The 114,246-nt window shown below is 57.4% G+C and carries 110 protein-coding genes (1 of these 110 only partly in view); 37 read left to right on the plus strand and 73 right to left on the minus strand.

All coding sequences use genetic code 11. The features are described from left to right. Positions 1-66: 66 nt before the first annotated feature. From LB462_RS21545 to moaB, 4 genes are all read left to right on the plus strand, one after another. A complete protein-coding gene (locus tag LB462_RS21545) occupies positions 67-924 on the plus strand; it encodes a S49 family peptidase (protein WP_224512293.1) in 858 nt (285 codons plus the stop codon). Between the two features lie 79 nt (positions 925-1,003). Continuing rightward, positions 1,004-1,189: a hypothetical protein gene (locus LB462_RS21550; protein WP_112525800.1), complete on the plus strand. Its 186-nt coding sequence runs from the start codon at positions 1,004-1,006 to the stop codon at positions 1,187-1,189. Positions 1,190-1,195: 6 nt separating this feature from the next. Next, a complete protein-coding gene (locus LB462_RS21555; RefSeq protein WP_224512294.1) occupies positions 1,196-2,086 on the plus strand; it encodes a 4-(cytidine 5'-diphospho)-2-C-methyl-D-erythritol kinase in 891 nt (296 codons plus the stop codon). Next, on the plus strand, positions 2,070-2,621 hold the full coding sequence (gene moaB, locus LB462_RS21560; protein WP_224512296.1) for a molybdenum cofactor biosynthesis protein B: 552 nt from the start codon (positions 2,070-2,072) through the stop codon (positions 2,619-2,621). The genes LB462_RS21555 and moaB overlap by 17 nt, the downstream gene beginning before the upstream one ends. Here the strand turns inward: moaB and LB462_RS21565 are convergent. After that, complete coding sequence (locus LB462_RS21565; protein WP_224512297.1) at positions 2,618-3,166, minus strand: glycosyltransferase family protein; 549 nt, start codon at positions 3,164-3,166, stop codon at positions 2,618-2,620. The two genes, moaB and LB462_RS21565, sit on opposite strands and share 4 nt — an antisense overlap. 115 nt (positions 3,167-3,281) lie before the next feature. Between LB462_RS21565 and LB462_RS21570 the strand changes: the two genes are divergently transcribed. Together LB462_RS21570 and rnhB are read left to right on the plus strand one after the other, a co-directional pair. Continuing rightward, positions 3,282-4,433, plus strand: a complete 1,152-nt coding sequence (locus LB462_RS21570) for a PA0069 family radical SAM protein (RefSeq protein WP_112551892.1) — start codon at positions 3,282-3,284, stop codon at positions 4,431-4,433. A gap of 167 nt (positions 4,434-4,600) precedes the next feature. Beyond that, a complete protein-coding gene (rnhB, locus tag LB462_RS21575) occupies positions 4,601-5,260 on the plus strand; it encodes a ribonuclease HII (protein WP_224512306.1) in 660 nt (219 codons plus the stop codon). Between the two features lie 343 nt (positions 5,261-5,603). On the opposite strand, the gene LB462_RS21580 is transcribed toward rnhB, so the two are convergent. The 9 genes from LB462_RS21580 to LB462_RS21620 form a co-directional block, all read right to left on the minus strand. Further along, the gene (locus LB462_RS21580; RefSeq protein WP_224512308.1) at positions 5,604-6,089 is read right to left on the minus strand and encodes a F0F1 ATP synthase subunit B; all 486 of its coding nucleotides are present in this window, start codon (positions 6,087-6,089) and stop codon (positions 5,604-5,606) included. Between the two features lie 11 nt (positions 6,090-6,100). Continuing rightward, a complete protein-coding gene (locus LB462_RS21585; RefSeq protein WP_224512310.1) occupies positions 6,101-6,739 on the minus strand; it encodes a F0F1 ATP synthase subunit B in 639 nt (212 codons plus the stop codon). Positions 6,740-6,844: 105 nt separating this feature from the next. After that, positions 6,845-7,072 (minus strand): F0F1 ATP synthase subunit C, encoded by a 228-nt coding sequence (locus tag LB462_RS21590; RefSeq protein ID WP_008125314.1) that lies wholly within the window; start codon positions 7,070-7,072, stop codon positions 6,845-6,847. Positions 7,073-7,143: 71 nt separating this feature from the next. Next, positions 7,144-7,896: a F0F1 ATP synthase subunit A gene (locus tag LB462_RS21595; RefSeq protein ID WP_224512312.1), complete on the minus strand. Its 753-nt coding sequence runs from the start codon at positions 7,894-7,896 to the stop codon at positions 7,144-7,146. 49 nt (positions 7,897-7,945) lie between these two features. Further along, on the minus strand, positions 7,946-8,356 hold the full coding sequence (locus tag LB462_RS21600; protein WP_112526319.1) for an AtpZ/AtpI family protein: 411 nt from the start codon (positions 8,354-8,356) through the stop codon (positions 7,946-7,948). A 1,005-nt stretch (positions 8,357-9,361) separates the two neighbouring features. Continuing rightward, positions 9,362-10,420: a cell wall hydrolase gene (locus tag LB462_RS21605; RefSeq protein ID WP_370637264.1), complete on the minus strand. Its 1,059-nt coding sequence runs from the start codon at positions 10,418-10,420 to the stop codon at positions 9,362-9,364. Between the two features lie 456 nt (positions 10,421-10,876). Further along, complete coding sequence (gene der / locus LB462_RS21610; protein ID WP_224512314.1) at positions 10,877-12,346, minus strand: ribosome biogenesis GTPase Der; 1,470 nt, start codon at positions 12,344-12,346, stop codon at positions 10,877-10,879. Positions 12,347-12,360: 14 nt separating this feature from the next. Then, entirely contained in the window at positions 12,361-13,041 is a 681-nt protein-coding gene (locus LB462_RS21615; protein ID WP_224512316.1) for a tetratricopeptide repeat protein, read from the minus strand. Positions 13,042-13,184: 143 nt separating this feature from the next. After that, positions 13,185-13,766 carry an NnrU family protein gene (locus tag LB462_RS21620; protein ID WP_224512318.1) on the minus strand — a complete coding sequence of 194 codons (582 nt, stop codon included), beginning with the start codon at positions 13,764-13,766 and terminating at the stop codon, positions 13,185-13,187. A gap of 36 nt (positions 13,767-13,802) precedes the next feature. Between LB462_RS21620 and LB462_RS21625 the strand changes: the two genes are divergently transcribed. After that, positions 13,803-14,948, plus strand: a complete 1,146-nt coding sequence (locus LB462_RS21625) for a polysaccharide deacetylase family protein (RefSeq protein ID WP_224512320.1) — start codon at positions 13,803-13,805, stop codon at positions 14,946-14,948. Positions 14,949-14,990: 42 nt separating this feature from the next. Here LB462_RS21625 and sbmA read toward each other — a convergent pair whose 3' ends face one another. The 3 genes from sbmA to LB462_RS21640 all read right to left on the minus strand — a co-directional run bounded on the left by sbmA (position 14,991) and on the right by LB462_RS21640 (position 18,628). Next, positions 14,991-16,244: a peptide antibiotic transporter SbmA gene (sbmA, locus tag LB462_RS21630; protein ID WP_224512323.1), complete on the minus strand. Its 1,254-nt coding sequence runs from the start codon at positions 16,242-16,244 to the stop codon at positions 14,991-14,993. A 253-nt stretch (positions 16,245-16,497) separates the two neighbouring features. Then, positions 16,498-17,658 (minus strand): YbfB/YjiJ family MFS transporter, encoded by a 1,161-nt coding sequence (locus tag LB462_RS21635; RefSeq protein WP_224512324.1) that lies wholly within the window; start codon positions 17,656-17,658, stop codon positions 16,498-16,500. Positions 17,659-18,037: 379 nt separating this feature from the next. Beyond that, a complete protein-coding gene (locus tag LB462_RS21640; RefSeq protein ID WP_224512326.1) occupies positions 18,038-18,628 on the minus strand; it encodes a class I SAM-dependent methyltransferase in 591 nt (196 codons plus the stop codon). A 230-nt stretch (positions 18,629-18,858) separates the two neighbouring features. Between LB462_RS21640 and LB462_RS21645 the strand changes: the two genes are divergently transcribed. The 5 genes from LB462_RS21645 to LB462_RS21665 all read left to right on the plus strand — a co-directional run bounded on the left by LB462_RS21645 (position 18,859) and on the right by LB462_RS21665 (position 23,498). Continuing rightward, positions 18,859-19,815, plus strand: coding sequence for an N-acetylglucosamine kinase (locus LB462_RS21645; RefSeq protein ID WP_224512328.1), 957 nt, complete (start codon positions 18,859-18,861; stop codon positions 19,813-19,815). Then, positions 19,812-20,678 (plus strand): amino acid ABC transporter permease, encoded by an 867-nt coding sequence (locus LB462_RS21650; RefSeq protein WP_224512331.1) that lies wholly within the window; start codon positions 19,812-19,814, stop codon positions 20,676-20,678. Before LB462_RS21645 ends, LB462_RS21650 begins: the two co-directional genes overlap by 4 nt. Continuing rightward, positions 20,675-21,463 carry an amino acid ABC transporter ATP-binding protein gene (locus LB462_RS21655; protein ID WP_304610451.1) on the plus strand — a complete coding sequence of 263 codons (789 nt, stop codon included), beginning with the start codon at positions 20,675-20,677 and terminating at the stop codon, positions 21,461-21,463. The genes LB462_RS21650 and LB462_RS21655 overlap by 4 nt, the downstream gene beginning before the upstream one ends. Before the next feature lie 66 nt (positions 21,464-21,529). Then, positions 21,530-22,420 carry an ABC transporter substrate-binding protein gene (locus LB462_RS21660; protein ID WP_224512333.1) on the plus strand — a complete coding sequence of 297 codons (891 nt, stop codon included), beginning with the start codon at positions 21,530-21,532 and terminating at the stop codon, positions 22,418-22,420. Positions 22,421-22,487: 67 nt separating this feature from the next. Beyond that, positions 22,488-23,498, plus strand: coding sequence for an SIS domain-containing protein (locus LB462_RS21665; RefSeq protein WP_224512336.1), 1,011 nt, complete (start codon positions 22,488-22,490; stop codon positions 23,496-23,498). 5 nt (positions 23,499-23,503) lie between these two features. Here the strand turns inward: LB462_RS21665 and LB462_RS21670 are convergent, their stop codons facing one another. The 5 genes from LB462_RS21670 to LB462_RS31595 all read right to left on the minus strand — a co-directional run bounded on the left by LB462_RS21670 (position 23,504) and on the right by LB462_RS31595 (position 27,781). Beyond that, entirely contained in the window at positions 23,504-24,769 is a 1,266-nt protein-coding gene (locus LB462_RS21670; protein WP_224512338.1) for an ROK family transcriptional regulator, read from the minus strand. A gap of 78 nt (positions 24,770-24,847) precedes the next feature. Then, positions 24,848-25,864 carry a phosphoglycerate dehydrogenase gene (locus LB462_RS21675; protein ID WP_224512340.1) on the minus strand — a complete coding sequence of 339 codons (1,017 nt, stop codon included), beginning with the start codon at positions 25,862-25,864 and terminating at the stop codon, positions 24,848-24,850. A 605-nt stretch (positions 25,865-26,469) separates the two neighbouring features. Further along, positions 26,470-26,850 carry a nuclear transport factor 2 family protein gene (locus LB462_RS21680; protein ID WP_224512342.1) on the minus strand — a complete coding sequence of 127 codons (381 nt, stop codon included), beginning with the start codon at positions 26,848-26,850 and terminating at the stop codon, positions 26,470-26,472. Between the two features lie 68 nt (positions 26,851-26,918). Beyond that, positions 26,919-27,239 carry a hypothetical protein gene (locus tag LB462_RS21685; RefSeq protein WP_224512344.1) on the minus strand — a complete coding sequence of 107 codons (321 nt, stop codon included), beginning with the start codon at positions 27,237-27,239 and terminating at the stop codon, positions 26,919-26,921. 119 nt (positions 27,240-27,358) lie between these two features. Next, positions 27,359-27,781 (minus strand): GCG_CRPN prefix-to-repeats domain-containing protein, encoded by a 423-nt coding sequence (locus tag LB462_RS31595; RefSeq protein ID WP_370637259.1) that lies wholly within the window; start codon positions 27,779-27,781, stop codon positions 27,359-27,361. A gap of 323 nt (positions 27,782-28,104) precedes the next feature. Between LB462_RS31595 and LB462_RS21690 the strand changes: the two genes are divergently transcribed. Beyond that, a complete protein-coding gene (locus LB462_RS21690; protein ID WP_112525846.1) occupies positions 28,105-28,290 on the plus strand; it encodes a DUF3606 domain-containing protein in 186 nt (61 codons plus the stop codon). Positions 28,291-28,351: 61 nt separating this feature from the next. Further along, the gene (locus LB462_RS21695; protein WP_224512346.1) at positions 28,352-28,741 is read left to right on the plus strand and encodes a nuclear transport factor 2 family protein; all 390 of its coding nucleotides are present in this window, start codon (positions 28,352-28,354) and stop codon (positions 28,739-28,741) included. A 173-nt stretch (positions 28,742-28,914) separates the two neighbouring features. On the opposite strand, the gene LB462_RS21700 is transcribed toward LB462_RS21695, so the two are convergent. From LB462_RS21700 to LB462_RS21710, 3 genes are all read right to left on the minus strand, one after another. Further along, a complete protein-coding gene (locus tag LB462_RS21700; protein ID WP_224512349.1) occupies positions 28,915-29,385 on the minus strand; it encodes a methyltransferase family protein in 471 nt (156 codons plus the stop codon). A gap of 218 nt (positions 29,386-29,603) precedes the next feature. Beyond that, positions 29,604-30,464, minus strand: coding sequence for a DUF2182 domain-containing protein (locus LB462_RS21705; protein WP_224512351.1), 861 nt, complete (start codon positions 30,462-30,464; stop codon positions 29,604-29,606). 8 nt (positions 30,465-30,472) lie between these two features. Continuing rightward, on the minus strand, positions 30,473-31,105 hold the full coding sequence (locus LB462_RS21710; protein ID WP_224512353.1) for a DUF1326 domain-containing protein: 633 nt from the start codon (positions 31,103-31,105) through the stop codon (positions 30,473-30,475). Between the two features lie 244 nt (positions 31,106-31,349). Between LB462_RS21710 and LB462_RS21715 the strand changes: the two genes are divergently transcribed. Beyond that, a complete protein-coding gene (locus LB462_RS21715; protein WP_224512354.1) occupies positions 31,350-32,033 on the plus strand; it encodes a hypothetical protein in 684 nt (227 codons plus the stop codon). A 6-nt stretch (positions 32,034-32,039) separates the two neighbouring features. On the opposite strand, the gene LB462_RS21720 is transcribed toward LB462_RS21715, so the two are convergent. Then, positions 32,040-32,936 (minus strand): LysR family transcriptional regulator, encoded by an 897-nt coding sequence (locus tag LB462_RS21720; protein ID WP_224512356.1) that lies wholly within the window; start codon positions 32,934-32,936, stop codon positions 32,040-32,042. Between the two features lie 268 nt (positions 32,937-33,204). Here LB462_RS21720 and LB462_RS21725 point away from each other — a divergent pair, with 268 nt between their 5' ends. Together LB462_RS21725 and LB462_RS21730 are read left to right on the plus strand one after the other, a co-directional pair. Further along, complete coding sequence (locus tag LB462_RS21725; RefSeq protein WP_224512358.1) at positions 33,205-33,939, plus strand: SDR family NAD(P)-dependent oxidoreductase; 735 nt, start codon at positions 33,205-33,207, stop codon at positions 33,937-33,939. 148 nt (positions 33,940-34,087) lie between these two features. Next, entirely contained in the window at positions 34,088-34,687 is a 600-nt protein-coding gene (locus LB462_RS21730; RefSeq protein WP_224512360.1) for an NADPH-dependent F420 reductase, read from the plus strand. Positions 34,688-34,872: 185 nt separating this feature from the next. Here LB462_RS21730 and guaA read toward each other — a convergent pair whose 3' ends face one another. The 5 genes from guaA to katA form a co-directional block, all read right to left on the minus strand. After that, positions 34,873-36,435, minus strand: coding sequence for a glutamine-hydrolyzing GMP synthase (gene guaA, locus LB462_RS21735; RefSeq protein ID WP_224512362.1), 1,563 nt, complete (start codon positions 36,433-36,435; stop codon positions 34,873-34,875). Positions 36,436-36,562: 127 nt separating this feature from the next. Beyond that, a complete protein-coding gene (locus tag LB462_RS21740) occupies positions 36,563-37,213 on the minus strand; it encodes a 5'-methylthioadenosine/S-adenosylhomocysteine nucleosidase (protein WP_255627149.1) in 651 nt (216 codons plus the stop codon). Then, positions 37,203-37,658: a TspO/MBR family protein gene (locus LB462_RS21745; protein WP_224512364.1), complete on the minus strand. Its 456-nt coding sequence runs from the start codon at positions 37,656-37,658 to the stop codon at positions 37,203-37,205. Before LB462_RS21745 ends, LB462_RS21740 begins: the two co-directional genes overlap by 11 nt. A gap of 42 nt (positions 37,659-37,700) precedes the next feature. Next, on the minus strand, positions 37,701-38,990 hold the full coding sequence (locus LB462_RS21750; RefSeq protein WP_224512620.1) for an RsmB/NOP family class I SAM-dependent RNA methyltransferase: 1,290 nt from the start codon (positions 38,988-38,990) through the stop codon (positions 37,701-37,703). 249 nt (positions 38,991-39,239) lie between these two features. Then, positions 39,240-40,736 (minus strand): catalase KatA, encoded by a 1,497-nt coding sequence (gene katA / locus LB462_RS21755; RefSeq protein WP_224512366.1) that lies wholly within the window; start codon positions 40,734-40,736, stop codon positions 39,240-39,242. 141 nt (positions 40,737-40,877) lie between these two features. On the opposite strand from katA, the gene LB462_RS21760 reads away from it, so the two are divergent. Then, the gene (locus tag LB462_RS21760) at positions 40,878-41,807 is read left to right on the plus strand and encodes a hydrogen peroxide-inducible genes activator (protein ID WP_224512368.1); all 930 of its coding nucleotides are present in this window, start codon (positions 40,878-40,880) and stop codon (positions 41,805-41,807) included. 81 nt (positions 41,808-41,888) lie between these two features. On the opposite strand, the gene LB462_RS21765 is transcribed toward LB462_RS21760, so the two are convergent. Beyond that, a complete protein-coding gene (locus tag LB462_RS21765; protein WP_224512370.1) occupies positions 41,889-42,314 on the minus strand; it encodes an MAPEG family protein in 426 nt (141 codons plus the stop codon). Positions 42,315-42,333: 19 nt separating this feature from the next. After that, on the minus strand, positions 42,334-43,260 hold the full coding sequence (locus LB462_RS21770; protein ID WP_224512376.1) for a LysR family transcriptional regulator: 927 nt from the start codon (positions 43,258-43,260) through the stop codon (positions 42,334-42,336). A gap of 105 nt (positions 43,261-43,365) precedes the next feature. On the opposite strand from LB462_RS21770, the gene LB462_RS21775 reads away from it, so the two are divergent. Next, entirely contained in the window at positions 43,366-44,415 is a 1,050-nt protein-coding gene (locus LB462_RS21775; RefSeq protein ID WP_224512378.1) for an SDR family oxidoreductase, read from the plus strand. Between the two features lie 9 nt (positions 44,416-44,424). Here LB462_RS21775 and LB462_RS21780 read toward each other — a convergent pair whose 3' ends face one another. The 3 genes from LB462_RS21780 to LB462_RS21790 form a co-directional block, all read right to left on the minus strand. Next, positions 44,425-44,964 (minus strand): DinB family protein, encoded by a 540-nt coding sequence (locus tag LB462_RS21780; RefSeq protein WP_224512380.1) that lies wholly within the window; start codon positions 44,962-44,964, stop codon positions 44,425-44,427. Between the two features lie 76 nt (positions 44,965-45,040). Continuing rightward, a complete protein-coding gene (guaB, locus tag LB462_RS21785; RefSeq protein WP_114428360.1) occupies positions 45,041-46,546 on the minus strand; it encodes an IMP dehydrogenase in 1,506 nt (501 codons plus the stop codon). A 223-nt stretch (positions 46,547-46,769) separates the two neighbouring features. Then, on the minus strand, positions 46,770-47,753 hold the full coding sequence (locus tag LB462_RS21790) for an MBL fold metallo-hydrolase (RefSeq protein WP_224512382.1): 984 nt from the start codon (positions 47,751-47,753) through the stop codon (positions 46,770-46,772). A 221-nt stretch (positions 47,754-47,974) separates the two neighbouring features. Between LB462_RS21790 and LB462_RS21795 the strand changes: the two genes are divergently transcribed. Further along, on the plus strand, positions 47,975-49,378 hold the full coding sequence (locus LB462_RS21795; RefSeq protein WP_224512384.1) for an MFS transporter: 1,404 nt from the start codon (positions 47,975-47,977) through the stop codon (positions 49,376-49,378). Positions 49,379-49,383: 5 nt separating this feature from the next. Here LB462_RS21795 and LB462_RS21800 read toward each other — a convergent pair whose 3' ends face one another. The 5 genes from LB462_RS21800 to LB462_RS21820 form a co-directional block, all read right to left on the minus strand. After that, positions 49,384-49,653, minus strand: coding sequence for a type II toxin-antitoxin system RelE family toxin (locus LB462_RS21800; RefSeq protein WP_224512622.1), 270 nt, complete (start codon positions 49,651-49,653; stop codon positions 49,384-49,386). After that, positions 49,637-49,864, minus strand: coding sequence for a type II toxin-antitoxin system RelB family antitoxin (gene relB, locus LB462_RS21805; protein ID WP_224512386.1), 228 nt, complete (start codon positions 49,862-49,864; stop codon positions 49,637-49,639). Before relB ends, LB462_RS21800 begins: the two co-directional genes overlap by 17 nt. Positions 49,865-49,948: 84 nt before the next feature. After that, positions 49,949-50,677 (minus strand): RlmE family RNA methyltransferase, encoded by a 729-nt coding sequence (locus tag LB462_RS21810; protein WP_224512388.1) that lies wholly within the window; start codon positions 50,675-50,677, stop codon positions 49,949-49,951. Positions 50,678-50,696: 19 nt separating this feature from the next. Next, positions 50,697-52,079: a Ppx/GppA phosphatase family protein gene (locus tag LB462_RS21815; protein WP_444359065.1), complete on the minus strand. Its 1,383-nt coding sequence runs from the start codon at positions 52,077-52,079 to the stop codon at positions 50,697-50,699. A 259-nt stretch (positions 52,080-52,338) separates the two neighbouring features. Beyond that, on the minus strand, positions 52,339-53,253 hold the full coding sequence (locus tag LB462_RS21820) for an NAD-dependent epimerase/dehydratase family protein (RefSeq protein ID WP_224512392.1): 915 nt from the start codon (positions 53,251-53,253) through the stop codon (positions 52,339-52,341). Positions 53,254-53,424: 171 nt separating this feature from the next. Here LB462_RS21820 and LB462_RS21825 point away from each other — a divergent pair, with 171 nt between their 5' ends. Both LB462_RS21825 and LB462_RS21830 read left to right on the plus strand, forming a co-directional pair. Then, positions 53,425-53,592, plus strand: coding sequence for a hypothetical protein (locus LB462_RS21825; RefSeq protein WP_224512393.1), 168 nt, complete (start codon positions 53,425-53,427; stop codon positions 53,590-53,592). A gap of 153 nt (positions 53,593-53,745) precedes the next feature. Beyond that, positions 53,746-53,925 carry a hypothetical protein gene (locus LB462_RS21830; RefSeq protein ID WP_112525893.1) on the plus strand — a complete coding sequence of 60 codons (180 nt, stop codon included), beginning with the start codon at positions 53,746-53,748 and terminating at the stop codon, positions 53,923-53,925. A gap of 100 nt (positions 53,926-54,025) precedes the next feature. Here the strand turns inward: LB462_RS21830 and LB462_RS21835 are convergent, their stop codons facing one another. Beyond that, positions 54,026-54,625, minus strand: a complete 600-nt coding sequence (locus tag LB462_RS21835) for an NADPH-dependent F420 reductase (protein ID WP_224512395.1) — start codon at positions 54,623-54,625, stop codon at positions 54,026-54,028. A 119-nt stretch (positions 54,626-54,744) separates the two neighbouring features. Between LB462_RS21835 and LB462_RS21840 the strand changes: the two genes are divergently transcribed. Then, entirely contained in the window at positions 54,745-55,674 is a 930-nt protein-coding gene (locus tag LB462_RS21840) for a LysR family transcriptional regulator (RefSeq protein ID WP_224512397.1), read from the plus strand. A gap of 568 nt (positions 55,675-56,242) precedes the next feature. After that, positions 56,243-56,383 carry a hypothetical protein gene (locus LB462_RS21845; protein ID WP_224512398.1) on the plus strand — a complete coding sequence of 47 codons (141 nt, stop codon included), beginning with the start codon at positions 56,243-56,245 and terminating at the stop codon, positions 56,381-56,383. A 183-nt stretch (positions 56,384-56,566) separates the two neighbouring features. On the opposite strand, the gene LB462_RS21850 is transcribed toward LB462_RS21845, so the two are convergent. Further along, positions 56,567-57,133, minus strand: coding sequence for a dihydrofolate reductase family protein (locus LB462_RS21850; protein WP_224512401.1), 567 nt, complete (start codon positions 57,131-57,133; stop codon positions 56,567-56,569). A gap of 162 nt (positions 57,134-57,295) precedes the next feature. Here LB462_RS21850 and LB462_RS21855 point away from each other — a divergent pair, with 162 nt between their 5' ends. The 5 genes from LB462_RS21855 to LB462_RS21875 all read left to right on the plus strand — a co-directional run bounded on the left by LB462_RS21855 (position 57,296) and on the right by LB462_RS21875 (position 60,378). Beyond that, on the plus strand, positions 57,296-57,505 hold the full coding sequence (locus LB462_RS21855; RefSeq protein ID WP_224512403.1) for a hypothetical protein: 210 nt from the start codon (positions 57,296-57,298) through the stop codon (positions 57,503-57,505). Positions 57,506-57,556: 51 nt separating this feature from the next. Next, positions 57,557-57,820, plus strand: a complete 264-nt coding sequence (locus LB462_RS21860; RefSeq protein WP_224512404.1) for a hypothetical protein — start codon at positions 57,557-57,559, stop codon at positions 57,818-57,820. 347 nt (positions 57,821-58,167) lie between these two features. Further along, positions 58,168-58,377 (plus strand): cold-shock protein, encoded by a 210-nt coding sequence (locus LB462_RS21865; RefSeq protein ID WP_091881096.1) that lies wholly within the window; start codon positions 58,168-58,170, stop codon positions 58,375-58,377. Positions 58,378-58,624: 247 nt separating this feature from the next. Beyond that, complete coding sequence (locus LB462_RS21870) at positions 58,625-59,881, plus strand: D-amino acid dehydrogenase (RefSeq protein WP_224512406.1); 1,257 nt, start codon at positions 58,625-58,627, stop codon at positions 59,879-59,881. A gap of 161 nt (positions 59,882-60,042) precedes the next feature. Next, a complete protein-coding gene (locus tag LB462_RS21875; RefSeq protein ID WP_112525901.1) occupies positions 60,043-60,378 on the plus strand; it encodes an RcnB family protein in 336 nt (111 codons plus the stop codon). A gap of 46 nt (positions 60,379-60,424) precedes the next feature. Here LB462_RS21875 and pbpC read toward each other — a convergent pair whose 3' ends face one another. Genes pbpC through LB462_RS21890 form a run of 3 tightly spaced genes read right to left on the minus strand, consistent with a single transcriptional unit; the run spans position 60,425 to position 68,927 of the window. Further along, positions 60,425-62,485 carry a penicillin-binding protein 1C gene (pbpC, locus tag LB462_RS21880; protein WP_370637265.1) on the minus strand — a complete coding sequence of 687 codons (2,061 nt, stop codon included), beginning with the start codon at positions 62,483-62,485 and terminating at the stop codon, positions 60,425-60,427. A gap of 23 nt (positions 62,486-62,508) precedes the next feature. After that, complete coding sequence (locus LB462_RS21885) at positions 62,509-67,962, minus strand: alpha-2-macroglobulin family protein (RefSeq protein ID WP_370637260.1); 5,454 nt, start codon at positions 67,960-67,962, stop codon at positions 62,509-62,511. 41 nt (positions 67,963-68,003) lie between these two features. Further along, positions 68,004-68,927: a LysR substrate-binding domain-containing protein gene (locus LB462_RS21890; protein WP_224512410.1), complete on the minus strand. Its 924-nt coding sequence runs from the start codon at positions 68,925-68,927 to the stop codon at positions 68,004-68,006. Positions 68,928-69,022: 95 nt separating this feature from the next. Here LB462_RS21890 and LB462_RS21895 point away from each other — a divergent pair, with 95 nt between their 5' ends. Continuing rightward, entirely contained in the window at positions 69,023-69,205 is a 183-nt protein-coding gene (locus tag LB462_RS21895; protein WP_224512412.1) for a hypothetical protein, read from the plus strand. Positions 69,206-69,210: 5 nt separating this feature from the next. Here the strand turns inward: LB462_RS21895 and LB462_RS21900 are convergent, their stop codons facing one another. From LB462_RS21900 to urtA, 12 genes are all read right to left on the minus strand, one after another. Further along, a complete protein-coding gene (locus LB462_RS21900; protein WP_224512414.1) occupies positions 69,211-70,113 on the minus strand; it encodes a DMT family transporter in 903 nt (300 codons plus the stop codon). 538 nt (positions 70,114-70,651) lie between these two features. Continuing rightward, the gene (locus LB462_RS21905) at positions 70,652-70,900 is read right to left on the minus strand and encodes a formate dehydrogenase subunit delta (protein ID WP_112525917.1); all 249 of its coding nucleotides are present in this window, start codon (positions 70,898-70,900) and stop codon (positions 70,652-70,654) included. Next, positions 70,893-71,825: a formate dehydrogenase accessory sulfurtransferase FdhD gene (gene fdhD / locus LB462_RS21910; RefSeq protein WP_224512416.1), complete on the minus strand. Its 933-nt coding sequence runs from the start codon at positions 71,823-71,825 to the stop codon at positions 70,893-70,895. Before fdhD ends, LB462_RS21905 begins: the two co-directional genes overlap by 8 nt. Positions 71,826-71,827: 2 nt before the next feature. Continuing rightward, positions 71,828-74,707, minus strand: coding sequence for a formate dehydrogenase subunit alpha (fdhF, locus tag LB462_RS21915; protein WP_224512418.1), 2,880 nt, complete (start codon positions 74,705-74,707; stop codon positions 71,828-71,830). 10 nt (positions 74,708-74,717) lie between these two features. After that, a complete protein-coding gene (locus LB462_RS21920) occupies positions 74,718-76,274 on the minus strand; it encodes a formate dehydrogenase beta subunit (RefSeq protein WP_224512420.1) in 1,557 nt (518 codons plus the stop codon). After that, positions 76,271-76,744 carry a formate dehydrogenase subunit gamma gene (locus tag LB462_RS21925; protein ID WP_112525925.1) on the minus strand — a complete coding sequence of 158 codons (474 nt, stop codon included), beginning with the start codon at positions 76,742-76,744 and terminating at the stop codon, positions 76,271-76,273. Before LB462_RS21925 ends, LB462_RS21920 begins: the two co-directional genes overlap by 4 nt. A gap of 102 nt (positions 76,745-76,846) precedes the next feature. Further along, positions 76,847-77,743, minus strand: a complete 897-nt coding sequence (locus LB462_RS21930; RefSeq protein ID WP_224512423.1) for a LysR family transcriptional regulator — start codon at positions 77,741-77,743, stop codon at positions 76,847-76,849. A 63-nt stretch (positions 77,744-77,806) separates the two neighbouring features. Continuing rightward, positions 77,807-78,502 (minus strand): urea ABC transporter ATP-binding subunit UrtE, encoded by a 696-nt coding sequence (gene urtE / locus LB462_RS21935; RefSeq protein WP_224512425.1) that lies wholly within the window; start codon positions 78,500-78,502, stop codon positions 77,807-77,809. Between the two features lie 63 nt (positions 78,503-78,565). Next, entirely contained in the window at positions 78,566-79,312 is a 747-nt protein-coding gene (urtD, locus tag LB462_RS21940) for an urea ABC transporter ATP-binding protein UrtD (protein ID WP_224512428.1), read from the minus strand. A 3-nt stretch (positions 79,313-79,315) separates the two neighbouring features. Continuing rightward, positions 79,316-80,494: an urea ABC transporter permease subunit UrtC gene (urtC, locus tag LB462_RS21945; RefSeq protein ID WP_224512429.1), complete on the minus strand. Its 1,179-nt coding sequence runs from the start codon at positions 80,492-80,494 to the stop codon at positions 79,316-79,318. Beyond that, a complete protein-coding gene (gene urtB / locus LB462_RS21950) occupies positions 80,491-82,116 on the minus strand; it encodes an urea ABC transporter permease subunit UrtB (protein WP_224512431.1) in 1,626 nt (541 codons plus the stop codon). The genes urtC and urtB overlap by 4 nt, the downstream gene beginning before the upstream one ends. 109 nt (positions 82,117-82,225) lie before the next feature. Further along, positions 82,226-83,476, minus strand: coding sequence for an urea ABC transporter substrate-binding protein (gene urtA, locus LB462_RS21955; protein WP_370637266.1), 1,251 nt, complete (start codon positions 83,474-83,476; stop codon positions 82,226-82,228). 359 nt (positions 83,477-83,835) lie between these two features. On the opposite strand from urtA, the gene LB462_RS21960 reads away from it, so the two are divergent. Then, positions 83,836-84,174 carry a protein tyrosine phosphatase family protein gene (locus tag LB462_RS21960; protein WP_224512435.1) on the plus strand — a complete coding sequence of 113 codons (339 nt, stop codon included), beginning with the start codon at positions 83,836-83,838 and terminating at the stop codon, positions 84,172-84,174. Positions 84,175-84,177: 3 nt separating this feature from the next. On the opposite strand, the gene LB462_RS21965 is transcribed toward LB462_RS21960, so the two are convergent. Next, on the minus strand, positions 84,178-85,368 hold the full coding sequence (locus LB462_RS21965; protein ID WP_224512436.1) for an acyl-CoA dehydrogenase: 1,191 nt from the start codon (positions 85,366-85,368) through the stop codon (positions 84,178-84,180). 135 nt (positions 85,369-85,503) lie between these two features. Between LB462_RS21965 and mutL the strand changes: the two genes are divergently transcribed. The 3 genes from mutL to LB462_RS21980 all read left to right on the plus strand — a co-directional run bounded on the left by mutL (position 85,504) and on the right by LB462_RS21980 (position 88,116). Beyond that, the gene (mutL, locus tag LB462_RS21970) at positions 85,504-87,360 is read left to right on the plus strand and encodes a DNA mismatch repair endonuclease MutL (RefSeq protein ID WP_224512447.1); all 1,857 of its coding nucleotides are present in this window, start codon (positions 85,504-85,506) and stop codon (positions 87,358-87,360) included. A 62-nt stretch (positions 87,361-87,422) separates the two neighbouring features. Next, a complete protein-coding gene (locus LB462_RS21975; protein ID WP_112525945.1) occupies positions 87,423-87,659 on the plus strand; it encodes a DUF2093 domain-containing protein in 237 nt (78 codons plus the stop codon). A 1-nt stretch (position 87,660) separates the two neighbouring features. Then, positions 87,661-88,116 (plus strand): hypothetical protein, encoded by a 456-nt coding sequence (locus LB462_RS21980; RefSeq protein ID WP_224512449.1) that lies wholly within the window; start codon positions 87,661-87,663, stop codon positions 88,114-88,116. On the opposite strand, the gene lpxK is transcribed toward LB462_RS21980, so the two are convergent. From lpxK to LB462_RS22010, 6 genes are read right to left on the minus strand one after another with little or no spacing between them, the layout of a single operon-like run. Continuing rightward, positions 88,111-89,142 carry a tetraacyldisaccharide 4'-kinase gene (gene lpxK / locus LB462_RS21985; RefSeq protein WP_224512451.1) on the minus strand — a complete coding sequence of 344 codons (1,032 nt, stop codon included), beginning with the start codon at positions 89,140-89,142 and terminating at the stop codon, positions 88,111-88,113. The genes LB462_RS21980 and lpxK overlap by 6 nt on opposite strands. Continuing rightward, positions 89,139-90,461: a lipid IV(A) 3-deoxy-D-manno-octulosonic acid transferase gene (waaA, locus tag LB462_RS21990; RefSeq protein ID WP_224512453.1), complete on the minus strand. Its 1,323-nt coding sequence runs from the start codon at positions 90,459-90,461 to the stop codon at positions 89,139-89,141. The genes lpxK and waaA overlap by 4 nt, the downstream gene beginning before the upstream one ends. Next, positions 90,458-91,231: a lysophospholipid acyltransferase family protein gene (locus LB462_RS21995; RefSeq protein ID WP_224512454.1), complete on the minus strand. Its 774-nt coding sequence runs from the start codon at positions 91,229-91,231 to the stop codon at positions 90,458-90,460. The genes waaA and LB462_RS21995 overlap by 4 nt, the downstream gene beginning before the upstream one ends. 24 nt (positions 91,232-91,255) lie before the next feature. After that, complete coding sequence (locus LB462_RS22000; RefSeq protein ID WP_224512456.1) at positions 91,256-91,504, minus strand: DUF4170 domain-containing protein; 249 nt, start codon at positions 91,502-91,504, stop codon at positions 91,256-91,258. A gap of 40 nt (positions 91,505-91,544) precedes the next feature. Next, complete coding sequence (locus LB462_RS22005) at positions 91,545-92,354, minus strand: 3'(2'),5'-bisphosphate nucleotidase CysQ (RefSeq protein WP_224512458.1); 810 nt, start codon at positions 92,352-92,354, stop codon at positions 91,545-91,547. After that, positions 92,341-93,684, minus strand: coding sequence for a TldD/PmbA family protein (locus LB462_RS22010; protein ID WP_224512460.1), 1,344 nt, complete (start codon positions 93,682-93,684; stop codon positions 92,341-92,343). The genes LB462_RS22005 and LB462_RS22010 overlap by 14 nt, the downstream gene beginning before the upstream one ends. A 140-nt stretch (positions 93,685-93,824) precedes the next feature. Here LB462_RS22010 and LB462_RS22015 point away from each other — a divergent pair, with 140 nt between their 5' ends. Then, positions 93,825-95,651 carry a monovalent cation:proton antiporter-2 (CPA2) family protein gene (locus LB462_RS22015; RefSeq protein WP_224512471.1) on the plus strand — a complete coding sequence of 609 codons (1,827 nt, stop codon included), beginning with the start codon at positions 93,825-93,827 and terminating at the stop codon, positions 95,649-95,651. 6 nt (positions 95,652-95,657) lie between these two features. Here LB462_RS22015 and LB462_RS22020 read toward each other — a convergent pair whose 3' ends face one another. From LB462_RS22020 to LB462_RS22040, 5 genes are read right to left on the minus strand one after another with little or no spacing between them, the layout of a single operon-like run. Next, complete coding sequence (locus LB462_RS22020) at positions 95,658-96,560, minus strand: patatin-like phospholipase family protein (protein ID WP_224512482.1); 903 nt, start codon at positions 96,558-96,560, stop codon at positions 95,658-95,660. 16 nt (positions 96,561-96,576) lie between these two features. Beyond that, positions 96,577-97,887 (minus strand): M16 family metallopeptidase, encoded by a 1,311-nt coding sequence (locus LB462_RS22025; protein WP_370637261.1) that lies wholly within the window; start codon positions 97,885-97,887, stop codon positions 96,577-96,579. Next, positions 97,884-99,350: a M16 family metallopeptidase gene (locus LB462_RS22030; RefSeq protein WP_224512485.1), complete on the minus strand. Its 1,467-nt coding sequence runs from the start codon at positions 99,348-99,350 to the stop codon at positions 97,884-97,886. Before LB462_RS22030 ends, LB462_RS22025 begins: the two co-directional genes overlap by 4 nt. 45 nt (positions 99,351-99,395) lie before the next feature. Further along, positions 99,396-99,953: a 16S rRNA (guanine(966)-N(2))-methyltransferase RsmD gene (gene rsmD / locus LB462_RS22035; protein ID WP_224512498.1), complete on the minus strand. Its 558-nt coding sequence runs from the start codon at positions 99,951-99,953 to the stop codon at positions 99,396-99,398. 11 nt (positions 99,954-99,964) lie between these two features. Continuing rightward, entirely contained in the window at positions 99,965-101,806 is a 1,842-nt protein-coding gene (locus LB462_RS22040) for a pseudouridine synthase (RefSeq protein ID WP_224512500.1), read from the minus strand. A gap of 99 nt (positions 101,807-101,905) precedes the next feature. On the opposite strand from LB462_RS22040, the gene LB462_RS22045 reads away from it, so the two are divergent. Then, positions 101,906-102,337, plus strand: a complete 432-nt coding sequence (locus LB462_RS22045) for a nucleoside deaminase (RefSeq protein WP_255627241.1) — start codon at positions 101,906-101,908, stop codon at positions 102,335-102,337. Here the strand turns inward: LB462_RS22045 and LB462_RS22050 are convergent. The 7 genes from LB462_RS22050 to LB462_RS22080 form a co-directional block, all read right to left on the minus strand. Next, positions 102,334-103,320, minus strand: a complete 987-nt coding sequence (locus LB462_RS22050) for an Lnb N-terminal periplasmic domain-containing protein (RefSeq protein ID WP_224512504.1) — start codon at positions 103,318-103,320, stop codon at positions 102,334-102,336. The two genes, LB462_RS22045 and LB462_RS22050, sit on opposite strands and share 4 nt — an antisense overlap. A 96-nt stretch (positions 103,321-103,416) precedes the next feature. Beyond that, positions 103,417-106,062 carry an autotransporter outer membrane beta-barrel domain-containing protein gene (locus tag LB462_RS22055; protein ID WP_224512507.1) on the minus strand — a complete coding sequence of 882 codons (2,646 nt, stop codon included), beginning with the start codon at positions 106,060-106,062 and terminating at the stop codon, positions 103,417-103,419. A 329-nt stretch (positions 106,063-106,391) separates the two neighbouring features. Further along, positions 106,392-107,063 (minus strand): hypothetical protein, encoded by a 672-nt coding sequence (locus LB462_RS22060; protein WP_224512509.1) that lies wholly within the window; start codon positions 107,061-107,063, stop codon positions 106,392-106,394. Positions 107,064-107,254: 191 nt separating this feature from the next. After that, positions 107,255-110,173, minus strand: coding sequence for an isoleucine--tRNA ligase (ileS, locus tag LB462_RS22065; RefSeq protein ID WP_224512511.1), 2,919 nt, complete (start codon positions 110,171-110,173; stop codon positions 107,255-107,257). Between the two features lie 272 nt (positions 110,174-110,445). Beyond that, positions 110,446-111,288, minus strand: coding sequence for a MipA/OmpV family protein (locus tag LB462_RS22070; protein WP_224512513.1), 843 nt, complete (start codon positions 111,286-111,288; stop codon positions 110,446-110,448). A 103-nt stretch (positions 111,289-111,391) separates the two neighbouring features. Then, the gene (locus tag LB462_RS22075) at positions 111,392-112,372 is read right to left on the minus strand and encodes a bifunctional riboflavin kinase/FAD synthetase (RefSeq protein WP_224512515.1); all 981 of its coding nucleotides are present in this window, start codon (positions 112,370-112,372) and stop codon (positions 111,392-111,394) included. 11 nt (positions 112,373-112,383) lie between these two features. After that, positions 112,384-113,232, minus strand: coding sequence for a TIGR01459 family HAD-type hydrolase (locus LB462_RS22080; RefSeq protein WP_224512636.1), 849 nt, complete (start codon positions 113,230-113,232; stop codon positions 112,384-112,386). A 160-nt stretch (positions 113,233-113,392) separates the two neighbouring features. Here LB462_RS22080 and LB462_RS22085 point away from each other — a divergent pair, with 160 nt between their 5' ends. After that, positions 113,393-114,246 carry the 5' portion of a cation diffusion facilitator family transporter gene (locus LB462_RS22085; protein WP_224512517.1) on the plus strand. 154 nt of this gene lie beyond the right edge of the window, so 854 of the gene's 1,008 nt are visible here — the first part of the coding sequence; the start codon lies at positions 113,393-113,395; its stop codon lies beyond the right edge, outside the window.

A 114,246-nucleotide genomic window follows, 5' to 3' on the forward strand; every position in this document is an offset into this window, starting at 1 on the left:
GCACCATTGTGATTTCCTGCATGTGGCCTACATGGTTCTGACAACACATAGCCACAGGAGACACGCTTGGCTCGATTTATCCGGAAATTATTGCCCCGTCGCTGGCGCCCCGACTATCAGGAAATTCCGGTTGTTCGCCTACACGGCGTGATCATGTCTGGCGGCGGTCCCTTCCGGCAAAATCTCTCGCTTGCATCGACGGCAGCTGTCCTGGAGAAGGCTTTTGCAGAAAAAGACGCACCTGCAGTCGCAATCTCCATCAATTCTCCGGGTGGATCGCCAGTTCAATCGCGTCTGATCTACAGGCGCATTCGCGATCTGGCCACGGAGAAGAACAAGAAAGTCTACATGTTCGTCGAGGACGTCGCGGCTTCGGGAGGTTATATGATCGCTGTAGCCGGCGATGAAATCATAGCCGACCCCTCCTCCATCGTCGGTTCCATTGGCGTCGTCTCGGCAAGTTTTGGATTCACCGAACTCATCAAGAAAATAGGCGTTGAGCGCCGCGTCCATACGGCGGGAAAGAACAAGGCAATGCTTGATCCGTTCCGGCCCGAAAACAAGGAAGATATCGAGCATTTGAAGGCGCTTCAGCTCGAAATCCACGAGACTTTCATCAATCTCGTCAAGGAGCGGCGGGGAGAAAAACTGAGCGATAATCCCGATTTGTTCACAGGTCTCTTCTGGACAGGAACGCGGGGCGTTGAACTTGGACTTGTCGATGGGCTTGGCGATATAAGATCTTATCTGCAGTCACAATACGGCCCAAAGACCCGGCTAAAATTGATCACGCAGCCACGGGGCATGTTCGGACGCAAGATTCCGTCTACAGAAACCAGAATCGAGGCGCTTGGAGCCAATCTGGCCAATGGTGTGGTCAGCGCCGCCGAGGAACGGGCGCTTTGGTCGCGATTTGGGCTATGATCTGAGCGCCGCGAATTTTGGCAAGCTCGCAGTGGCGTGCTATTAATACTCAGAACATCTGGTTTTCGAGGTTGGGACGATGCCACAATTGATCTTTTTCGCTCTGGTCGGCTGTGCTGCCTTTTACGGCTATCGCTCGTTCAAGAAAGAGGCGCAGCGCGTTTCAGAGCGGGTTCGCGAAGCGGAAAAAGAAGTGCAGAATCGTGCGCAAGGAACATTGGTGCAGGATCCCGAGACGGGCGAATACCGTTTGCGCAAAGACTGATTTCAAATGCTGGACAGTGTAGAGCGTACGATCAGCTTGATCGCCCCGGCCAAGATCAATCTTGCCCTGCATGTGACCGGGCGCAGGGATGACGGCTATCATCTGCTCGACAGCCTCGTTGTGTTTGCGCATATCGGCGACAAGGTGAGCGTGAAGTGCGCGATGCTCGATTCCTTCGAAGTGTCAGGCCGCTTTGGATGCGCCTTGCCCGATGACGAAACCAACCTCGTACTCAAGGCAAGGAATGCTCTGCGCGCCCGATTTCCCGAAAAGGGCGCTCCTGTTGCCATTCATCTTGAAAAGCGCCTTCCGATCGCTTCGGGTATCGGCGGCGGTTCAAGTGATGCTGCAGCCACTTTGCGGGCGCTGACAGCGCTCTGGGGCATCGAAACGGACGAACTGGCTGCAATCGGCCTGACCTTGGGCGCAGATGTCCCGATGTGCCTGTATGGCCGGCCATTGGTTGCACGGGGCATCGGCGAGGAAATCGAAGGCATCGACGACTTCCCGCATTTGCCGATGGTCCTCGTTAACAGTGGTGTCGCAACCTCAACCCCACAGGTCTTTTCGGCGCTAATAAACCGCGACAACCAGTCTCTTCCCGGACTGCCCAAGCTGTCCAGAGTGGATGAAGTCTGCGCCTATCTCGGGCAGACGGACAACCACCTCTTTTCGGCAGCTGAAAAGCTCACTCCGGCAATCGGCGATGTTATGACGGCGTTGCGTAACACCGATCCTCGACTGGTGCGCATGTCCGGTTCCGGTGGTACCTGTTTTGCAATTTACGGCAGCGACCAGGAGGCCGAAACTGCGGCAGCTGCGCTCAAGCGGGCTCAGCCGGGTTGGTTCGTTGTTGCCACACACAATGGAGGAGTTGATCTTGGCCCGGATCGATGAGACACGACCTTTTGTGCCGGTCAAGATCGCCGTTCTGACGGTATCCGATACCCGCACGCTCGAAGATGACAAATCGGGAACCACATTGTCCGAGAGGCTTCTCGCCGCAGGTCATATATTGGCAGAGCGCACCATCGTTACCGATGACGCCGAGAAAATTCGGGATCGCGTGCTTTCATGGTCAAAAGACCCGCAAATCGACGTGATCATCACCACCGGCGGCACCGGCTTTACCGGCCGCGATGTTACCCCGGAAGCGCTCGAGCCGATCTTTGAAAAGCGCATGGACGGCTTTTCCGAAGTGTTCCACCGCATTTCCTATGACAAGATCGGCACTTCGACGATCCAATCCCGGGCAACCGGCGGCGTGGTCAATGCGACCTTCGTTTTCGTGCTGCCGGGTTCGCCCGGCGCCTGCAGGGACGCTTGGGATAATATTCTGCAATACCAGCTCGATTACCGGCATATGCCGTGCAATTTCGTCGAGATCATGCCGCGGCTGGATGAACATCTGACGCGTGGCGGCAAGAGCTAGGTCTTCTTTGACGGGGCCGGAATAATCTCCGCGCGAAGCCGCTTCATGGCAAGGCCGCGCGCAATATCGGCCGCCTTCTTTCCTGGACTGAACAATGCCATTGATTGGCGCTTCGAAATAAGCAACCCATCAGCCAACGGGTTTCCCGGAGAGAATACGCGGCTCAGAAACGGCCTGCGATGAGTGTGCGAGCGGGTAAAGCAAGCGGGACCCTGCATGCGCTCCGCATGAACCGCAACGGGTTCGATCCACCCATCCAGCAGTCGCGCGCCAGGCTCGAGAAACAGGAACCATTCGCTGCGCGCCCGCCTGAAACCATCGATTAAGGTCTGGTCCTGCAGAAAGATGCATCCGGCAGCATCGGCAACACGATGGGTCTGATCGACAGAGCCCTGATCGATGATGATCACATCGCTCAAAATGCCTTCCACGGCGCCGCCGACCAGACCGCCGAGCGTCCTCGCCAAAGCCTCATCCGAATTTTGGGTTTCAATCAGGACGGAAATCATCAGGAGCCAATATAGTATTATTATAAGAATTTCCATCACTCCTTTAGGCGAAGATTGTTCTTGCTTTGTTCTCAAAGTTTGCTAGGAATAGATTCATGTTGCGGCTATGACGAGCGACTCGTTTCGCTCCCTGCCAAAGGAGACAAGGCAAATGAACATTGTGGTGCAAGCAGACAAGGCTGCCTTTGGTCAGGGCCGTGCGCAACATGCGAACGCGCTGATCGAGGAAGCTGGCCTGCGGGTTGACCATCAACGGCGGCGCGGCCGCGGGGCCGGCATCAATCCAACCGGAAGGTTCGAAGCAGAGACCCGCCATGTCTACGATGATGGCTGGGAAACCATCGAGGATCTGCCACCTTTCAAGACGGAAGTGCAGGTGGAAAAGCCGCGCACGATCATTACCCGCAACGACTCGCCGGATATCAGTTTCGACCGTTCGATCAACCCCTATCGCGGCTGCGAGCACGGGTGCATCTATTGTTTCGCCCGCCCTACACACACCTATATGGGTCTTTCGGCCGGACTGGACTTCGAATCCAAGCTGTTTGCCAAGCCCGATGCAGCGAAGATGCTGGACAAGGAATTGTCCAAGCCCGGCTATACCGCAAAGACGATTGCGATCGGCACGAACACTGATCCCTATCAGCCTGTGGAAAAGAAATGGCGCATCATGCGGGACATCCTGCAGGTGCTGGAGGCACACCAACATCCCGTTGGAATCGTTACGAAATCCGCGTTGGTTGTGCGAGATCAGGACATTCTTGCACGCATGGCCGAGAAAGGCCTCGCCAAGGTTGCGCTTTCGGTGACGTCACTCGATGGCAAGCTTGCGCGTACGATGGAGCCTCGCGCCTCGACCCCGACGCGGCGTTTGCAGGCGCTTCGCAGTCTTTCGGATGCCGGTATTCCAGTAAGCGTGATGGTTGCCCCGATCATTCCCGGCCTCAATGATCATGAGATCGAACGTATTCTCGACAGTGCCCACGCCATGGGCGCCAGGGAGGCTGGTTATGTACTTTTGCGCCTGCCGCTGGAGGTCAGTCCGATCTTTAAGGACTGGCTGCTACGCAACTATCCGGATCGCTACCGCCACGTTCTTTCACTTGTCCGGTCAATGCGAGGTGGCAAGGATTACGATGCGGAATGGGGTAAACGCATGCGCGGTGAAGGACCCTATGCCTGGCAGATCGGCAGGCGATTTGAAATAGCAGCCAAGCGACTTGGCATCAATGTGGACAAGCGCCGGCTGCGGACGGATTTGTTCGAGGCCACACCCGGAAGCGAACAATTGTCACTACTATAAGCCGGTACGCGAAGTTCACAAAAAAATCCAACGAAAGATTGTTCATTGAATCAATAACTTGCTTCCGTCAGGCAGCCCCCCATCGAGCCTGACGTGACCCTGGCGTCCGCCCCATCTGCGCCAGGGGACTTGCAGAGAATCAGAGCGAATGCGAGGCTCGTCGCAACATGGCTCGATCGCGTTCTGATTCTCTGCTTCTTCCTATCGAACCTGGCAAACCGGATTTTGCCAGCGAGCGAAAGCTTATACGTAGCGGGATCGAGCTTATCGCCGGTATAGACGAGGCCGGGCGCGGTCCGCTGGCGGGACCAGTGGTGGCTGCCGCGGTCATCCTGAACCCGAAGAAGATCCCCAAAGGCCTTGACGATTCGAAGCGGCTGACAGCGCAGCGCCGCGAGGAACTTTTTGATATTATTACGGAAACAGCGCTCGCTTGCGCTGTTGCAAGCATTTCTGCGCCGGCCATCGATGCAACCGATATTCTGAAAGCGGCACTCCAGGCGATGCGCCGGGCTGTGTGCGGTCTGGCAATCCTGCCGGGTCATGCGCTCATAGACGGGCGCGACGTGGCCCCCGGGCTTCCCTGCCCGGCGACGGCGCTGATCAAGGGCGACCAGCGTTCCGTATCGATCGCGGCGGCCTCCATCCTCGCCAAGGTGACACGCGACCGGATGATGGCGCAGACCGGCAAATACTTTCCGCTTTATGGTCTGGAAATGCACGCCGGATATGGGACGGAGTACCATCGCAATGCCATGGAAGCGCATGGTCCGGTGGTCGGCCTGCACCGCTTCAGCTTTTCGCCGCTGAAAGAGCGCCAAGCCTAGGGCCTGTCGGTATTCACACTCTGACGGCCTGCAAATGGCGTTCTCCTGTGCTCCGGTGCTCACGTACCAAAATGTACGCTGCGCTCCGATGCTCGAAGAACGCCATTTTCGTCACGTCAGAGCGTGAATCTCAATAGCCCTGGCAACTCGGCACCACCAAATTTCCCTCATCGGTTGAAATTCTTGTGCCAGAATCGCACTTTCCTGCATCGGAATCGCGAACTCTTATGCGAGATTCAGGGATTCTTGCGTAAAACATCTACGGGATTCAGATCAAAGTGAGAATTAAAAAGAAAGCCGCCTTTCGGCGGCTTCGTGAACGTTCGAAGTTCCCATTCTCGCTTCAGTTGAGGCGGGATTTTACTTCAGTCAGCGATGACTTGAAGAAGTCAGCGGATGTCTTGGCGTCCACCTTGTTGGAAAGAATATGGCTGGCCGCAGCAACGGCGATATCGACGGCGGAGGCCCGAACTTCGTTGACGGCTTCGGTCTCGGCCTGAGCGATCTTCTGCTCGGCGAGCTTCTTGCGGCGCGCCACATATTCCTCGGTTTTCTGTTTGGCTTCCTCGAGAAGGCCATGCGCTTCACGCTCGGCAGCAGCAACGATCTCGCCCGCTTCCTTTTCGGCTTCCTTGCGCTTGCGCTGGAATTCCGCAAGCAGGGATTGCGCTTCCTCGCGCAGGCGGCGGGCTTCTTCAAGCTCGTCGCGAATTTTATCAGCGCGACCGTCGAGCGACTTGTTAACGACTGCCGGAACCTTGAGATAGATCATCAGCGCCAGGAAGATGACCAGTCCAACCAAGGCATAGAATGTTGCGTCGAATTCCATTGTGGTTCTCCTCAGCCCCGAACAGCTTTGACCGCGGCGGATATGCTTGCCTTGTCGATGCTGCCGCCGAGGATCTTCTTGACGATCTCGCTTGCAGTATCTTCCGCAATCGTACCGACTTCCTTCATCGCCTTGTCCTTGATGGCGGCAATGCTGGCTTCGGCGTCGCTCAATTTTTTCTCGAGAGCAGCCGAAATGTCGGCCTGTTCGGCGTCGGCTTTCGCCTTGGCTTCATCACGGGCGGTCTGGGCAATGCCACCGGCCTTCTTCTTGGCGTCGGCGAGCTCCTGCTCATAGGCAGCAAAGGCGTCATCCGAGTCCTGCTTCATGCGAGCAGCCTGATCGAGATCGGTCGCGATGCGATCACGACGGGTTTCGATGATACCGCCGATGCGTGGCAGAACCACCCGGGACAGGAACAGGTAAAATGCGGCAAATGTCACTGCCAGCCAGAGAATCTGCGATGCAAAATGGCTGGAGTCGAAGGGTGGGAAAACACCTTGCTGATGCGGCACACCGGTTTCAGTGTGCGTCTCTGCTGCGTGGGCGTCAGGCGTCGCGCCCGGTACAGCCGGTTCGGGTGTACCATGCGTGTCGGTCTGAGCGACTGTTTCCGTTGTGGATGCGGCGTTCGCCGAAGACACAAACATATAAAATCCCCTTGAAGTCGGGCGTTTCCCAAATCAGCAAACATGGTTTGCTACAGATAAGAAACTGGCCACGCAAAGCGCAGCCAGTATCAAGCGCCGTCCAGATTAAACAGCGAAGAGAAGCAGAAGAGCGATGAGCAGCGAGAAGATGCCCAAAGCTTCGGTAACGGCGAAGCCGAATACCAGACGGCCGAACTGGCCATCAGCTGCTGATGGATTGCGCAACGCACCGGAGAGATAGCTGCCGAAAATATTGCCGAGGCCGAGGGCCGTTCCGGCCATACCAAAACAAGCAAGACCTGCACCGATGTACTTTGCTGCTACCGGATCCATATTAAACTCCTTTTAGATCGATTCATCATTGATAGATTGCGTTTGGCGGAACTCCGCCGGTGAAGTCTTTTTTAGTGACCGCCGGGATGGACTGCGTCGTTCAGATACATGCAGGTGAGCACGGTGAAGACGTAGGCCTGAAGGAAAGCCACCAAAAATTCGAGACCGGTCAGCGCCACTGTCATCGCAAGCGGCAGCACGGCTCCGCCTATACCGAGCGCACCGAGAGCGCTCAAGGAAGCGACGAAACCAGCAAACACTTTCAGCGTAATGTGGCCAGCAAGCATGTTGGCGAAGAGACGAACCGAAAGGCTGATCGGACGGGAAAGGAACGAGATGATCTCGATCGGCACCACCAGCAAAAGCAGCGGCGCGGGTACGCCGGATGGAATGAACACGCCGAGAAACTTGAAGCCATGCTTGGCAAAACCATAGGCAAGCACGGTACCGATCACCAGAAGAGCAAGCGCGAAGGTGACAATGATCTGGCTGGTAACTGTGAAGAAATAAGGAAACATGCCGAGCATATTGGCAACGAGCACGAACATAAACAGCGAGAAAACGAACGGGAAGAACTTCATTCCGGCGCTGCCTGCCGATTCGCGCAAGGTCGAGGCGACGAACTCATAGGCCATTTCCGAAATGGATTGCAGGCGGGTTGGAATGAGACCGCGATTGGAGGAGGTCAGATAGAGAAATGCCGATGCAACGCCAACCGTCGCAACCATGAAGGCAGACGAATTGGTGAAGGATAGATCGATTCCACCCAGATCAATGGGAATCCACTTGGTGATATGGAATTGATGAATCGGATCGTTGGACACTGTAACCTCGTCTCTCTCGCATCATTCCCGCAAGCATCAGCCCGCAAGGCTATTCCGGTTTATCGCGCTCGGCGTCCTTGATGGACTGCAGACCACGGTTTTCCGCCACACGTCCCGCAGAGCGCAGGATATTCAGCGTTCCAGCACAAAAACCAAGGAGGAGCAGAATGATAAGCCCCCAAGGTGAAGTACCCAAAAATCGGTCAGCTAACCAGCCCAACCCCGCACCAACCAGAACGCCGGCGATAAACTCGCTCGACAGCTTCATGGCCTGCGCGACACCGGAGGCGGTTTCCGTCCCCTTGTCGTCTGAACCGGATTTTCGCGCTGCACCTCTAGAAGCAAGTTTTGCCCCCAGAGCACGGCGACGGCTCTCCAGTTCCTCCGAAGTCAGCATCTTCCCGGCACCCGGCGTGCTACCGACAGAACCTGACTTATCGGGATCCTTACCCGTGGCCAATGGCATGTCCTTTACACGCTGAATGCGAGGCTTCACCCCCGCTTCGAAGTCGCGCGCAACATATTGTTACGGTCCACGCTAGTCAAGGCGCATACCCGAGACTCTCAAGGGTAATTTTCGTGCTGAAATTCAATATGTTAGCCAAATATGACTATATGTCTCACCTCTTGATCGAAGTTTTGCGGTCGAATCCCCGGGGATCGTGCAGATGTGGGGCGCTTGAACGGAGCCCAATCAAGTGGTGAGCCACGACAATTTCAGATGTCGCGCAGTCTAGTTCAACCCTGCGTTTCTTGCGGGTCGCATCGTTCCAACCGTAAATGAAAGCGGACAGCATCATGCGATTTGAGGGCTAAAGCAGAAAGCACCGAGCCAGCCGGTGCATCGAAGGGACGGCCACTTCGACCTTTGGGCAAAGGCCCTGCCCTCAAATCTGGAGGTGAGCGATGTGGTTTAAACCGCTGAGCGTCACCCTGACAATGAAAAGAACCCGGACAGGCTGGCAAGTCGTGTTCCGGGTTCACTTCAGATGATCAGGAACGGGGGACGGGCGAAAGCTCGTTCCCCACTCCAGAACGAATATAGCAGCTTTCGCGTTGTTTCCAAGCGTCCGAAGATCAAAACCCAGCCCGCCGTCCATGATCCATGTTGACCGAACGAGTTTACTCAACCCTGCGTTTCTTGCGGGTCGCATCGTTCCAACCGTAAATGAAAGCGGACAGCATCATGCGATTTGAGGGCTAAAGCAGAAAGCACCGAGCCAGCCGGTGCATCGAAGGGATGGCCGCTTCGACCTTTGGGCAAAGGCCCTGCCCTCAAATCTGGAGGTGAACTATGCGGAGATTTCCGTTTAGCATCGCCCTTATGTTGAAAAGGACCCGGACTGGCTGGCAAGTCACGCTCCGGGTCCAATTCTTCACATAAGGAACGGGGGACGGGCGAAAGCTCGTTCCCCACTCCAGAACGAATATAGCAGCTTTCGCGTTGTTTCCAAGCGTCCGAAGATCAAATCCAGCCGCCGCCATAGGTGCGATAAAAGATGTGCTGGCCGATCCTGTCGATGCGCTTCATGGTATGCGCCCACATCGCCCGGACATAGACTGCGTGATAGTGCGTGGCTGAACCAATCTCCGGCAGGAAGATCCGGCCCGATGTGACGGCCATGGCGACTTCCTGCGCCACTTTCCATTGCTTGGGCTCGGTTACATTGAGTTTGCGTCCCTCGCAGGCAAAGGAAAACTGGCAGCGGTTGATCCAGTCATCGTTCTGGTAGACGACCTTGCAAATGGTTTTCGGATAGGCTGGATTGCGGACGCGGTTGAGAATGACCTGTGCGACGGCTGCCTGGCCTTTGACGCTTTCGCTTCTCGCTTCAAAATAAATGGCGGTTGCCAGACATTTCTGTTCTTCCTTGGTGAATACGACGGGGGGCAAGGGCGTCGCAAGCCAGTCATGGTCGCCGGCGCCGAGCTGCGGAATAAAGCGGCCCGGGAGCTTAGGTTCGTTCAAGATTGTGTCGAACGGAGATGTTTTGGAATAATCCGGAGCTGCAGGCGCATAACCGAGTGCCAGAACATCTGGCTGATTGTTGTTGACGAGGTTTGCCAGCATCGGCGGCAAATCCGGTTCAGACTTGTCAGGGACACGGTTGTGAAACGCGAGCGCGATTTCGAATTCCTTTCCGGCGATCTTCGGTTTGGCAAAGGCCATCTCGACCTCAACGCCATGCGTCGGGCGAATCAGCATGCTTTGACGCTGCAGGATCGAACCGGCGCTGAATGCCTTGGGCGGGGCTTTTTTAGAGATTGTGACGATGCGTCCCTGTTTTTCAGCGCGATTGATACGTTCTTCATCGGGCGTCGCGCCAGGGGCTTTCTGCGAGCCATTGATGACGATCGGGCCAATGCCGGGAGCATTGATACCACTCGCGGGGATGCTGGACGTGATCGCTTTTTCGTCAACGAAGGACATGTTGGCCTTCTGGATGGAGCCGGCCGGGGATTTTTCCAGATAGGAAGTCCAGCGGCCTTGGCCGGACTCAGAACCGGACAGCATGCTCGCCATGTCCTGGTAGGCAGTGACGGTCGGGGAGAGCAAGTAAATCGCCGCTCCGATGACCAGTGGGCCAATGATATTCCGATCTGTCCGGTTACTCAGCTGGGAACACGCCCGCAAAAATCCAGAGAAACGCACGCCGATACCCCACTCACAACCGAACAATTCTGGTCGTAAAAATGAAGCATTAACCTTGATGGAGGGTTAACGAAGTGGGGAGAATTCGATCGACGCCGCGGCAACAATTCGGCTTGAGGACTCACGGTCGATGCCGATTATCTCTCCCCTTGCGGGAGAGAAAGGATTTTCCTGGATTTAGCCTCTTTGCTAAATCCTTGGAAAATCCAAGTGAGGGGGTAGTTAGTGAGGTAAATCCCCTCTCTTGCGATTTCTAGCACTTGAGCGAAGGGCTCAAGATGCTGAAATCGCTTTCTCCCCCACAAGGGGGGAGATAGGGGCGTCGCCCTACCGCTTCTTCTTTGCCCGTCCGGCGAAGGGATTGTCCGAGGTGCGGAGCACAAGGCGGATAGGAACACCCTGAATATCGAACGTCTCGCGAATCCCGTTGGCGAGATAGCGTACATAGGATGTCGGGAACGCATCGGGACGCGAGCACGAAATGACGAAGCCCGGCGGACGCGTCTTGACCTGCGTGATATACTTGATCTTGAGGCGCCGTCCGGCGACGGCGGGCGGTGGATGATGCGCAAGGACGCCTTCCAGCCAGCGATTTAGACGGCCGGTCGAGATGCGGCGGTTCCAGATCTCGTCCGTCGAAGCAACGGCGGCCATCAACTTGTCGATGCCCTGATTGCGCTCGCCGGAAATCGGCACCGCGCGGATACCCCGGATCTGCGGCAACAGGCGTTCGGTCTTTTCGCGCAGGTCAGCCAGAACCATCTGGCGGTTTTCGACGAGGTCCCATTTGTTGAATGCGATAACCGGCGCACGGCCTTCGCGGATGATCAGATCGGCAATCTGCAGATCCTGCTTCTCAAAGGGGATCGTCGCGTCGAGCACGATGATGACAACTTCGGCAAAGCGGATGGCACGCAGTGCGTCACCGACGGAAAGCTTTTCGAGCTTGCCCTGCACGCGCGACTTGCGGCGCAGGCCAGCGGTGTCGAAAAGCTTGATCTTGCGGCCGTTCCACTCCCAATCGACGGAAATGGAATCCCGGGTGATACCGGCTTCCGGACCGGTCAGCAGCCGGTCTTCGCCAAGCATGGTATTGACGAGCGTGGACTTGCCGGCGTTGGGGCGGCCGACAATCGCGATGCGCAGCGGCTTCGACGCATCATAGGCCGGGATATCGTCGGCGTCGGGATCATCGATATCATCGCCGATCAGTTCATCGAGCGAACGCGGAATCGCAGGGATGGTGACGGCGATGCTATCGTCTGCATCATCCTTTTTGTGCTCATCGGGGAAGACACGCTCTTCGCCCATGATCTCGACAATGGCATCACGCAGATCGGGGAAACCCTGGCCGTGTTCCGCTGAAATCGGCGTCGGCTCGCCGAGACCGAGCGCATAGGAATCGTACATGCCGGATTCGGCGCCGCGCGCTTCGGCCTTGTTGGCGACCAGAATAACCTTCTTGCCGGACCGCCGCACGAGATCGGCGAAGGTCACATCAGTCGGTGTGATACCGGCCTTGGCATCGACAAGGAAGAAGACGAGGTCAGCTTCGCCGATAGCAAGCTCTGTCTGGGCACGCATACGGCCTTCGAGCGATTCGCTGTCGACCTCTTCGAGGCCTGCCGTATCGATGACATCGAACTTCAGATCGTAAAGCTTGGCGCCATGGACGCGGCGATCGCGGGTGACGCCGGGCAGGTCATCGACGAGCGCGATCTTGCGGCCGACGAGCCGGTTGAACAGCGTGGACTTACCGACATTCGGACGGCCGATTATTGCGACGGTAAAGCTCATTGAATTCCTGTTCTTCAGCCGGCGGCAGCGGCAGGTGTGGCGCCGGTGCTCTTCAAGAGATCAAGCATGGTATCGGCAAATTGGCGCACATTGGCGGGTGCAGCCTGATCATCGGAAATCTGCTGGAACAGCTTGGTCGCATCTGCACCGCGGCCGGCTTTCCAGGCGGCAAGACCAAGCGCTTCGCGGGCGGAGTGGCGCATGGGATTGCTGTCGGATGAAAGCGGCTCGGCGCGGGACGCCACGTCATCATAGGAACCGGTATCGACGAGGATGAAAGCGGCGCGGAGCTTGGCGAGATCGCGGATGGCCTGCGGAATGGACGTGTCGGCGGAGACCTTGTCGAAGGCGGCGACCGCACCGGCAAGATCGCCTTTCTGGGCGATGACACCGGCTGAACGCATGCGCGCCAGCACCGGATAGGCGCCGTAACCATCCTTTTCGAGCTGGTCGAGGGTCTTCAGCGCTTCGTCGTTCTTGCCGTCGCGGACAAGGTTGAGTGCGGCGAGAAACTGATCGCCGGACTGCGAAGCCTGCTTTTCCGTCCAGTACTCGTAGAAGGCAAAGACGCCAGTGCCGACCACAAGAGCCACAACCGCGCCAATCAGCAGCGAGCCATAGCGCTTCCAGAATGCCTTCACCTTGTCGGAGCGCAGTTCTTCATTTACCTCACGGAAAAAGCCGTCGTCAGTCATGGTGCCTCTGGGTAGCCTTGTGCCACCGGATCAATTGATAAAACGCGGTGCAGCTCTCGCCGTCCGCGCATGGAGTTCAGGGGCTTTTAGTCGGAAAAGTGACGCGATGTAAGGGCTAACTTCAAAATAGCCCTCGAATTGAGCTACATCGGCTGAACGCCAATCAAAAGCGCATGCAATTTCCATACGAAGAGCACGTAAAGCACGAGACCAATGACGATGCCGATCACATCGTTGGAGACCGGGCCGGGAACGATATAGGGCGCCGCAAGCCCTGCCCGCTCCTGCCGTTTGATGGCTATGCGATCGACGACAGCCCAGGCCAGGAACGACAGAAACAGGATGAGCGACGCAAGATCGCCATTGGCGAGCAGGTGTGCCAGCGCCCAGGTCTTGATGGCGATCAGCATCGGATGTTTCAGCGCGGGTTTCATGCGGCCGGCTTTTGCGATGAATATGCCGAGGAAAATGAAGGCGAACAGCATCAGCAGTGCTGTGATGTGTTTCATCCAGACTGGCGGTTCGTAGAGCACCGGTGCGTCGGGCCGTGCCATGCCGTAGCCCCACACGAGAAGCACGAAACCGATGAGCGAAATGACCGAGTAGAGGCCCTTCCAGGTGTTCTCGCCCCATTGCTCCATCCTGGCGAGACGCCATTCCGGCGCAACGATGCGTACCGAATGAATTCCAAGAAAAACGATGATCCCAAGAATCAGTACCAGCATGACCGCCTCCCTCAATGCTGGCGGGAAGATAGACCCATGCGGGACCGGTTAGAAGGTGCATCGCTTGCGGTGGATCGCCGCGTCCGATCATCGCCACATTTCACCTGTACCGACAAAAATATCCCTCCCCGGAGCCGCGTATCCCGCATCATGCGTTCGATCTGTACCGTTCTCGCCGCGTCCCTCGCGTTCTCATTATCCGCGCCTGCCCTGGCAACAAGTGGGGTGGAGTTGCGCGGTTCGATTGGCGCCAAGCCGCAATACGTACTGATCTCGTTCGATAATAGCAACGAACTTTGGGACCGCAGCCGGGTATTGGCACAACGTTCAAACGCCAAGTTCACCTATTTCCTCTCCTGCGTATTTTTGATCGACCGCGATGACCGCAAGTCCTACCAGGCGCCGAATGAACCGGCGGGACGTTCCAATATCGGCTTTGCCACCTCGAAGGCGGATATTGCCCAGCGCCTCGACAATATCTGGCGGGCCCGCAACGAGGGCAACGAGATCGCCAGCCATGCCTGCGGGCATTTCGACGGCAAGACCTGGTCGAAGACGGACTGGGAACATGAATTGACGACATATAAACAAGTGCTCAGCAATGCTTGGAGCAAATATGGCGCCGACCCGGAACCGCAAGGCTGGAAGCACTTCGTCGATGCGGAAATACGCGGGTTCCGCGCGCCTTATCTTTCGGAAGGTCCCGCACTGCTTTCAGCGTTGAGGGACAAGGGCTATGTCTTCGACGGCAGCGGTGTATCGCGCGGTCCGGCTCTGCCGCTGCATGCCGGCGGTCTCTATCAATTCGGGCTGCCGACGATCGACGAGGGGCCGAAAAACAAGCCGGTCATCGCCATGGACTATAATCTCTTCGTACGCCATTCGGGGGCAGTCGAGCGGCCCGATCATCTGGACGAATTCGAGAACCGCGCCTACGACGCCTTCAAGGGCGCCTTCGAGCGCCAGTATGAGGGAAAGCGCATTCCGTTCCAGATCGGCCTGCACTTCACGCTGATGAATGGCGATGCTTATTGGCGCGCGCTGGAGCGTTTCACCAGCGAGGTTTGCGTCAAGGCCGACGTGCGCTGCACGACTTACAGCGAATATCTGAAAGAGACCGGCGGAACAATGCCAGTCGCCGGCGCGGAACTGGTGAAACCGGCAGCGAGCGGCGGGATCTAAATAGACAAAATTTGCTCTAGCCGCCGCCCACTAATGCGATGGTTATGCTTCTTCGGCTTGCGTCCGCAGATAATGCTGATCGATCTCGGGCAAGGGCTCGTCGTAGATCACCGATTCGAAGGCGCGCAGACGTTTGTAGATCGACAGCAATTCGACGATCGTCGACCATGAATTGACGAGATACTGGAACGACTCGCGCACCTGGTCGAACACGTTGGATATCTGTGTCATCAGGCCGAGCGAAAGTTTGCCCGCAGCGATCGAAGGGATGAGCACGAGCAGCGAGAAGATGTTGTCGGCCTGGAGATAGAGGATGCGGGCGACGTTGAAATACAGATAGTTGAAGTACAAACGGAAATAGTTTTTCCGGACATTCGAAAACAGCTGGGCCATCGTCGGTGGCTGTGCCCTGCTCTCATCATCCTCGCCGTAGACCAATTCCTTACGATATGCCGCCTCGACACGCTGATTGCGGAACTCCAGCCCCGGCAATCTGTAGCCGACCACAGCGAGAAAGAACGTCCCGAACAGGGACCAGCCTACCGCGGCCCATACAAGCGCATAGGGTATTTCGCCGATGATCGGAAGTTCGGTTACTTCCTTGGAAAGCGTGAACAGTACCGGCAAGAAAGCGATCAATGTCATCACAGAGCGAACCAGACTGACACCGAGGCCTTCTACGGTCGTGGAAAATCGCATCGTATCTTCCTGAACACGCTGCGACGCACCTTCAATATGCCGAAGTTGTTCCCAATGCTGCATGTAGAAATTGTTCATCGCCGTGCGCCAGCGGAAGATATAGTGGCTGATGAAAAAGGCATTGATCGAGCCAATCGTAACCGCCACAAAGGCAATACCCGATATATCGACGAGGCCGAGATACAACTGCTCAGCGGTGACAGGAGAGGTCTTGGCGAGTGCTGCCTGGATCAGGTCGTAATACGGCCCATACCATGCATTGAAGGCGACGCTGACCTGAACGGAAAAATAGGTGGCAAAGATGATCAATGCGGAGCCGAGGACGGACCAGTTTTGCCATGGATGCGGACTGTAGAACGCCCAAAAAGCATAGAACAACAACGTTGCGGCGGCGTAGTAAATGTAGAACCAGAGAAATGGCTTCGACACAAAGAGTGCAACGCCGACAATCGCCGGCGTACCCGGGGCAGAGGGTGGCAGACCAAAATTGCCGCCAAACTGCTGGCCACCAAAATACCAGAGGAAGATGGCCGCTAAGGCCCAAAGTACCGCGGAAATGAAAAAGAGTTTTGGCCTGGGAAAGAATGAGACAAACACGTGGCGGGTTCCTCGAGTGAAAAGTCCTGTAGTTTGGTGGTGTTACGAGTTGCACGACTTTAACAGCATGAATAGGGCAAAGAAGAAACCGTCGTAATTAAATTGCTGTAATCTTGGCGACGCCCCTCTTACCCTCCCCCTTGTGGGGAGGGAGGCTGCGCAGCAGCAGGGAGGGGTTCTTGGTCTCATAAAGAAAGCCCCCTCCCCGTCGCTTCGCTCCGTCCCTCCCCACAAGGGGGAGGGTAAGAGGGTGTCAACGCTTTTGACGTCCCGCGGAAAATGCAAAGAGCGCCGCCACAACGAGACCCGCTGCCGCAGCAAGCGTGGCAATGGTGAAGTCGCCGGTGATGTTGGCGACATATCCGCCGATCAGCGGTCCGATGATCTGGCCGATACCGAATGCGGCGGTCATCACCGCCATGACGCGGCGCTGTGAATGCGGCAGGAGCACGCGCCCCGCCTGAAAGCCAAAGGCGGTGATGACGATGAAGGTCAGGCCGAGCAGGAGACCGCCCAGCAAGGGCCCGACCGGCGATGGCAGGACGACACTCGCTGCGACGCCTATCGCCTGAACAGCACACCCCAGAGCGAGCGCGACAAACGCTCCGGTACGCCGCAAGAGCGGTGTCCAGAGCCAGACGGATATGGCGCCCGCAGTTCCGGTCACGAACCAGACCAGCGCTTCCATCCACGGGCTGCCATGGCTTGAGCGAACGATGGCGATGATGAACGTTGCGGTAATGATGTAGCCGAAGCCGAAGAGGCCATAGGCAATGTTGATCTTGATGAATTCCGGCGTCCAGACGATGGGCGGCTCCGCTGCAGCTGAACCGCTGCGCACCGGGCCTTGCCGTATCAGCGCGAAGACGGCGATGAGGCCGAGAACGGAAAGAACGGCCGCGCCGATCCAGTCCTCCCGCCAGCCATGGCCGCTGGCGGAACTGAAAGCAACGAGCAGTGATGATATCGCTATGCCGGTGCCAACGCCGCCGAAATGCATCGCCTGCAAATCTTGCCGGTTTGCAGCGGCGAGGTGACTGAAGACGATCGTTGCGGTGAAAACCAGCATGAAGGCGCTGGCAACGCCTGCAAAGAAACGAATGACGGAAAAGAGCATCACCCCGTCGCTGACGCTCATGGCAAAACAAAGCGCGGCGCTGGCAGTGAGAGACGCATAGACCAAAGGCCGCTCGATGCCCGACGCCCAGCCGAAACCGGCAATGATGGCGCCGAGCAGATAACCGAAATAATTGGCCGAGGCGATGAGACCGGCGTCGCCCGGTGTCAGGCCAAGCTCGCTCATCATGCCGGGGAGGATCGGTGTGAAGATGAACCGGCCAATACCCATGCCGACCGCCATGGCCACCAGACCGCCAAGAGCGAAACGAACGGGAGATGCGGCAGGTTGGATCATCGGCGGGACATTATCGCCGCGTCATCCGGTGACAAGCCAATAAATTTGATCGTTACGTGATTTTGGGTGATCGGTTGGGGGGGTATTGCTCCTCCCCTTTCCGTCATCCTCGGGCTTGACCCGAGGACCCACGGTTAAGGAGTACTGTCATCTCTCCCAATTCAACGCTGTCCAGCCAAATACAGCAGCGAAGAAGCTGTCATTGGGTTCACACGATCTGGATTGCCCCGCACCAATTGCTATCGGAACGCTTCTCAGCCATGGGTCCTCGGGTCAAGCCCGAGGATGACGGCAAAGGGCGGTGCCCTTCACTGGTGACGGAAACGCTGGTACCCCTTTATTATTGGAAGATTGGTGTCCCGTAACCTTAGACCACCAGCTATCCAATCGTCTGCTTGATCTCTACACCGCGGCGCGTGATGCGGTACACAGCCGCTGGGGGCAGATTGCAGAAGGCGCGGCCAATGCACACGGCCTCAAGGTCCAGTTCGTCCAATACAGCTGCTGGGACAGGGCAGCGAAAGCCGTAGGTGAATTGGTAAAACGCGCCGTCGTTGCGCAGATTGCTGAAGGCCCCGTTGAGAATAGCCGCGACCTTGTCGGGCATGCTCAGGAATGGCAGGCCGCTGACAACGGCACCCGCTGGTTCGGCCTTGAACAAATCCTGTCCGCCCAGTTGAGACGCATCCATCTGCAGGATTCGCATACCCGGGAAGCGCGTCTGCAACAATCTCGCGAATTCAGCGCCGTATTCGATCAACGTCAGGTTACCGGGGCTCACACCGCGAGCCAGCAAGGCATCCGTAAAGACGCCTGTGCCCGGGCCGAGTTCGAGGACGGGACCGGAAGCGGCACCGATTTCGCTGGTGATGAGCCTTGCCAAAGCCGCACTGGAGGGAGCGATCGCGCTGACTCTCGATGGATTGGTGATCAGGGCGCGAATAAAAGTCCATACATCGCTTGTCGTCATGAAACTGTTCCACCGTGTTCACTGCCTGATTCGGCCAGCGGTGCGGGCATCAGCGACCCCAATTGCGCAAATATTACGGCTTTTTGCAACTGCGCTGCAATAAGTTTGCTGGTGCGGGCATTGCGCCCCGCAAGTCGGCCCCATTCATGAAGTTTCTTTGAGACGCTTCTTGCCAAAGTCAATTAATTAGGTAAGTTACCTAATAATATAAATTTGGCGAAGGCGCATCCATGCTCGTGGGAATCGATATCGGCGGAACGAAGACGCAAATGACGGCGGCCAATGGCCCGGCGGTCTCCGATATATCGATGCCGACTTCTGAGTGGCGAGCGCGGCAGAACGCCGAAGCCGACGCTGCCACGCTCGTTGCAGCCCTGACGAAAATGACCGGAGGCAAACTGCCCGAGGTTCTGGTTGCGGGTTCGCATGGCTGCGATACCGATGAGGAATGCGGGGCTTTTCAACAGCGGCTCGCACAGCTGCTGCCGGCAACGGTGGTATTGGTCCTCAACGATTCAGAACTGCTTCTTCCGGCGGCAGGCAAGGATGTCGGCATTTCTGTTATCTGCGGCACGGGCTCCATCGCCGTTGCCCGAAGCGATGACAGGCGGATGATCGCCGCCGGGGGCTGGGGATGGTATCTCGGCGACGAAGGCAGCGCTGCCGGCCTGGTACGGGAGGCGGCACGCGCAGTACGCAGGTCGCTCGATTCGGGCGAGCCTCTGGAGCAGCTGGGCCGCAGCCTGCTTCAGGCACTTGGCATCGACAATCCCGTTGAACTCGGACGCGCGCTGGGCGATCAGGGAAGTGCCGCCAGGATTGGCAGTTTCGTACCGCTGGTCTTCGCGGCAGCCGATGCCGGATCGGCGCTCGCGCTTGATGTCATAGCGCAAGGCGGCAAGGCGCTCGCGGCGTTGGTCTCGCGCCTGATCGATCGCGGCGCACCGGGGAAGGATATCGTGACGGGCGGCGGCGTCATCACGCGCCAACCCCGTCTTTTCGAAGCGTTTCACTCGGCACTCGCGACCGTCGCGCCAGACTGGAAATTGACGCTTCTGCGCGAACCGCCGGTTATCGGCGCCATGGCGCTCGCGCTGCAATTGCAGGCGGGAGAGCGCCCGGCCTATCTGCCGCTCCCTCATGTAGCCGGCACTATCTCGAACGAAGGCGACTGGAGGGCGGCATGAGCGAACAAAGGATCATTCCTGCGCGCAACTGGGGCCAATGGGTGATCGCCATCATCCTCATCGTGATCGTTGGTTTTCTGCTGGCCATGGTCATCATGAGCCGCCACATCACATGGTCGGCGATCCCGCAATATCTTTTCGACGAAACGATTCTCGAAGGCATCAAGCTCACCATCCTTTTCACGGTGCTTTCGATGCTGATCAGTATCGTTGCCGGCGGTGTGCTGGCGATGATGCGTCTCTCGCCAAACGCGATCGTCAGCGGCTTTGCCAGTCTTTACATCTGGTTCTTCCGCGGCACGCCGCTGCTCGTCCAGATCATCTTCTGGTTCAATATCCAGCTCTTCATCCCGAGCATCGATATCGGCTCGATCCATTTCGATACGAACTCGATCATCACCGCCTTTGTCGCCGCCTTGCTGGCCCTCAGCCTCAACGAGGCGGCTTACATGGCGGAAATCATGCGCGGCGGCTTGATGGCGGTCGACAGCGGCCAGCAGGAGGCCGCGAAAGCGCTGGGCTATACGCCGACCCAGGCGATGCTGCGCATCATCTTTCCGCAGGCGCTGCGGGTCATCATACCGCCGATCGGCAACCAGACGATTTCGATGTTGAAGACGACCTCTCTCGTTTCGGTGGTGGCGGCGCAGGATCTCCTGACCCGCGCCCAGAATATCTACGCCAAGAACTTCCTCATCATCGAACTGCTGATCGTTGCCAGCATCTGGTACCTCGTGATGACGACGGTCGCTTCGAGCCTGCAGTACATGATCGAACGCCGGCTTGGCCGGTCCACCAGCGACGCACCCATGGCCTGGCGTGCTGCCCTGCGCCTGCTTCGTGCCGAAGGGAGCAACGGATGACCCAGCAACCAGAATTCACGACCAGCGGTGCTATGGTGGAAGCTCTCGATGTTCGCAAATCATTTGGCGCACACGAAGTTCTCAAAGGGATCAACCTGACGATCCGCAAGGGCGAAGTCGTCTGCCTGCTTGGCCCGTCGGGGAGCGGCAAATCGACGTTCCTGCGGTGTATCAACCATCTCGAACGCATGAGCGGCGGGCGCATCCTCGTTGACGGCCATTTGATCGGCTACAACGAGCGCCATGGCCTGCTCTACGAGATGAGCGGCAAGGAACTCGCTCGGCAGCGCCAGGACATCGGCATGGTGTTCCAGCGATTCAATCTCTTCGCGCATCATGACGTGCTCACCAATATCTCGCAGGCGCCCATACTGATCCGCGGCCAATCACGCGAACAGGCCTTCGCCCGCGCCAGGGAATTATTGAAGCTCGTCGATCTCGAGGGGCGGGAGGATGCCTATCCTTATCAGCTTTCCGGCGGCCAGCAGCAGCGGGTCGCCATCGCCCGCGCTCTTGCCATGAACCCGAAGCTGATGCTGTTCGACGAGCCCACCTCGGCGCTCGATCCGGAACTCGTCGGCGAAGTGCTGGCGGTCATGCGAAAGCTCGCAGCCGACGGCATGACGATGCTCGTCGTCACGCACGAACTAGCCTTCGCACGGGAGGTCGCCGACCGCGTGATCTTCATGGATCAGGGCGTCGTCGTCGAGGAAGGCCCGGCGCGGCAGGTCATCGACGCGCCGCAGCATGAGCGAACCAAAACATTTCTCAGACGAATGCACTGACCGGATCGGCAACCATTTGTCTGAAGGCCGCACGTCTTTCACGTGCATCAAGAAAAGGGGAATGCCATGAATACCAGATTGTTGAAACTGTCTCTTGCTACCCTCGCCGTCCTCATGGCGGGCACGGCAGGCTTTGCCGCCGGCACCGACCAGAAGCTGCACGACATGCTTCCGGAGAAAATCAAGACCGCAGGTGAAATCAAGGTCGGAACCGAACCGCAAACGCCGCCCTATGACTTTTATGGCGAGGACAACAAGACCATCATCGGACTGGAGCGCGAGCTGCGCGACGAGATGGGCACGCGTCTTGGCGTGAAGTTCACGGACATGCCGGCGCAGTTCGCCAGCATCATTCCAGGCATACAGGCCGGCCGCTTCGACATCGGCATGTCGGCTTTCGGCGATTTCGCCGAGCGCGAAAAGATCGTCGATATCGTCAATTACATGCTTGAAGGCACCAGCATCATCGTGCTCGAGGGCAACCCGAAGAACATCCACAAACTGAAGGATGCCTGCGGCCTGAATGCCGGCGCGGTCCAGGGCTCGATTCCGCTGGAACTTCTCGACAAGCAAAAAGGCCTCTGCCCGGCGGACAAGCCGCTCAACGTCATGCAGTTCCCGTCCAACGACCAGATCAAGATCGCGCTGCAGAGCGGGCGCGTCGATCTTTCCATGGATACGACCGGCGTTGCCGCCTACAGCCTGCAGCATCAGCCGGAAGGCAACAAGAAGATCGAACTCGTTCCCGGTGCGCAATATGCCGTCGGGTACCAGGCCGTGCTCGTCGGCAAGGAAAGTAACCAGTTGCGCGACGCCCTCGCTGCTACGCTTCAATCAATGATCGATGACGGCTCCTACGGCAAGATCTTCGACAAATGGGGCCTTGGCGAAAACAAGCTCGACAAGATCACGATCAACGACGCGGCCCGCTTCGCCGACTATCTGAAGCTCGACTGACGCGTTCCCCAGGCCGGAGGGCATAGCGTCTTCCGGCCTATAATCTCATCAGCATACGGAATGAAAAATGAACGACAGAGTCCCCTACCGCGAGGCGATCGCCCTGCAGCCCGCCGCTCTCGAAGCCTGCCTGACCAGCGTTTCCAAGACGCTGGATACGATCGATCTTGAGCCGCTGAAATCGGGAACGATCGTACTCGCAGGCATCGGCGCCAGTCTCTACGCGGCGGTCGCTGCGGCGGCGCAGATGCGCAATCAGGGTATCCGTGCCTTTGCGCTTGCCGCGACGGATCTCTATGATCCCTCCATCGATGCGGGCGATGCCTTTATCGCATTTTCCGCTTCCGGCCGCAGTATCGAGCCAGCGAAGGCGATGGAAGTGCGCCCGGACAAGCCGACCTACGGTATCGCAACGGGGGCTGGAACGCCGCTCTCCAGGGTCGTTCGCCACATGATCCCGACAAACAGCGGCATCGATAGCGGTCCGAACACCACCAGCTATCTTGGCTCGCTGCTGACGGCGGCATTGCTTGCAGACAAGGCAGGGCGCCCTTCCGGTGCCGATTGGACGGCGCTGCCTTCGGCCGCGCAATCGGTTCTCGAAACGGTCAGACCGCAGGTCGAAAAGGCCGCGAAGATGCTTGGCAACCGCAAGGCCATCGATTGCGTCGGTGCAGGCTGCGCCTATGGTACGGCGGGATATATATCGCTGCTGATCCGCGAGGCGGCCCGTGTTTCGGCCCAGGATTGGGACACGCTGAATTTCCTGCATGGCCCGATGGAACCGAACGACAAGGATAGCGGCGTCATCCTTTTCGGCGATGGCCGCGAAGTGCAGCTTGCCAAAGATCTTGCCGCCTTCGCCATTCCGTCGGTGCTGATCACAAGTCGCAGTGATGTGGCCGATGCCGACAATCTCGTCGTCATCAACGTACCCGCGTTCAGTCCCGGTATTGGCGATGCCATCTTGCAGGCCATTCCGGCGCAGCTGATTATCGCCACGCTCTCCGAGGATGCGGGGCTGCCCGTCTGCAACTTCCGTTATCGCCAGACGGATACGAAGCTCGCGGTTGATTGAGTATCTTATTGGGGGACAGGTTCCGGCAAAGTCCCCGGGTAAAGGAAGGCGGCGCTGCTGTCTTCCCCGAGCAAACCGGCCATGGCGAAATCAACGCCAAGACGCATCGCGCCAAGCACCGTCGCCTGGTTGGAAAGTTCGCTGACCCTGATCTCCACCGGCCAGCAAAGCTCCCTCACGACCTTGTCGACACCTTCGAGCAGGATCGCATTCTGTCCGACGCCGCCGCCGAGCACGACCAGCTCGGGATCGAGTATACTGACGCAGGATGCAACCAGATTGCCGATATCGTTGGCATGGCCTTCGACGCACCGGCGTGCATAGTCAGACGTTTGCGCCAGAGAGAACAGTTCAGCGGTCGAAACGGGTGGTTTGCCCTCAGATGCAGGCCAACTCTCCTTGCAACGCTGCAGGAGCTGCACCGAACCGAGGTAGGTTTCAACGTGCTGGAAGCGGGGCTTCTCCGTTTCGGACCAGGGAAAAGGCAAATGCCCGACCTCGCCCGCACCGCCGCGAAACCCGCGAAACAGCTTGCCATCCAGGACAATCCCTACACCGACCTTGACGCCGATCTGCAGATAGATGGCAAAGGAATGATGCTTGGCCGCACCCTCGTGATATTCGGCCAGGGCTGCGCAATTGACATTGTTCTCGACCACAATCGGCACATTGTAGGCGTCCTGCAGCCTCTGCAGCGTCTGCGCAAAATCATCGCGCGCTGGAAGCCGCTCGAGTGTCTGCGAGATTATATTGGGAAGAGCAATTGCGATAACCCGCAGCGGCCCATGGCTTTTCCCGCATTGCGACAAGAGAGATTCGATCGCGGTTTCGATTGCCCGGAACCGCTGCATGGCATTTTCGCCATCAACGCCAACCGGCTGCTGTAACTCGACGAAATTCTGACCATCGAGCTTCGACGCCATCGCATGGATCTGGGTGGTGCCACAATCGACGCCAATCGCAAAACCGGCCTCCGCGCCTAACCCGTACGTCACCGCGGTGCGGCCAACGGCGCCCCTAGCGACACCATTCGAAGCCACAAGTCCGTGGGCTTCGAGTTCGCCAACAGCGGCGGACATTGTTGGCTTGGAAAAAGCCAGCGCGGCACTCAGTTGCGGCCTCGTGACCGGTCCGGAACGCGAGATCATTTTCAGGACTGATCGTGCGCTTTCTGTAAGTGGTGGATGAACGATCGGGGCAGCAATGGTTTTCAAGGGATATCGTTTCAAAATCTGTCCGGAAATGACTTCGCATGAACTGCCACGCGACATGGGTGTTCGGTAAGGCAGTTTACAATATATGTCTTCGATACAGAAGTCCCGCCCGTCGACCAGCGTCGCTTTCGCACGTCACCCTGCTGCTGCGGGTTTCCGCCCATCGGCAATGACACATGCTGCAGGCAGCTTTTCGCCATCGAAGACTGAAATGACAGTTTTTGCCGCAATCATGTTGGTTCGGGCGAGAGCCTCCACCGACGAGCCGGCAGAATGCGGCGTGGCGATCACATTGGGCAGTGCAACGAGTTCGTCCGAAACCGGCTTGAAGGCGGGATCGCCTTCGCTGACATAGACATCCAGCCCTGCGCCGGCGATCCGGCCACTCTTCAACGCAGCCAGAAGGTCCCGGTCATCGACAAGCCCGCCACGCGCGGTGTTGATCAAAATGGCGGTAGGCTTCATGAGCGCAAGCGCGGCACTATCGATGAGAAACCGCGTTTCCGGGGACAAGGGAGCGTGCACACTGACGACATCGCTCTGCCGGAGCAGCGTCTGCATATCGACATAGGTGATGCCATTGGCTTCGCCATATTCCCGGTCAGGACGCGGATGGCAGACAAGAATGCGCGCTTCAAAACCCTTCAGGCGTTGCACGAGGCTCTTGCCTATACGGCCAAGGCCGATGATGCCGACGGTTTTTCCGGAGAGGTCGGAGCTTGTCAGAATGGACCAGTTGCCCGTCAGCATGCGGTTTTGCGATTCGCGCAGGCGACGGGCGACGGCAAGCATCAATCCGATGGTGTGGTCGGCGACCGAAGCGTCGTTTCCGCCCGCGCCGATGGTGAGGACACGGCCGAGGTCTCTGACAGCATTGACATCGACCCGGTCATAACCCACCCCGCGCCGCGCCAGAACCTGCAGATCCGGCAGAGCGGTCAGCAGTTCGCGTGTGACATAAGCCTGACCGACGATCCAGCCGGATGCGCCTTCAAGCAGGCTGGCCAATTGCGGCGTTGCCAAGCTGCCATCGCCCTGACCTTTTTGCCATTGGACGATCTCGACCTCGCACCCATGCTGTTTAAGGTAGGCGTGCGCCTCTTCATCGAAGAAAGGCGAGGTAACAACGACGCGTCTATGCGAACTCTTCATGATCTCATATCGATTGAGGGGATTGAATCCCTGCTGGTCAGCAGAGTGTCAACATTATCGTCACTCCTGTTGCTTTCAAAGCAAAAATCGGCACGAAAGACGATTTCGTGGTTCCGCCATCTGTTGCCGTCGATCGGCCGATTCTGGTCCCGATTAACGGTCCGCTGCAAGACAGGCAGTTGACGCGAGCCCGAAATGAGTTTTTTAATGGCCGTGTCGCTGGATTAATCAACGGCATACCGGCGATTGAGAGCCCATGTGCTCCAGCCAGGTGGGAGCACAGACATGCCCCAGAGACCCAATTTCAAGCTTTCATGCCCTGATTGCGGAGAAATCTATCTCCACATACCCCATGGTATAACGAACTCGACGGTCATCCACTGCAGCATGTGCGGCAGCACCTTAGGAACCTGGCTGCAAACAGCAGCGTCTTTTATTGCCGATGGCGGCCAAAATGACGGGTTCGGAATGCGTGACGCACCAATCATGGGGGAAGCGGCAAGAGATGCGCCACAATGACTGGTCATATCATGTCTATGGCCCCGTGTTCCTTATCGGCGTTGCACTTGCGGTAGGTTTCGGCTGGTTGTTCCATTGACAGTAGCTCACGCCTGCGTGCTGTCAATGAATCCACCGGGCCTTGCCTCATGCGGAATTGACCAGCCGAAATAAACTTCCGCATCGGTGATTTGGCCATCGCGCACTACCAGGATCTCCGTGTTGCGAAACCGATGGCCATCGGTGTTGCGTCCTTCATAAGTAACAAAGACCTTGTCAGCGTAGGGCACGAGGTGAATGAACTCGAAACTCTCCACCGTCTCGCTATTCGGCCAGCAACGCGCGAAATAGGTGGCGCGATCAATCCGGTTGTCGAGTGGACTGGTGAAGTGAAAGTCCTCTGCAATCAGCGCCTCTATCGCCGCACGGTCCTTTGCGACGTAGGCTTCATAGCTGGCGCGGGCAATCTCAGTTATATCCTTCGTCATCGATCATTCCTTCATAAGCGAAGCGATCGTTTCGTCTCGCCGACAGTCGGTCAACAATCGTACCTGGACTAATTCGCCGGGGCCGGGTTTTTCGTTTGAGTATCTCCCCCCGAGCCCGTTTGAGGCGTGGAGTTGGGGGCGGCCGGAGTGTTCGTGACAGGCTGATCTGTCGAGGGCGCTGCCGGGGGTGCGCTCTGCTCTGCGCTGCCGCTATCTCCAACGCCTGCCGCGTTGTCGACGCGCTCGCCATAAAGCTCGGCGGCGCCCCATGCGACAAGCGCGAGGAGAAGCGCTACGATCAGTACGTTTAGCACTGGTCTCCCGAGTGGACCCTGGCGCGCTTCGTTCGTTGTTTCACGGACCGGAGATTTTGAAGGTTTGTTGTCCATTACGCCATCCTTTCATTGCAAAGGATGAACCGATCAACAACAATATGGTTCCCCGAAATTCGATGATCGCTGGCGAACGCCGGCGCCCTTCATCAGAACGCCGGCTGCAGAATATGCTGTTAGTTAGATACGCAGAATCCGCGTGGCGTTAAGTGAAATCCGCGTGGACATGCCCGGTATACCGGACGATTCCGCACACAATTTCCGTAGCGGTTGACATGCCAGCCGGGGCCGCACCGCGCAACTCTTCGGTTGGGAACACAGCGTCCCCACCGGTTCACGTGCCATCCGCGACCACAACGCCAACCCACCTGCTCGACCGGAGTTGATACTTCCGGTGATCCACTCGCAGGGGTGATCGGAGACGCCATGGCTGGCGTACCGAACGAGAACAATCCACCGATAAGAACAAGCGCAGAAAGTCCTGATTTAAGTGACATGCGGGATACCTCCTTTTCAACATGCCCCGTACCTTGAAAAATAAGTCGCCAACATGAATGGGAAATGAACAGAAGTCTGGGATCGCGCTTTGTTGAAGCCATGAACCCGACGGACAACCCCGAGGGCCGTTTCAATGATAAGCCAGAGTATTAAGATGCGCTGGAACACGAGAAGGTAGACTATACGGTTTTCAGCAATGGGCCGTGCAGTGAAAGTGCCGCTCGAGAAATGATAATGAGCAACAACAGATCCTGGCTTCTTGAAATAGTTGCGTTTGCAATCATCCTTATTGTGCTTCTCTCCGCGAGTTTTTTCTTTCTACCCTCGTAATCGACCAGGCGGGTTAACGCTTCTCCCCATCGACATGGAACGAAAATGGCCGAACACAGTTTTTGCACACATCAGCCAATGGAGGTGTACTCAAATGGCAGACGACAAATCAAAACAGGATAATCGGGATCGCTCGAAAGTCTCGTCCAGTGAGGAATATGAGGTCCAGTACCTTATGACGAAATATGATCTGAGCAGAAACCGCGCCCTCGAACTGATCATCAAACATAATCGCAGCCGCAAGGAAATCGAGAGAGAGTTGGAGGCCGTTGACATCTAGAGTAGGAACTTGAGGCAGATGTGGAGCGTTTTGCGGTGATACAACATTGTAGGAGGACGTGATGAACGCTCATGCCATACCAACAAAGGACGAAATCGTGGCCCTCGAGAAATCCTATTGGGACGCGATGAAGGCGAAAGACGGCCGCCGCACTTCAGAACTCTCGGGAAAGACTGCCCTCGTCACCGGCACACAAGGCGTTATGCGTATCGAGAAAGAGAAAATGGGGAAGATGACCGAGGAAGGAAAATGGAGCCTCGAATCCTATGTCTTCGAAGATGTCGAAGTATCCACGCCTTCCCCAGATATTGCGCTCATTGCATACACGGTTCGGCAGAGCGTCAAGATGGACGGCAAGCCACAAGATATGAGAGCAGCCGATAGTTCTGTCTGGATACGCGGGTCAAATGGATGGGAGTGTCACGCCCATAGCGAGACACTTTTAAACTGATGCAGCGCCACTCGAGCCTCGTGCGATAATATTGACGCACGAGGCTCCAGTGGCCGCGCTTCGAACACCATATTGAACGGCGTTTCCGTCGCGCGACGAAACCGGGAGAATCCGGCATCCAGGGCGACTTTGCGCAGCCGCCGCACCGCCCGGGATCGATCTGATGCCAGGCGCTACAGCCAGCGCCGCACACGCGCGCGGTAGTGACGATAACCGTCGTCGAACTTGCGCTCGAGATAGGCTTCTTCTCGAGCCACCACGCCGTAGCGAATTACGAGAGCGAAGAGCACGAGTGCCCCGAGCAGCCAAAGGCTGTCAAAGGCAATGGCGAGACCGACGAGCCCAAGAAACATGCCGAGATAGATGGGATTGCGCGTGAAGGCGTAGGGTCCGGTCTGGACGATCGTGGTGGTCGGCATGTTGGTGGGCACGTTCGAGCCGGCCCTGGTGATCGTATCGAGCGCCCAGACGACCAGCGCCAGCGCGAGAACGAACACCATACTGCCGACCCAACTCGCGGGCACCGAGGCTGGTATGAACGGCAGAGACACGACCCATTGCAGGACGAGCCCAGCGAGCACTGCGAGCGCCCAGGCGATCGGCGGCCGAATGATGACATTGGCGGTGTCTGTCGGGTCACTCATTGCGCGACTCCTTTTCGCTGGAGCCGAGTTGAAAACTGCTTGCTGGCATCCTCGAACACGTGAGGGATCGATGCTGCACACGGCCTTTTCAGCGAGCTCCAGATTGCGCTCCGCGCCCGTTATGTCAAGCAGGCGGTGACTTCACATCAGGCTCATCGTGCCGCGTTCGATCAACAAACATCGGACAGGAAAGGCGACATTCGGGGCGGCTCCGGTCATCAGATGAAAAGCGTTGCGCTGCCCCAGGCGATCAAGGCGATTCCGGCGGCGCGACCAACCCACTGGCCGGCAGGAAACACCTTTTCAACCAGCACCAGAACAGCAAGCGCGGCGATCCACACCAAATTCATCACGCCACCCACGAACAACAAGGCCATCAGCATCCAACAGCATCCGACACAAAAGGCCCCGTGCAGAGCGCCCAAACGCAGCGCGCCAAGCGTGTGGGGACGCCAGTGATTGGAAAGGAATGCTGTCGGCGCCCGGCAATGCGACAGGCAGGCGTTCTTGAGCGGCGAGAACTGATACAGGCCCGCGGCGATTAGGACGATGCCCGAAAGCCAGCGGCTCTGCGAACTCATCGTCGTTGAGACGAATGCCTCGCGTTCGAGCAGCCAATGCAGGCTAGCTGCCACAACCGAGAATCCCAGCCAGACCAGGAGGTAGCCTGCCACAAATACGCCAGTGGGCGCTAGCTTGTCCTGGATCTGACCCTGTGTGAGCGCATGGCGGTGCACGCGCGCATAGAGAAGGACAGTCGGCACGGCGCTCGGCGACATCATGGCGACCATCATGATCCACCACATGGCGATCATCAGCGTCCAGATCGGTGGCCCCCAGATCCGCGGCTCCGCCTCCATGGCCATCCCGCTCATATCCATGCCGGGCATGTCAGAGGTCATGTCGCCAGTTTGCAAGTGGGGGAACAAGGCGAGCCTCGACATCTCCCACGCATTCATGTCGAGCCCTGCACCCGCGACTATATAAAGCCAGGCCAGCAGGCACAGTACCACCAGACCGGCGATCGTGATGAGCCGATCGCGTCTGAGCAAGCGTTCGAGTGGCGACGCGCTGTCCATGCGGCGCGTCAGGCTCGCACGACCCCGTGATTGTTGAGATGCAGCCGCGCGAACTGGCCGTAGCTGTCCTTCATGTTCACCTGTACCGGCCCGGTGGTGCTGCTCGAAGCGCTGCCGATCTCGGCGACCGCATATTCGAAACCGTTCGGCAACACGATCTGAGCGCGCGAGTCCGCACCGGTCACCTTGTTGCGGATCGGTTCGCCTGCCGTTTCGATATAGTCCTTGACGAATATGCGGCCCCTGCGGCCGTCGATATCGAGTTCGAGATCGATCTTCGTGAAAACCGGCTCATTCATTTTTGTCACGGTTGAGGCGTAGACGGCGAACATCGTCGCGAACGGATCGGTATCCTGGCCGGTCATGATGCGCAGCAGCGCCTCCCGCTGCCGGTCGGTTGCGCTCTCGTCGACGAAAGCGATGGCTTCGCCGTTGCCTTCGTGGATGGCGCCGGGCCATTTGAAGATTGCAGCAAGCCGGAGGCCATCGAGAACGGTCTCGCCGTGATGACCCTCATCGATCTGGATGCCCGCAACGGCATGGCAATGGCCCTTGTCGGGCAGCGCATTGAATTGACAGTTGCAGCCATACTCGCAGGTGCAATTAACGAGTTCGCGTCCCTTGATCTCCCAAGAAGTCATGCTGTCCTCCCTGATCTCGAAGTATTAGACCGCCATCATACACCTGTGCCAGCAGCGCCGCCATCCCGCCGCGCCATGGAGGACGGCAGCCTACGCTTTCTCGCCGATCCAGGGTCGCCTGCCGCCCAACGCGCGTTTGGAGAGAAACAGGAGCTTGACCACCACCCCAGACCGGAACATACATAAAAGCGGGTCAATTCTCGGCGGAAATGCCGGGGCAGTTCTCGGTGGGTAATCAACAGTCATGGTATCCGAAGCGAGCGCGACTCGCCGCCCAAACACCACTGGTCTGCGCCGATTCCTGGATCTCCAGCAGCAGCGCGATTGGATGCACGACAAGACGATCCTGCCCGACACCGACGAGCGCTCGGAGTCCCTGGAACTGCGTCTCAGATACGTTGCGCGGTTTGAGAAGCTGCTAACCCGACCGCAGGCGCAAGAGGTCCTGGAGATTCTCGGGCGCTACGGCCGCGACTGCATCCCGATCCCGCGCCGGACCGAGCGGTATTACTGGTCGGTTTCCTGTCTGCCGTCGACTCCGGGCAAGGCGCTCGTTCGCGTCAATGCGAGCTGGATGGAGCTCTTCTCGCTCTATGCTGACGGCGAGGGCATCCGCGCGCTATTCCTGGTGCACCTTTCCGATTTCACCGCCGACCACTCACTCGATCAGGGCCGGGTGGACGAAGCGTTCCTTGAGAGCTGTGTCATGACGCCGGAAGACGTCGGCTATTTCTTCCCCCGCGGCGAGGATATTTTCGGCATCAGGGTCCGTGGCTACACCTCTATCGGCAAATTCCTCGCGGCGCCCCGTGCGTTGCGGGCCATCCGGGCGTTCAACCTGACGCACATGAACCGGGGCCGGAACGCCTATCAGGCGAGCCACTGCTACAGCCTGGCGGATCACATGCTGAGTGGTCCTATACGCTGAGCGGCGTCAGTCGCGCGATACGGACAGCCCCGCGAGAAGCGGAGCGTACGCGGCGAGCCTGCGGGATACGAACTCCGTGAAAAGCCGCACGCGCTTCGTCTTGCGTGTCTCCCCCTGTGTGAGAAGCCAGAGCGTTCCGTACATGTGCAGGTCGGTGCCCGGCACCCTCACCAGTAGGGGGTCGGCATCTCCGACGAAGCACGGCAGTGTCGTGATCCCGAGCCCTTGCCGTACAGCAACGATCTGCGCCTCGGCGTCCGTGGTCCTGAATGGAACCCCCGTGGTGCGAACCTCGCCCTCGCTGGCCCAATCCGGAATTCCATGAATGCTTATGACGATCCACCGGATGGGATCAGGCGCGCCCGCACGCCATGCGGCTAGTCGATCGCAGGACATGTAGACGGCGCCGAACAGCTCCGGTCCCTTCAGGCCGTGAAGGTTGAGCGGCAGGGTTTTGCGGTCGTAGACGACGCGGATCGCCACGTCGGCCTCTCGGTTGGTCAGATTTGCCAGATCGCCGGACGACAAGATTTCCATCTCGATGTCCGGATGCAGACGCGCGAAATCGGCGAAGTCCGGCATGAGCAGGTGTGTCGCTAGGGGCGGAGCCAACGTCACCCGCAGAAGCCCGCGCACGCTCTGGTCGCGCCCGAAGACGCGCGTCTCCAGCCGGTGCGACGACACTTCCATCTGGTTCGCGAGCTCGAGGACCTCCTCGCCCGCAGCCGTCAGACGGTAGCCCGAAGGCAGCTTTTCGAACATCTGCGCCCCGAGGTGTTCCTCGAGCTGTGCGATGCGTCGCAGCACGGTCGAGTGATACACCCCGAGGTCCTCGGCGGCAGCCCGCACTGAGCCTCCGCGCGCCACGGCAAGAAAATAGCGAATGTCATCCCAGTCGATCATGGTGCAATCCTGCACCGCCCGGTGCGCCTTCCAAAGCCCGTATCTAACGCATCGTACAGCAGTGCGGGCCGCCATCATAGCTTATGTCGACGAGCGCGGCCCAATTTCCGAACGGCGGACGCCGATCGTCGCGGCTGGCGTCAATCGTCCAGCCGGATCGATTTTGCACCACCGATGTGCGCGTTTCCGCACTCAACAACTGACGCCGGCGGACCCATTTCGAGGTTCTCGGAGGCAGACGCTGTCCGATACGACGAAAGGAGAAGTCATGGGAAAGCTTGAAGGTAAGGTTGCAGTCATCACGGGCGGATCGAGCGGCATGGCGCTGGCGAGCGCCAAGCGGTTCGTTGAAGAAGGCGCCTATGTTTTCATCACGGGCCGAAGGCAGGAGGCGCTGGACGAGGCCGTCAAGCTGATCGGCCGGAACGTGACCGGCGTGCGCGGCGACGCGGCCAATCTCGACGACCTCGACCGCCTGTTCGATACAGTCAAGCGGGAAAAGGGCAAGATCGACGTCCTGTACGCGAGCGCCGGCATGGGCGAAGCCCTCCCACTGGGCGAGATTACCGAGCAGCACTTCGATGCGGCCTTCAACCTGAATGCGCGCGGCACGCTGTTTACGGTTCAGAAGGCGTTGCCGCTGTTCAACGATGGCGGATCCATCTTCATGACCGGGTCAGTTGCTTCGATCAAAGGTTTTCCTGGTTACAGTGTTTATGCGGCGAGCAAGGCGACGTTGCACGCATTCGCACGCGGTTGGCTCAATGAGCTGAAGGGCAGGAATATCCGGGTGAACGTGCTGCACCCGGGGCCGATCGCCACACCGATGCAGGACCAAGTCCTCACCGAGGAGGCGAAGCAGATGTTCGAATCCCTGATCCCGCGGGGAACGATGGGTCGTCCTGAGGAAATTGCAGCGGCCGCGCTGTTTCTTGCTTCAGACGATTCGAGCTTCGTGAATGGGGTGGAATTGTCTGTCGACGGCGGCTTCTCGGCCATCTGAAATCGCGCCGGATCGCGGGAGGCGGCTGATCGGCGGGAACTAGCATGTCCATGGTTCACGACGGGACTCTACCCAAAGGTCGCCACACGGATAACCCAGCGCCGTTGAAGGCCGGGGAATCAATATCAACACGTATCGGAGAAATATCATGAGCTATGCGATTGTAGGATTCGGTAAGATTGGCCAGGCCCTCGCCCACGCCTTCGCCCGTAGAAACATCGACGTGACTGTTGCGAGCCGCCGGCCGCCCGAGGCGTTGGCGCCTCAGGCTCGGGCGATTGGACCCACGGTCGTCGCCAAGTCGCTGCGGGATGCGCTCGAGGCCGACACAATCATCTTGGCGGTCCCGTTCGGGGAACATCGCGAGGTTGCGAAGGCCCTGCCGAGCTGGGAAGGCAAGACAGTCATCGACGCGACGAACGCGTTTCCAGTCCCTGAAGAGCTGAACGGCCTCCCGGCCTCCGCCTTCGTCGCGAAGGCGTTCACCGGCGCCAAGCTCGTGAAAGGTTTCAATCACCTGGTTGCGGCCACCCTGGCTGCCGATCCGATCGTCGAGGGCGGGCATCGGGTCGTCTTTCTGTCGAGCGACGACGAGGACGCGATCGCTCCCGTGGCGGCCTTGGCCAAACAACTCGGGTTCGCACCCGTCAAGCTGGGAAAGCTCAACGAAGGTGGCGCGCTGGTGCACGCACGCGGCCGCACTTGGGGCCAGCTCATCTTCCAGGATTTGTTCAAGAAGGAGCAGTAATCGATCTACGAACGTTTGATCGACGCCGAGAACTGGTCGCGCGCGTTAACTTCTTCGAGCAGCGCGCGACGAATATTTGAAGGCCACAAAGTCGCGAAGGTTGGGGTGGGCCTGACGGCGTATGGATGGCTTAGGATTCGCTCGAGTGTCCTCTGCTATCCGATACTACTCCACGGTACCCCGCTTCACTCCCACTCGATGGTACCGGGCGGCTTGGAAGTGACGTCGTAGACAACGCGGTTGATGCCCTTGACTTCATTGATGATACGCGTTGCGGCCTGACCAAGGAAACTCATGTCATAATGGTAGAAATCCGCTGTCATGCCATCGACCGAGGTCACAGCGCGCAGGGCGCAGACAAACTCGTAGGTACGGCCATCGCCCATGACGCCTACGGTCTGCACCGGGAGGAGCACGGCGAAAGCCTGCCAGATGACATCGTAGAGACCGGCCTTGCGGATCTCGTCGAGATAAACCGCGTCGGCCTCGCGCAGGATTTCCAGCTTCTCACGCGTGATGCCGCCCGGGCAGCGTATCGCGAGACCCGGTCCCGGGAAGGGATGACGGCCGATGAAATGCTCCGGCAAGCCAAGCTCCTTGCCGAGCACCCGCACTTCATCCTTGAAGAGCTCGCGCAGGGGCTCGACCAGCTTCATGTTCATACGTTCGGGAAGCCCACCGACATTGTGATGGGACTTGATCGTCACCGACGGACCGCCGGTGAACGACACGCTTTCGATCACGTCGGGATAAAGCGTGCCCTGTGCGAGGAAATCAGCGCCACCGAGCTTTTTGGCTTCCTCTTCAAAGACTTCGATGAAAAGCCTACCAATCGTCTTGCGCTTCTTCTCGGGGTCGGCTTCGCCCTCGAGCGCGTTGATGAAACGATCCTGCGCGTTTACGAGAATCAATGGCAGATTGTAGTGCTCGCGGAACATCTGGACGACATCGGCGGCTTCGTTCTTACGCATCAGGCCATGATCGACGAGGATACAAGTCAGCTGGTCGCCAACTGCTTCATGGATCAGCAAGGCGGCAACGGACGAGTCTACACCGCCGGACAACGCACAGATAACCTTCTTGTCGCCGACCTGCTTGCGGATGAGATCAACCGCTTTTTCGCGGTAGGCCGACATCGACCAGTCGCCTTCAATTCCGGCAATGCGATGGACGAAGTTTTCCAGAAGCTTCGCCCCATCCGGCGTGTGCACCACTTCCGGGTGGAACTGCACGGCGTAGTATTTTTTGGCCTCGTTGGCGATCGCCGCGAAGGGCGCGCCCGTGGAAGTGCCGACGACCTTGAAGCCATCGGGTATCTCCATAACCTTGTCGCCATGGCTCATCCACACCTGATGGCGTGTGCCCTTGGCCCAGACGCCGTCGAACAGCGCGCATTCTTCCTGAATGTCGAGAAAGGCACGGCCGAATTCGCGGTGATGCCCAGCCTCGACCTTGCCGCCGAGCTGGGCGCACATGGTCTGCTCGCCATAGCAGATACCGAGAATCGGGATATTGGCGTCGAAGACTTCCTGCGGCGCGCGCGGACTGCCGATATCGACCGTGGAGTGCGGACTGCCCGAGAGGATGACTGCTTTCGGATTGATGCGGTGGAAGGCTTCGCCTGCGGACTGGAAGGGAACGATCTCGGAATAGACGCCGGCTTCACGCACGCGCCGAGCAATCAGCTGTGTCACCTGACTGCCGAAATCGACGATGAGGACTGTATCTGGATGAGTGGGTGTGTTCATGGCGGGCCTTTAAAGCAAATGTCGAGTCGGTGCAATGGGTTACTGGCACCCGCGACAAAAGTGATTCCGATCGTTCACAGGATGGGTGAAGCAGTTGCAATTCTGATTCAAGAAATGGTGGCAGAGATCAAATATTCAACGTTCCAGCCTCGATCGCTGCAGCCATCGCCTCGACTGCCACCGCCAGCTTCTCGTCGATGACGTGCAGATATTCCTTCCAGTCATCCACATGACGAAGGTCCGCCGAACCGTCGGAAATGCCGCGCAGTCCGATGAGCGGCAGCTCGAAGCGCTGGCATGCGCGCAGCACGGCGAAGGTTTCCATCTCTACCATGTCCGCATCGATCTGATCGTAGGCGTTGCCGGAGACGATGTTGGCGCCGGTCGATAGCGAAGCCTCCTTCACACCGGGTATGCGATAGCCAAGCGGGACCACAATCGGCAAATTCAGAAAGGGCGTTGCGCCTTTTTTGAACCCAAGCGCGGAAGCATCCATGTCGCGGTACGAAACGCTGGTGACCTGGTACACTTCCGTCTGTTCGAGCGTGCGCGAACCAGCCGATCCAAGCGACACGACAAGGTCTGGCAGCGCGCCATTTGCCGCAAGGCTCGCCAGCGTTGCCGACACGCTTACCGCTGCCTCCACCGGACCGACGCCGGTGATCAGCGGTGTGAAAAGCCGTTGCAGATGCGGCCCGTATTCCGCGTCGACGGCCATGACAAAGAGGACATTTTTCCCGCCGATCATTGTTACATCCTTGAACACATCAGCCTGCATTGAGCCTCCAAAGCGACAGATTGAGAAGCGCCGCGAACGCCACCCACAACAGGTATGGCACGAACAAAAGTGCCGATGCCGGTTCAGAACTCCATGTCACCTTGATGAAGCCGATGATGGTTATCAGTAGTAGTACGATGACGATGAGCGCAAGACCCATCTGCTGGAAGCCGAAAAATGCCGGCGACCAGAGAAAGTTCAGCGCCAGTTGCACCCACCAGAACTCCTGGGGCACGCTCAATCCACGATCCCACACCCGCCACCCGGCGATGGCTATCAGGATGTAGAGGGTTGTCCATACCGGAGCAAAAATCCAGTTCGGCGGATTGAAGGAAGGTTTGACGAGACCGGCGTACCATTCGCCGGGAAGAGTGATGTAGCCAATGGCGAGACCGCCGCCGATAACCAATACGAGAAACAGCAGAAGCGCTTGGGAACGGGACATGCATATCCTCTCTTCAACGAAAGTCGCAGCCCGTTTGTAGCTTTATTTTTCTCGCCTGAGAACTGAAATGAAGAAGCCATCGGTTGACGTGGATAATGGGGAAAGGATGGTTGTCCCGTCTCTAAACAGCGGCTTCAATCCCGACTCTTTGGAGACCGCCTCCTGCCATAAAGGCTGCGTATCGACGGCACTGTATTCGCTGTTGGCATCAAGAAACGCTGCGACCTGGTCGCCGTTTTCAGGCGCGAACAGCGAACAGGTTATGTAGACGAGCCGCCCGCCCGGTTTCACGTAAGCCTTCGCCGCGTCCAAAACCTCGCGTTGCTCCACTTCGCGGCGCTCGAGCTGCTGCTCGCTGAGGCGCCACTTCGCGTCGGGCCTGCGCCGCCATGTGCCTGAACCCGTGCAAGGCGCATCGACCAGAACCATATCCATCTGGCCCTCGAGCGGGGCAAGATCGCCAACGTTGGCATGGGCCTGCGCATTGCGCACCCCTGCCCGTTTCAGCCGGTCGAAAATGGGCGCAAGGCGGGCGCGCTCGGCATCATAGGCATGGATCTGCCCCTTGTTGCCCATCTCTGCCGCAAGCGCCAAGGTCTTGCCCCCCGCCCCGGCGCAGTAATCAAGCACCTGTTCGCCGGCTTTGGCGTTACTGAGTTTCGCCGCGAGCTGCGAGCCCAGATCCTGTACTTCGAACAGGCCGCGCTGGAAGGCGGGTTCCGCCTGAACGTTCGGGTGACGGCCCATGGCGCGCAAGGGCGGGACGCGTACGGCAGTTTCCAGCAATGGTGCCGGATTCGCACCAGCACGCGCGAGTTCCTTCAAGACCTTGTCGCGATCGGCTTTGAGCGTATTGACCCGCAGGTCGACCGGCGGGCGGTCGCTGAGAGCTGCCGCTTCATCGACCCATCTGTCGCCAAAGATCGCCTGGAAATGCGGAATGCACCATTCCGGGACATCGGCGCGAATATGATCCGGCGCAGAATTGAGATCGCGGTCTGCCCAGACCGCCAGGCGTTCGGCTTCCAGCGGTTCTGGCGCGAATTTATCGCCTTCGAGAGCGACATTGATATCCTCGATGTCGAGTTCCGCATCGGAAAGCAGAACACCAAAGGCTATATGACGCGCTGCATCGCTATCCATGCGCCAGGCAAGCGACAGTTTCCGCCTGAGAGCATCATAGACGATATTGCCGATGACCGCGCGATCACCCGCACCGGCAAAGCGATGCGATAATCCCCAATCCTTCAAGGCGTCGGAAGCCGGCCGCTTGCGATTTTCAATATCGTCCAGAACTTCGATTGCCGCCTGCAGGCGTCCACCAAGTCGCATATGCATTCCTTTTTCTTATCAAGAGTGTCGCATACATGGGCTCGGCAAGAAAAGAAAGCCGGAGCATGAAGCCCCGGCTTTCTGATCGTTGGGAATAGCGCTAACGGTGCCGCTTCTACCCTCCCCCTTGTGGGGAGGGAGGCTGCGTTTGCAGCAGGGAGGGGTTTATAGGTCAGAAAAAAGAAAGACCCCTCCCGTCGCTTTGCTCCGCCCCTCCCCACAAGGGGGAGGGTAAGGAACGTCGAGTATTTACTCGGCAGCGACGCCTTTTTCTTCCTGCGAGATAGTGCTCGCCTCGTAACCGTGTGCTTCCTTCAATGCCGCACGCACGCCAGCCTCATACTCAGGATGAACACGCTGGAAATGGACAAGCTGCCGTTCGATGATTGCCCCCGGCACGCCATCCATCGCCGCGGCGATGTTGGAGAACAGGCGCGAGCGCTGACCGGCGTCGAACAGGTTGAACAAGGCCGTCACCTGGCCGTAATCGTCATTGCCGATACGGTGGTTGTAGCGGTCCGCATCACCCGAAAGCTTCAACGGCGGCTCTTTTGCCGAAGGCTGTTCGACAGCGCCGGAGAAGCTGTTCGGCTCGTAATAGGCGTCGACATTGCCGGACTTCTGGCCGAAGAAATTCATCTGGCCATCCTTGTGGTAGTTATGGACCGGGCATTTCGGCTGGTTGACGGGGAGCGCTTCATAATGCGTGCCGAGGCGATAGCGATGCGCATCCGCATAGGAGAAGACGCGGGCTTGCAACATCTTGTCCGGCGAATGACCGATGCCGGGCACGACATTGGAAGGCGAAAACGCGGCCTGCTCGATCTCGGCGAAATAGTTGTCGGCGTTGCGGTTGAGTTCCATGACACCGATTTCGAGCGGCGGGAATTCACCGTGCGGCCAAACCTTCGTCAGGTCGAACGGATTGTATGAGGTTTGTTCCGCCTGGGTCTCGGTCATGATCTGGACCTGGACAGTCCATTTCGGGAATTCGCCGCGTTCGATGCCGCCGAACAGCTCTTCCTGATAGGTTTCGCGCGACTTGCCGATAAGAGTTTCGGCCTCGGCATTGGTGTAGAACTTGTGGCCCTGCTGCGTCTTGAAGTGGAACTTCACCCAGAAACGCTCGCCGGCATCGTTCCAGAACGAATAGGTGTGTGAACCGTAGCCGTTCATGTACATCGGGGCGACAGGCAGGCCGCGGTCCGACATGAGAATCGTGACCTGATGCAGGCTTTCCGGCGACAGTGACCAGAAATCCCACATTGCTGTGGTGGAACGCATATTGGTGCGCGGATGACGCTTCTGCGTGTGGATGAAATCGGGGAACTTCAGCGGATCGCGGACGAAAAAGACCGGCGTGTTGTTGCCGACGAGATCCCAATTGCCTTCGCTGGTATAGAACTTCAGCGCAAAGCCGCGAACGTCACGCTCGGCATCGGCTGCACCAAGTTCACCGGCAACCGTGGAAAAACGCAGAAGCAACGGCGTCTCGGTACCGGGCTGCAAAGCCTTGGCCTTGGTGTATTTGGAAATGTCGCCGGTGATTTTCAGTGTACCGAATGCGCCCCAGCCCTTGGCATGAACGACACGCTCAGGGATACGTTCGCGATTCTGATGCGCGAGCTTTTCCAGGAGCTGGTAATCGTCCAGCAGAACCGGACCGCGTTCGCCGGCGGTTCTGGAATTCTGGTTGTCGGATACCGGTGCACCGGCAGTTGTCGTCAATGTTGGACGGTCAGCCATTGGCTTCTCCTCGAATCTCTCGTTTTGACAATAGGAACCGCAGGCGCGCTAGCGCAGCCGCGTTCTCAGTCACACCATAGAACCTTTCTAATCATAGTTTCCAATTGATTTTAGAATGATTATTGATAGGATTTACTTATCATGTTTTCAGTTCGCCAAATGCGCTATTTCGACATTCTCGCCAACACGCTGCATTTCCGCAAAGCTGCGGAGATGGCACGCATATCCCAGCCTGCCCTCTCGGCGCAGATCGCGGAAATGGAACTGCTCCTCGGAGCCACGCTGTTCGAGCGGACACGGCGAACGGTCGTGCTTACGGAGATGGGCAGGCGTCTGCTGCCGCGCATACGCGGCATTCTCGATGAAATTCGCTCGCTTGAGGAACTTGCGGGACAGAGGCGTGGCACCTTGAGGGGGCGGCTGCGGCTTGGCATTATTCCGACGATTGCGCCTTATCTGCTGCCGCTGCTGATCCCGGATCTCCGCGAGGCCTATCCTGAACTTGCGATCGAGCTGCGAGAAGCCGTTACCTCGAAGCTGGTCGAGGATCTGCGCCTCGGCGATCTGGACGCCATCATCGCGGCCCTACCGATCGAAGGCGAAGGAACGGTCGCCAAACCGCTGTTTCGCGATCGCTTTCTGATCGCAACATCGAACAATGATATCGACGTTCTCACCTCGCCCATGACGCAGGAAGATGTGGCGCTTGAGCGGTTGCTTCTGCTGGAGGAGGGTCATTGCCTGCGCGATCAGGCGCTTGCCGTGTGCAGCAATGTCAAGCAACGCCAATTGGTCAATTATGGCGCGACCAGCATGGCGACGCTGCTGCAGATGGTCAGCCACGGCATGGGACTGACGCTGATCCCCGAGATTGCCGTGCGCACTGAGGCCGGCCGCAATAACGTACGCATCGTCGCTTTTGCCGATCCGGAACCGTCACGCCAAATCGGCTTGATCTGGCGCAAGCAAAGCGAGCGGCGCGAGGACTTTGAAGCGCTGGCAGCTACAATCGTCGATTGCGGCCGGCGGTTGATGATTTCGGCGGATGAACTGGACGATCTTGCGGCCTAGAGCAATTCCAGAATTGCTCTAGGCCTCTATCTTTACGCAATTCCGGACGGAAAACCGGTTCCCACTTTTCCTGGAATTGCTCTAGACGACGGGTGGGACGGCGAGGTGCAACGCCAGCATGACCCACAACGCCCCGTTTAGGATAAAGCCGAGGACGAAGATCGGCTGGCGAAAGGCAAGCCGGTTGGATGTTATGTGCACACAGGTGTGGACCGCACGCATTGCCACAAAACACCAGGCGATGATAACGGCAAGCAACGTGGCGCCGTTGACCGCATAGAGCGCCAGGCAGACGACATAGAACAGCATCGGCAATTCGTAGAGATTGATCAAGTTGCGAACCGTCGCAACGCTGGCCTCCGGCTCTTTCAACGGCAGCTTGAAATCCCTTGCGTTGGCCTGGCCGCTGAGAACGGCTTGCCGACGACGAAGCATAAGGACGGCATAGACACAATAGATAAGGAAAGTCAGCGCGATCATCGGCCAGAAAATTGCGGTTTGTGACATGGTCCCTCCTGTTATTCGTTTATACGTTCTTTTCAGGGATGCGATTTGTGCGCAAGCCCGGTATTGCCTGTAGACCGGTTGCCAGATGATCAATGAAGGCGCGAACCTTGCGCGGCATGAAGCGAGCAGTCGCATAGACCACGTGCACATCCATCGGCGCATAGGCATAATCGCGAAGAATCCGAACGAGCCTGCCCGAATCAAGCAGTGGCTGGATCAGCGGGACTTGCGCCCCGCCAATGCCGAGACCAGCGCAAAGTGCTTCATTCAGGACAAAGGCGTTGTTGGCGAGGAACGTGGAGCGGATTGGCGCTACGAGAGCGCCATAAGGGCCGATCAGGGGAATCGATTCGCCCTGTGGTGACCATGCGAACCGGATATAGCGATGCTGGATAAGCTCGTCCGGCGTCCGGGCGGTGCCGTGGGTAGCGATATAATCCGGCGAAGCCACGAGTATGCGTTCGAATGTGGCAAGCTTTCGGGCAATGAGATCGGAGGATTTCAGATCGCCGAAGCGGATCGCAACGTCAACGCCTTCGGCAATCAGATTGGCAAAGCGGTCATCGAGGACAAGTTCAATCGTAAGGTCCGGATGCAGGCGCTGAAACTCGATGATTATGGGTGAAAGATGCATCTGGCCAAAACCGACAGGACCATGAATACGAAGGTTTCCGCGCAGCGTCGTGGATAGTTCGCCAGCGCTCTCTTCCGCCTCGTCCACCGCCTGCAGGATTTGCCGTGCATGCTGATAATAGGTTTCGCCAGCTTCGGTAAGCGCGAGCTGGCGCGTAGATCGGTGAAACAGACGCACGTCCAGATGCCGCTCCAAAGCTGCCACCTGCTGGCTGACCGCCGGCTGGGTCAGACCAAGTTCGCGCGCCGCTGCGGATAAAGTGCCAAGCTCCGCAACACGGACAAACGTCTTCATCGCAGCGAATCTATCCATGACTACCTCAAAGAATTGCTTATGAATGTTATCATTTTTCTGCCACTACGCAAAGTTTTGCGAATGGATCATATCTGTTTCAGAATCTGAAATGGAGATTTTGAAATGACCAAAAAAGCAGTTGTTGTTGGTGCCAATGGCATCATCGGTGGCAATCTGATTTCGCATCTTGTCGAACTGGGCGACTGGGAAATTATCGGCCTGTCGCGCCGCGGCGGTGTCCCAACCGGGAAAGTCAGCCACATTGCGGTCGACCTGCTCGACACGGCGGAGGCCAAAGAGCAACTCGCACATCTCACCGACGTGACCCATATCTTTTACGCGGCCTATCAAGACCGGACGGGTTGGGCCGAGCTTGTGCCGCCAAACCTCGCCATGCTGATGAATGCAGTGAACGCAATCGAGCCGATCGCGCCCGATCTCGAACACATCAGCCTGATGCAGGGCTATAAGGTCTATGGCGCACATCTTGGTCCGTTCAAGACACCGGCACGCGAGACCGATGCCAATCACATGCCACCGGAATTCAACATCGATCAGCAGGATTTTTTGGAGGCATTGCAGAAGGGCAAGAGCTGGACATGGTCGGCACTACGGCCGTCGGTCGTCGTGGGCTTTGCGCTCGGCAATCCCATGAACCTTGCTTCGGTGATCGCCGTCTATGCCTCGATGTCGAAAGAACTCGGCCTTCCGCTGCGCTTTCCCGGTAAACCCGGCGCCTATGACAGTCTGCTGGAAATGACGGATGCCGGGCTATTGGCGCGGGCTACCGTTTTCATCGCGACGAACCCGCAGTGCGGCAATCAGGCATTCAACATCAACAATGGCGATCTTTTCCGCTGGAGCGAGATGTGGCCAAAGATTGCGCGGTTTTTCGATCTGGAGGTCGCGCCGCCGCTACCGATGTCGCTGAACGTCGTCATGGCGGACAAGGAAGACTTATGGAACGGCATGATCGAGAAGCATGGTCTTGCCAGGACACCCTACAAAGATGTGTTGTCCTGGGGCTTCGGCGATGCGGTCTTTGGCTGGGATTATGATTTCTTTGCCGATGGCTCGCGGCTGCGGCGAGCCGGCTTCCATGAGATTGTTGACACGGAGGAGATGTTCATGCGTGTCTTCCGCGACCTTCGGGAACGCAGAATAATTCCCTGATTTGGTGCTCTACTCGGTAAAGGGCTCACCCTGGCGTCGTGGTCTGTCGTAGTTCAGAAAGAATTCGTCGAGTTGCGGCGGCGGAACATTGGTGCCCGCCAGCATGGCATGCGCCTGCCCGCGGTGATGGATCTGGTGCACAAAAAGGTGAGACAGCAAGAGGTAGATCGGCTCTTGCGAAGTATCGCCAGTGCGCCAACTGATTGATACGATCCTGTCGAGGTCTTCGGGCTCCATATCGTCACAGAAGCCGATGAGGCTACTATCGAACTCCGTCTGTGCCTGCTTCAGGTCTGAAGCCTTGGGATAGGGTATGTCCCCGACGAGGTCGATATTCCTCCGGCCTTTGCCGATCATGTCGGCCATGTAGATATGATCTACGATAAGGTTGTGGTTCAACGTCAACTGGATGGATGGGAAGAAGCTGGTACGCTCTTGAGCAAACTCGGCGTCGGTGAGTTGCTCACATGCGCTGAGCAGCCGAAAATTCGACCAGGCGCTGTTGCGCGCCATGGCCGAGAAGTGATCGCGAAGGGCGGTATCAGACATAGCCCTTCACTTTGGATCAGAGCATTTTAACGCAATTCCGGACGGAAAACCGGTTCCCACTTTTCCTGGAATTGCTTTAGTTGCCGCCCGGATAGTTCGGGCTTTCACGGGTGATCGTGACGTCATGGGTGTGGCTCTCCCGCAGCCCTGCATTGGTGATGCGGACGAATGTAGCCTTTTCGCGGAATTCTTCCAGATTTTTTGCACCGACATAGCCCATGGATGCTCTGAGACCGCCGGCAAGCTGATGCAAAACGCCTGAAACCGGACCCTTATAGGCGACCTGGCCTTCGATGCCCTCCGGCACGAGCTTCAGTTCATCGCGTACTTCAGCCTGGAAATAGCGATCAGCCGATCCCCGCGCCATGGCGCCCACAGAGCCCATGCCGCGATAGGCCTTGAACGAGCGGCCCTGATAAAGATAGACCTCGCCGGGGCTTTCCTCCGTGCCGGCAAGTGCCGAACCTGCCATGGCAGCGGACGCACCTGCGGCAAGCGCCTTGGCGAAATCACCGGAATATTTGATGCCGCCGTCGGCGATGACCGGCACATTCGATTTATGTGCCGCCTCGACCGCCGACATGATTGCAGAAAGCTGCGGTACGCCGACACCCGCGACGATCCGCGTGGTGCAGATCGAGCCCGGTCCAATACCGACCTTGACTGCATCGGCGCCCGCATCGATCAAGGCTTGCGTTCCGGCAGCAGTTGCGACATTTCCGGCAATGATACGCACGGCATTCGACATCTTCTTGGCGCGGGTAACAGCATCGAGAACGCGCTGCGAATGGCCGTGGGCGGTATCGATGACGAGAACGTCAACGCCGGCAGCAATAAGCCGCTCGGCCCGCTCGAACCCATCTTCGCCGACGCTGGATGCGGCGGCGACACGAAGCCGGCCTTGCGCATCTTTGGCGGCGTTCGGATTAAGCCGCGACTTCTCCATGTCCTTGACCGTGATCAGGCCAACGCAATAACCCTTGTCGTCTACAACCAGCAGTTTTTCGATGCGATGTTGATGCAAGAGGCGCTTGGCTTCTTCGTGCTGGACGTTGTTCTCACGCACGGTGATCAGGTTCTCGCGCGTCATCAGCTCGTAGATTTTCTGGGCAGGGTCGGAGGCAAAGCGCACATCGCGGTTGGTGAGGATGCCGACAAGGCGGCCCGGCTTGCGGCTGCCCTCACCGGAGTTTTCGACCACGGGAATGCCGGAGATGCCATGGGCGCGCATCAGCGCCTGCGCATCGGCAAGTGTCGCGTCGGGGCCAATGGTGACCGGATTGACGACCATGCCGGATTCGAACTTCTTGACCTGGCGGACTTCCTCGGCCTGCAATTCAGGTGTGAGATTGCGGTGGATGACGCCCATGCCGCCAGCCTGCGCCATGGCGATGGCGAGGCGCGATTCGGTAACTGTATCCATCGCCGCTGATAGCAACGGCAGGTTGAGTTCGATATCGGGAGCGATGCGGGTGCGAATATCGGTCTGGCCGGGCATAACCTCGGAATGACCTGGCTGGAGCAGGACATCATCAAATGTCAGTGCGAGTGCGCCTGTCGCGGATTCAACGATTTTTGCCATGACCAATTTCCTTGCAATACGGGTAATACGACTAAAGGGCGCACCACGGTGGTGGGCGCCGATCAAGTTCTGTTCAAGTGAATTGGCACGGGCTGGTAACATGGATATGTCGGTTTGAAAAGATCAAAACGCAATTACTGGCATTCCAACGTCATCCAGGCGCATAATATTGTAGCAATATCCGGCGCAAGCGCGCCGGAACTGCACTTACGGGCCAATTCGATCAAACGTCGAATTGATAGGTTGCCGGCACGAATCGATAGCCCGTTTCCTGCTTTTCGACAAAACCCACGCCAGGGAAAGGCATGTGGTAGCCAATGAACGGTACCTTGTCGGCCGCTATCATGTCGAACACCTTCTTGCGTGTTGCCGCGCCCATGGCCTTGTCGGTGTCGAAGGCAACTTCCCAATCGGGCCGCTGCAACGAGGCGACATAATGATTGGCCGTGTCAGCGGTCAAGACAAGATGCTTGCCGGCCGATTCGACGTGGAAAATCATGTGGCCAGGCGTATGGCCGTAGGCCGCTTCGCTGGTGATGCCAGGGACCACCGCATCGCCCGCCTTGATGAAGGTGAACTTTTCGGCAAGCGGCTTGACCTTGGCGTTGACACCCTTGGCGTTGGTTTCGGCCGGAGTACCCGCACGTGCGGCGTCGGTCCAGAAGTCATATTCGATCTGCCCGCCGACATAGCGCGCATTGGCAAAGCCGGGTGTTTCGCCATTCATCAGGCCACCGATGTGGTCGCCGTGCATGTGGGTGATGACAACAAGCGTCACCTGATCAGGCGTATAGCCCGCGTCTTTCATATTCGCTTCAAGCTGACCAAGGCCATTCTCGCGGCCGCCAGCACCAAAGCCTGTGTCGACGAGCACCAGCTCAGATCCGGTATTGATCAGGACCGGGGTGAAGCCGTTAACGAATTTCGTTTCCGGCAGGAAATTGGCGCGCATCAGCTCGGCGACTGCCTCCTGGCTCTGATTGGCACCGAAGGTTGGAAACGGACCATCGCCGGGGCGAAGCCCGTCAAGCAAAGTGGTGATTTCGAAATCGCCCAGCTTGAAGCGTTTGAAGCCGGGAGACTTGATCTCCGATTGTGGAACAGCCGCCTCCGCAATGTCAGAAATCATCTGTGACATTGCCAATCCCCCGGCCATGGCACTTGACGCGAGAAAAAGGTTGCGGCGGGAAATCTCGAATGCAGACATAGGATTATCTCCTTCAGGCAACAATATGCAACGCGGCAACGTCAGCGCTGCCGCTCCGTTCCTGCTGAATAGACCAAAAATCGCGGCGTCTGGATCACTTCTGATTGATCGCCGCTTGAGCCCCGGCATCGCGAGTGCTATCGGAACTCGCAAGGCCCCCCGAGTCTCATAAAACGAGATTCACCGCCTGCTTTCTCACCACCTGAGAACTGGAATTCAACTTGAACCGTATCGTTCCGCTCGTCCTGGCCGTCGCCCTTTTTATGGAGAACATGGACTCCACCGTCATCGCGACGTCGCTGCCGGCAATCGCCGCTGATATCGGCACCAGTCCGATCGCATTAAAACTTGCCCTGACGGCCTACCTCGTCTCGCTCGCGGTCTTCATTCCAGTCAGTGGCTGGATGGCCGACAGGTTTGGCGCAAAGAATGTTTTCCGTGCTGCGATCATCGTATTCGTCGTCGGATCCATCGCCTGCGCCGCCTCGGGCTCGCTCCTCGAATTCGTTCTATCGCGCTTCCTGCAAGGTGTAGGCGGCGCGATGATGACACCTGTCGGCCGTCTCGTGCTGGTGCGTTCGACGCCGCGCAATGAACTTGTCAGCGCCATGGCATGGCTGACAATGCCGGCGCTCATCGGCCCGCTGATCGGGCCACCCGTTGGGGGTTTCCTGACGACCTATTTCAGCTGGCACTGGATTTTCCTGATCAATGTTCCGATCGGCGTCCTTGGAATCATCATCGCCACGCGCTATTTGCCTTCCATCGAAACCCTGGTGCAACGGCCGCTCGACGTTCCCGGTTTCTTTTTAAGCGGTATCGCCGCATCGGGCATCGTCTTCGGCCTGTCCGTCGTCAGTCTTCCAGCGCTTCCGACATGGGTGGGCATAGCGACGCTTCTGACGGGCATCGTTTCCGCTGTTCTTTATCTTGTCCATGCGCGCCGAACTGCTGAGCCGTTGCTTTCTCTCAATCTTCTGGACAATCCGATATTCAGAGCGGCAATCGTCGGCGGCAGCCTGTTCCGCATTGGTGTCGGGGCAATCCCGTTCCTGCTGCCGTTGATGCTTCAGATCGGCTTTGGCCTGACGCCATTTCAATCCGGAATGATCACTTTCGTATCGGCACTCGGCGCCATGAGCATGAAGCTTGTTACAAAATGGTTCTACCGGAAAACAGGCTTCCGCAATTCTCTCATGTACGGATCGTTCGTCGCCGCGATATTCGTCGCGGTCAACGGGTTCTTCACGCCGGAAACGCCCTATTGGCTGATGATCCTGCTACTTCTCGTGGGTGGATTTTTCCGTTCGCTGTTCTTTACGGGGACGAACGCTCTCGCCTATGCGGATATCCCCAACGAGCAGACGAGCCAGGCGACGCCGATCAGTTCCGTTGCCCAGCAGATCTCGATCGCGCTTGGTGTGGCCGTTGCCGGCGGCATTCTCGAGATTACCACCAAGATACACGGCGGCCCGCTGCAGCTCTCCGATTTCCATATCGCCTTCTTTGTCGTGGCGGCAATTTCGGGTTTGGCCTGCCTGTCGTTCAGGGGTCTGCAGCCTGACGCGGGTTCAGAGGTTTCAGGTCACCGGCCGCTGATCAAGGTGGCAGCACCAGCGGAATAGCCTTGTCAATCGTAGATCTCGCTGCGATGGCCAATCCCTACCACCAGAACAATCAACTTATGGTCCTGCAGCTCACAAATTATTCTATAATTTCCAACTCGATACCGCCAAAAATCTCCAAGCGTTGAGCCCTGCAGGGCCTTGCCGCTCTGTCTCGGATTGTCGAGGATGGCAATTCGGTCTCGCAAATAGTTGCGAATTCGCTTGGCTTCCGGTCGCCCAAGTTTTCGCAGTTGCTTTAAAGCCACTTCATCGAATTCAATCGTCCAGACCAAGTTCACGCCCCACCTCTTCGAGCGTGTAAGTGCGGCTTTCGCCATTTCTCAAACGACGCACCGCCTGCTCTGCCTGGTAAAGGTCTTCCAGATCATCCAGATGTTCTTCGATTGCCTCGCGAATATAGTATGCTTTGGTCCGTCCCGTTCGAGCAGCAAGCGCATCCAGCCGATCCTCGATTTCAGCGGGTAGACGTATTGAGGTTGGCATCGCGAGCTCCGTTGAGATACATGTATCTCAATATGACAGAGAGCCAGAACGATTTCAAGTGCAGGCAGTCGTTGTTAGAACGAGCTAATCGAGTTGCTCCCGGTCGTCAGGCAGTCCCTTGAAGTCCCTCGCCAGCAAATAAAGCTCGACGGATTCCGCACGTGATGCGGGCGGCTTTACGTGGTGGACGGACTTGAAATGCTTTTTCAGCAGGGTGAGCACTTCATTTTCAGTCCCGCCCTGAAATGTCTTGGTGAGAAAATGCCCCCCCGGACGCAGAACGGAAACTGCAAAGTCCGCGGCGACTTCGCAAAGGTGGGTGGTGCGTATGTGGTCGGTACGGCGGTGACCGGTGGTCGGCGCAGCCATGTCCGACAGGACGATATCCGGTTGGCCGCCCAGTGCTTCCATGAGCCTGTCCGGCGCGGCGTCATCGAGAAAATCCATCTCGAGCAAGGTGACGCCCGGCAATGGATCGATATGCAGATAGTCAATGCCAACGACAGTTGGAACGTCCTCCAGGGAGCCCACGATCGAAGCCGCAATCTGGCTCCAGCCACCGGGAGCAGCGCCAAGATCGATAATGCGCTGACCTTTTTTCAGGATTTTGTAGCGGTCATTGATCTCGATCAGTTTATAGGCGGCGCGCGAACGATAGCCGTCTGCCTTGGAGCGCTGCACATACGGATCGTTGATATGACGCTCGAGCCAACGGCGCGACGATTCCTTGATCGTGCCGGCCTTCTTCTTGATCTTGGTATGCAGACCGCGCGTGCCTGTGCCGCCGCGTCCCCCTGTCGTCGTCTTAGCCATAAGGGCCCCTATTCCTGGGTCATGCGGTTGCGCGCAACCAGCGATTGCGCCACGCGCCATCACGCGACATGAGTTCAGTCAAAATACCTTCGCGCAGCCCGCGATCGGCCACGCGCAATTTCTGGCTGGGCCAGACGTTGCGGATAGCATCAAGGATGGCACAACCGGCAAGAACGAGATCGGCGCGATCAGCACCAATGCACGGATTGGCGACCCGTTCATCGAAGCTCCACGACAGGAGCTTGCTGGTCATTTCCGTGACGTCATCGTTCTGCATCCAGATACCATCGATACGGCGGCGATCATAACGCTCGAGACCGAGATGAATACCGGCGAGTGTCGTGACCGTGCCGGACGTGCCGAGCAGATGGAAGTTCTGGCTCTTGACGAGATCGCCGAGCTTGTGACGCTCGGAGAAATCGTTGATCAATTCGGCAACATGATCGACCATGACCGCGAAATTGTCGGTGGTCACATCACGCCCGCCAAAGCGTTCGGCCAAGGTGACCACGCCGACGGGAAGCGACGTCCAGGCAATGATATGTTCTGCAAGCCGCGGCGAGCGGCGTTCAGAAACATCGATCAGTGCGATCTCCGAGGAACCGCCGCCGATATCGAACAGCACGACTGCGTCGGTTTCCCGCTCGACCAGCGTGCCACAGCCGGATACAGCAAGACGAGCTTCGGTCTGGCGATTGATGATCTCGAGATCGAGGCCGGTTTCGCGTTTGACCCTGGCCAAGAACTCCTCGCCGTTCGACGCCTGACGGCAGGCTTCGGTGGCGATAAGCCGGGCGCGGCGCACATCGTGGCTCTCAAGTTTGTCGCGACAGATCTTCAGCGCCTCGATGGCGCGATCCATAGCGTTGTCGTTCAGGCGCCCCGTCGCGCCGAGCCCTTCACCGAGGCGGACGATACGGGAGAAGGCATCGACGACGCGAAACTGTCCGGGGCGGGTGGGCGACGCCACTAGAAGCCGGCAATTGTTGGTGCCAAGATCGAGTGCGGCATAGAGCGGACCTCCGAAATGCCTGGATGGGAGCCGCTGCGCGGCTTGAACCGGGGGCGCCGGAGACGGCTTTACTGTCACTACTGGCGGTATCGTATCGGCAGGTTTGATCCCGGCGCGGCCCCGACGGCGAAAGCGATTGGGCCGCCGCTTCTTGGCGGCTTTGGCCGGAGTATTGGCAGGGGGAGCCGAAACGCTCGAGACAACGACTGGCTCGGTCGAAGCAGGCGCCTGTTTCGACTTGCCGCGCTTTCTGCGACGCGCACGTTTCTTGTGGTTCTTGTCGAAGCGTCCTTCCAGGGAATCGGATTGGCTTTCCTGCCTGTGATGTGCAGGATCCCCATGCGGTCCGGGCCCATTCTTGGTGGGACCTTTAGTGCCGTTCAGCACCATGTCACCACCAGACGCCCCTCCATTCGGCGCGATTGGCGCGCCTCTCTCGGGGTCTTTCAAAGTCTTATCCTTCGAGCGCCGCGCGAACCCATAAGGACGCAAGCAGGACGCTTTTCAATTAACGTTGGATACAATGTAACATCATTTGCCGAATATCCAAGAGACCATTTGATATCCCCATCGCGACGGCCATAGGACGGGACTTGCTGGGCTTGACGCGCTCTTGGGCTGCTAGAGCCTCGTGCACGAGGCTCCAGGGTCAGGATAGTTCCGCAATGTGCCCCGCAGGATTGTCGACAGCCTTCCAGCCAGTCGATTGGAGCTTGGCCGAACTTGCAATCAAGTCACCGTTCAGCGTTTTCCAGCGATCTCCCTGGCCTGTTATTTGTGCGGCAATGTTTAATATCCACGGCGGGCATGAAAACAACCCAGGATTGCGGCCACGCCGGCGTCGTATGGCGGTCAGTATCTGCGGTACCGTTACTGGATTTCTGTCCGATACAATGAATGTGCCACGATCGGTTTTCGGTTGGTTCAAACTATGGATGATGGCACGGCAGAGAGCAGCGCGATCGAGCAAGGATCGTTGACCGGCCAAGGACCTTAGCGGTAACGGGAAAGGCAATGCCGCTAGTTTCACGAGCATCGCCATATTACCCTTCACACCCGCGCCATAAACGAGCACGGGACGCAGGATCGTATAATTTCCACGGTCCATAGCCGAAGCGATTTCGGCCTCGGCTGCAAGCTTGGCCCGACCATAATCGTCGGTTGGTTGTGGCAGATCGCTTTCCAACGCGACGCCTTCGTGAACGTTCGCACATTGCGCACGTATCGACGAGACGAAAACAAACTTGCCCGAAATGGTTTTATGCGCAGCCTGAGCAAGCTTTGCCGCCAGCACGCAGTTGACTGCATGATAGGTATGGGTGGCGTCGACTAGTTGCGTGTGAGCGATAGCGGCCAGATGCACGACATGATCGACATTCTCGAGGATGCGCTCGAATGCTTCGACCGGCTCGTCCGGTGCAGGCAACCGCCTACTTTCCGTGTTGGAGCGGCTAGCGTTTCGTGCAGCACTGATCACTCGATAGCCGGACGCTTCCAGTTGCTTGACCAATTCCACACCGATGAAACCCGAGGCTCCTGTCACGAGAACAACGCCCGTTACCATATGATTGAATCCTTCCAACAGTTGTCACTCATATCAACAGAGACGTTTCCACATCAATGCGGCGTCAGGGACTAAATCGAAAGGACTAATCGGGAGCAATAGGGCTCGTAGCATACCTATGATAAGCGATGGAACAGGGACCGCGATCACTATCGTTATGGAGTAACGCCTATGCGTCAGCCCGATTTTCAGCCGCTTGAGACAAAAGACTTCCTGATACTGGCCGCGATCATGGTGGCCATTCTCTGGGGATGTTGGGAAGCTGGGACGATACTTGCCAAATCAAGCAATCCAAATGGCCATCAGTCAAGCATCATCCCGGATCAGCTGAACGGCTGATCGGGGCCTTGCCGCACCCTGATCGTTGGACGCAGACCAAGTCTGACACGTACGTTTCCGATCTTTTGATCTCTCACATTCACACATGTTCCCGTTGAAAATTCTCGCATAAGTTGTATTAGTGCGCGAGCACAATTTTGAGATGTCCCCTCCATGTCTGAGAACGATCATCAACCGGTGAAGTTAACCGGCGTCTTGCTACTCGCTGCTGTTGCGCTGGTATTTCTCGCTGTCATCTGGCTGATAGGAACCGCATTCGCGCGGACAACAATTGTCTACGATGGGAGCACAGCAACGGAACGAATGACCTATGTCAGCGTTGTATTACGCTGACCCTATTTCCGTCAGCGGAGGCTTGGCGCCGACTTAGCCTATTATTGCCCTCCCCGGGGCGGTGCCAAGCCTCACCTGCCCCCGGTAAGCGTTTTGCCAATCAATCGAACTTTACGAGATTGTGGACCGGCAAAGGACCGCCGGGAAACTGGACGAGCCGTGACCCAACGGCGAGCGGCCCAAGATCGAGGCCGAAGAAACCCAGGCGCTCGATAAGTGAGCCAACCTGAGCTTTGGCTGTGCTGTCCTCCCCTGAATAGAAGAGAACGCGGCGGCCGCCTTCTGCCCGAGGATCGCCAGACACGAGATGCGCCAAGAGGTGATTGAACGCCTTCACCAGCCTCGCGCCCGGCACCAGATCCGCCACGACTTCACTGGATGACCGCCCCTTGAGGTCGATCGGCCGGAAAAGCGGTGCCTCGATCGGATTGTTGGCGTCGATGACAATGCGGCCGTTCCACGCCGGCAGATCCGCGAGCGCTCCAGGCAGCTTTGTCCAGTTGACCGCAACGAGCACGAGATCAGCGCTCGCAGCCTCTTCACGCGTTCCCGCCTTGATGGACGGGCCGAGTTCATCGACAAGTTCCCTCAACGATTCCGGTCCCCGGCTGTTGGCGATGACGGCCTCGATCCCGGCGCGAGCAAGTGCCCGTGCGAAAGCCGAGCCGATTGCTCCGGATCCGACTATGCCAATGCTCATGATTGTGCTCCTTCAGGTGTGGGAATGGATTTTGTTGGAGCGGAAATAGGCCAATCATTCATTGACGATAAGCAAGTAATGGCTTTTATTACTTTCAATGAATCGTTGAAAGATATTCCGTGGAAACACTGGCCAATCTCGAATCCTTTGTACGGAGCGCCAAGAGCGGTGGCTTCTCACCGGCGGCAAGGCTTATGGGCGTGACCCCCGCGGCGGTCAGCCGGAATGTTGCAATGCTGGAGCGCAATCTGGGCGTCCGGCTCTTTCACCGCAGCACACGAAAACTGACATTGACCGAGGAAGGAGAACACTTTCTGCAAGCAGTGCAGGGAAATCTCGATGCATTGCAGTCGGCTATCGCGGGCATTGCCACCGATCGCGGCCAACCCTCCGGGGTGCTCAAGATCAGCATGAGTCCGACTTTCGGCACGAGCTATATCCTGCCGCTTCTCCCCGCCTTTCTGAAGAAATACCCTTTGATCCGTCCCGACTGGCAACTGGACAATCGTCAGGTCGACCTGATCGCCGAAGGGTTCGATGCGGCAATCGGCGGAGGCTTCGAACTAGCGCAGGGTGTTGTGGCACGGACGCTGGCGCCGGCGCACATCATCGCCGTCGCATCGCCCAGCTATATGAGCGGGCGGACCCCGCCAACCAATCCGGAAGGCATCGCTGCGCTGGACGGAATCGTCATGCGCACCCCACGTACCGGCCGCATACGGCAGTGGATAATGCGAAACGTTCATGGCGAGGAAATGCTGGCAACGCCGACGGAGAGGATCGTGCTCAACGATCCCGCAGCAATGTGCCAAGCGGCGCTGCTCGGTCTTGGGGTGACGCTGATCGCCGTGCCCGATGCCCTGCCTTATCTTGAAAACGGCCGTTTGATTCGTCTCGTTCCGCAATGGTATCTGGATGCGGGACCAATCTCGATCTACTACGCCAGTCGCACGCTACTGCCGGCCAAGACGCGCGTCTTCGTCGATTTCATCGCGGAAGCCGTCAAGCGCGATCGGTTGCCGGAGCGTTTTGCAGGAAGTCTTGGATAGGGACATGAAAAAACCGGTGCTGAAGAGAACTGCACCGGCTTGACAGGGGGCAATCAGATAAGCCGATTGTGCTCGACGAGCTGCCGCAGGCGGCGCAGCTTTCCATCGCTGTCGGGGTTTACACGGCGGGGCTTCTTAGCGGCCGGTTTTGCGGGCTGCACTACGGTATCAGGCGATACGGTAACAGGGGTTTTCAGCCTTTTTAGGAAGGTAATCGCGTGGTTCAACATGGTGAGTATCCTCCAGATGCCCATAAAGCCGCAGTGGACCAGGAATCCAGCGGGAAAACTTCGACTTTTTAGGCAATTGGATGGATTTTAGCACCTTTCGAACGGGCGCGCCAGAACTATCAGGAGCCGCAATTAAGCCGCAAATGACAACCTACAATCGCGAATCGTCTTTTGGCCAAAGCTTGGCTCTTCGCGGCGTCAGAGGTTCTCGACCCGCCAATCTCATTCCAAATGACCGATTCTGTACGCACTCGATTTTGGTTCTTGTCATGCAAGCGGCCCGCAATCGAAAAAGCCTCGTCCAGCAGTCTAGTTTGTAACTTTGTAGGAGAGCCGCCATGGCCAAAGGTCAACAGAAAAGCAATCGCGAAGTGCGAAAACCCAAGAAAGAGAAGGTCGCTCCCAAGGCCGACGTTCCTTTCAGCTCCATGATTAAAAAGGCGGAAAGCTCAGCGCCCAAGGCCAAGTCAAAGGGCTGATTTAGCCAAGCAAGCCCCGGCTATAATCGGGGCTTCATCTTAGAGCCCGTCTTGAAGATCTACTGCGGCGGCCATCTGGCGCGATTTTCTGTGCTTCCGGTGCTCACGTACTTAAGTACGCTCTGCTCCGGTTCTCGAAAAATCACGCCATACGTCTGCCGCAGCGACTTTCCAAACGGACTCTTACAGGATCTGATAGCGCAAGTGGGTGACCAGCGGCGACTGGATAGTTCTTGTGTTTTTCAGCTCGATCGTTTCATCAATCTCGTCGAACAGGCGTGTCCCCTGCCCGAGCAAAACCGGCGCGATTTGGAGAACGATTTCATCCACCAGCTTCGCTCGCAACAACTGCTGGGCAGCATTTGCTCCCATAACAACGATGTCCTTTTCACTTGCAGCTGCTTTCGCCTGTTGCACAGCGCTTTCGACGCCGTTGTTGACGAAAGTGAATGCCGCGCTTTTCATCTTCAGCGGCTCACGTTTTTCATGGGTGAGCACGAAGCTCGGGGCGGGAAATGGCGTGTCTTTCCAATGCGGCAGCCCGAGATCGAAAGTTCGCTTCCCGAGGATCACCGCACCGACGTTGGCAGGCATCTCCCGTGCCATGTCGCGGTCGACTTCAGAGCTTCCGTCAAACAACCAATCATGCAACCGTTCGCCGCCCTCGCCCATGGCATCTTCGGGGCTGATATTCGGTCCGGCGATGAAGCCATCAAGTGACATCGTAAACGAGACAATTACTTTTCCCATGCCGCGTATCCCTTTTTGATGGTCCGAATTCTAATTTCGCCAAATGTCTTTCACAACCGTTTTCAGGTTGATTGTGCGTCATTCAAAATGTGAACAAAACAGGAACAAATTCCTTTTCATATATGCAAGGTTGTGGCAATCTTCCTGGAAAAGGAGATTCTGATGAACGCCATATCCAAGCAACCAGACGACGAAATCGAGGAGGCCCTTGCGTATCACCAGGGCGATGCACGGGCGACAATCGCTGCCCTTCTGGCGGAGCGGGAATTCCTTTTGCGGGAAATCGAGTATGCTTCTCTCGCCATGTCCTATGGCTTTGCCCGGGGCTGGAAACCCGGGACAGGTCCGATGCGTCAAACGACAGCACGATAGACTTGGAAGGTTTCGCGTGCGATGGTTGTATATCCAATAATGCGAGATGCAATGAAACATAGTCCAAAACAGATGCCTGAAGTTGGCGTCCACCCGAAACGGGTCTTGAGCCCGTCGGAACAGAAAAGTCTGGCAACAACCGCTGCTGCTTCTGCAATCATCAATGATGAAACACATAAGTGGGAAAGCAAGACGGCACGTCTCAAAGCTTTGCGGCTTGCGAAGGAAGCTGAAGAGCAGGCAGAAATCGCTGCCCGTCCACCTGCTGCTCCAAAAGCAAAGAAGACCAGCCGGACAGCTGCCAAAGCCAAGTAGTAGTTACCATCCAAGCTCTTGGCGTCGCTCGATTGCGCGTGCAATAACGAATCGGTTGCCGTCTTATATTCGCATACCAATGCCGGCGGGCGAAAATATTTCGAAATAGAAAAGCCCCGAAAAGACTGGGGAATAGACTTTAGTTTAGTCTTTCGAGATTATTTCTCAGGCGTTGGCATTGACGAAACAAGCGCTTAGCCCTATGTATCCACCATCGGTATTTGGTAGTTTGTAATTAGTTTTATTGCGCCACAGGCGCTCTGAAAGATCCTTCTTCAAAAATCGAGCTAAAAACTGCATGGCGCGTCGTGCCCTGTATTAAAATATTTCCATTGAAAGGGTTCATCATGAGCACTGGAACAGTAAAGTGGTTCAATTCCACAAAAGGCTTCGGCTTCATTCAACCAGATGATGGTTCAGCAGATGTATTCGTACACATCTCTGCCGTTGAGCGCGCTGGTATGCGCAGCCTCAATGACGGTCAGAAGATCAGCTTCGAATTGGTCCGTGACAACAAGTCCGGCAAGATGACTGCTGATCAGCTTCAGGCTGGCTGATAAATAATTCGTCTTCGCGGTCTTTGACCACGGATGTACTGGCACTGATAGCAGAGACGAATTTGAGAAGGTCGGGTTTTCCCGGCCTTTTATTTTGTCCAGATTTTGCCTATGGCGCCAGAAAACCAAGACATTTCCGCGCGTGACGAAAGAAATGTCTGGAAAGAACCAATTCGCCAACACACAGTGCGACTCATCATGCCCTTTCTTCCAAGGGTATCGCATTGTTTGAAGGAGTCTCCCGGTTATGAAAGTACTCGTCCTTGGCAGTGGCGTCGTCGGCGTCACATCGGCCTGGTATCTGGCGCAAGCGGGACATGAAGTCACTGTCATCGACCGGCAGCCCGGCCCGGCGCGCGAGACGAGCTTTGCCAATGCCGGAGAAATATCGCCGGGATATTCCTCGCCATGGGCCGGACCCGGTGTCCCGGTCAAGGCAATCAAATGGATGCTGATGCATTTCGGTCCGCTCGTCGTTAGACCAAAATTCGATCCCTATATGGCGCTGTGGCTGGTCAAGATGCTGCGCAACTGCACGTCTGCGCGTTATGCCCGCAACAAGTCACGCATGGTCCCAATCGCTGAATACAGCCGCGATTGCCTTAAGGCGCTGCGTTCGGAAGTCTCCATTCCCTATGATGAACGCACGCAGGGAACTTTGCAGCTCTTCCGTACACAAAAGCAATATGACGGAAGTGCCAGCGACATCGAAGTGTTGAAAGGATTTGGCGTACCTTACGAGCTTCTGGATCCTGCGGGATGTGTTGCGGCCGAACCGGCACTGGCCAATGTCAACGGCAAGTTTGTTGGCGGTCTCAGGCTCCCCGGCGATGAAACCGGCGACTGCCAGATGTTCACAGAGAAGCTCGCGGCTCTCTGTGCCGACGCCGGAGTGACGTTCCGGTTCAACACCACGATCACCTCGATCAACACCAGCACGAACCGTATCGCCAGCGTCTCGACCGAGACGGAGGAGCTGACGGCAGACGCCTATGTCGTTGCATTCGGCAGCTACTCGCCATTCCTGTTGCGGCGCATCGGCGTGCATATTCCGGTCTATCCGGTCAAGGGATATTCCATCACAGTTCCGATCACCGACGCTGACGCGGCTCCCGTTTCAACCATCATGGATGAAACTTACAAGGTTGCCATCACGCGGCTCGGCGACCGGATTCGCGCTGGCGGTACCGCAGAGATTTCGGGCTATGATCTCGCTTTGCGCGATGCGCGACAGGCGACGCTGAAACATTCGGTTGGTGATCTGTTTCCGAAAGGTGGCGATTTGGGCAAGGCAAGCTTTTGGGCGGGCTTGCGACCGATGACGCCGGATGGTCCGCCCATCATAGGAGGCGGTACGAGATATTCGAATCTCTATCTCAACACCGGCCACGGCACGCTCGGCTGGACAATGTCCTGCGGCTCTGGCCGCGTGCTCGCCGATATAATTTCCGGTAAATCGCCGGATGTGGACCCGCTGCCCCTGAATATCAGCCGTTACGGCTGATATTCATTCGCCGGCTTCAAAAATCGCCTATAAACCATTTAAAACATTACAAATTGTTTAGATTGATATTCAGTTTTCGTTCATCTCGTCAGGCCTAAAACCGGGGTGTCCCAAGACAACCCGTGGTTTAAATCAAGCCGCGCTACTGACGAGGAAACGAAATGAAAAAGATCGCTCTGGCAGCACTTGCCATCTCCCTGATCGCGACCCCTGCCGCGTTCGCCCAACAGCAGAATTACAAGGGTGGCCATTACGGTCATCAGCAGGACCGCGTGGTAAAGAAGCGGGTCGTTACGAAAACCGTGGTGGTGAAGAAGACCCGCTGGTCGCGTGGCCACGCACTCCCCTCGAACTACCGCCGCAATGTCGTGCGCGATTATCACCGCTATCATTTGAAGACGCCACCGCGCGGTTACCAGTGGGTCAAGGCCGACAATGATTATGCCTTGATCAGCATCACTTCGGGTATCATTTCGGCACTCGTCCAGGCACGCTGATCGGAAACTATTTTGAAAAGGCGGCGCTTGCGCCGCCTTTTCATATTCAATCGACAAACACCCGAACACTCGCCGCTCGGCCGACGGAATCGATAACTGTGAGCGTCGAATATCCGCCGCCGTCCGGGACCCATTGGTTGACGCGACGGCGCGATGTTTCCGGCAAGGGTTTACCATTGGCGAGCCAGCGAAATGGCGCGCGGCCGCCCTGCAGTTTCAGTGCCAATGGCATGATTTCACCGCCTGCTGTTGCTCCAAGCTCGATGCGTGCGCCTTCAGGCGGATAGACGATCTGCGGTGCCGGCTCGCGTGTCGAGGAAGCGAGCAAGCCGCTCGAATTTATCGAAAAACGCCGCTGGCTGATCGGCAACTGGGCCTGGGCTATGCGGGTAGCTCCAGCTGGAGCGGGCGGCAGAGGCGTAATGGCGACGCCGGATTTTGCGAAACCTTCGAACAGGATCGGCGCGGCCGCGCCAAAGCCCGTCAAACCCGGCACTGCGCCATTGTCTGGCCGCCCGACCCAGACGCCAAGGACATAATTGCCATCGAAACCGACCGACCACGCATCGCGGTAACCGTAGCTTGTGCCGGTCTTGTAAGCGATGCCGCGCTGCCCGGAACCGAGGGGCGGCATGACACCGGAGAGAATATCCGCAACGTTCCACGCCGCCACCGGTTCAAGCAGCGGCTCGCCCTCGATCGAGCCGGGTTTGTCCTGAATTCCATCGCCGAGTTGCATTGGCCGGCCGCGATTGGCAAGGCCCGCATAGAGCTGCACGAGGTCCTTCAGGGTAATGCCAACACCGCCGAGACCGATGGCAAGGCCTGGCGTTTCATTCGGCGGCAACACCGGCCGAACATCGGAGCGGCGGAACCGCATCATCAGCCGTGCCGGACCGACTGCGTCGAGCAAACGGACCGCCGGAACGTTGAGCGACAATTGCAACGCCTGCCTGATGCTGACATCGCCCTGATAGCTCATATCGAAATTGCGCGGCCGGTAGCCGAAGAAGTCGGCGGGCCGATCCTCGATGATGGTTTCCTGGCTGACCAGGCCATCCTCGAAGGCGAGGCCATAGATAAAGGGCTTGAGCGTTGAGCCTGGTGAGCGATTAATCCGGGTCATGTCAATCCAGCCCGAGCGGCTTGCATCGAAGTAGTCCGCGGATCCAACCTCGCCGACGATCTCCCCGGTGCGCACGTCCGCCATGATCATGGCGACCGACACCTTGGGACCGAGCTTGCCTGATGCATCCCTCGCGACTGCTTCCAATCCTTGCTGGACCCGCCGGTGCAGCGTTGTCAGATGCCGTCTGACGGACGGCTCCCTGCGCTGGGCGGCCTCCGCCAAATGTGCTGCATAGGTTGGCAATTGCAAACGCCGCGATGGAATTGGTGCAAGACCGGCCCGCTCCGCTTCGCCCTCACCCACAACTTTCTCGACTGCCATTCGGTGTAGAACGCGGCCACGCGCCGCTTCGGCCAGAGCGAGGTTGCGGTCGGGCCTGCGTCTTTCCGGCAATTGCGGCAAAGCGACGAGCAGAGCGGACTGCGCGACAGTCAAGCGACGCGGCTCCTTGCCAAAATAGGCAAGACTTGCGGCGCGCACCCCTTCGAGATTGCCGCCATAGGGCGCGAGTGACAGATAGAGGTCGAGGATTTCGGCCTTGCTCAAACGACGCTCGATTTGCAGGGCGCGGGCCAGCTGCTGAAGCTTCGCCGTGAATGATCTGCCTTCGCGCGGCTCAATCAGCCGGGCAACCTGCATGGACAGCGTCGAGGCGCCGGAAACAATACGGCCATTGCTGACAAGCTGCACGGCGGCGCGTGCAAGCGCTACGGGGTCGATGCCCCGGTGCTGCCAGAAGCGCTGATCCTCATAGGCGATGAGCATGCGAACGAATTGCGGATCGACATCCTTTGCTGTCGTGCCGAGCCGCCAGCGGCCTTCGGAGGTCGCGAAGGCGCGCAGCAACTGCCCATCCGCATCAAGGACTTCAGTCGACACCTCCCTCGCCGTTTCCAAGGGCGGTGGAAAGGCACGGTCGGCCAGGTCGAGGCCAAACGCAAGCACCGTAGCCAGCACAAGATTGGCCGAGACACCCATGCAGAGTTTGCGTGTGGACCACATTATTGTGCTGCGACGACCTCCATGCGACCGGTTGCCGTACGCGCGGAGAACTGCGGACGATACATGTCCTCGACGCTGGCCGCCGGGTGGTCATAGGTGCCGGGTGTTACCGCGCGGACTACATAGGCCAGCGTGATTCCGCCATTGTCCCCCGTCGCCCGGTCAAAGGCGGCGACGAAACGATCGCTGCGGAACTCCGTGTGCGCTGCCTCCACTTCGCCGATCCAGTCGAAATTCGACAGGCTGGCGCTGTTAACGAGACCGGGATTGTCGATTTCGAACCCGGCAGGCAAAAGATCGGTGATCAGCACACGCGACGGCCAGTTGTTGTTCTCGGTCACTTTCAGAACAACCACATAGCGCTCGTTCTGCTTGGCCTGGCTGACATTGGCCTCCTTGCCATCGAGCGTGTAATAGGTGCGCTCGATGTTGAAACCATCGCCGCCGGCAGGCAGCGGCTGCGACGGAGATGCCACCGTCGTCACCACCGCCGACACGGGTTCGGCGGTCGCATTGGTGATAGTCACCGGTTGGGCAAGAAGTTCATCGCCGGTCAATCGCGCCGCATAGCCTCCGCTATGGGCAGCGCCATTGATATCGAGCTGCAGATCCCTGTCGCCATCTTGAACAGCACGCGCCGCAAGCAGCATCCATGTTTGCTCCTGCGTGCTCGTATAGGTCTTGTGTTCCCATTCACTGGCAACGATCTTCGACAGTTGCGGGATGATGGGCGGGACCGGCCGGCTCTCGGCAGCAAGCGCCAGAACAGCAGCGTCATCACGAAGCGACGAGCCATAGTCCGAACGAACCAGGCTGACATTGGTGACGGTCGTCGCCTGTTGCAGGGCATTGGTGAAAATGCTTTGCGAACGCTGGGCATCACCATAGAGCGACAAGGCGGCGGCAAGATGCGCGCGTGACAACGGTGTCGGGAAGTCGCCAAGTTTCGTGTCTGCGTAATAACGCAGATCACTGATGGCCGCCTTGCGGTTACGTGCCAGAACGTAGAGCGCATAGGCAATTTCATTGCCCTGATCCTTGACGTTCACGTCGTAGCTCAGCGAGTTCTGCAAGTTTTCAAGTGCCTGTACGAGAGCTTGTTCCGGCACATTGTATTTCTGTTCGCGGGCGCGGGTAAGGAAATCCGTGACATAGGCATCGAGCCAGAGGTCGCCAGAACCCGGAGCCCACAGACCGAAGCTACCTGCAGAGGATTGATACGACAGGACACGGTAGATCGCTTCCTGCACGCGTTTCTGCACTTCGCCGTCGTCGGCAATTCCAGACTGCCTGGCGAGATCGCTCATATAGAGCAACGGCAGGGCGCGGCTGGTCGTCTGTTCGGCGCAGCCGTAGGGGTAGCGATCGAGCGTCATCAGCAAGGCCGGAATATCAAAGGCGGCCGAGCGGGTTACATTGAGACTGACGGAAGCCCCCTGCAGGACACTGCCAGCCAGCAACTCGCTGTCCACCTTGAGGCTGCTGTTGGGCCCAAGCTTGATGGGTCTGCGCACGGTCATCGGCAAGGTCGCCGGCCGGACCGGAACATTCAAAGTCTGCTCGAGCGAGAGGCCAGCGGCATTGGATAGCTTGACCGACACGACCCCGTCGCCCGGCTGATTGCCGGTCAGTGGCAGCGTAAGGTTTGCCTTACCACCCGCAGCCAGATTGACGGTTTGTGACGCGGCCGGTTGATCGACCTTCACCGCAGGATTGCTCGTGACCTGCACCTGGTAGTCGCCTGCCGGCGCGTCGGTATTGGCGATATCGAGCCGCAACGCGGCCTTGTCGCCGGGGGCCAGGAATTTCGGCAAGCTCGCAGTGACGACCACAGGATCACGAATGACCACGTCGGAGGTGGCATGGCCGACACCGGATTTCGACCACGCGACAGCCATGACACGCGCCGTGCCATTGAACTGCGGAATATCGAAGCTGACATTGGCCTTACCCTGTGCGTCCAGCTTGACCGGACCGGAGAAGAAGGCGATCAGCTTTTCGGTGGGTGGGCTGCCTTGCATCGGCATTTGCGCGCCGTCACCGCCAGTGCGCAGCTTGCCTGTTGCACCCTGCGAGCCATCGATCAGGCGGCCATAAAGGTCGCGAATCTCGAGACCGAGCTGGCGCTGGCCGAAGTACCAGCCATCCGGATTCGGTGCTTCATAACGGGTAAGATTGAGAATACCGACGTCGACCGCTGCCACGGTGACGAAAGCGCCCTCGTTTGCACCGGCACCCGTGACCTGAAGGGCGATGTTGATCGGCTTGCGAGGCTCGGTCTTCGGCGGCGTATCCAGCTTTACGGCGAGCTTGCGATCGCCCGGATTGACGTTGAGCCATTTGACGCCGATGGCACGCATCGGCATGTGGGTTTCCTGTGCGTCACCCGGACGGAACAACGTGGCGGTGACGTATGCCCCCGCACCCCAGTCAGCGGTGACAGGAATATCGACCTCGCCACCCTCGGCCGGAATGCTGGCGCGCTTGGTCACCAGCAAACTCTCGGCACCGACGGTCACCAGCAATTCGCCGGCGAAACGCGGCGAAACCTTCAATTTCGCCGTCTCACCGGGGGCATAGTTTTCCTTATCGAGAGCGATCTGAAGACCGTCTGGCGTTTCGGTAGAAGTAGTTGCCACATAATAGCCGGCGTCGAATTCAACGCTGGATGCCGGGCCGTCCGCAGCAGCAGTTTCCACCTCCAGACGGAACTGACCCCAGGTAACAGGGACGGAAATATCGGTGCCATCCGCCGTTGTGTCGATCACCCCATTCGCAACTTGCTTGGTCGAAAGTATTGGCTCGTATTTCCAGGAGTCGCCGTCGCGATACCACTGATAGTTGCGCTCAACGCTGATAAGTTTCCACTGAAGCCCCTGCATGGCCTGTTTCTGGCCATTCTCATCGACAGCAATGACATGAAATTTGCCAACGGAGTTTTCGGCGAGAGCACCGGAGAACTCCGGCTTGATGCCGATCATCGAGCCTAGCTGCTTGACCGGCAGCGTCAATGTACGCTCTACGGCGCGACCGCCTGCTTCCTGCATGCGAACGACCACATTTGCGTTGAGGAGCTGTGTCGTCGATGGAGCATCCGCTACTGAAACATCAAACGTCGCCTTGCCGTTCTCGTCCAGCGGCTGCAAATCTTCGAGCGGCACGCTGGTGTTTTCACTCGCCTCTTCATCAGCGAGCCCAAAGAGATAGCCCTTGAAATCAGCGCTTTCATGTGTTGGCTTCAGCGCGACTTCGCCTTCAAGTTCGAGCGCCGCAGCAGGAGCGCCATAAAGAAAGCGGCCGTCTACCTTCACCGGCGTTGGCTTGCCGATCTCAATGAATTTGGCGTCGCTGGTCAGATCGAACTCAACCCGGTCTGGCACGAAATCCTCAACCAGGAATTGCTTTTCTGCTATCGGCGAACCTTTTGGATCGGTGAATATCTGCATCGTCCAGGTGCCGCGCATGGAGTTGGCCTGCAACTCCAGATCGAGCGTATGCCCGCCGAGGTTTGCGCCGTCACTGACCATACGGCGATCCTCCACGCCGTCCGGCCGTTTGAACACAAATGTCAGCGGCAGTTTTTCGACGGCATTGGCGGCGTTATCCCGGGCGAGCGCGGACGCATGTACCGTTTCGCCGGCGCGATAGATACCGCGTTCGGTCCATGCCAGAATATCGATTGCACCCGGCGCGGGACGGCCGGTGACACCGCGATCCGAAAGATCGAAGCCCGCCCGGGTCATGTCGAGGAAAACATAGTCCGCATCGCCATTCTTGGCGGTGATGACTGCAGGAGCGGTGGCTGCAGTGCCACGCATCAGCCCGGCGGTAAAAGTAGCGCGGCCTTCGGTATCTGTGACGGCAGTGCCAAGTATCTCGTTGTTTTTGGCTAGAAGTTGAAGCTCGACACCGATGAGCGGCTGGGCCGAGGCAAGCGAGCGAGCAAAAACATTGAGGCCGTCATTGCCGGCATAGGTGGTGAGGCCGATATCGGAGACGACGAACCATTGGGTCGCCTGGGCATCCCACTCGTTGTTCTTTGCGTCAGGCGAGACGGCAGTCAGGACATAGACACCGGGCTTGCGTTGCGGCAGGGCCTCATCGACTGGGAAACTGGTGACGACATCCTTGTTGAGATCGGACTGAAGATCGATCGTGCCTTGCCAGACAAGCTCACCCGATTCATCCTGCAGACGCTGAGCGCTATAGCCATCCATCTGCGTCAGGAATTGCGAACTGGTCAAAAGCGGGGCCAACCCTCGATCACCGATGCGATAGAGCTTGAGATTGGCGCTGGTCGTATTGACCGAAACGATGGGAATGCCGCGACGCGCGGTGCTCGGCAGCACAAAGCTATCGCCGGTAAAGCGCACCGTGGCGGAGCGGTCCTTGATGTAGATATCAAGATCGACGGGCGCTTCAAGGGATTCGCCCACCGCCGATGGCAGCCCGGGACGCAGGGCGAGCTTGTAGCGCTGGCCATGTTCAAGGCCCTCGACACAGATCTCGCTGCCCTTGGCCTCCAGCGCTTTCGGGGCAGTCCCGTTCAATGTCACGAAGGGCGTATAGTCCGTTCCCATTTTCACCAAAGGATCAGAGAACTGGACACAAGCACGGGGATTAACGCTATCCGCGTCAATCGTATGATTGGTGACGCGGAAGCCTTGCCGTGATCTGAGGTCGAGATAGGCGGCCTCAACCGGCTTGGCGTTGACGAGCGCAAGACTGGCTTTGTAGGCCTCAAGCGACGCGCGATAGTTCTCGGAGTTCTGCAACGCATCGCCGAGTACTGCCAGCGCATCAGCGCGGCTTTGTGTCGTTCGCGTCAATTGGTAGCCGTTGAGCGCGGCTAGCGCCGCCTGTGCGGCGATATAGGTATTTTTCTCGGCGCGGTTCGCCGCGCGTGCCGTCTCGATCCAAAGCGGGCCATTGTCCGGCGTAACCGCCAATGCACCTCTAAATGCTTTGAGAGCGTTCTCGATGTTGCCCTTTGCAACTTCAGCTCGTCCGGCCGCGACGAGACCATCGACACCCTGTGCTTTCTGATCGTCGGTGGGGCTCAGGCTCGCCTTGACCTGCCGTGCATCCTGCGCGAGTTGATCGGACACAAATTGCAACTTTGGCGGTGCGCCGATATCGGGCTCATCGGCAGTCTCGACAACCTTGCCGGCAACAGAACCCGGTGCCGTTTTCAGCTGATTGAAATCGGATTTGAGAAAGCACCACTTCACCTTGGGGTTGTAGGTGAATGCCTTGCAGGACTGGTCAGCGAGACAGACCAGCTCGCACTGATCCTGGGTGACATCCCGTTCCGTACGCAGGTCAAAACCGAAATAATCGCCGTCCTTCGTCGTAACGACATCGCGATTCATTTCCGCCGCGCCAACCGGTGCGGAAAGAGTGAAAAGAGTGAGAAGGAAGGCCGAAAAGCCGATGACCGAACGCAGAGACATAAAGTCCTCCCACTGCCACTATTTTGGTGTGGGGGCACTGTTCAAACTTCGGTATAACTTGTCAACAGATCATGCGATCCGGTTGCATTCTCTCGCTCGATTTCGCTGCGAATCCAGCGCTGGAAGTGCAGCGTTTGAAGGCTTGGTTTGCGGTTGTTCGGCATGACCAACCAATAACCCACGGACGACGGTACGCGCGTGGGGAAAGGTGCAACCAGCCTGCCATCCGCCAAGGCATCTTCAACAAACAGGTCCCAGGCGAGCATGATTCCCTGCCCGCTGATCGCAGCTTCAAGCCCAAGCCACGGATCGGAAAAAGTTGTCCCGTCGAAAGGCAACGGACCATCAAGACCAGCGGCGGCCTGCCAATCATCCCAGCTGAACATCGGATTGTCATAACAGATGATCGGTTGATTGAAGATATCGGCAGGTCCTTGCAACCTGAGAGCCACATTCCGCGTGCAAACCGGAAACATCCTTTGCGGCAGAAGCCGTTCCGGAGCGCCGTCCCGCCAATCGCCTTTTCCAAGCCGGATAGCGAGATCGATGTCCGAACTTTTCAGATCGACGATGCCGGGTGAAGGATCAATGCGGATTTTGAGGTCCGGATGGGCACTACGCAAACGGCCAAGACGTGGAACGAGCCATTTCGAGGCGAAGGTAGGAGCAACGGAAAGCATGAGCGTCTGATCCGTCCCATCAGCCATTGAGACGGCCTTTGACAGTGACTGAAAGCCTTCTTCCAGCTTGGCAAGAAAGCCTTTGCCGAACGCCGTCGCCACCAGCCCGCCGCGCGTTCGCTCGAAGATGGCATGTCCAATCTGGCCCTCGGTGCGTATCAATTGCTGGCTGACCGCGCTGACCGATACGCCGAGTTCCTCCGCGGCCTTCGGCAGTGAACCCAAACGTCCGATCGCTTCCACTGCCTTCAAACCGTTGAGGTGGACTTTGTTTAAGTTTTTCATAAAGAATTTCTTTACGACGGTTTCGGCAATCTGGATTGCCCTTACGAGATATCCTGCACAGAATAACGCATGTTTGAACACAAGGGAGTCAGACGATGAAGATTTTCTTTCTGCTCCGAGCCCTGATAGCACGGTTCTGCGGCGGGCAAATCGAGTCCGGAGATGATGCTGAGTCCAACTGGCAAAGGGATCCACTTGCGCACCCGACACTACAGGCCATGGACCTCGATCAGCTGGCCGATCTGCCATTCGATCCACGCGCGGTGTGCAGGCAATAGCGCAACTACACGGTCAGGCGTCGTGCTGCCATTGCCATGCGCCGTTCCCACCAGACGAGAGAGAGGCTGGAGGCCACAATGAGAATTGCGCCAAGGAAGACGTTTAATTGCGGCACCTCGTGCCAGATGAGATAGCCGTAAAGAAACGCCCAGATGAGACCGCTATACTCGATGGGCGCAAGAGCCGACGCCGGGGCGTAGCGGAACCCTTCATAGAGGAAATATTGTCCGGCCGAGCCGACCAGGCCAAGGCTGATCATCAACATCCAGCCGTTGAAATTCGGTGTTTTCCATAACCATGGAAGCATCGCCCCACAGACAACGGCGAAAAGGAAACTCGTTGCCATCATCTGGTTGAAGGTGCTTTCGCTACGGCTGACGAGGCGCACGAGAATGACGCTCCACGCCCAGCAAAAACCGGCAAACAGTACCATTCCCGCAGGCGCGAGATCGGGTGTTTCCGCCGGATTCGCTGCGAGAATCACCCCCACGAATCCCGCGATGGACGCTATCCAGCGAACCAGTCCCACCTTCTCCTTCAGAACAAAGATCGAGAGGATGACAACCATCACCGGCGCGGAGAAATACATGGTGGTGATTTCGGCAAGCCCGAGGTGGCGCGCCGCGGAATAATAGGAGAGCCATGCGCCAAGCATCAGCGCGGCACGAATAGCGAGCGATCGCTTGTGCGGGCTCTTCAGGATCGACGGATGCCGTTCATGCCGCACCATGATTGCGGCAAAGATGACGATGATCACACTGCGCATGAACAATATCTGCGGCACCGAATAGTCTGCCACCAGCCACTTCACCAGCGCATCCTGAATAGCAAAGAGTGAATAGCCGAGCGCGGCCAGGGCAATGCCGGTGAGCGGACTGGGTTCTTGCCCGATAAATCGACGAAGCATGGGGACCTTGCGGAGGGTAGGCGGTGCTGCTGTTTCGCCTATCAAGAAGACAAACTGATTACAACTGCATTCGGAGAACATTAACTTTATTGGTAAAACTCTAATGATTTCGAGCAGCGCGGCCCTAAAGCATATTGGACGTAACACCTTGCTTCATAATGAATTTTGACGACCGCGGAGCTATTGTTGCCCAACACCGCTTGCTGCATAGTTGCTTGGCCGGATTAACATTTTGGCCTGAAGACACGAACGTTGCAGGGGGGCAAATGCTGAGGGACGACAAAAATACGAAGGCCGACTACGAGCCTTATATTACTCGCTCTGCACCCTATGTCGTATTCCTGCTTTTGTGGCTTCCGTTTGTTCTTGTCGTAGGCAGGCTATTCGGCAATCAATGACCAAGAATGAGAGGCCCCCTTAGGGGCACCGATTTCAGATATTGCCGCTATGTGAATAAGACTATCGCCTGCTGCAACGTCATCCAGACACCGAAAGTGTCCGAATTCCCAAGACCGCCCAAGTATCAGGCAATTGGTGATCAGGCCGGAACCGGCCCAGGCTTGCGGATGTGTTTTGCAGCTTCTACCACCAGCGGATCAAAGCCGTTATCCTCTTGTTCAAGGATCGCGAAAAACTGCTCGCGCATGCGTGGCTCCCAGAAATGGTTGATGTGGTCAGCAACACCTGCCACCGCCTCATCCTTCGGCTGTGTATGGAAGAACGCCGCTATCTGGTTGGCCATGTAGACGAGCTTGGTCGCCGTCGATTTGTGGCTTTCACTATCCATATTGCACCAATCTTACAGTGGGACTTTGAACGAGAGTCGATGCAGCCGGATCGGGATTCGGCTTGGGAAGCACATCCGTCGCTTTTGCATCCAGCTGGGCCAAAGCGGCCGGGACGCGCTCAGGGCGGGTAAATACATCGAATTCATCACCGCGCACAAGCGCAACAAGCGTCATGCCCGCGGCATGCGCTGTGCGGATCGCCAAGGCTGTCGGCGCCGACACGGCGATCAGGATCGGAGCGCCGACGATCGCCGCTTTTTGCACCATTTCAATGGATACGCGGCTGGTGATGACGACCGCGCCAGTCTTGCCCTCGACACCAGAGCGGCAGAGAGCTCCGGCCAGCTTGTCCAGCGCATTATGGCGGCCAACATCTTCGCGCGCTGCAACGATGCCCTTGCCCGGAACATAGAACCCGGCGGCGTGGACCGCGCCGGTTTCACTGTGCAACGGCTGGACCTGCGAGAGCAGCTTGACCGCGTCCGCGATTTCATCCGGCGTCAGCTTGAGTTTGGCTCTATCGACCGAAGCGACGGGTTTCAGAGCCTGCTCGATCGACTCGATGCCGCAGAGGCCGCAGCCGACAGGTCCGGCCATGCGGCGGCGGCGATCCGTGAGTTCCTGGCCCGCTTCACCTGCGAGCACGATCTGGACATCGACACCCTCGTCATGCTCCTCGACGGTAATTTCGCTGATTTCGTCGAGCTGCGAAACGATGCCCTCCGACAGGCTGAAGCCGACAGCGAAATCCTCCATGTCGGCTGGCGTCGCCATCATGACCGCATGGGTGGTGCCGTTGTAGCTGAAGGCAATTGGGGTTTCTTCAGGCACCATCCTGTTGTCTGTCGCGTAAACATCACCCGCACCCTTGCGGCGGCGGGTGATGCGCGGAACGACAAGCAGTGTTGGACGCTCCTCGGGCATGGTTACTCCGCGGCGTCCAACACAGGAGCAATACGCCTGCTCTGGCGCGCCTGCTCGTCATACTCGATCTGCCAGTCGCTCGGACCGTTCGAGGCGCCGACCTGCACCGCCGTAACCTTGTATTCCGGACAATTGGTCGCCCAATCGGAGAAATCCGTGGTGATGACATTGGCCTGCGTCGTCGGATGGTGGAAGGTCGTATAGACAACACCCGGCGATACGCGATCGGTGATCAGCGCCCGCAGTGTGGTTTCGCCTGCACGGCTGGTGATCTTCACCCAATCGCCATCACGAATGCCGCGCTGCTCGGCGTCATGGGCGTGGATCTCGAGCCGGTCCTCTTCGTGCCAGACGACGTTATGCGTGCGGCGTGTCTGCGCCCCGACATTGTATTGCGAGAGGATGCGTCCCGTCGTGAGAAGCAGCGGGAAGCGTGGTCCGGTTCGCTCGTCCGTCGCGACATATTCGGTTCGGATGAACTTGCCCTTGCCACGCGCAAAGCTGTCGATATGCATGATGGGCGTTCCCAACGGCGCCTTTTCGTTGCACGGCCATTGAACCGATCCTTCCTTGTCCAGAAGGTCGTAGGTTACACCGGCGAAACTCGGAGTCGTCAACGCGACTTCGTCCATGATTTCGGAAGGATGGGTGTAGCTCCAGCCAAGTCCCATGGCATTTGCGAGGTTCTGCGTGACCTCCCAATCGGCATAACCGTTGAGCGGGCTCATAACCTTGCGCACGCGATTGATCCGGCGCTCGGCATTGGTGAACGTACCATCCTTTTCAAGGAAGGTAGAGCCGGGCAGGAAAACATGGGCGTAGTTGGCGGTCTCATTCAGGAAGAGGTCGTGCACGACGACGCATTCCATGGCGGCAAGACCGGCAGCAACGTGCTTGGTATCGGGGTCCGACTGAAGGATGTCCTCGCCCTGGATGTAGATGCCCTTGAAGGTGCCATCAACGGCAGCGTCGAGCATATTCGGAATGCGAAGGCCGGGCTCGTCCTGCAGCTTCACGCCCCAGAGCTTGTCGAAAATGTCACGCGTCGATTCATCGGAGATATGGCGGTAACCCGGAAGTTCGTGCGGGAACGAACCCATATCACAGGAACCCTGCACATTGTTCTGACCGCGGAGCGGGTTCACGCCGACGCCCTTGCGGCCGATATTGCCGGTCGCCATGGCGAGGTTTGCGATAGCCATGACGGTTGTCGAGCCCTGGCTATGCTCGGTAACACCAAGACCATAGTAGATCGCGCCATTGCCGCCGGTTGCGAAAAGCCGTGCGGCCTCGCGCAAAGCCTGGGGATCAACGCCTGACAGCTGTTCGATGGCTTCCGGGCTATGCTCAGGAGAAGAAACGAAGGCTGCCCAATCCTGGAACTCATCCCAATCGCAACGTTCGCGGATGAACTTCTCGTTGAAGAGCCCTTCGGTAACGATCACATGCGCCATCGAGGTGACAACGGCAACGTTGGTACCGGGACGCAACGGAAGGTGCTGTGCAGCTTCAACATGGGGTGAACGCACCAGATCGATGCGGCGCGGATCGACGACGATCAGTTTTGCACCCTTGCGCAGCCGCTTCTTCAACCGGGAAGCAAAGACAGGATGACCATCGGTCGGATTGGCGCCGATAATCATTACGACGTCGGTGTGCTCGACACTGTCGAAATCCTGCGTGCCTGCAGAAGTACCAAATGTCGTTCTGAGGCCATAGCCCGTTGGCGAATGGCAAACGCGGGCACAAGTATCGACATTGTTGTTACCAAAACCGGCGCGCACCAGTTTCTGGACAAGATATGTCTCTTCATTGGTGCAGCGAGACGATGTGATACCGCCGATGGAATTGCGTCCATACTGATACTGGATGCGGCGGAATTCGTTGGCGACGTGCTTGTAAGCTTCTTCCCACGTGACTTCGCGCCATGGATCCGAGATCTTCTCGCGGATCATCGGGTTGAGAATGCGGTCCTTGTGGGTTGAATAGCCGTAGGCAAAGCGACCCTTGACGCAGGAATGGCCGCGATTGGCCTTGCCGTCCTTCCAGGGCACCATGCGAACGAGTTCTTCGCCTCGCATCTCGGCCTTGAATGAGCAGCCGACGCCGCAATAGGCGCAGGTCGTCACTTTCGAATGTTCCGGCTGACCAATCTCGATGACTGATTTTTCGGTCAATGTTGCTGTCGGACAAGCCTGGACACAGGCGCCACAGGAAACACATTCGCTATCGACGAAATTCTCATGCATGCCCGGCGAAACGCGGCTGGAGAAACCACGGCCTTCGATGGTCAGAGCGAATGTACCCTGGACTTCCTCGCAGGCTCGTACGCAGCGCGAGCAGACGATGCATTTGGCAGGATCATAGGTGAAATAGGGATTGGACTCGTCCTTAGGCATCCAGCGATCATTGGCAACGTCATGCGCCTTGGCGAAAACGTGGTTATCGCCCTCATAGCCATAACGCACATCGCGAAGACCCACTGCGCCTGCCATGTCCTGCAGTTCGCAATCGCCGTTGGCCGCGCAGGTTAGGCAATCAAGCGGATGATCGGAGATATAAAGCTCCATGACGCCTTTGCGGATATTCTTCAGACGCTGCGTTTGGGTATGGACGACCAGTCCTTCCATTGCCGGCGTCGTGCAGGAGGCGGGCGTGCCATTACGGCCTTCGATCTCTATCAGGCAGAGGCGGCAAGAGCCGAACGCATCCACCATGTCAGTGGCGCAGAGCTTGGGAACCTTGATACCGGCTTCCATGGAGGCGCGCATGATCGAAGTGCCTTCGGGCACAGTGACCTCGTTGCCATCAATGGTCAGCGTGATCATCTTTTCGGAAAGAGATTTCGGCGTACCGTAGTCGATTTCTTCAATGAGAGACATAAAACAGCTCCTATTCCGCCGCTACGGCGATTGGCGCGGGGCGGAAATCTTCAGGAAAATGGGTGAGAGCGCTCATGACCGGATAGGGCGTGAAGCCACCCAAGGCACAGAGCGAGCCAAACTTCATCGTGTTGCACAAGTCGGTCAAAACCTCGATCTGCTTTTCAGGCTCGATGTTGGCCGAGATGCGATCGACGACTTCGACACCGCGTGTTGAACCGATGCGGCAGGGAGTGCATTTGCCGCAGGATTCGATCGCGCAGAATTCCATGGCGAAACGCGCCTGCTTCAGCATGTCCACGCTGTCATCGAAAACCACCAAACCAGCATGACCGATAAGGCCATCCTTTGCGGCGAACGCTTCGTAGTCAAAGGGCGTATCGAAGAGTTCGCGCGGGAAATAGGCGCCGAGCGGGCCACCGACCTGCACAGCTTTGACCGGACGTCCTGTGGCCGTGCCACCGCCAATGTCATCGACGATTTCGCCAAGCGTGAGACCAAAGGCAGCTTCGAAGAGACCGCCATGTTTCACATTGCCGGCGATCTGCAGCGGGATGGTGCCTCGGGAACGGCCCATGCCGAAATCCTTATAGAAAGGAGCGCCTTTATCGAGGATGACAGGAACGGAAGCCAGAGAGATGACATTGTTGATGACGGTTGGCTTACCGAAAAGGCCTTTATGCGCTGGCAGCGGCGGCTTGGCGCGAACAATGCCGCGGCGCCCTTCGAGGCTTTCCAGCAACGCGGTTTCCTCGCCGCAAACATAGGCCCCTGCCCCGACGCGGACTTCAATGTCAAACACATGAGACGAGCCAAGCACGGACGGCCCAAGGACGCCGCCCTCACGAGCGATCTCCAGCGCTTCGTTCATGACAGCAATGGCATGCGGATATTCAGAGCGCGTGTAGATGTAACCCTTCGTTGCGCCGACGGCGATGCCAGCGATGGCCATGCCCTCGATCAACACGAAGGGATCGCCTTCCATGATCATGCGATCAGCAAAAGTACCGCTATCCCCTTCGTCAGCGTTGCAGACGATATATTTCTGCGAACCAGTGGTTTCGAGAACCGTCTTCCATTTGATACCGGTCGGGAAGCCCGCACCGCCGCGACCGCGCAAGCCGGACTCCGTCACCTGGGCCACGATTTCGGCAGGCGTTAGCTTGAGAGCGTTTTCCAGACCCTTCAGACCATCATGGGCACGATAATCTTCGAGGGAGACAGGATCCGTGATGCCGCAACGGGCAAAGGTCAGGCGTGTCTGTTTGGCGAGGAAGGGGTGATGATCGATGAGGCCGAGCCAGAGAGGATGCACCCCGCCCTCGGCCATGCCATTGTCAAGCAGTGCCGCCACATCGGAGCCCTTGACCGGGCCATAGGCGATACGGCCGCTAGGCGTTTCGACCTCGACCATCGGCTCCAGCCAATACATGCCGCGCGAGCCATTGCGGACGATTCGCGCATCGAGGTTGCGTGTGTCGATTTCAGCCTGCAGGGATCTGGCGACCTTTTCGGCGCCAAGCGCCAAGGCACCGGAATCGCGCGGAACGTAAAAAGTGATTGTCATAGCCGCACCTCCGCTGCGATTTCCTCGAGTTGCTCGGCGTCGAGACGTCCAATCACCTCGTCGTCAAGCATCGCGGCAGGTGCACAGGCACAAAGGCCGAGGCAATAAACTGGCTCAAGCGTCACCGCACCATCGGCTGTCGTACCATGCCAATCGATCCCGAGAAGCTGGCGCGCCCGATCGGCGAGCGCATCGCCGCCCATGGACTGACACGCTTCAGCCCGGCAAAGCTTCAGGACATGCCGGCCAGCAGGATGATCGCGGTAATCATGATAAAAGGTAAAAACGCCATGGACTTCGGCGCGGGAAATGTTGAGGGCCTGTGCAATCAACGGAAGCGTTTCCGGTGGAACATAGCCGAATTCGTCCTGCAATTCGTGCAGAATTGGAAGAAGCGGGCCTTCTTTGCCCTTTAGTTGATCGATAATGCCTATCGCTCTGCTGGCGATATCGGTACTTGCGCTTTGCATATCGTGCAACGCCCTCCCTTGTTTCTCCCCACAACCCAAGATAGATCAAAGTTGCGTGGCATTATCAATACCGCAGTCTCGTTGAGCGATAGAAAATTTCTATCAAACCATATTCATACTTACAGCCAATGCGCGTGCCTCGTGCAACAGCGCCGAAACCAATGGTGTATGTGGTTCACGATCCGCAGCAACCAGTCCAACGAGGTGGCGCGCGTCAGGCTCGACGATGGGTATCGAACGGATCGGTTCGGCAAATCCCAGCGTCTCGGCAAGGTTGAGCGGCATAATGCTAGCCCATTTTCCGGTTCTTATGTGCGAGAATAGCACGATCATGGAATTAGACTCGAGTGTCGGGTGAACCTCGACCCCCGCCTCCTGCAAATGCTTGTTGATGAGACGGCGATTCTGCATGTCCATAGTGAGAAGGCAAAGCGGCAACTGCCCCACCTCCGCCCATGTGACCGACTTCCGATCGGAATAGGTATTGCCGGACGAAGTAATGAGCTGGTAGCGCTCGGTGTAAAGCGGCACGGACGTCACGCGTCCGAGCGGCTCATTGTCCAGGTAGCTGATACCGATATCGATCTCGAAATTGCTGAGCAGCGTCAATACTTCAAGCGATGTTCGCGACGTCACGGAGAATGTAACATCCGGGTGCTTTTCACGGAAAGGCGTTGTCAGCCGCGAGACCATGGCAAGTGCGGTCGGAATGGCGGCGATCTTCACGTGCCCGGCAAGGCCGAAGCGGGCGGCGCGGATCTCCTCGCGCATCGTGCGGGTATCACCAACAATGCGGCGGGCCCACTCAAGTACACGCTGACCTTCCGACGTCAGGCCCTTGAAACGCGACGCACGCTGTACGAGTACGACACCGAGCGTATCCTCAAGCTGGCGGATCGCTGCGGAAAGCGTCGGCTGGGTGACACCGCATTCTTCTGCCGCCCGGCCGAAATGCTTGTGGTGCGCCAAAGCGATGAAAAATTCCAGCTTGTCGATCATGCAGGGTTGCTCCTCTTAAAGCGACCCTAGCGATGATCCTGCATAATCAGCAAGCCAAGTTTTTCAAACGGTCAGGAACTTGCGCACTTCCGGTTTATCGAGGCTCGCGGCATCGCCGGAATGAACGATCTCACCGCGATCCATAATGTAGACGTGATCAGCAAGTTCGCGGCAGAAATCGAGATACTGTTCCACGAGAAGGATTGCGAGGCCGGCCTGATCACGCAGGAACTGGATCGCCCGGCCGATATCCTTGATGATCGAAGGCTGGATACCTTCGGTCGGCTCATCGAGAACCAACAGTTTCGGCCGTGTCACCAGCGCCCGGCCGATGGCAAGCTGTTGCTGCTGACCACCGGAGAGATCGCCGCCGCGCCGCCCGAGCATAGTCTTTAATACCGGGAACAGTTCGAAGACTTCCGGGGGGACATTGCGATTGCCGCGCGTCGCCGCAGCAAAGCCGGTTGCGAGGTTTTCGCGGACAGTTAGCAACGGGAAAATCTCGCGCCCCTGCGGAACGAAAGCAATGCCCGCGCGGGCACGATCATAGGGTGGTTTCCTTCCCAGAGCCGATCCTTCAAAACTGATCGAACCGGAAGAAAGCGGGTGCTGACCGACGATGGCTCTGAGCATGCTGGTCTTGCCGACGCCATTGCGCCCGAGGATACAGGTGATCGATTTCGGTTTCACTTGCAACGAAACACCGCGCAGCGCTTGCGCGGCACCATAGTGCAGAGACGCATTTTCAATTGTCAGCATGGGAGAATTCCTTGCTCTTTTTGACGCAAATTCCGGACGGAGCCACTTCTTTGGAATAGGTCTTTATCGGCCAAGATAGACCTCGATCACACGCTGATCATTACTGACGAAATCGAGCGAGCCTTCAGCCAGCACCGAACCTTCGTGCAGGCACGTCACCTTCACGTCGAGTTCGCGGACGAAATGCATGTCGTGTTCGACGACGAGCACCGACCTCGTCTTGGCGATTTCGCGCAACAGCTTGGCCGTTTCCGCCGTCTCGGCATCGGTCATTCCCGCCACCGGCTCATCGACCAGCAACAGCTTCGGGTCCTGCGCCAGCAGCATCCCGATCTCGAGCCATTGTTTCTGACCGTGCGAAAGATTCGCCGCGAGCCAGTCGCGTTTTCCATTTAGGCGGATCGTATAAAGTATATCCTCGATCCGTTCGGCTTCGTTCGCGCTCTGTTTATGGAAAAGTGCTGAAAATGCCGAACGCGGACCGGAGAGAGCCAGCACCAGATTGTCTTCAACCGTGTGGCTTTCGAAAACCGTCGGCTTCTGGAATTTGCGGCCGATGCCGAGCAAAGCGATTTCCGCCTCGTCGTGCCTGGTCAGATCCACTTCGCCATTGAAATAAACGTCGCCAGCATCCGGCTTTGTCTTGCCGGTGATGATATCCATCATCGTCGTCTTGCCGGCACCATTCGGACCGATAATGGCGCGCATTTCCCCGGCCTGCAGCACAAGCGACAGATTATTGATGGCGCGGAAACCATCGAACGAGACCGAAACGCCATCGAGATAGAGAAGGGTATCCTGAGCTTTCATGATCTATTCCGCTGCCTGAGGTTCGGGAAGGTGCACATTCTCGGCGGCAACTGGCGGGGGCGCGCTGTCCTTCTTTCGCGCGGCGCGGTCAGCCAGTTTTGTTCTCCACGAGCCATAGAGACCGAGGATGCCCTTTGGCAGGAACAGGGTGACGATGATGAACAGCGCGCCCAGCGCGAACAGCCAGATTTCCGGGAATGCGGCCGTGAAATAGGTCTTGCCAAAATTGACCAATACAGCGCCGATGATAGGTCCGATAATTGTTCCACGGCCGCCCACCGCAACCCAGATGACGGCCTCGATGGAATTGGCCGGCTCGAACTCCGAGGGGTTGATAATACCGACCTGGGGCACGTAGAGCGCGCCGGCTATGCCCGCCATCATTGCAGAAATGGTCCAGACGAACAGCTTGTAGCGATCGACACGATAGCCAAGAAAGCGCATGCGGCTTTCCGCATCGCGGACACCGACCAGGACCTTGCCGAGCTTGGATCGAATGATGAAACTCGACACGAAGACGGCCAGTGCCAGAAACAGCGCGGTCGCCGCGAACAGCATTGAGCGGGTGGTTCCAGCCTGGATGTTGAAGCCGAGAATGTCCTTGAAATCCGTCAGGCCATTATTGCCGCCAAATCCCATGTCGTTGCGAAAAAAAGCGAGTAGCAGCGCATAGGTCAGCGCCTGGGTGATGATCGACAGGTAAACGCCGGTGACGCGGGAGCGAAAGGCAAGCCAGCCAAAGCCAAATGCAAGCGCGCCGGGAACAAGAACGACCATCAGCGCTGCGAACCAGAAATTATCGAAGCCGTGCCAGAACCAGGGCAATTCCTTCCAGTTCAGGAAGACCATGAAATCCGGAAGCACTGGATCGGCATAAACACCGCGCGGGCCGATCTGGCGCATCAGATACATGCCCATTGCGTAGCCACCCAACGCAAAAAACGCGCCGTGACCGAGCGAAAGGATCCCGCAGAACCCCCAAACCAGATCAAGCGCGACTGCTAGCAGCGCATAAGTCAGGTACTTGCCGATCAGAGAAACCAGATAGGTCGGGATATGAAGTGGCGAAGTTTCCGGCAACAGGAGGTTTGAGAGTGGTACGAGGAAGGCGATTGCTACAAGCAGCGCAATGGCAATCCCACCGCGCCGATCAACATGGGTGAAAAACCATTGGGTGATCATGCCTCTATCGCCCTTCCCTTGAGTGCGAAGAGACCTCGCGGGCGCTTCTGAATGAACAGGATGATAAGCACAAGCACGACGATCTTGCCGAGGACAGCGCCGGCGAAAGGCTCGAGGAACTTGTTGGCGATACCCAGCGACATGGCGCCGACCAACGTGCCCCAGAGATTGCCGACACCGCCAAAGACGACGACCATAAAGCTGTCGATGATATAGCCCTGGCCGAGATTGGGACTGACATTGTCGATCTGGCTAAGCGCCACGCCTGCGATACCAGCGATGCCGGAACCGAGACCAAAGGTGAGCGCATCGACCCAAGGTGTCCTGATACCCATCGACGAGGCCATGCGGCGATTTTGGGTGACTGCGCGCATGCGCAAACCAAGCATGGTCTTCTTCAGGACCAATTGCAGGATGGCAAAGACGGATAAAGCAAAAACGATGATCCACAGGCGCGACCATGTCAGCGTGATCAAGCCCAGATCGAAAGACCCAGCCATCCAGGATGGATTGCCGACCTGCACATTGGACGCCCCAAACCAGGAGCGAATTGCCTGTTGTAGCACAAGCGAAATGCCCCAGGTTGCCAGCAACGTTTCAAGAGGACGTCCGTAGAGAAAGCGGATAATGCCGCGCTCAATGACCACGCCTATCCCGCCAGAAACGAGAAATGCGGCGGGGAGAGCTATGAGCAGCGAGTAGTCGAACAGTCCGGGCGCCGACGTCCGGATTATCTGCTGCACGACGAATGTCGTATAGGCGCCGATCATGACCATCTCGCCATGTGCCATGTTGATGACACCCATGACACCGAAGGTAATGGCAAGTCCGATGGCGGCGAGCAACAACACCGAACCCAATGACAGGCCGTAAACGACATTCTGGATGGCGTTCCAGAATGCGAGCTTGGTATTGATGCTGTCGATAGCCGCCTTCGCCGCTTCGCCAACCGGACCCTGCACGTTCTCAAGTGGCGTAAGCAAACCCAGAGCATCGCGGCTGTTGCCGGCACTCACTTCCGTGATGGCGGCAATTTTCACATCGTCTGCCGCGTCGGAATTCAGAACAGCAGCAGCTTTGGCCTGTTGCATGAGCACTTTGACGCCCGCGTCCTTTTCCGCTGCGATGGCTTGATCCAATAGCGGGATCGACTCCGGATCGCGGGTCTTCAGGATAGCTTCTGCGGCTGAACGGCGCTCGGCGATATTATCGCTCATCAGGGTCAGTCCGCCGATGGCAGCAGCGATATCACGGCGCAAGCGATTGTTGACCTTGATCTTTTCGGCGGATGACCGCGGCACGGGATCGAGTTTTGTCCCGGTCAGCGGATCGGTTGCGGCGTAGTCAGAACCGTCACGTTTGCCAAGAAAGACAGTCTTGTCGGCTTTTGCCACGTAGAGATCACCGGCGCTGAGCGCATCGAGGATTTTGGAGACGCGTGGATCGCCGGTCTTGACCAAGTCCGAGATGGCCTTGGTCGTGTTCTCGAAATTGTCACCGGCAAGCGCCTGAACAAGCGGCCGCAGCGTCGCGTCATCAACAGTCTGCGCATTGGACTGGGCAATGTGACAACAAAAGCCAAGCATCAGAATGAATACGGACAGCAGGCGGTTCAATCGCATCAATCAATCCTGTGTTGAAATTTTCGGCGGAAACTCCATCCCCACACGTAAGGTGGGGATGGAGTCAGCTTCGGATGTGCCCCGGACCCGAAGCCTGGGAGTTCAAACCCTAGTTGGTAACACCGCCGCACTTGCCGCTGACAATGTTGAAATTGCCGCACGACATGGGCTTGCGCCAGTCAGAGATCAGGTCTTTGGAGCCCGGAAGGTAATCGGACCATTCATCACCGACGACGAGGCCGGGGGTCTGGTAGACGATGTCGAACTGGCCATCGTCCTGCACTTCACCGATCAGCACAGGCTTGGTGATGTGATGGTTCGGCATCATGGTCGCGTAGCCGCCGGAAAGATTTGGAACGGAGGTGCCGACGATTGAATCGATAACCGCATTGGAGTCAGTGGTGCCTGCAGCCTCAACAGCCTTAACCCACATGTTGAAGCCAATATAGGTTGCTTCCATCGGGTCGTTGGTCACGCGCTTGTCGTTCTTCGTATAGGCATGCCACTCCTTGATGAACTCAGCATTGGCGTCCGCATCGACCGACTGGAAATAGTTCCAGGCTGCGAGGTGGCCGACGAGCGGCTTGGTATCGAGACCAGCCAATTCTTCTTCGCCGACCGAGAAGGCAACGACTGGAATGTCTTCAGCCTTGATGCCCTGGTTGGCGAGTTCCTTGTAGAAAGGCACGTTCGCATCGCCGTTGATCGTTGAAACCACGGCCGTCTTCTTGCCGGTGGAACCAAACTTCTTGATATCGGAGACGATCGTCTGCCAATCGGACTGGCCGAATGGCGTGTAGTTGATCATGATGTCCTCATCCTTGACGCCTTTGGCGTTGAGGTAGGCTTTCAGGATCTTGTTGGTGGTCTGCGGGTAAACGTAGTCAGTGCCGGCCAGAACCCAGCGCTCCACGCCCTCTTCCTTGGCGAGGTAATCGACGGCCGGAATAGCCTGCTGGTTTGGAGCGGCGCCTGTGTAGAACACATTGCGCGAGCTTTCTTCACCCTCGTACTGGACAGGGTAGAACAGCATCGAGTTCAGCTCTTCGAAAACCGGCAGAACCGATTTACGCGAAGAGGATGTCCAGCAGCCGAATACGGCGGCGACTTTATCCTGCTCGATCAGCTGGCGTGCCTTTTCGGCGAAGAGCGGCCAGTCCGACGCAGGATCAACCACCACAGCCTCAAGTTTCTTGCCAAGTACGCCGCCCTTTTTGTTCTGCTCGTCGATCAAGAACAGCATTGTATCCTTGAGGGTCGTTTCGGAAATCGCCATCGTCCCGGATAGCGAATGCAGAATGCCGACCTTGATCGTGTCGTCCGCGGCGCTCGCGGGTGACATGGCCAGGGACGCACCCATGGCGGCGGCCGCCAAAGTCCCGATAAATTTGGCTGGAAAATTGAACATTCAGGTGAACCCCTCTTTTGGTTGTTGGTACCAAAGGAGTTCTAAGCAACGAGCGTGCCAAGTCGTGTTCGTCGGTTAAAGACATCTGAATTATTCAAAATTATCAGCATATTATGGGTTTTCATAGTCAATGCATTTTTTGCAAGATGTTTGGTTCGGACGCTTTCGCACCCCCCTTAAGCTCATACTTTAGTCACATAGTTATATATGATGATTTAATAGGCATGGGCAGAGAGTAAAGATGCTTTGATATGGCATTGGCCTCCGTTTGATGTATGGTACTTCGACACCAACTCTTCCAAGGACAAAAAATGGACATCCGTCAAATTGACGAAGATTTTGCTGTGACCGGCCAGATTTCACCGGATGACGTGCGCGATATCGTTGCCGCAGGCTATCAGGCGCTGATTTGCAACCGTCCGGACGGCGAATCGCCGGACCAGCCAGATTTCGCTGAAATTTCTCAGGTTGCCGAAAAAGCAGGCATTCCGATTTATTATGTTCCGGTTATCTCCGGTCAACTGACCCAGGACGACGTCGATGCCATGGCCAAAGCGTTGGCGGAATCGGAAGGACCTGTCCTCGCCTATTGCCGCTCTGGCGCACGCTCAACCAATATTTATGGCATCGTCCAACAGCAGAAAAGCTGAGGCTTAGAAGAACGCCTGGATACCCGTCTGGGCGCGGCCTAGAATGAGGGCGTGCACGTCGTGCGTGCCCTCATAGGTATTGACGGTCTCAAGGTTCTGCGCGTGCCGCATGACATGATAGCCGATCTGGATGCCATTGCCGCCATGCATGTCGCGGGCGACACGGGCGATATCCAGCGCCTTGCCACAATTGTTGCGCTTGATAAGACTGATCATCTCTGGTGCGACTTTGTCTTCGTCCATCAGACGGCCAACGCGCAACGAGGCTTGTAGCCCGAGAGCGATTTCCGTCTGCATGTCAGCGAATTTCTTCTGAAAGAGCTGCGTCGCGGCGAGCGGCCGTCCGAACTGCTTGCGATCAAGCCCATACTGCACTGTGCGCTGCCAGCAATCCTCCGCAGCGCCCATAACGCCCCATGAGATGCCGTAGCGAGCGCGATTGAGGCAACCGAACGGCCCCTTCAGGCCGGAAACATTCGGCAGCAGGTGCTCTTCACCGACAACCACGCCATCCATGACGATTTCGCCCGTTATCGATGCACGCAGCGAGAGCTTCCCGCCGATCTTCGGCGCGGAAAGACCCTTCATGCCCTTTTCCAGGACAAATCCCCTGATCTGGCCATCATGCGCGTCAGATTTAGCCCAGACGACAAAAACGTCGGCTATGGGTGAATTGGAAATCCACATCTTCGAGCCGGACAACTGGTATCCGTCCGCGACTTTTGTCGCGCGGGTTTTCATTCCGGCGGGATCCGACCCAGCGTCGGGCTCGGTCAGTCCGAAGCAGCCAATCCACTCACCCGAAGCAAGCTTTGGCAGGTATTTCTTGCGCTGCTCCTCGGAGCCGTAGGCATAGATCGGATACATGACCAGCGACGACTGGACGCTCATCATGGAGCGATAACCGCTGTCGACACGCTCGACTTCTCGGGCCACAAGGCCGTATGCCACATAAGATGCTCCGGCGGTGCCGTATTCCTCAGGCAAGGTGACACCGAGAAGGCCGGAATCGCCCATCAGCCTGAAAAGGTCGGGATCGGTCTTCTCCTCGAGATAGGCCTCTTCGATACGCGGCAGCAGCTCGTTTTGCGCGAAGGCACGGGCGCTGTCGCGGATCATCCGCTCGTCTTCGGTCAATTGATCTTCCAAGAGAAAGGGATCAGTCCAGACAAAGGACGGCTTCGAATTGGCCATTTGAGTTTCCTCCTTGATTATGGAAAAGCCCTATCATCAAACTTGTGTCCAAAGCCAGATGGATGTCCAAATGTTTCCTGAGGACAGCCAACCCGCCGGATTTCCGTCGAAGGACGAATCCAGTATAGGTTTTCGATGGCTATCAAGCAGCTGACCGAAACAATCATAAACCAGATCGCCGCGGGCGAAGTCATCGAACGCCCGGCGAGCGTAGTGAAAGAACTCGTCGAGAATGCTATCGATGCCGGCGCAACCCGCATCGATATCGTTACTGCAGGCGGCGGCAAGAATTTGATCCGCGTCAGCGACAATGGATCGGGGATTCCGTCTGACGAGCTAACTCTCGCCGTTGCGCGTCACTGTACTTCAAAGCTAACCGACAATGTCCATGACATACGCGCACTCGGCTTTCGCGGTGAAGCATTGCCATCGATCGGCTCGGTATCGCGGCTTTCAATGAAATCGCGGATAGCCGAGGCGGATTCCGGATTTGAAGTCAACGTTCACGGCGGACGCCTGGAGGGGCCTCGCCCGACGCCAATGAATGGGGGAACGATTGCAGAAGTACGTGATCTGTTTTTTGCGACGCCGGCACGACTGAAGTTCATGAAAACGGATCGCGCCGAAGCTACCGCTATAAGCGATGTGGTCAAACGCGTCGCAATCGCTTTTCCACATATCCGCTTTTCAATTGCCGGAAGCGACCGCACACCTTTGGATCTTGCCGCAACCGGCACGGGATCGACGGGGATGCTGGAGCGCATTTCGCAGGTGCTCGGCAAGGAATTTCCCGAAAACGCCATTGCTATCGATGCAATGCGCGATGGTGTGCGCCTGTCCGGCTTTGCTGGCATTCCTGCATTCAATCGCGCCAACAGCCTGCAGCAATTTGCCTATGTGAACGGACGCCCCGTCCGCGACAAGCAAATCTGGGGCGCGATACGCGGCGCCTATGCCGATGTGATTTCGCGCGACCGGCATCCAGTCGTCGTGCTTTTCCTCAATCTTGATCCGGCTCTTGTTGACGTCAATGTGCATCCGGCCAAAGCCGACGTGCGCTTCCGTGATCCCGGGCTGGTGCGGGGGTTGATCGTTGGGGCCATTCGCGAAGCACTTGGCCAATCCGGCATCCGTGCCGCGACCAGCGGTGCCGACGCGATGCTGAATTCATTCCGACTTGGCGGCGTAGAACCAATCCGACCAGCAGCACAGCGCTGGCAGGGGGCTGCCGCGGTCAATCAGAACTACAATGTCCAGCAATCACCTTATCGTCCGTTCGAAGCAGAACCCGTAGCCTCGCATGGTGGAGAGGGTTTTGCGGAAACGGTTCAGGCCTTCCTTTACGATGGTGCAACGGCACTTGCCACAGACACACGGGCTGGGATGGCTGAGGCTCCACAGGAGCTGCTATCAGCGCCGCTTGGGGCTGCAAGAGCGCAGATTCATTCCAACTATATCGTCTCACAGACAGAAGACAGTCTGGTCATTGTCGACCAGCATGCGGCCCACGAGCGGCTCGTCTATGAGGCACTGAAAAATGCGCTTCATTCGAAGCCCCTGCCCGCGCAGCTGCTGCTCATCCCCGAAATCGTCGATTTGCCGGAAGAAGACGTCGGGCGGCTTGTGGCCCACGCGGAGACACTAGCGCGCTTCGGCCTTGGTATTGAGTCTTTCGGGCCAGGTGCGATCGCCGTGCGTGAAACGCCCTCCATGCTGGGTGAAATCGATACGCAGAAACTGATCCGCGATCTCGCTGATGAAATTGCCGAACACGATACGTCGGACGGTCTCAAAGCCATTCTCGATCACGTTGCCGCGACCATGGCATGCCATGGCTCTGTTCGCGCCGGACGACGCTTGAAACCCGACGAAATGAATGCCCTGCTGCGCCAGATGGAGGAAACTCCAGGCTCCGGTACCTGTAATCACGGCCGCCCCACCTATATTGAATTGAAGTTGACAGACATTGAGCGCTTGTTTGGCCGCAGGTGAGTCTTGACCGGCATGACCACGGGCGCCTAAATGAAATGAATTGATAAAACCGGAACGCATTTATGAACAGATTTGAAGGCCCTGGCTCGCGCGAAGCCAAAATCCGCTATCTCGACGGTGATTTCCAGGTCCTGTCGCCGGGCTCCTACGTCTTGTGTTCCGTTACCTCCGAAAAGATCCCGCTTGACGAACTGAAGTACTGGAGCGTCGCGCGGCAGGAAGCCTACGCCGACGCACGGATTTCATTGGAGCGCGAGATAGAGATGAACCCCGCTCTGCGTCAACGCAGCAAGGCCTGACATGGTCTCGCGACGCGTAGCAATATTTTCGCTTCTTGCAGCCGCTATACTAGCGAGCGGCTGCACCACAGATAGCTCGAGCCGCGAGCCGGCCTATAGCGGACCAACGAAAACCATACGCGGCTATCTGCGAGGTTCTCCCTATACGTGGCTTACGGCAAGTTCCGTCGTATACATCAACGCCTATGACGCCACAGGCGGAAATTCCTCCCATATGCCCAAGATTGGCGGGACCAGCTTCACGCTCAACCGCAATGGCTATTTCCCCGTGGCATATGAAATCGAGATTCCAGCGAGTGGATCGGTGCCGCGCGTTGCGCTTTCCGTCGAAATTCGGCGTGGAGGCACTATTCTTTTCTCGAATGACCGCAACTTCAGCCAGACGACTGGACGCAATCTCGATATACCCATGCGCGAAGCACCGCCGAGGATCCGGAATTTCCGCGGGCGGTTATGAGCGTTTGAGACAACGCATCCGGGCGCGATCTCGCGTTTCCCGAATGATGCGCGACGCAGTCTGAGGATGACTGAAGACGAGTTCCACCTCCAGAACGAGGACCCGCGACGCGAACTCTTTCACGGCCGGGCTACCGTCCAGCAACCGCACCTGGTCCTTTGCCGTTGTAATCAAAGTAAGACCGTCCTTGCCGGCGTCCCTTACAAGATCGGCAACGTCCTCGTCCTTATAGGGGTGATGGTCGGGGAACGATCTTGTTTGCTCGACCTTGGCACCCGCCCCTTCAAGCGTCCTGAAGAATTTGGATGGATCGCCAATCCCCGCAAAAGCGAGTAACGGTTTATCTGCTATCCCTTCCAATGCTTTGGGTTTGAGGACGGCCTCGTAGACGGGCTTCGCCGCACGCGCAGCGTTTCGGACCAGTTTGTCAGCGCCGTTCGCCGTGCCGATCTTCAGCAACGCGTCGGTACGAACCAGCTGGTCGGTCAAGGGCGCGCGCAAGGGACCACCCGGGAAGACATGGCCGTTGCCGATGCCACGTCGGGCATCGACGACGAGCAGGGCATAATCGAAGTGAAGACGGGCGCTCTGGAAGCCATCGTCCATGATTATGAAGTCGCATCCCGCGTCCTGCAGGGACTTCGCACCGGCAAGGCGGTCTGTGCATACGACGACAGGTGCATGCCGCGCGAGCAGCATCGGCTCGTCGCCGACATGGCGGGCACTGTCGTGGTCCAGATCAACGCGGTGCAGACCGGAGAACGCGCCGCCATAACCACGCGAAACAATGCCTGGCTTGAGACCTGCTGCAGTCGCCGCCTGCGCAAACGCTATTGATGTCGGCGTTTTGCCTGCTCCGCCCAGGGTAAAGTTACCTATGCACAGTACAGGCACAGGTATGGCTGGCGGTTTGGCCCGGCGAATACGTCGGCCGGCAACAATTCCATATATTTTTGACAGGGGACTCAGAGCCCGAGCGCGCCAATCCGGTTTCTCCCACCAGAACGGAGGCGCCTCACTCGTCATTTCCAGCCGCCTTCGCGATTGCTCAGACGTGCTTGAAGAACCAGCGGCTGAATAAAAGGCTCAAGCGCCGTCATGGTGCGGGTCAGGGAACCGCGCATGTCTTCGACGGTCTTCAACCCGGCATCGATCATGATTTGGCGTTCTGCGGGGTTGTTGAACAGATAATTCACCGCGCCAGCCAGCATGTCCTTGTCGCGTACAAGCTTGGCGCCGCCATTTTTGATCAGTCGCTGATAGGAATCACGGAAATTCTGGACATTTCGCCCGGAAAGAATAGCGGACTTCAGCATGGCAGGTTCAAGGGGGTTTTGCCCGCCCTGGGCCGTCAACGAACGACCAACAAAGGCGATTTCCGTCAGCCGCAGATAAAGTCCCATGTCGCCTATCGTATCGCCAAGATAAATGTCGGTATCGGGTTCAATCTGATCGCCGCGGCTACGCAGCGCGACCTTCATGCCCAACTTCTCAATCTCGGCTGCAATCTGCGCTGCACGATCCGGATGGCGGGGAACGATGATGGTCAGCAAATCGCGATGCCTGGCCTTCAGCATATGGTGGACCTGCGCAACGACCGCCTCTTCGCCCTGGTGAGTTGAAATGGCTGCCCAAATCTTGCGCGTTCCGATCATACGCTGGAGCGAAGCGAGCTCTGCCGTGTTTACTGGCGGCACGGCCGTGTCGACCTTTAGATTGCCCGAAACCGTCACCGGTCTTGCACCAAGCGCGCGGAACCGTTCGCCATCGACTTCGGATTGGGCGACGACATGCGCAAGGTTTTCGAACAAGGCTTCGGCGATTGATGCGCGCCTGTGCCACGATGCGAAAGATCGATCCGACAAACGGCCGTTGACGAGAACTTGCGGGACCCGGCGCGTCCCGAGTTCGAGGATCGTCATCGGCCAGATTTCGGATTCGCAGATGACTGCGAGATCGGGCTGCCAGTGGGTTAGAAAACGATCGACTGCAGGCTTGAGGTCGAGCGGGACATACTGATGAATGACCCGGTCCCCGAGGCGTTCCTGCACCATCTTCGCAGACGTGACGGTGCCCGTCGTCAGGACCACATGGATACCCGTATCGATGATTGCTTCCACAAGCGGCGTGACAGCCGATGTCTCGCCGACACTGGCAGCATGAACCCAAATGAGTGGACCCGAAGGGCGGGCAACGCTCGCATTGCCGTAGCGCTCGCCATGACGACCGCGCTCTTCCTTGCCTTTGCTCGCGCGGAAAGCCACATAGGCACCAACGATCGGAAAGGCTGCTGCACCGACCCATCGATAGGTGCTCAGGACAAATCGCGCCCAACGTTCACTCATACTCTACCATCCACCAACTCATGCACCCGAACGGTGTTCGCATTCAAACTGTTGGTCAATTCGACACGTTTGGCTTCAAGCATTGCATCGTCGGCATCCTCCGGCACGAAAATAGGGTCGCCAATAATCAGCCCCGACCTGCCAAAGGGCAAGGGAATGGTGGTCTTGTCCCAGCTCTTCTCCAAGACTTTTCGTTTAGACGTCAGGTAGCAAATCGGGAGAATTGGACGGCCAGACAGCTTGGCAAGAAGGACGACGCCAATTCCGGATTCACGCGGCGTCCCGTGCGGGATATCAGCAATCATGGCAGCGGTCTTACCTTCCTTGAGTGCTTTTTTCAAGGCGAGCAAAGCGCGCGCACCACCTTTTACCGCTCCCCTGGCCCGGTCTCTCCCGCCGGAACCGCGCACGATCTCGACGCCAAAGCGTTCAGCGACACGTGCATTGAGTTCAGCATCCTTGCTTTTCGAGAACATGGCAACAAAGCGAACACCGCGCGGCATGAGGAACGGCGCCATCAGGTGCTGGCCGTGCCAAGCAACCGCGATGAAAGGTTCGCCACCGCGTTTCATTTCCTCAAGATCGGAGGAACCGGGAAGCCTCTGGTTGGTAGCATTGACCAGCCGGAAAAACTGCGTGATCAGAAAAGCGATCATCGAGCGGACCATCGGCGAGTTTGCCAAGGGGCCACGTACCCTCCGCCAAAAACGTTTCAGCATCCCGCTTTTTCGCCGGGGAGACTTGGTTGCCACTGGGATGTGTTCACTCATGCCGATAATAGACCGCACGAGCGATCAGTCTGCCTTGCCTGTGACTGGATCCAGCAACTTATGCATGTGCACGATGAAATAGCGCATGTGCGCATTATCCACCGTCTGCTGTGCTTTGGATTTCCACGCACGCTGTGCGGTTTCGAAATTTGGGTAGATGCCGACAATATCGAGCTTGTCGAGATCGCGAAATTCCACACCGCCCAGTTTCTTCAGCTCGCCGCCAAAGACGAGATGAAGCAGTTGCTTTTGATCTGATGCGTTTTCGCTCATGGTTGCCCATCCAAATGATCGAATTGAAGTTACTGCCTGTTTATCCGAAGGCGGTTTCGGCGACAACGGCCAACATGTTATCCATTAGTAGACCGCTGGCGGCGACGAGCGCCTCATGCCGGTAATCGCCGGTGCTGGTATTGCGTAAGCCGTAGGTGAGTGGCTTGCCATCCGCTGTCAAGACATTGCCACCCGCCTCCGAAAGGATGAGGTCCGCAGCAGCCAAATCCCAGTCGTGCGAGTTGGGGCGCACAAAAGTTCCGGCAATATCGCCGCGCGCCACCATGGCGATCCGATAGGCCAGCGAGGCCACATAAGGCGTATGTTCGATAGAGGCCAGAAAACGCTCCGGCAGTCTTTTCAAGAATGCCCCAGGTCCCGCTACCTTGAATGGCTGGTTCTCGGCCTGAACGCGAATAGCACTGCCATTTTGCACCGCGCCGAAACCCGGCAATGCCGTGAATATTTCCTCGCGCGCAGGACAGTCGAGTACACCCGCGACAGGCCGCCCATTTTCAATGACGGCAACGCTGACACACCAGACATCCTGCCCTTCGATAAAGGCTCGAGTTCCATCGATCGGATCGACCACAAAGAACCGTTGTCTGGGTGAAGCTACCCGCTCATCGAGGGTTTCCTCCGATATCCAGCCATAGTCGGGCCGTGCCGTCAGCAACATGTCCTTTAGATACTTGTCTGCAGCAAGGTCTGCCTCTGTGACCGGCGAATTGCCTGTCTTCATCCAGATCTGCGGCGCTTGCTTAAAATACGAGAGCGCTATTCGACCTGCTCCCTCTGCAGCCTCACGTATCAGTTCGAGATCTTCGCGATTTTGTTTATTTGCCGGCAAGAGTCATGCCTTCGATCAGGAGAGTCGGGCTGGCAACACCGAAATTGCGATCAATATCGTTGGCGGCAACGAGATTGAGAAACATCTCCTTAAGATTGGAGGCGATGGTGACTTCGCTCACCGGGTAAGCAAGTTCGCCGTTCTCGATCCAGAATCCCGAAGCACCTCGACTGTACTCACCGGTGACCATGTCAACACCATGGCCGAAAAGCTCGGTAACGTAGAAGCCCGTCCCGACAGAACGGATGATTTCTTCAGGTGTCTTGTCTCCGGGTTCTATAGCGAAGTTGGTCGAAGATGGGACAACCGTCGAACCAGAACGCACACCCCGGCCATTTGTGGTCAAGCTCAATTCCTTGGCTGTCGAGGTCGACAGGAACCAATGCCTGAGTACACCATTCTCAATCATGTTGAGGGGCACACCCTCCATCCCTTCGCCATCGAAGGGACGTGAGGAAGGGCCGCGAACCCGCAATGGATCGTCGGTAACATTGATCGCGTCCGAGAGAATTTTCATCCCCATACGATCCTTGAGAAAACTGGTCTTGCGCGCGACTGATGCGCCATTGATCGCACTGGCGATATGGCTGGCAATGCCACGGGCTACGCGCGGATCGAAGACGACGTTGACGCGGCCGGTCTTGGCCTGACGTGCACCAAGGCGCTTGACAGCCCGCTCGCCGGCGGAGCGACCAATGGCTTCAGCGTCTTCCAAAGCCTCGAAATAGATGCGCGACGAAAAATCATAATCGCGTTCCATGGCAGTGCCGCTTCCGGCAATGGCGCTGACCGAACGCGAAAAGCGCGACCCCATGTACTGCCCGGCAAAGCCGCCAGACGTAACGAGCACAAGTCCACCCATTCCCGCCGACGCCGATCCGCCACCGGAATTGGTAACGCCTTCGACAGCAAGAGCGGCTTCTTCTGCGGTCAGGGCTGCCTCGGTCAATTGCTCTGCGTCGACTACTGTCGAATCATAAAGATCGAGGTCACGGATGTTGCGCACGAGATTTTCGGGGGCGGCAAGCCCTTCAAATGCGTCGTCCGGTGAAACTTTGGCCATGGCGACGGCGCGCTCCGCCAAAACTTTCGGATCAACGCCGGCATTGGCCGAAACGCTCGCAACCTTGCGTCCGACGAATACGCGCAACGAAAACTCGTCGCTTTCCGACGATTCCGTTGATTCGACTTTTCCGAGCCGAACAGTCACGCCCGTCGAGCGCGAACGCACGACAACCGCATCGGCTGCATCGGCCCCCGCACGCTTTGCAGCTTCCACAAGTGCCGCCGCATTGTCTACGAATTCGCGGGAATTTACCGGCTCGGTCATTTTCGTCTCTAACGTTGATTGCATGATAGGATGCAAGGACTTATCTGACGAAAGTCAGATGCATTCCTTCCTATATGGTGCAAATTGGGGTCTATCAAGGCAAGCTAGCGCAACAATCTCACAGCCGAGGTCACAAATATATGCTCTCGCAAAGCGGCAACCTCTATTTTCAGGCACTGGCACTTCTCGCGGGGGCAATAATTGCGGCGCCGCTGTTTAAGCGTCTTGGGCTCGGCACGGTTCTCGGATATCTCGCTGCTGGCCTACTGATCGGACCTCTGGCCAATCTCATTACCGATGGTGAACAGGTCCTGCATTTCTCCGAACTCGGCGTCGTGTTCCTGCTTTTCGTCATTGGCCTCGAATTGAAGCCCTCGCGTCTCTGGACATTGCGCCATGCGATTTTCGGCCTTGGTGCCGCGCAGGTCGTCGTAACGGGTGCTGTGCTTACCGGGCTGATCCTCGCTTTGAACTTGATGATGTGGCAGGCGGCAGTTGTGACCGGGTTTGGTCTGGCGCTGTCTTCGACAGCATTTGCCATGCAGATATTGGAGGAGCGCGGCGAAACAGCCACGCAGCACGGTCAGACTTCGTTCGCCATCCTGTTATTTCAGGACCTGGCCATCGTTCCCTTGCTGGCAATGATCCCTGTCCTTGCGCCTGGCTCTGCCCAGCACGCGGCGGATCCGCTGGGCCAGTCTCTCATCGCGGTCATCTGCATTGGTGCAATCGTCGCAGTCGGACGCTATCTCCTCAACCCCCTGTTTCGCTTCATTGCCAATACGGGCGCGCGCGAAGTCATGATTGCCGCGGCGCTATTCGTCGTGCTCGGTGCAGCTGTCCTGATGCAGTTCGCCGGGTTATCGATGGCCATGGGCGCCTTCATCGCCGGCGTTCTTTTGGCGGAGTCTTCCTACCGGCATGAGCTCGAAGCCGATATCGAACCATTTCGCGGTGTGTTTCTCGGCCTGTTCTTCATGGCTGTCGGGCTCTCGCTGGATCTCGATGTCATTCTCTCCGACTGGCTGGCAATCCTGCTTGCAGTACCGGTCTTCATGGCGATCAAGGCGCTCGTCGTCTATCTGCTGGCACGGCTGTTTCGCTCCGATCACAACGATGCAATCCGGATTGCTTTCTTTCTACCGCAAGGCGGCGAGTTCGGCTTCGTATTGTTTTCCGCGGCCGCTGCATCTGGCCTGATGAGTGTGTCCACAGCTTCAGAACTGGTGGCAGTCGTAACGCTTTCGATGGCCGTCATGCCGTTATCCGTCGCGCTTGGAAACAAGTTTCTAGCCAATACGAATGCGCAAGATGAGATCGACGAGGACTTCGATGGAGCGGGTGCAGATGTGATGATGATCGGTTTTTCGCGTTACGGTCAGATCGCGGCGCAAATTCTGCTCGCTGGTGGAAGCGACGTGACTGTGATCGACGCATCCGCAGATCGGATACGCGCGGCAGGACGATTCGGATTCCGCATTTATTTCGGTGATGGCACGCGCAAGGAAGTTCTGGAAGCTGCGGGAATACGGCAAGCCAAGATCGTTGCCGTCTGCACACATATAAAAGAAACGACGGATCAAATCGTTGAAATGATCCAGGCGAACTATCCGGATATCAAGCTGTTCGTCCGTTCGTATGACCGCGTTCACACGTTGAAGCTACGAGCGCGCGGGGTTCACTACGAGTTACGCGAGACATTGGAATCCGGCCTGGTGTTCGGCCGCCGCACCCTCGAAGAACTCGGTGTCAGCGAAGAGCTCGCCCATGAAATCATGGAGGATATCAGGCGGCGCGATGAGGACCGGCTGCATATCCAGGCGTCGGAAGGCCTGACAGCCGGCAACGATCTGTTGTTGACGCGACCGGTGACACCAGAACCGCTGATCAAGCCGACACGCGAAGCCAAGCGTATCGATACGGTTCCCGATGAAGAAATGGAACCCGACGCTACTCCGGCTGAGTAGGCGTATTCACTCCAGTTCGCGATGCTCCACATAGGTAATGGCGGCATCGACCGCTCGTTTCAAGTCTTCCTTGATGCCGGCCGAGTCGCGCAATACCTGCTCGACGCGGAGAAAATCGAGAACACCGAACCGTGCGACGTTTGGGCGGAGGAAAATTGCCGGCGGATCGGTACGCAGGCGTGTCGCGATGATCGACTGCATCATCAACTGACTGGCGCCGAACATCGCATCGATGGACGATGGAAATTTGCCGATATCGCCTTCCGGTCCTCCAACGACATCGATAGCGATCACGAACTGTGCCTTGTCCTTCACGTGATCGAACGGAACGGGGTTATAGATGCCGCCATCGATGAGAATGCAATCGTCCCGAAGTACGGGGCGGAACAATGCCGGAATCGCGGCTGACGCAGCGATGGCGCTATAGAGATCACCCTCGGCTATCGGCACCTCTCTTTGACCGTAAAAGTCGGTGGCGGTTACGCTCAGTGGGATAGTCAATTCTTCGAACGTGTCCGGAATACGATCGGGAAGAAAACTCTTGAGCACCTTTTCAATATTGAACTGGCTGAACCGGATACCCCCGCCCAGCATTTCGCCAAAACTGGCAGGGCGCATACGCCATAGCCGTGCCGCAATTTCGGCGCGCCGCGACAAGGTGGCGATCGCATACTCGCGGATGTCACGGCCGGACATGCCCGCCGCCATGCCTGCGCCCATGATTGCACCTATGGAGGAACCGGATATTGCCGTCGGCCGTATGCCAAGCTCGTCCAGGGCCTCAATGACATTGATATGAGCGAGCCCCCTCGCCCCACCTCCGCCGAATGCAATGGCGAAAGTCGGCGTGTCGGCGGGACTACCCGCGCCGCTCCGCTCATCCATCTCTTGCAGATCGCGAGCGATCATGGCGCTCCCATCCTTCTCAGGATTGTGGCGATCCGACGATGAGAATAGCCGGATCCGTTTCAAGCAATTTTTTGGCCGCTTCCTTCACTTGATCGAGCGTTACCGCATTGATCAGCTCGGCGCGCTTGTCGATATAATCCCGGCCGAGATTTTCGTCCTGCAAGCCGATAAGCGTACTGGCGACAGCCGACGACGAGTCGAGATTGTTCACGGCATAGGACCCGACGAGGTATTTCTTGGCCTCAACGAGTTCGTCTTCAGTCGGGCCGTCCTTGGCCATTTTGGCGATCTCGGTTTTCAAGATCTGCAGGGTTTCGTTGGCGCGATCAGCCCGGGTGGCCGTGTTCACCATCAGCGCCGCCATATGATCGCGGGTAACGAGATTCGAGCCCGCCGAATAAGCAAGACCGCGCTTTTCGCGCACCTCGTTGTAAATGCGCGAAGAGAATGTGCCGCCGCCAAGAATATGGTTCATGATGTAGGCGGCGAAGAAATCCGGATCCTGACGACGAACACCGGGATAAACCATTGAAATCGATGTCTGCGGCAGGGCATAGTCGACACGCGTGATCTGGCCAAATGCAAGCTTGGCCTCGCTGATAGTCTCGAGTTCAGCTTTCTCAGGAAGGTCGCCGAATACCTTGTCAAGCAGCGGGCTCAACTCTTCCGGGCTGATTGAACCGACAACTGCGACGATCAGATTATCGCGGGCGAAATTGCGTTTGTGAAAGGTTGCCAGATCATCATGGGTGATCGAGTTCAGGCTCGCTTCAGTGCCTTCTGAACGACGCCCATAGGGATGATCGCCATAAAGCACTTCTGCGAATTTACGTCCGGCTATCGTGTTGGGATCGCGTTCAGACGACTTGATCCCTGCAACAATCTGCTGACGAATCCGGTCGATCGGGGCTTGATCGAAACGAGGCTTGTTAACCGCCAATGTCAAAAGATCAACGGCTTGATCCCGCTTCTCTGCGAGCATACGAATGGATCCCGTCACGTCGTCATCGTCGGCGTTGAAGCCCATCTCGGCGCCGACGTCGTCAAGCTTCTCCTGAAAAGTTTCCGAATCGAGATCCCCGGCGCCTTCATCGAAGAGGCCGGTCATTAAATTGGCAAGACCTTCCTTGCCGTTAGGATCCTGTGTCGATCCGCCCTTGAACGAAAAGCGCATGGATATCAGCGGGACGAAATCGTCCTGCACCAGCCAGGCCTTGATGCCTTTCGGCGAGACAACTTCCTTTATTTCGACTGCATAACTCGGAGCAGCAGAAAACAGGATCAGGAAAAACAGGGCGGCAAATCGCTTCATGATTGGCGCGGTCATTGGACGGCCCCTTCTGCAGGCGCTTCTGGTTGTTGTGCTTCTGCGGGCTCGTTGTCCGATTTCTGGTCGGGTTTGCCGTCCTCCGGCATGAGATAGCTCGTAACCGAGCGGCTATCGACAAGATAGCGCTGCGCCACAGTCTGGATATCCTGAACCTTTACCGCGCGGATGCGGTCTGGCCATTCCTGGATGTCCTTAATGGTTTGTCCGGTCGAGAGCGTCGAGCCGTAGATGCGCGCCATGCCAGCCTGACTGTCGCGGGCGAAAATCACGCTTTTCAGGAAGCGATTGCGCGCCTTCTCAAGTTCGTCTTCCGTTACGCCATCCTTGATGATTCTGGCGATCTGAGCGTCGATACCAGCTTCGACTTCGGTCAGGGTTGCTGTACCGCGCGGCGAACCGTAGACACCGAAACTGCCGGTATCCAGCGACCCGCCTTGATAGTACGCGCCGGCGCTTGCAGCAGTTCCGTCAGTGATGACCAGTGACTGGTAGATTCGGCTGCGGTTGGATCCACCCAAAATTTCGCTTAGGAGATCCAAGGCTTCAGCTTCCCCCGGTTTAGCACTGGTATAGGAAGGAGCAAGCCACATCTTCTGGAAACTCGGCTGCGAGACCCGCGGGTCGGCCAATGAGACAGTACGCTTGGTATTCTGCTCCGGCTCCTGGGGACGCTCACGCTTGCCAGGCTCCGCCCTGCGCGGAACCTTGCCATAGGTCTTTTCCGCAAGCGCCTTTACCGTAGCCAGATCGACATCACCCGAGACGACAAGCGTCGCGTTATTCGGGGTGTAGTATTTGACGTAAAATGCAAGCGCATCCTTGAGATTTAGCTGCTGCATTTCGTGCAGCCAACCAATTACCGGTATCCGGTAAGGGTGGTTCTGGTAGAGCGTTGCATTGACCTCTTCCGCGAGCAGAGCCGAAGGATTGCTGTCCGTCCGCGAGCGGCGTTCCTCAAGCACGACATCGCGCTCGGTCTTGACCACATCATCATTGAGAATGAGATTTTCCATGCGGTCGGCCTCATAGGTCATGACCATTTCGAGAGCCGATGGGGCGACCTGCTGATAGAACGCAGTGTAGTCGTAAGAGGTAAAAGCGTTTTCCTGACCGCCAATCTCGGCAACTTTGCGGGAAAATTCACCGGCTGGATAGGTCTTGGTGGCTTTGAACATGAGGTGTTCAAAGAAATGTGCGATGCCGGATTTGCCGGGTTCTTCATCTGCTGAACCGACGTGGTACCACATCATGTGGGTGACGACAGGCGCGCGATGATCCGGAATTACGACAACTTCGAGTCCGTTGTCCAGATGGAACGACGAAACGTCATCTTTATTGGTTGTCTCGATCGCCTTCGCGGTTTGCGGAACAGTATCTGCGCGTGCTGGAACGAAGAAAGCGGCCGTGAGGGCACCGATCAGGATAAATGCCGCAACGGCGCGGCTTAAAACGAAGGACATTCAAATCGATCCAGTTCTGTCTTACGAGCGATACAATCGCAATTTTTACGACTTCAATGTGACAAGCCTTATGACTGTTCCACCGTAGGGACGTTCTTCTACCACGACAAATCGGGGATCGAGATCAATCACGGCTTCAGCTTCTTCTTCAAGCACTAGAAGTGTGTCGGGATTGAGCCAACCGCCATCAAGTGCGGATTTGAACGCCATCTCGCCGAGGCCTCTCCCATAGGGGGGATCGGCAAAGACCAGATCAAATGGCTCGATGGTGCCTGCGTCGCCAAGTTTCGTCGCATCACGGCGGAATATCTTGGTGTTACCGAGCAGACCGAATGCCTCGACGTTGGTGCGGATCAGTCCGCGCCCTTCCGTCGATTCTTCAATGAACACACCATAGCGAGCGCCGCGTGACAATGTCTCCAGGCCCAGTGCGCCAGTCCCGGCGAAAAGGTCGAGTACGCGCGTCGATTCAAACTTTTCCGGGTAGTTATGCACCAGAATATTGAAAAGGCTTTCGCGCGTACGGTCGGTCGTCGGCCGTATTGCGTTGGAGGCGGGCGTCGCCAAGGCACGCCCGCGAAATTTGCCACCGACAATTCGCATGGCTTCAGGTCCTAGGATTTGGGTTTGTCGCCACGCGGAGGGCGACTTGCGCCTCCACCGGACCGGCCTCTCGGTGGACCTTTAGGCCCGCCATATGGCCGATCTCCGCTTTTGCCATCCTGGCGGCCGGGCGATCGAGTCGGTCTGCCGCTTGCCCCGTACGGACGCTCGGAACGCGCTGGGCGATCACCCTGAGCCGGATGCTCACCCCTCGCTTCCCGCTCCTTCAATTCGGCACGCTCCCGCTTGCCGACGCGCGGGGGACGATCCGGACGAGGTCCGTCCCGAGAACCGTCCGGCCGCGTAGCCCCGAATGGCCGCTTCGGTCGATCAGCATTGTCGCCTTCGCTTCGTGGGGCGCGCGGAGAAAAACTGCGTGGCTTGTCGCCGGCATAACCAGCTGACGAACGGCCGCCGGTGGGGCGATCACCAGCAGGACGATCGCCGGCAGGCCGAGCGGAGCCTTCACTGAAACGCTTCGGCCTGTCGGCGCGCGGGCTGTCCGAACGGTTTCGATCTTCTCGCGCTGCCACGGCCTTGGCCCTCGCCTTGCCCATCGGACGCGCGCCAGGTGCCATCCAGACATTGGCGCCGCGAGATTTGCGCGGAGCTGCGGCTTCGTCTTCCTTGCGCTCCCGATCAGCTTTCGATGACACGCCGTGTTGGGTGCGTGGCTTTTGATCGCCGTCGCGCGGCGCACGAGCGGGGCGTTCATCACGACCGCTGCGAGGCACCGCCGGTCGCTCATTGCGATCCGTGGTCCAGCGCGAAAGGGACTCCTCCCGCTTCTCATCCTTCGATTTGCGTGGCCCTCGGGCCTTGGCGACAGGAGCGCTGGAAATCCATTCGGATGCCCGGCGCTCCGGACGCTCGCTCGGTTGCTGGACCGCCTCACCCTTCACCGCATCATTGGAGAACACGTTAATAATCGGTGCCTCGAAATCCGCACCGGATTCTTCGATCAGCCGTTCGCCAAGCTGGTCGCGCAAGGTTCGGCCATTCATTTCGCGCACCGAGCCTTCCGGCAGATCGCTGAGCTGGAACGGTCCATAGGAAATGCGGATCAGCCGGTTGACTGAAAGTCCAAGTGCGCCGAGTACATTTTTGACTTCGCGGTTTTTGCCTTCGCGCAAGCCCACCATGATCCAGACGTTCGAGCCCTGTTCGCGTTCCAGGGTCGCTTCAATCGCGCCGTAGAAGACGCCATCGACGGCAATTCCATCCTTGAGCGTGTCAAGCTTTTCCTGGGTAATGCTGCCATGAGCACGAACCCGATAGCGGCGGAGCCAGCCGGTAGACGGCAGTTCAAGAGCGCGCGACAGGCCACCATCATTGGTGAGAAGCAGCAACCCTTCCGTGTTGATATCGAGACGACCGACGGAAAGAACGCGCGGCATATCCTTCGGCAAGGATTCAAAGACGGTCTGGCGCCCTTCCGGATCGCGGTTGGTCGTAACAAGACCTGCCGGCTTGTGGTAGAGCCAAAGACGTGTGCGTTCCTTTTGCGGCAAAGGCTTGCCATCGACTTCGATGCGATCGGCAGGCATGACATTGATGGCCGGGCTTTCGAGCCGCTTGCCATTAACGGACACGCGGCCCGCGGCGATCATCGTTTCGGCCTCACGCCGAGAAGCTATGCCGGCGCGCGCCAAGCGCTTGGCTATACGTTCGCCTTCTTCGGCTGGTGCTTCGTCACGCGGGGGTTTGCGCTGGTCGACACCGCGCTTGGCGGGAGCGGCGCCGTCGAACTTGCGTGGGCCTTTGGCGCGATCGCCATCGTTGCCTCGCTTGTCGAAGCTGCGCTTTTCAAAGGGACGTTTGCCGCCCTTCCCGTCATCATTTGAACTTGTCATGGAATGTTTGCCTTTCAGCAGCGCTCACTAACAGCTATGAGGTTTTCTTGCGAGTAAATTCTGGACGATGAGCGCCGCGTGAACCAAAAAACTGATCCAATGAGTGTGGCCCTAGCCGAAGCGCATGACGCCGCGATGCGCAGCGAGGTGCCGATCGGTGCGGTCCTTGTCAAGGATGGGACAATCGTGGCGCAGGCGGGCAATCGCACGCGCGAGCTCAACGATCCAACAGCACATGCGGAAATCCTTGTCATTCGCGAAGCCTGTCAGATCCTTGATGACGAACGCCTCACCGGTTGCGATCTCTACGTGACGTTGGAGCCCTGCACCATGTGTGCGGCTGCGATTTCTTTCGCCCGCATCAGGCGGCTCTATTACGGTGCACAGGACATCAAAGGCGGCGGCGTGGAAAACGGTGCGCGGTTTTTTGCTCAGCCGACTTGCCACCATGCACCGGAGGTATATTCCGGCTTTCAAGAACAGGAAGTGGAAGTCATGCTCAAGGAGTTCTTTCGTACCAAAAGACTCTAGTTTTCCGCCCTGATCTTCGCGGAAAAATCCATATCTGAGCCAGCATCCTGAGCTCGCTGGTTGATCGAAGCTGCTCTTATCGTCTCGTCCAATGGTCCGTGACGATCGATGGCGCCGATATCATAAAGATAACCGGGCAAATAACCTGACAGAATGACCCGGTAATCGAGCGGCAGTTCCGGAGTTATGGCACGGACCATGTCGAAAATGACCGTCGTGCAATTGGCCGTTATCGTATTATAGAATTTTGCTGTGGTCGCCAGATGGTTGGCGTTGTCAATATAGGACAGGAAGAGTGCCTGTCGCATTTCCGGCTTGAGATTGATGCGGTAGCGATAAACATCTTCCTTGCGGATATTGGTTCGCAATCGAATGATATCGCGCTCGTCTGCGGCAATCATCGCTAGCTCGAATTCCTTGAAGAAACCTCCGATTTCCGAGAACGTTTCATGACGCTCCTTGCGGATCTCTGCGGAGAAAACAACGTGATCGCCGTTGTTGAACCCGAAGCTGACAAGCGTGTGGGCGATAGCGGGGTTCGACCAATAGGACAGAAACAGGTCGACGGACTCCAGATCTTGAAGATCATAAGTCCGAACTTCCCAGCGCGGTGTGTAGTCAGCTGGCGTCCGCCATTCAAAGTTGCGAATGTTGGATAGCGTTACATAGTTGCCGTTCAGTGAGCCGGTCACAGTCTGCGCAACATCATCGGCCCAAATACGATTCAACGAGGGTGTGATCGTGCTCCACCAATAACCAAGACCGACCATGACCGGAACCAGCACAATAAGTGCGCGCCAGGCACGGCCCTTCAGCTCAAGCCAAAGTACCGAGAAAGCGATCGCCGCCCATAGCAAGAGGCAACCAATATTACCGGCAATGCCAAACGGCAATTGATACCAGAGTGCAAACCCTCCCCACAGAAAGCCAATAAGCGTCAAAATTATAAGGATGATCAGGCCAAGAAATCGCAGGATGAACAATTGTTGCGGTCCTCGATGGGAAGATGGAAGCGACGCGTTTCTCTTTTAAACCAAATCAACGGGGCCGGGCACCCATCGGTTTCACAATTCTCGTTACTAGAAACGTATGCTCAGATCGGCTCTGACACCATGATCCTGCACGTCGCTGGCAATCTGCCCACGATAAGCAAAGCCAAACTTGGTGGCCGGCGCAAGATCAATGTCCAAACCCACCTCGACCAGTGCAGCATCCCGAGCGATCGGCAATGCCGATATCTCGAAGCTATCCATACCGGCAAATGCAAGCGACGATAACGGCGTGACATCGCCGTAGGCATGCCGCCAGCCTGCCATGCCCCGAAGCGTCGTCCTGGCATCGCCGAACAACAATTCCTTTGAGGCGCGCAATCCAAACGTGGTAAATGTCACATCGGTTTCCGACGAAGCACCGGCCAGCGCGGCCGAACCACCCTTTTCAGCGAAACTGTCAATATGCAGATTGGCATAGGACAAATTGGCAAACGGCTCGAGAGCAATGCTTTTGACCTGAACTCCATAGCTCAATTCGCCAAAGACCTGTGCCGTTCCACCATCGTAGTTGGCAGACAGACGTTCCTGCGATCCTGTGAACTGGACCAGACGATTGGTGTCGATGGCATGCCACGTATAGCTAGCACCTGAGCGCAGGTTGAGAGTCTCAAACTCGGCACCGCCATAGATACCTAGATGATAATTATCGACATCGGCTGAAGCACCCAGGCCCGGTTCGTTGATACTGGTGCGGCTGTAACCAGCCAGCGCTCCGACGCGGACACTCTCACCGAACGGCACGTCGCCACCAATGAGAAAGCCACCCACGGACCGATCGAGACCAGGTACTTGATCATTGCCGTTCCAATTTGCCCACGACCCGAAACCTTGCCCCCAAACGGCGAAGCGATCGCCTGCCGCTGCTTGGGGCTCAACACCGTCTGGCCCATAAGCAAGAACCGGAAAGGATGGCACCGCGACAACTTCGAACGCAGCGCGAAGACGGTTGTTGGCCGCATCCCGTATGAAATGGCTGTCATCCAGCAGCACGCTCTTGAGAGAAGCGTGAATTTCACCGGGCAGCTGAGCGATCGTCAGTGGTGCGGTTGCCTTGTCCAATCCCAGCAATTTTCCAATGAGGGGATAGTCATCCGGGTTTGGATCCAGCGCGATGAAATCGTCGATGGATTTTGCGGCACGGCGTTGATTGGGTGTCTTCGCGATTTCGGCAAAGTCGATGTCGTTGCGGCGCAGGATCAGCATGACGTTGCTTGGATCATAGGTCAGGGCGGGATCGAGGAACTGGAGGTTCGATGTCACGACGCCGAACTCGCTGCCGTTCAATCCGCCCGCAGCCGTTAGGATGGTATAGGCCATACCGATACGCCAACTGCCGGCTGAAGCGATGACATCCACATGTGCGCCGCCCAGCGTTGCATTTCCGGAGACCAATGTCCTGTCGCTGTTGCCAGCCGGATCGACTTCGACCTGATAGGTCGACCCTTGGCTGAAGCTGAGATTACCATTTACGTGTAGCGCACCAATGGAATTACCCGGAGCCAGGACACCACTATCGTTGATTGAAGTAGAGCCCATGGTGCCCGTCCCGCCCAGCAGCCCGCTCTCTTGAACAGCGATCGTCCCGCCGAGTGTGCCATTGACGAACAGATTGCCCCTCGCAAGGTTGGTACTGCCAGTGAACGCGCTGCTATCTCCTGTCTGAACTACCTCGCCTGAAAGCACATTGAATGCGCCCGGCCCACTCATGCGAGCAGTAAGATTATAGTCCGTCGCGGGATCGAGATTGAACGTGCCGCTGCCTGCGCCGAACGCAATGCTATCTGTTTGCAAAGCTCCACCTAGAACGTTGAGCGTACCTGACGAGCCAGGTTCGGAAGCAATGCTTATGACGGGACTTGCAACTGTACCGCCGCTACCAAGATTCAATGTTCCGGTGCCGGAGTTTCCAATGGTCAGTTCCGATGCAGCAGAAAGTGCAGCCCCTGTGCCAGCGACATTGACAATTCCGGTCCCTGAGCCAGCCGCGATACCCTGTGCCGGTACCCCAGCCCCGCCGCCAATATCAACCCTATCGAGGCTCCGGACACTTGCACCGTCCAGTACCGAGAGCGAACCGGTACCGCCGAGGCCGACGAACAGGAAGTGCCCGGGATCAAGCACCGAATTCACACCCCGGATGGTGACTGTGCCGTTGCCTTCGGGGAAGCGCGCTATGGCAATCACTGAATCGGTCGTTACGCGTCCGCCTCCAGTGATATCCAGCGAACCCGCGCCTCGAATGCCGACGCTTAGCCGGGATCCAGCTTCCCAGAGTGAGCCAGGCCCGTCAACGCGGACGGTTCCCGAGCCGCCGGCTGCTGATCCGATCGCCGTCGCTGCAGGATTGCCATTAAAATCCGCGCCGGCATCGAAGACCCTTGCGCCATTCTCGATGACAAGAGACCCTGATCCGGCCCCGCCGATCAACATCTCATGGCCATAATCGAACGACGATCCCGCGCCTGTCACCAGGATGCTGCCGATAGATGCAGCATTCCTTCCGACATCCGTCGTGAATCGAGTTATAATCAGATCGTTACGCGAAAGAAACGCGACGCCACCATCACGAATGACCAGTGAACCTTCGCCATCGATCCCGCCGACAAGATCGCTGCCGACATCAAGAAAATATCCCACATCCCAAGGGCTGGGCTGTGGCCCGGTGGCTGTCACTCTTGCGCTTGTGACATGACCGCTCGTCACGATTTGTTGTGCGACGCCCGGTTCCACAGAGATGAAAATAAACAAGAAAAAAAAGAACGTTGTCAGACCCGTGCGCAAGACACGAGTAGTTTTATCCCTCATCCTGACAACAATCATTCGAACACCCCCCAACGCCCCAAGGGTTTCGACTAGTGTCAGAAATAATAACACTTAAGTATTAGGGTGCGCAAATATCGTCTTAGTTGCAATTATTGTCGGTCTTGACGACCTTCGCGGTCGGTCAAGGAATAGTGGCTCAACAATTGTGTGACCTTGCAGACTGCGCGCTCGGTGAATCTCTATTCCCAAGGAATGAGATTTTTCCAACTGAAGCCTTTGTCTTTTTTGGCAGCGGCTTTACGCTCCCGCTCCTTCTTGGCCTCGTCTTCGCCCAGCTCATTGGCTGCAGCGGTTGGCGCTGGCGCACGATATTCAAGTGGCGGCTCGCTCAGGTAGCGGCGTGTCGTCGGCGAGCCTGCAGTGGAAGCAAGCTTGCGAGCGCGAAAATCTGCGGCCGCACTGCTTTTCGATCCTTGATTGGCGGGAGATTTGTCGTTGAAGAACCCATATTCCGGCTTGCCTGCAGATTGCTTTGCAAGAGGCATGTCGTTCTCAACTTCAGGCGTAAAGTTCGGATTGTTCTGGTTGGCAGTCGCTGTGTCGCGTATGCGCTTGCGCCGCGCCTCGGGCGATTCCGGCCAGTTTGCGCTATCGGTGGTCACGACATCATTCTGCGGTGCTGGCAGTTGTGCTACCTTGCCCTCGGCCGGGCGGACGAGCTCGGGACGCGGGTTGTAAGCGATCTGGTTCTTCTTCTTGGATTGTCCGAAGGAGGCCATGTTCGATACGTCGTCGAGAAGCTGGCTACCAGCCGTCTTGTCCGTACCATAGGTGGGCGACGACATGCAGCCGCCAAGGGCCAGTGACGCGACCAGTGCACCGAAAACCGTAATGCGTCCGTTCAAATCCATACTCGCTATTTCCAACCCATGTCTGGGCAGTTCCGACTGCCGATCAATTTTGCTTGATCTATGCCCTGCCTCTAAAATCAGGCAACTCAATGGCAAGCCTTTTACATGAGGCCGATTAGATTAAGCAAGTCTGTGCATGTTTTTACAGAGGAATATGCGGATCACTTTATCCAGCAATCCGCATTTCTTCTCTAAACAGCAAGCTTTCCAAGTTTTTCCAGCTCGTGTAGGGCCTCGGCATCGCGGGCTGAAACATCGGGAAATGCCGGGTCCAAGCCGACATCGTGCGTATATCGCCACGAACGGGCACACTTCATGCCTGTTGCACGTTGAGATATAACCGCAACGCCCTTCACATCATCGGCGACAAACGCATCCGCAGGTGCTTTTTCGCTTTTTATCGTGATGTCGCTGGTGATGCAGATCTCCGCCATATCCAAACCTTTCACCGCGGCAAGCAATTCCGGATCGGTAATGTAGACCACAGGCGCCGCCTCAAGGGACGAGCCAATGGTTTTCTTTGCCCTCTCCAGTTCGAGTGCTCCGGTTACAACACGGCGGACATCTTTCACCTTGCGCCATTTGGCGGCAAGTTCGTCGTTCTTCCATTCCTTTGGCGTTTCCCGGAACTGCTCAAGATGCACCGATACTGCGCCCTTGTGGAGGTCCAGCCAAGCTTCTTCCATCGTGAACGGCAGCATCGGGGCCAGCCATGTGACGATGCGGTCAAAGAGATAGCGCACGACTTGAAGCGAGGCTTTGCGTCTGATGCTCGACGGCGCATCGCAATAGAGCGAGTCCTTGCGGATATCGAAATAGAAGGCCGAGAGTTCGACATTCATGAAGTCGATAAGCGCGCGTGTGATACGCTTGAACTCGAAGGCGTCATAGCCCGCGCGCACAACCTCATCGAGTTCGGCGAGGCGATGAAGCATCAACTTCTCGAGCTCCGGCATATCGTCATAGGCGATTTCGTCGCCTTTATCATGAGCAAGCGTGCCGAGCATCCAGCGGATCGTATTGCGCAATTTGCGATAGGCGTCGATATTGGTCTGGATGATGTTCTTGCCGAGACGCTGATCTTCCCAATAATCAGTCGTCATGACCCAAAGACGCAGGATATCCGCACCAGAATCCTTGATTACGTCCTGCGGCGTCACCGTATTGCCGAGCGATTTCGACATCTTTCGCCCCTCTTCGTCCATGGTGAACCCATGGGTGACAAGGGTGTCGTAGGGCGCACGACCACGCGTACCGCAGCTTTCCAGAAGCGACGAATGAAACCAGCCGCGGTGCTGGTCCGAACCTTCGAGATAGACATCGGCAGGCCATTTCAGGTCGGGCCGGTCCTCCAGCGTAAACACATGGGTTGAACCGGAATCGAACCAGACATCGAGAATATCGCGGACCTGCGTCCACGGCTCATTGGCCTTTTCGCCAAGGAACCGCTCGCGCGCACCTTCGGCAAACCAGGCATCAGCGCCTTCCTGCTCGAAAGCTTCGAGGATGCGAGCATTGACGCCGTCGTCCTTCAGGACATTGCCGTTGTCGTCAGCGAAGACGCAGATCGGCACGCCCCATGCGCGCTGGCGTGAGAGCACCCAGTCAGGGCGATCCTCGATCATCGCGCGCAAACGGTTCTGGCCGCCGGCGGGAACGAAACGGGTTTCGTCGATAGCGGCAAGCGCGCGCGAACGAAGCGTCGTCTGATCGCCGAGGTCCTTGTCCATATAGACGAACCATTGCGGTGTATTGCGGAAGATCACCGGCTTCTTCGAGCGCCAGGAATGCGGATAGGAATGCTTCAGGCGGCCACGCGCGAACAATGCGTCGCGGGCAATGAGTTCTTCGATAACGACCTTATTGGCGTCGCCCTTCTTGCCATTGTCGTCGATAACGCGCGCGGCACCGCCTTCACGGTCGGGGCCGAAGCCCGGCGCGTCCTTTGTATAATAGCCGGCATCATCGACAGTGAACGGGATTGCCGAAGAAATGCCGCGAGCTTCAAGATCGCTGCGCGCATCCGTCCATGCATCGAAATCCTCGCGGCCATGACTGGGAGAGGTATGCACGAAACCTGTGCCGGCATCGTCGGTGACATGATCGCCGGGCAGCATGGGCACGGGAAATTCATAGCCGCCGCCAAGGCCTTTAAAGGGATGAGCAGGCGTGATCGCTGCAAGTTCATCAGCCGAAACCGTCCTGATGCGCTTGAAGGTCAGCTTGGCTTTCGTTGCCGATTCTTCGGCAAGCGCCTCAGCGAAAATCAACTTCTCGCCGGGACGCGGACCGAAATCATTCTCCGTAGACTCAACCTCGTACAGCCCATACGCAACGCGCGGCGAATAGCTCACTGCTCGGTTGCCGGGGATTGTCCAAGGCGTAGTGGTCCAGATTACGACATGCGCCGACAATAAATCCTGGGGTCCTTCAGCAACAGGAAACTTCACCCAGATCATATCACTTTCGATATCTGCATATTCGACCTCGGCTTCGGCGAGCGCGGTGCGTTCGACCACCGACCACATCACCGGCTTGGAGCCGCGATAAAGCTGGCCGGACATGGCGAATTTCAATAATTCACCGGCAATGCGGCTTTCCGCATGGAAGGCCATCGTCGTGTAGGGGTTTTCGAAATCGCCTTCGATGCCGAGGCGCTTGAACTCCGCCGACTGGACCTTGATCCAGTGCGTGGCGAACTCACGGCATTCCTTGCGGAATTCGTTGATCGGCACGTCGTCCTTGTCCTTGCCTTTGGCGCGGTACTGCTCCTCGATCTTCCATTCGATCGGCAAGCCGTGACAATCCCAGCCGGGCACATAATTGGAATTATAGCCGCGCATCTGGAATGAGCGGGTGATGACGTCCTTGAGGATCTTGTTCAGAGCGTGGCCGATATGGATGTTGCCATTGGCGTAGGGCGGACCATCATGCAGAACATAGAGCGGACGCCCGTTCGCATCTTCGCGTAGCTTTTTATAGAGGTTCATCTCCTGCCAGCGTGCGACGAATTCCGGTTCCTTGGCAGGCAGCCCGGCGCGCATCGGAAAGTCCGTCTGCGGCAGATAGAGTGTTTTCGAATAGTCAAGTGTCGTGGACGTATCGGTCATTTTACCAGCTTGTGATGGGGCCCGCGCGTTATCACAGCGAGCAAGATTCGAAGAAATGATATTAGAGCGCAAAGGCGCCGCCCCGGACCTTCCGCACCGCAAAGCCGAAGCTTCAGGAACGCGGCAAGGCCGGGCCAGTAATTCGTATCGCCTGAATAGGTATGGACTGCACGCCAGTCCAGCAAACGGTTTTCATGCCGCGCTTTTAGCAATCACCGCTCATAGAATAAAGAGGGAGGCGCAATAAACTTCGCGTGCGCGTCCTCAACACCTTAGAGCGCGAAGTCGAAGCGGTAGGTTGCCTGCACGCCCAACGTCGCCTGATTGGCCGAACCGCGTTCCCTGACGAGGCTTGAATCTGCCGCTGGTCCCATCAACCGGCTATACTCGGCATAGGCGCTCGTGGTGATCTTGTCAGTGGTCTGCCAGGTGATTTGACCGCCGACGCCAAGCGATTTAAGGCCGCCGCCCGGCGAATACTGTGCGAGGCCCGACGCCACGGACTCGCTGGCAGTCACACCATAATATTCCTCAAAATAGTCTTTGGAGGCAACGGTTGCACGCGGACCCGCAGACACGCGCACTGTCGGTGTTATGTCCTTGAAAGCATCGATGGCAAAATCGGCAACGACGCCGTCATGAGCGCCGATACCGCGCCGCACCTCGACCCGGCCGCGAATATTGTCTGTCGGATAGAATTCTGCAAAGCCACCGAGCTCGAATCCCCAGTCGACATCCTGGAGGCCTTTGAGATCATCAGAGTCACCACGGTCGCGCCCAGTGATCAGTTTACCGGTGAGACCAGCCCGGAAAACGCCTGTGTCGATGAAACCGAGGGAGGCATTGTCGTTGAGCGAGGAAAAACGAACCGACTTACCTGCACGGCCAAGGGAGATAACCGGGGCAGCGCTGAGCATATAGTCCTTGGCGCCTTCATACTTTGGAGCAACGAAGCCTTTGGCCCCAAGCGTGAGATACCAGTCACCTGACCACCAATGATCTCCGCGCGTGCTACTGGTTGGCTGGCTGTCCGGATAATACTCATCAGCAAAAACTGCAGTTGATCCCGCAAAAAACAGTGCGCTCGAGAGAGCGCCAATCAGGCGAATAGACATGAAATTACTCCGGAACCCTGCCTGGGAGGTGGCAAGCTATCTGGCGAAACTATCGAAAGATAGATAAAATTGGCTTTATTGTCTTGGTAAACAATTTACCAATTCAATCGAAGTTGATCGTCCGGTCGAGCGCCGACAATGGCCGCACACCCTGCAGCAAGGCCCGCGATTCCTCTTCATCACGCTTAATTTGCTGCATCATCGGTTCCAGGCCGTCGAATTTTTCCTCACCGCGCAGATAACCAAAGAATGATACAGCGCAGGTCTCACCATAGAGATCGCCGTTGAAATCGAAGACATAGGTTTCGAGCAGCGGTTCACCATCTGTGTCGACTGTCGGCCGCCGGCCGAAGCTGGCAACGCCATCGTAGAGTGTGCCGTCAGCCCTGCGGAAGCGCACGGCGTAAATGCCATGCTTGAGATGAGTCTCGGGCGGCAAAACCATGTTGGCCGTCGGAAATCCAATGGTGCGGCCGAGCTGTTTGCCGCGAATGACCTCTGCCCGAATACGGTGGCGATAACCGAGTAGACCCGCTGCCTCCACCACCTCCCCTTCGCCGAAAAGTTCGCGAATACGGCTCGATGAGATTGCGTGGCCGCCCTCATCGCGGAAGGCATCAACCAGTGTGACGTGAAAGCCACGCTTTTCGCCGGCATCCATCAGAAAGGCGGGTCCGCCCTGACGGTTCTTGCCGAAATGAAAATCAAAACCAGTAACGATGCGGCTCGCTGCCAGGGCGTCGACCAGTATCCGGTCTACAAACACGTCTGCAGTCAGCTGCGAAAACTCGCGGGTAAAGTGGCACTCGACCACCGCATCAAAACCCAGTGCTTCGAGAATGGAGGCTTTCTCGGCGGCCGGGGTCAAGCGGTCGACCGGCTGATCCGGTACAAACACGCTGCGCGGATGCGGCTCGAAAGTCAGCACGAGGGAAGGCTTCCTCGCAGCCCGCGCCGCTTCGAGCGCACGTTCCAGCACAGCCTGGTGACCGCGATGCACACCATCAAAATTGCCAATCGCGACAATGGCATCTTTGAGGTGCTCGGGCAAATGGTTCGGATCGCTCAGACGCAGGATCGACATGAACTTTAGCCTCAGGCCAGCATTGTCATTGTGGCCACAGGATTGCTGCCGTGCTTGGCCAGAAATGCAAGCAGTTTCTCAAGGTCTTGAACGCCGCCCATGACGTAGTCTCCCGCGTGGATACCACCGGAAATATAGAGAGCATCGATCCCGAAAAGGTCGGCGCCCTTGATGTCAGTCAGCATACCATCGCCGATAGCGAGGACGCGCGCGGGATCGACAGGCTCGCCGCGCACCTCCCTAGCACCGGCAACAGCGGCCTCGTAGATTGGGCGATGCGGCTTGCCGGCAATCAGTGTCCGGCCACCGAGTTGGCTATAGTCGCGTGCAAGCGCTCCCGCGCACCATATGAGGCGGTCGCCGCGTTCGACGACAATATCCGGATTGGCGCAAATGAACGGCAGATCACGCGACCGGAATCGAGTGAGCATTTCGGCATAGTCCTCCGGTGTTTCCGTCTCATCGTCAAAGAATCCGGTGCACACGACGACGTCTGCTTCGCGTTCCTCGACAAGTTCGACGTCCAGCCCTTCATACAGTGTTTCATCGCGCTCAGGCCCAAGGTGAAAGACGTGGCGCGGCGCATTGCGGATCAATTCGCGCGTCACGTCCCCCGATGTGACAATGCGATCGTAGGAAGATTCGGGCACGCCAAGCGCGTGTATCTGCTGTGCGACGCTATCAAAACGGCGCGGTGCATTGGTTATAAGGACGACCGTCAGACCGGCTTTCCGCGCACGTGAAAGAGCTGCTGATGCGGAAGCAAACGAATCCACGCCATTGTGCAGAACGCCCCAAACATCGCAGAGGAGGACATCGTAACGATCCATCAATTCGTCGAGACGCTGCAAATGTATCATATCGGTCATGCCGATCCTTTCCGAGAACGTGAAGCCCGACATCGCTTACCCGATTGCTTGAAATGTGTCACCCATGATCATCGGCGATTGTTTTGGATGGCAACATTGACATCATACATATGAACAAGTATTTATATGTTTGTCATTAATAGAGCAAGCTATGTCACATTCCCACGAAGGCCACGACCACGCGCCGAAGATCACGGTGGATAATCAGCGCAAGGTGTTGATTGCGTTTTTCATTACATTCGCCTTCATGATCGTCGAGGTCATCGGCGGTTTATTGTCCGGTTCGCTGGCGCTGATCGCCGACGCGGGTCACATGGTGACCGATGCCGCTGCGCTGGCTCTGTCCTATGCGGCATTCCATTTCGGCAAACGGGCCGCAGATGAGCGGCGCACATTCGGCTATTTGCGCTTTGAAGTCATTGCCGGGCTGATGAATGCCATAGCGCTCTTCGCTATCTTGATCTGGATTACCATCGAAGCAATTGATCGCTTCCGCAACCCCGGTGAAGTACTGGCAGGGCCGATGCTGATCGTGGCGACGATCGGGCTTCTCATCAATATTGCCGTATTCTGGATTCTTACGCGCGGCGACAGCGACCACGTCAATATCAAGGGCGCGATCCTGCATGTGCTGGGCGATCTGCTTGGTTCCGTCGGGACAATCATCGCCGCTATCGTCATCTATTATACGGACTGGACGCCGATAGATCCCATCCTCTCGGTCTTCGTATGCCTGCTTATCCTGCGCAGTGCCTGGGCATTGCTGCGAAATTCAATGCATATTCTTCTCGAAGGTGCGCCGGCGAACGCCTCGCCGGAAGAGATTGAACAGCATTTGAAACAGACCGTCCCCGGTCTCGCCAATGTCCGGCACGTGCATGTCTGGATGATCACTTCGGGCAAGGCGCTTTGCACACTGCACGTTTTGCCTGCGCCGGACGCTGATCCAAGGCTGCTGGTCAAACGGGTCGAGATCGAGCTCAGGACGAAATTCGACATCGAACA

Origin of the sequence: Phyllobacterium chamaecytisi (genome assembly GCF_020164455.1) — a bacterium.
In the GTDB taxonomy this organism is placed as follows: Bacteria; Pseudomonadota; Alphaproteobacteria; order Rhizobiales; family Rhizobiaceae; genus Phyllobacterium; species Phyllobacterium chamaecytisi.

Bases quoted from the DNA above. Each gene is read 5' to 3' on its own strand.
- LB462_RS22020 (WP_224512482.1), bottom strand. From the start codon at position 96,560: ATGATCGCTCGCGATCTGCAAGAGATGGATGAGCGGAGCGGCGCGGGT.
- LB462_RS21605 (WP_370637264.1), bottom strand. From the start codon at position 10,420: ATGGCGAGCATGCTGTCCGGTTCTGAGTCCGGCCAAGGCCGCTGGACT.
- LB462_RS21855 (WP_224512403.1), top strand. From the start codon at position 57,296: ATGAACGCCATATCCAAGCAACCAGACGACGAAATCGAGGAGGCCCTT.
- LB462_RS21650 (WP_224512331.1), top strand. From the start codon at position 19,812: ATGAGCGAACAAAGGATCATTCCTGCGCGCAACTGGGGCCAATGGGTG.
- LB462_RS21665 (WP_224512336.1), top strand. From the start codon at position 22,488: ATGAACGACAGAGTCCCCTACCGCGAGGCGATCGCCCTGCAGCCCGCC.
- LB462_RS21830 (WP_112525893.1), top strand. From the start codon at position 53,746: ATGTCTGAGAACGATCATCAACCGGTGAAGTTAACCGGCGTCTTGCTA.
- LB462_RS21570 (WP_112551892.1), top strand. From the start codon at position 3,282: ATGAACATTGTGGTGCAAGCAGACAAGGCTGCCTTTGGTCAGGGCCGT.
- LB462_RS21820 (WP_224512392.1), bottom strand. From the start codon at position 53,253: ATGGTAACGGGCGTTGTTCTCGTGACAGGAGCCTCGGGTTTCATCGGT.
- LB462_RS21995 (WP_224512454.1), bottom strand. From the start codon at position 91,231: ATGAGTGAACACATCCCAGTGGCAACCAAGTCTCCCCGGCGAAAAAGC.
- LB462_RS31595 (WP_370637259.1), bottom strand. From the start codon at position 27,781: ATGGCTTCAACAAAGCGCGATCCCAGACTTCTGTTCATTTCCCATTCA.
- LB462_RS21645 (WP_224512328.1), top strand. From the start codon at position 18,859: ATGCTCGTGGGAATCGATATCGGCGGAACGAAGACGCAAATGACGGCG.
- LB462_RS21960 (WP_224512435.1), top strand. From the start codon at position 83,836: ATGGACATCCGTCAAATTGACGAAGATTTTGCTGTGACCGGCCAGATT.
- LB462_RS21920 (WP_224512420.1), bottom strand. From the start codon at position 76,274: ATGACAATCACTTTTTACGTTCCGCGCGATTCCGGTGCCTTGGCGCTT.
- LB462_RS22000 (WP_224512456.1), bottom strand. From the start codon at position 91,504: ATGAGCGAAAACGCATCAGATCAAAAGCAACTGCTTCATCTCGTCTTT.
- LB462_RS21870 (WP_224512406.1), top strand. From the start codon at position 58,625: ATGAAAGTACTCGTCCTTGGCAGTGGCGTCGTCGGCGTCACATCGGCC.
- LB462_RS21620 (WP_224512318.1), bottom strand. From the start codon at position 13,766: ATGCTGGTACTGATTCTTGGGATCATCGTTTTTCTTGGAATTCATTCG.
- LB462_RS21690 (WP_112525846.1), top strand. From the start codon at position 28,105: ATGGCAGACGACAAATCAAAACAGGATAATCGGGATCGCTCGAAAGTC.
- rsmD (WP_224512498.1), bottom strand. From the start codon at position 99,953: ATGCGAATTGTCGGTGGCAAATTTCGCGGGCGTGCCTTGGCGACGCCC.
- LB462_RS21965 (WP_224512436.1), bottom strand. From the start codon at position 85,368: ATGGCCAATTCGAAGCCGTCCTTTGTCTGGACTGATCCCTTTCTCTTG.
- LB462_RS21685 (WP_224512344.1), bottom strand. From the start codon at position 27,239: ATGGACAACAAACCTTCAAAATCTCCGGTCCGTGAAACAACGAACGAA.
- LB462_RS21640 (WP_224512326.1), bottom strand. From the start codon at position 18,628: ATGACGACAAGCGATGTATGGACTTTTATTCGCGCCCTGATCACCAAT.
- LB462_RS21725 (WP_224512358.1), top strand. From the start codon at position 33,205: ATGGGAAAGCTTGAAGGTAAGGTTGCAGTCATCACGGGCGGATCGAGC.
- LB462_RS21750 (WP_224512620.1), bottom strand. From the start codon at position 38,990: ATGCGACTTGGTGGACGCCTGCAGGCGGCAATCGAAGTTCTGGACGAT.
- LB462_RS21745 (WP_224512364.1), bottom strand. From the start codon at position 37,658: ATGTCCCGTTCCCAAGCGCTTCTGCTGTTTCTCGTATTGGTTATCGGC.
- LB462_RS21625 (WP_224512320.1), top strand. From the start codon at position 13,803: ATGCGGGACCGGTTAGAAGGTGCATCGCTTGCGGTGGATCGCCGCGTC.
- LB462_RS21550 (WP_112525800.1), top strand. From the start codon at position 1,004: ATGCCACAATTGATCTTTTTCGCTCTGGTCGGCTGTGCTGCCTTTTAC.
- LB462_RS21790 (WP_224512382.1), bottom strand. From the start codon at position 47,753: ATGTCTGCATTCGAGATTTCCCGCCGCAACCTTTTTCTCGCGTCAAGT.
- der (WP_224512314.1), bottom strand. From the start codon at position 12,346: ATGAGCTTTACCGTCGCAATAATCGGCCGTCCGAATGTCGGTAAGTCC.
- LB462_RS21730 (WP_224512360.1), top strand. From the start codon at position 34,088: ATGAGCTATGCGATTGTAGGATTCGGTAAGATTGGCCAGGCCCTCGCC.
- LB462_RS21555 (WP_224512294.1), top strand. From the start codon at position 1,196: ATGCTGGACAGTGTAGAGCGTACGATCAGCTTGATCGCCCCGGCCAAG.
- LB462_RS21810 (WP_224512388.1), bottom strand. From the start codon at position 50,677: ATGGCTAAGACGACGACAGGGGGACGCGGCGGCACAGGCACGCGCGGT.
- LB462_RS21710 (WP_224512353.1), bottom strand. From the start codon at position 31,105: ATGACTTCTTGGGAGATCAAGGGACGCGAACTCGTTAATTGCACCTGC.
- LB462_RS21845 (WP_224512398.1), top strand. From the start codon at position 56,243: ATGGCCAAAGGTCAACAGAAAAGCAATCGCGAAGTGCGAAAACCCAAG.
- LB462_RS21760 (WP_224512368.1), top strand. From the start codon at position 40,878: ATGTTTTCAGTTCGCCAAATGCGCTATTTCGACATTCTCGCCAACACG.
- LB462_RS21975 (WP_112525945.1), top strand. From the start codon at position 87,423: ATGAACAGATTTGAAGGCCCTGGCTCGCGCGAAGCCAAAATCCGCTAT.
- LB462_RS22045 (WP_255627241.1), top strand. From the start codon at position 101,906: ATGAGTGTGGCCCTAGCCGAAGCGCATGACGCCGCGATGCGCAGCGAG.
- LB462_RS21705 (WP_224512351.1), bottom strand. From the start codon at position 30,464: ATGGACAGCGCGTCGCCACTCGAACGCTTGCTCAGACGCGATCGGCTC.
- LB462_RS21720 (WP_224512356.1), bottom strand. From the start codon at position 32,936: ATGATCGACTGGGATGACATTCGCTATTTTCTTGCCGTGGCGCGCGGA.
- LB462_RS22010 (WP_224512460.1), bottom strand. From the start codon at position 93,684: ATGACCGAGCCGGTAAATTCCCGCGAATTCGTAGACAATGCGGCGGCA.
- LB462_RS21635 (WP_224512324.1), bottom strand. From the start codon at position 17,658: ATGATCCAACCTGCCGCATCTCCCGTTCGTTTCGCTCTTGGCGGTCTG.
- LB462_RS21680 (WP_224512342.1), bottom strand. From the start codon at position 26,850: ATGACGAAGGATATAACTGAGATTGCCCGCGCCAGCTATGAAGCCTAC.
- LB462_RS21890 (WP_224512410.1), bottom strand. From the start codon at position 68,927: ATGAAAAACTTAAACAAAGTCCACCTCAACGGTTTGAAGGCAGTGGAA.
- LB462_RS21585 (WP_224512310.1), bottom strand. From the start codon at position 6,739: ATGTTTGTGTCTTCGGCGAACGCCGCATCCACAACGGAAACAGTCGCT.
- LB462_RS21980 (WP_224512449.1), top strand. From the start codon at position 87,661: ATGGTCTCGCGACGCGTAGCAATATTTTCGCTTCTTGCAGCCGCTATA.
- fdhF (WP_224512418.1), bottom strand. From the start codon at position 74,707: ATGTCTCTCATTGAAGAAATCGACTACGGTACGCCGAAATCTCTTTCC.
- guaB (WP_114428360.1), bottom strand. From the start codon at position 46,546: ATGGCAAAAATCGTTGAATCCGCGACAGGCGCACTCGCACTGACATTT.
- ileS (WP_224512511.1), bottom strand. From the start codon at position 110,173: ATGACCGATACGTCCACGACACTTGACTATTCGAAAACACTCTATCTG.
- LB462_RS21900 (WP_224512414.1), bottom strand. From the start codon at position 70,113: ATGCTTCGTCGATTTATCGGGCAAGAACCCAGTCCGCTCACCGGCATT.
- LB462_RS22030 (WP_224512485.1), bottom strand. From the start codon at position 99,350: ATGTCCTTCGTTTTAAGCCGCGCCGTTGCGGCATTTATCCTGATCGGT.
- LB462_RS21695 (WP_224512346.1), top strand. From the start codon at position 28,352: ATGAACGCTCATGCCATACCAACAAAGGACGAAATCGTGGCCCTCGAG.
- urtC (WP_224512429.1), bottom strand. From the start codon at position 80,494: ATGATCACCCAATGGTTTTTCACCCATGTTGATCGGCGCGGTGGGATT.
- LB462_RS21770 (WP_224512376.1), bottom strand. From the start codon at position 43,260: ATGGATAGATTCGCTGCGATGAAGACGTTTGTCCGTGTTGCGGAGCTT.
- LB462_RS21775 (WP_224512378.1), top strand. From the start codon at position 43,366: ATGACCAAAAAAGCAGTTGTTGTTGGTGCCAATGGCATCATCGGTGGC.
- waaA (WP_224512453.1), bottom strand. From the start codon at position 90,461: ATGAGTGAACGTTGGGCGCGATTTGTCCTGAGCACCTATCGATGGGTC.
- katA (WP_224512366.1), bottom strand. From the start codon at position 40,736: ATGGCTGACCGTCCAACATTGACGACAACTGCCGGTGCACCGGTATCC.
- LB462_RS21660 (WP_224512333.1), top strand. From the start codon at position 21,530: ATGAATACCAGATTGTTGAAACTGTCTCTTGCTACCCTCGCCGTCCTC.
- LB462_RS21580 (WP_224512308.1), bottom strand. From the start codon at position 6,089: ATGGAATTCGACGCAACATTCTATGCCTTGGTTGGACTGGTCATCTTC.
- LB462_RS21715 (WP_224512354.1), top strand. From the start codon at position 31,350: ATGGTATCCGAAGCGAGCGCGACTCGCCGCCCAAACACCACTGGTCTG.
- LB462_RS21865 (WP_091881096.1), top strand. From the start codon at position 58,168: ATGAGCACTGGAACAGTAAAGTGGTTCAATTCCACAAAAGGCTTCGGC.
- LB462_RS21615 (WP_224512316.1), bottom strand. From the start codon at position 13,041: ATGACTGACGACGGCTTTTTCCGTGAGGTAAATGAAGAACTGCGCTCC.
- LB462_RS21670 (WP_224512338.1), bottom strand. From the start codon at position 24,769: ATGTCGCGTGGCAGTTCATGCGAAGTCATTTCCGGACAGATTTTGAAA.
- LB462_RS21700 (WP_224512349.1), bottom strand. From the start codon at position 29,385: ATGAGTGACCCGACAGACACCGCCAATGTCATCATTCGGCCGCCGATC.
- LB462_RS21930 (WP_224512423.1), bottom strand. From the start codon at position 77,743: ATGATCGACAAGCTGGAATTTTTCATCGCTTTGGCGCACCACAAGCAT.
- LB462_RS21740 (WP_255627149.1), bottom strand. From the start codon at position 37,213: ATGCAGGCTGATGTGTTCAAGGATGTAACAATGATCGGCGGGAAAAAT.
- LB462_RS21895 (WP_224512412.1), top strand. From the start codon at position 69,023: ATGAAGATTTTCTTTCTGCTCCGAGCCCTGATAGCACGGTTCTGCGGC.
- LB462_RS22015 (WP_224512471.1), top strand. From the start codon at position 93,825: ATGCTCTCGCAAAGCGGCAACCTCTATTTTCAGGCACTGGCACTTCTC.
- LB462_RS21875 (WP_112525901.1), top strand. From the start codon at position 60,043: ATGAAAAAGATCGCTCTGGCAGCACTTGCCATCTCCCTGATCGCGACC.
- LB462_RS21590 (WP_008125314.1), bottom strand. From the start codon at position 7,072: ATGGATCCGGTAGCAGCAAAGTACATCGGTGCAGGTCTTGCTTGTTTT.
- LB462_RS21835 (WP_224512395.1), bottom strand. From the start codon at position 54,625: ATGAGCATTGGCATAGTCGGATCCGGAGCAATCGGCTCGGCTTTCGCA.
- LB462_RS21885 (WP_370637260.1), bottom strand. From the start codon at position 67,962: ATGTCTCTGCGTTCGGTCATCGGCTTTTCGGCCTTCCTTCTCACTCTT.
- LB462_RS21905 (WP_112525917.1), bottom strand. From the start codon at position 70,900: ATGGATAGTGAAAGCCACAAATCGACGGCGACCAAGCTCGTCTACATG.
- mutL (WP_224512447.1), top strand. From the start codon at position 85,504: ATGGCTATCAAGCAGCTGACCGAAACAATCATAAACCAGATCGCCGCG.
- LB462_RS21825 (WP_224512393.1), top strand. From the start codon at position 53,425: ATGCGTCAGCCCGATTTTCAGCCGCTTGAGACAAAAGACTTCCTGATA.
- LB462_RS22070 (WP_224512513.1), bottom strand. From the start codon at position 111,288: ATGTCTATTCGCCTGATTGGCGCTCTCTCGAGCGCACTGTTTTTTGCG.
- urtA (WP_370637266.1), bottom strand. From the start codon at position 83,476: ATGGGTGCGTCCCTGGCCATGTCACCCGCGAGCGCCGCGGACGACACG.
- LB462_RS21780 (WP_224512380.1), bottom strand. From the start codon at position 44,964: ATGTCTGATACCGCCCTTCGCGATCACTTCTCGGCCATGGCGCGCAAC.
- pbpC (WP_370637265.1), bottom strand. From the start codon at position 62,485: ATGGGTGTCTCGGCCAATCTTGTGCTGGCTACGGTGCTTGCGTTTGGC.
- guaA (WP_224512362.1), bottom strand. From the start codon at position 36,435: ATGAACACACCCACTCATCCAGATACAGTCCTCATCGTCGATTTCGGC.
- rnhB (WP_224512306.1), top strand. From the start codon at position 4,601: ATGGCTCGATCGCGTTCTGATTCTCTGCTTCTTCCTATCGAACCTGGC.
- LB462_RS22025 (WP_370637261.1), bottom strand. From the start codon at position 97,887: ATGACCGCGCCAATCATGAAGCGATTTGCCGCCCTGTTTTTCCTGATC.
- LB462_RS21675 (WP_224512340.1), bottom strand. From the start codon at position 25,864: ATGAAGAGTTCGCATAGACGCGTCGTTGTTACCTCGCCTTTCTTCGAT.
- LB462_RS22040 (WP_224512500.1), bottom strand. From the start codon at position 101,806: ATGACAAGTTCAAATGATGACGGGAAGGGCGGCAAACGTCCCTTTGAA.
- urtE (WP_224512425.1), bottom strand. From the start codon at position 78,502: ATGCTGACAATTGAAAATGCGTCTCTGCACTATGGTGCCGCGCAAGCG.
- urtD (WP_224512428.1), bottom strand. From the start codon at position 79,312: ATGAAAGCTCAGGATACCCTTCTCTATCTCGATGGCGTTTCGGTCTCG.
- LB462_RS21765 (WP_224512370.1), bottom strand. From the start codon at position 42,314: ATGTCACAAACCGCAATTTTCTGGCCGATGATCGCGCTGACTTTCCTT.
- LB462_RS22075 (WP_224512515.1), bottom strand. From the start codon at position 112,372: ATGTCGATCCTGCGTCTGAGCGATCCGAACCATTTGCCCGAGCACCTC.
- LB462_RS21815 (WP_444359065.1), bottom strand. From the start codon at position 52,079: ATGGTGCTGAACGGCACTAAAGGTCCCACCAAGAATGGGCCCGGACCG.
- fdhD (WP_224512416.1), bottom strand. From the start codon at position 71,825: ATGCCCGAGGAGCGTCCAACACTGCTTGTCGTTCCGCGCATCACCCGC.
- LB462_RS21925 (WP_112525925.1), bottom strand. From the start codon at position 76,744: ATGCAAAGCGCAAGTACCGATATCGCCAGCAGAGCGATAGGCATTATC.
- LB462_RS22060 (WP_224512509.1), bottom strand. From the start codon at position 107,063: ATGGATTTGAACGGACGCATTACGGTTTTCGGTGCACTGGTCGCGTCA.
- LB462_RS21655 (WP_304610451.1), top strand. From the start codon at position 20,675: ATGACCCAGCAACCAGAATTCACGACCAGCGGTGCTATGGTGGAAGCT.
- lpxK (WP_224512451.1), bottom strand. From the start codon at position 89,142: ATGACGAGTGAGGCGCCTCCGTTCTGGTGGGAGAAACCGGATTGGCGC.
- LB462_RS21850 (WP_224512401.1), bottom strand. From the start codon at position 57,133: ATGGGAAAAGTAATTGTCTCGTTTACGATGTCACTTGATGGCTTCATC.
- relB (WP_224512386.1), bottom strand. From the start codon at position 49,864: ATGCCAACCTCAATACGTCTACCCGCTGAAATCGAGGATCGGCTGGAT.
- LB462_RS21860 (WP_224512404.1), top strand. From the start codon at position 57,557: ATGAAACATAGTCCAAAACAGATGCCTGAAGTTGGCGTCCACCCGAAA.
- LB462_RS22080 (WP_224512636.1), bottom strand. From the start codon at position 113,232: ATGATACATTTGCAGCGTCTCGACGAATTGATGGATCGTTACGATGTC.
- LB462_RS21565 (WP_224512297.1), bottom strand. From the start codon at position 3,166: ATGGAAATTCTTATAATAATACTATATTGGCTCCTGATGATTTCCGTC.
- urtB (WP_224512431.1), bottom strand. From the start codon at position 82,116: ATGCGATTGAACCGCCTGCTGTCCGTATTCATTCTGATGCTTGGCTTT.